The 113644-nt window shown below is 65.0% G+C and carries 107 protein-coding genes and 2 tRNA genes (1 of these 109 only partly in view); 67 read left to right on the top strand and 42 right to left on the bottom strand.

All coding sequences use genetic code 11. The features are described from left to right. The 3 genes from infB to M2339_RS09550 form a co-directional block, all read left to right on the top strand. On the top strand, window positions 1–132 hold the 3' end of the coding sequence (gene infB / locus M2339_RS09560; RefSeq protein WP_264586795.1) for a translation initiation factor IF-2. Its footprint begins 2448 nt before the window's first position; only the last 132 of its 2580 coding nucleotides appear in the window; its start codon lies off the left edge, out of view; its stop codon occupies window positions 130–132. A gap of 29 nt (window positions 133–161) precedes the next feature. Further along, window positions 162–551: a 30S ribosome-binding factor RbfA gene (rbfA, locus tag M2339_RS09555; protein ID WP_181558990.1), complete on the top strand. Its 390-nt coding sequence runs from the start codon at window positions 162–164 to the stop codon at window positions 549–551. Window positions 552–617: 66 nt separating this feature from the next. Then, window positions 618–1145 carry a DUF2239 family protein gene (locus M2339_RS09550; RefSeq protein WP_264586796.1) on the top strand — a complete coding sequence of 176 codons (528 nt, stop codon included), beginning with the start codon at window positions 618–620 and terminating at the stop codon, window positions 1143–1145. A gap of 45 nt (window positions 1146–1190) precedes the next feature. Here M2339_RS09550 and M2339_RS09545 read toward each other — a convergent pair whose 3' ends face one another. The 3 genes from M2339_RS09545 to M2339_RS09535 all read right to left on the bottom strand — a co-directional run bounded on the left by M2339_RS09545 (window position 1191) and on the right by M2339_RS09535 (window position 2115). Beyond that, complete coding sequence (locus tag M2339_RS09545; RefSeq protein ID WP_264586797.1) at window positions 1191–1400, bottom strand: hypothetical protein; 210 nt, start codon at window positions 1398–1400, stop codon at window positions 1191–1193. Window positions 1401–1467: 67 nt separating this feature from the next. Next, a complete protein-coding gene (locus tag M2339_RS09540; RefSeq protein ID WP_181558993.1) occupies window positions 1468–1803 on the bottom strand; it encodes a DUF6481 family protein in 336 nt (111 codons plus the stop codon). A 105-nt stretch (window positions 1804–1908) separates the two neighbouring features. Beyond that, window positions 1909–2115, bottom strand: coding sequence for a cold-shock protein (locus M2339_RS09535; RefSeq protein ID WP_181558994.1), 207 nt, complete (start codon window positions 2113–2115; stop codon window positions 1909–1911). A 250-nt stretch (window positions 2116–2365) separates the two neighbouring features. Between M2339_RS09535 and M2339_RS09530 the strand changes: the two genes are divergently transcribed. After that, the gene (locus M2339_RS09530; RefSeq protein ID WP_264588323.1) at window positions 2366–2959 is read left to right on the top strand and encodes a thymidine kinase; all 594 of its coding nucleotides are present in this window, start codon (window positions 2366–2368) and stop codon (window positions 2957–2959) included. A 114-nt stretch (window positions 2960–3073) separates the two neighbouring features. Then, on the top strand, window positions 3074–3436 hold the full coding sequence (locus M2339_RS09525) for a DUF6491 family protein (protein ID WP_181558995.1): 363 nt from the start codon (window positions 3074–3076) through the stop codon (window positions 3434–3436). Between the two features lie 80 nt (window positions 3437–3516). On the opposite strand, the gene M2339_RS09520 is transcribed toward M2339_RS09525, so the two are convergent. Beyond that, the gene (locus M2339_RS09520) at window positions 3517–4872 is read right to left on the bottom strand and encodes an aldehyde dehydrogenase family protein (RefSeq protein ID WP_264586798.1); all 1356 of its coding nucleotides are present in this window, start codon (window positions 4870–4872) and stop codon (window positions 3517–3519) included. A gap of 118 nt (window positions 4873–4990) precedes the next feature. Further along, complete coding sequence (locus M2339_RS09515) at window positions 4991–5845, bottom strand: hypothetical protein (RefSeq protein WP_264586799.1); 855 nt, start codon at window positions 5843–5845, stop codon at window positions 4991–4993. Window positions 5846–6056: 211 nt separating this feature from the next. Between M2339_RS09515 and truB the strand changes: the two genes are divergently transcribed. From truB to M2339_RS09495, 4 genes are all read left to right on the top strand, one after another. Next, window positions 6057–7055 (top strand): tRNA pseudouridine(55) synthase TruB, encoded by a 999-nt coding sequence (gene truB, locus M2339_RS09510; protein WP_264588324.1) that lies wholly within the window; start codon window positions 6057–6059, stop codon window positions 7053–7055. Window positions 7056–7073: 18 nt separating this feature from the next. Further along, window positions 7074–7343 carry a 30S ribosomal protein S15 gene (gene rpsO, locus M2339_RS09505; RefSeq protein ID WP_181558998.1) on the top strand — a complete coding sequence of 90 codons (270 nt, stop codon included), beginning with the start codon at window positions 7074–7076 and terminating at the stop codon, window positions 7341–7343. Between the two features lie 268 nt (window positions 7344–7611). Continuing rightward, window positions 7612–9942, top strand: coding sequence for a polyribonucleotide nucleotidyltransferase (gene pnp, locus M2339_RS09500; protein ID WP_181558999.1), 2331 nt, complete (start codon window positions 7612–7614; stop codon window positions 9940–9942). A 180-nt stretch (window positions 9943–10122) separates the two neighbouring features. After that, window positions 10123–10896, top strand: a complete 774-nt coding sequence (locus M2339_RS09495; protein ID WP_264586800.1) for an HpcH/HpaI aldolase family protein — start codon at window positions 10123–10125, stop codon at window positions 10894–10896. Between the two features lie 27 nt (window positions 10897–10923). Here M2339_RS09495 and M2339_RS09490 read toward each other — a convergent pair whose 3' ends face one another. After that, a complete protein-coding gene (locus M2339_RS09490) occupies window positions 10924–11097 on the bottom strand; it encodes a hypothetical protein (protein ID WP_264606309.1) in 174 nt (57 codons plus the stop codon). A 70-nt stretch (window positions 11098–11167) separates the two neighbouring features. Between M2339_RS09490 and M2339_RS09485 the strand changes: the two genes are divergently transcribed. The 8 genes from M2339_RS09485 to M2339_RS09450 all read left to right on the top strand — a co-directional run bounded on the left by M2339_RS09485 (window position 11168) and on the right by M2339_RS09450 (window position 23015). Next, window positions 11168–12064, top strand: a complete 897-nt coding sequence (locus M2339_RS09485; RefSeq protein WP_264606308.1) for an ABC transporter substrate-binding protein — start codon at window positions 11168–11170, stop codon at window positions 12062–12064. Beyond that, window positions 12061–14019, top strand: coding sequence for a nuclear transport factor 2 family protein (locus M2339_RS09480; protein WP_264586802.1), 1959 nt, complete (start codon window positions 12061–12063; stop codon window positions 14017–14019). Before M2339_RS09485 ends, M2339_RS09480 begins: the two co-directional genes overlap by 4 nt. Window positions 14020–14022: 3 nt before the next feature. Next, window positions 14023–14925 (top strand): hypothetical protein, encoded by a 903-nt coding sequence (locus M2339_RS09475; protein WP_264586803.1) that lies wholly within the window; start codon window positions 14023–14025, stop codon window positions 14923–14925. Window positions 14926–14947: 22 nt separating this feature from the next. Beyond that, on the top strand, window positions 14948–15802 hold the full coding sequence (locus M2339_RS09470) for an amidohydrolase family protein (protein WP_264586804.1): 855 nt from the start codon (window positions 14948–14950) through the stop codon (window positions 15800–15802). A gap of 9 nt (window positions 15803–15811) precedes the next feature. Then, entirely contained in the window at window positions 15812–16174 is a 363-nt protein-coding gene (locus M2339_RS09465) for a twin-arginine translocation signal domain-containing protein (RefSeq protein WP_264586805.1), read from the top strand. A gap of 135 nt (window positions 16175–16309) precedes the next feature. Beyond that, the gene (locus M2339_RS09460; RefSeq protein WP_264586806.1) at window positions 16310–18874 is read left to right on the top strand and encodes a TonB-dependent receptor; all 2565 of its coding nucleotides are present in this window, start codon (window positions 16310–16312) and stop codon (window positions 18872–18874) included. Window positions 18875–18934: 60 nt separating this feature from the next. Next, complete coding sequence (locus M2339_RS09455) at window positions 18935–19840, top strand: amidohydrolase family protein (RefSeq protein ID WP_181559006.1); 906 nt, start codon at window positions 18935–18937, stop codon at window positions 19838–19840. Between the two features lie 232 nt (window positions 19841–20072). Further along, entirely contained in the window at window positions 20073–23015 is a 2943-nt protein-coding gene (locus M2339_RS09450; protein ID WP_264586807.1) for a TonB-dependent receptor plug domain-containing protein, read from the top strand. Window positions 23016–23156: 141 nt separating this feature from the next. Here M2339_RS09450 and M2339_RS09445 read toward each other — a convergent pair whose 3' ends face one another. From M2339_RS09445 to M2339_RS09415, 7 genes are all read right to left on the bottom strand, one after another. Then, window positions 23157–24092 (bottom strand): 3-keto-5-aminohexanoate cleavage protein, encoded by a 936-nt coding sequence (locus tag M2339_RS09445; RefSeq protein WP_264586808.1) that lies wholly within the window; start codon window positions 24090–24092, stop codon window positions 23157–23159. A gap of 8 nt (window positions 24093–24100) precedes the next feature. Next, the gene (locus M2339_RS09440; protein WP_264586809.1) at window positions 24101–25558 is read right to left on the bottom strand and encodes an NAD-dependent succinate-semialdehyde dehydrogenase; all 1458 of its coding nucleotides are present in this window, start codon (window positions 25556–25558) and stop codon (window positions 24101–24103) included. Window positions 25559–25566: 8 nt separating this feature from the next. Continuing rightward, a complete protein-coding gene (locus M2339_RS09435) occupies window positions 25567–26034 on the bottom strand; it encodes a nuclear transport factor 2 family protein (RefSeq protein WP_264574709.1) in 468 nt (155 codons plus the stop codon). Between the two features lie 119 nt (window positions 26035–26153). After that, window positions 26154–27104, bottom strand: a complete 951-nt coding sequence (locus M2339_RS09430; protein WP_181559011.1) for a helix-turn-helix domain-containing protein — start codon at window positions 27102–27104, stop codon at window positions 26154–26156. A 99-nt stretch (window positions 27105–27203) separates the two neighbouring features. Continuing rightward, entirely contained in the window at window positions 27204–27941 is a 738-nt protein-coding gene (locus M2339_RS09425; RefSeq protein WP_264586810.1) for an SDR family NAD(P)-dependent oxidoreductase, read from the bottom strand. After that, entirely contained in the window at window positions 27938–29251 is a 1314-nt protein-coding gene (locus tag M2339_RS09420; RefSeq protein WP_264579434.1) for an MFS transporter, read from the bottom strand. The genes M2339_RS09425 and M2339_RS09420 overlap by 4 nt, the downstream gene beginning before the upstream one ends. A 12-nt stretch (window positions 29252–29263) precedes the next feature. Next, window positions 29264–30418, bottom strand: a complete 1155-nt coding sequence (locus M2339_RS09415; RefSeq protein ID WP_264586811.1) for an iron-containing alcohol dehydrogenase — start codon at window positions 30416–30418, stop codon at window positions 29264–29266. 366 nt (window positions 30419–30784) lie between these two features. Here M2339_RS09415 and M2339_RS09410 point away from each other — a divergent pair, with 366 nt between their 5' ends. From M2339_RS09410 to ligA, 6 genes are all read left to right on the top strand, one after another. Beyond that, complete coding sequence (locus M2339_RS09410; protein WP_264586812.1) at window positions 30785–31312, top strand: helix-turn-helix domain-containing protein; 528 nt, start codon at window positions 30785–30787, stop codon at window positions 31310–31312. Between the two features lie 273 nt (window positions 31313–31585). Then, on the top strand, window positions 31586–32005 hold the full coding sequence (locus tag M2339_RS09405; RefSeq protein ID WP_264603876.1) for a hypothetical protein: 420 nt from the start codon (window positions 31586–31588) through the stop codon (window positions 32003–32005). 335 nt (window positions 32006–32340) lie between these two features. Beyond that, a complete protein-coding gene (locus M2339_RS09400) occupies window positions 32341–32640 on the top strand; it encodes a hypothetical protein (protein WP_181561347.1) in 300 nt (99 codons plus the stop codon). Between the two features lie 342 nt (window positions 32641–32982). Then, window positions 32983–33768, top strand: coding sequence for an outer membrane protein assembly factor BamD (locus M2339_RS09395; protein WP_181559017.1), 786 nt, complete (start codon window positions 32983–32985; stop codon window positions 33766–33768). Between the two features lie 72 nt (window positions 33769–33840). Next, complete coding sequence (gene recN, locus M2339_RS09390; RefSeq protein ID WP_264569742.1) at window positions 33841–35505, top strand: DNA repair protein RecN; 1665 nt, start codon at window positions 33841–33843, stop codon at window positions 35503–35505. A 61-nt stretch (window positions 35506–35566) separates the two neighbouring features. Beyond that, window positions 35567–37768 (top strand): NAD-dependent DNA ligase LigA, encoded by a 2202-nt coding sequence (ligA, locus tag M2339_RS09385; RefSeq protein ID WP_264586813.1) that lies wholly within the window; start codon window positions 35567–35569, stop codon window positions 37766–37768. Window positions 37769–37780: 12 nt separating this feature from the next. Here the strand turns inward: ligA and M2339_RS09380 are convergent, their stop codons facing one another. From M2339_RS09380 to M2339_RS09370, 3 genes are all read right to left on the bottom strand, one after another. Further along, window positions 37781–38644: a dienelactone hydrolase family protein gene (locus tag M2339_RS09380; protein ID WP_264579426.1), complete on the bottom strand. Its 864-nt coding sequence runs from the start codon at window positions 38642–38644 to the stop codon at window positions 37781–37783. A 74-nt stretch (window positions 38645–38718) separates the two neighbouring features. Further along, a complete protein-coding gene (locus M2339_RS09375) occupies window positions 38719–39732 on the bottom strand; it encodes a 50S ribosomal protein L11 methyltransferase (RefSeq protein ID WP_264586814.1) in 1014 nt (337 codons plus the stop codon). 73 nt (window positions 39733–39805) lie between these two features. Then, window positions 39806–41164 carry a methyl-accepting chemotaxis protein gene (locus M2339_RS09370; RefSeq protein WP_264574720.1) on the bottom strand — a complete coding sequence of 453 codons (1359 nt, stop codon included), beginning with the start codon at window positions 41162–41164 and terminating at the stop codon, window positions 39806–39808. Between the two features lie 240 nt (window positions 41165–41404). Here M2339_RS09370 and sdhC point away from each other — a divergent pair, with 240 nt between their 5' ends. The 3 genes from sdhC to sdhA are packed head-to-tail and all read left to right on the top strand — an operon-like array spanning window position 41405 to window position 44045. Then, entirely contained in the window at window positions 41405–41839 is a 435-nt protein-coding gene (gene sdhC / locus M2339_RS09365; RefSeq protein WP_264569748.1) for a succinate dehydrogenase, cytochrome b556 subunit, read from the top strand. Then, entirely contained in the window at window positions 41839–42228 is a 390-nt protein-coding gene (gene sdhD, locus M2339_RS09360; RefSeq protein ID WP_181559024.1) for a succinate dehydrogenase, hydrophobic membrane anchor protein, read from the top strand. Before sdhC ends, sdhD begins: the two co-directional genes overlap by 1 nt. A gap of 2 nt (window positions 42229–42230) precedes the next feature. Beyond that, complete coding sequence (sdhA, locus tag M2339_RS09355) at window positions 42231–44045, top strand: succinate dehydrogenase flavoprotein subunit (protein WP_264569749.1); 1815 nt, start codon at window positions 42231–42233, stop codon at window positions 44043–44045. Window positions 44046–44208: 163 nt separating this feature from the next. On the opposite strand, the gene M2339_RS09350 is transcribed toward sdhA, so the two are convergent. Then, entirely contained in the window at window positions 44209–44370 is a 162-nt protein-coding gene (locus M2339_RS09350; protein WP_181561349.1) for a YdcH family protein, read from the bottom strand. Window positions 44371–44649: 279 nt separating this feature from the next. Between M2339_RS09350 and M2339_RS09345 the strand changes: the two genes are divergently transcribed. From M2339_RS09345 to M2339_RS09330, 4 genes are all read left to right on the top strand, one after another. Continuing rightward, window positions 44650–44850, top strand: coding sequence for a YdcH family protein (locus tag M2339_RS09345; protein ID WP_181559026.1), 201 nt, complete (start codon window positions 44650–44652; stop codon window positions 44848–44850). A 96-nt stretch (window positions 44851–44946) separates the two neighbouring features. Continuing rightward, the gene (locus tag M2339_RS09340) at window positions 44947–45423 is read left to right on the top strand and encodes a DUF1465 family protein (protein WP_264569750.1); all 477 of its coding nucleotides are present in this window, start codon (window positions 44947–44949) and stop codon (window positions 45421–45423) included. Window positions 45424–45561: 138 nt separating this feature from the next. Then, window positions 45562–47634 carry an autotransporter assembly complex protein TamA gene (locus tag M2339_RS09335; RefSeq protein WP_264586815.1) on the top strand — a complete coding sequence of 691 codons (2073 nt, stop codon included), beginning with the start codon at window positions 45562–45564 and terminating at the stop codon, window positions 47632–47634. Then, a complete protein-coding gene (locus M2339_RS09330) occupies window positions 47634–51833 on the top strand; it encodes a translocation/assembly module TamB domain-containing protein (RefSeq protein WP_264586816.1) in 4200 nt (1399 codons plus the stop codon). The genes M2339_RS09335 and M2339_RS09330 overlap by 1 nt, the downstream gene beginning before the upstream one ends. Here the strand turns inward: M2339_RS09330 and M2339_RS09325 are convergent. The 4 genes from M2339_RS09325 to map form a co-directional block, all read right to left on the bottom strand. After that, on the bottom strand, window positions 51827–53200 hold the full coding sequence (locus M2339_RS09325; RefSeq protein WP_264586817.1) for an MATE family efflux transporter: 1374 nt from the start codon (window positions 53198–53200) through the stop codon (window positions 51827–51829). The genes M2339_RS09330 and M2339_RS09325 overlap by 7 nt on opposite strands. A 177-nt stretch (window positions 53201–53377) precedes the next feature. Beyond that, entirely contained in the window at window positions 53378–54790 is a 1413-nt protein-coding gene (glnA, locus tag M2339_RS09320) for a type I glutamate--ammonia ligase (protein WP_181559031.1), read from the bottom strand. 62 nt (window positions 54791–54852) lie between these two features. Continuing rightward, complete coding sequence (locus M2339_RS09315; RefSeq protein ID WP_181559032.1) at window positions 54853–55191, bottom strand: P-II family nitrogen regulator; 339 nt, start codon at window positions 55189–55191, stop codon at window positions 54853–54855. Window positions 55192–55450: 259 nt separating this feature from the next. Then, window positions 55451–56275, bottom strand: a complete 825-nt coding sequence (map, locus tag M2339_RS09310; protein WP_181559033.1) for a type I methionyl aminopeptidase — start codon at window positions 56273–56275, stop codon at window positions 55451–55453. A gap of 63 nt (window positions 56276–56338) precedes the next feature. Here map and M2339_RS09305 point away from each other — a divergent pair, with 63 nt between their 5' ends. Together M2339_RS09305 and M2339_RS09300 are read left to right on the top strand one after the other, a co-directional pair. Then, on the top strand, window positions 56339–56851 hold the full coding sequence (locus M2339_RS09305; protein ID WP_181559034.1) for a GFA family protein: 513 nt from the start codon (window positions 56339–56341) through the stop codon (window positions 56849–56851). A 65-nt stretch (window positions 56852–56916) separates the two neighbouring features. Further along, window positions 56917–57672, top strand: a complete 756-nt coding sequence (locus M2339_RS09300; protein ID WP_181559035.1) for a competence/damage-inducible protein A — start codon at window positions 56917–56919, stop codon at window positions 57670–57672. Window positions 57673–57717: 45 nt separating this feature from the next. Here the strand turns inward: M2339_RS09300 and M2339_RS09295 are convergent, their stop codons facing one another. Together M2339_RS09295 and M2339_RS09290 are read right to left on the bottom strand one after the other, a co-directional pair. Further along, entirely contained in the window at window positions 57718–58536 is an 819-nt protein-coding gene (locus M2339_RS09295; protein ID WP_181559036.1) for a hypothetical protein, read from the bottom strand. Between the two features lie 180 nt (window positions 58537–58716). Then, a tRNA-Gly gene (locus tag M2339_RS09290) sits at window positions 58717–58790 on the bottom strand. 349 nt (window positions 58791–59139) lie between these two features. On the opposite strand from M2339_RS09290, the gene M2339_RS09285 reads away from it, so the two are divergent. Together M2339_RS09285 and M2339_RS09280 are read left to right on the top strand one after the other, a co-directional pair. Beyond that, a complete protein-coding gene (locus tag M2339_RS09285) occupies window positions 59140–59775 on the top strand; it encodes a cytochrome c oxidase assembly protein (protein WP_264606481.1) in 636 nt (211 codons plus the stop codon). Further along, window positions 59760–60269, top strand: a complete 510-nt coding sequence (locus tag M2339_RS09280) for a CopD family protein (RefSeq protein WP_264592280.1) — start codon at window positions 59760–59762, stop codon at window positions 60267–60269. The genes M2339_RS09285 and M2339_RS09280 overlap by 16 nt, the downstream gene beginning before the upstream one ends. Here the strand turns inward: M2339_RS09280 and M2339_RS09275 are convergent. Next, on the bottom strand, window positions 60239–60751 hold the full coding sequence (locus M2339_RS09275) for a DUF2231 domain-containing protein (protein WP_220128507.1): 513 nt from the start codon (window positions 60749–60751) through the stop codon (window positions 60239–60241). The two genes, M2339_RS09280 and M2339_RS09275, sit on opposite strands and share 31 nt — an antisense overlap. A 36-nt stretch (window positions 60752–60787) precedes the next feature. On the opposite strand from M2339_RS09275, the gene coxB reads away from it, so the two are divergent. From coxB to M2339_RS09230, 9 genes are all read left to right on the top strand, one after another. Then, the gene (coxB, locus tag M2339_RS09270) at window positions 60788–61444 is read left to right on the top strand and encodes a cytochrome c oxidase subunit II (RefSeq protein ID WP_264586819.1); all 657 of its coding nucleotides are present in this window, start codon (window positions 60788–60790) and stop codon (window positions 61442–61444) included. Beyond that, complete coding sequence (gene ctaD / locus M2339_RS09265; RefSeq protein ID WP_264586820.1) at window positions 61441–63894, top strand: cytochrome c oxidase subunit I; 2454 nt, start codon at window positions 61441–61443, stop codon at window positions 63892–63894. The genes coxB and ctaD overlap by 4 nt, the downstream gene beginning before the upstream one ends. Continuing rightward, window positions 63891–64208, top strand: coding sequence for a hypothetical protein (locus tag M2339_RS09260; protein WP_264586821.1), 318 nt, complete (start codon window positions 63891–63893; stop codon window positions 64206–64208). The genes ctaD and M2339_RS09260 overlap by 4 nt, the downstream gene beginning before the upstream one ends. Window positions 64209–64431: 223 nt before the next feature. After that, window positions 64432–65469 carry a hypothetical protein gene (locus M2339_RS09255; RefSeq protein ID WP_264586822.1) on the top strand — a complete coding sequence of 346 codons (1038 nt, stop codon included), beginning with the start codon at window positions 64432–64434 and terminating at the stop codon, window positions 65467–65469. Then, entirely contained in the window at window positions 65466–67268 is a 1803-nt protein-coding gene (locus M2339_RS09250; protein ID WP_264586823.1) for an SMP-30/gluconolactonase/LRE family protein, read from the top strand. Before M2339_RS09255 ends, M2339_RS09250 begins: the two co-directional genes overlap by 4 nt. Continuing rightward, window positions 67265–67972: a nuclear transport factor 2 family protein gene (locus M2339_RS09245; RefSeq protein WP_264586824.1), complete on the top strand. Its 708-nt coding sequence runs from the start codon at window positions 67265–67267 to the stop codon at window positions 67970–67972. Before M2339_RS09250 ends, M2339_RS09245 begins: the two co-directional genes overlap by 4 nt. Beyond that, window positions 67969–68766, top strand: coding sequence for a nuclear transport factor 2 family protein (locus M2339_RS09240; RefSeq protein WP_264584587.1), 798 nt, complete (start codon window positions 67969–67971; stop codon window positions 68764–68766). The genes M2339_RS09245 and M2339_RS09240 overlap by 4 nt, the downstream gene beginning before the upstream one ends. After that, a complete protein-coding gene (locus M2339_RS09235) occupies window positions 68763–69569 on the top strand; it encodes a nuclear transport factor 2 family protein (RefSeq protein WP_264586825.1) in 807 nt (268 codons plus the stop codon). The genes M2339_RS09240 and M2339_RS09235 overlap by 4 nt, the downstream gene beginning before the upstream one ends. An 8-nt stretch (window positions 69570–69577) precedes the next feature. Further along, on the top strand, window positions 69578–71713 hold the full coding sequence (locus M2339_RS09230) for a PQQ-dependent dehydrogenase, methanol/ethanol family (RefSeq protein ID WP_264606307.1): 2136 nt from the start codon (window positions 69578–69580) through the stop codon (window positions 71711–71713). Window positions 71714–71796: 83 nt separating this feature from the next. Here M2339_RS09230 and M2339_RS09225 read toward each other — a convergent pair whose 3' ends face one another. From M2339_RS09225 to M2339_RS09215, 3 genes are all read right to left on the bottom strand, one after another. Next, on the bottom strand, window positions 71797–72174 hold the full coding sequence (locus M2339_RS09225) for a hypothetical protein (protein WP_264586827.1): 378 nt from the start codon (window positions 72172–72174) through the stop codon (window positions 71797–71799). A 66-nt stretch (window positions 72175–72240) separates the two neighbouring features. Next, window positions 72241–74343: a PQQ-dependent dehydrogenase, methanol/ethanol family gene (locus M2339_RS09220; protein ID WP_264586828.1), complete on the bottom strand. Its 2103-nt coding sequence runs from the start codon at window positions 74341–74343 to the stop codon at window positions 72241–72243. Between the two features lie 162 nt (window positions 74344–74505). Beyond that, on the bottom strand, window positions 74506–75546 hold the full coding sequence (locus M2339_RS09215; protein WP_264586829.1) for a GGDEF domain-containing protein: 1041 nt from the start codon (window positions 75544–75546) through the stop codon (window positions 74506–74508). Between the two features lie 21 nt (window positions 75547–75567). On the opposite strand from M2339_RS09215, the gene M2339_RS09210 reads away from it, so the two are divergent. Beyond that, a complete protein-coding gene (locus M2339_RS09210; RefSeq protein ID WP_264606306.1) occupies window positions 75568–75735 on the top strand; it encodes a hypothetical protein in 168 nt (55 codons plus the stop codon). A 91-nt stretch (window positions 75736–75826) separates the two neighbouring features. On the opposite strand, the gene M2339_RS09205 is transcribed toward M2339_RS09210, so the two are convergent. The 3 genes from M2339_RS09205 to hslV all read right to left on the bottom strand — a co-directional run bounded on the left by M2339_RS09205 (window position 75827) and on the right by hslV (window position 78585). Further along, window positions 75827–76603, bottom strand: coding sequence for an enoyl-CoA hydratase-related protein (locus M2339_RS09205; protein ID WP_264574746.1), 777 nt, complete (start codon window positions 76601–76603; stop codon window positions 75827–75829). A gap of 28 nt (window positions 76604–76631) precedes the next feature. After that, entirely contained in the window at window positions 76632–77933 is a 1302-nt protein-coding gene (gene hslU, locus M2339_RS09200; protein ID WP_264586830.1) for an ATP-dependent protease ATPase subunit HslU, read from the bottom strand. Between the two features lie 109 nt (window positions 77934–78042). After that, entirely contained in the window at window positions 78043–78585 is a 543-nt protein-coding gene (gene hslV, locus M2339_RS09195; protein ID WP_264572210.1) for an ATP-dependent protease subunit HslV, read from the bottom strand. Between the two features lie 162 nt (window positions 78586–78747). Here hslV and M2339_RS09190 point away from each other — a divergent pair, with 162 nt between their 5' ends. Together M2339_RS09190 and M2339_RS09185 are read left to right on the top strand one after the other, a co-directional pair. Continuing rightward, window positions 78748–79287 carry a TIGR00645 family protein gene (locus M2339_RS09190; RefSeq protein ID WP_264586831.1) on the top strand — a complete coding sequence of 180 codons (540 nt, stop codon included), beginning with the start codon at window positions 78748–78750 and terminating at the stop codon, window positions 79285–79287. Between the two features lie 114 nt (window positions 79288–79401). After that, window positions 79402–79476, top strand: a tRNA-Val gene (locus M2339_RS09185). 290 nt (window positions 79477–79766) lie between these two features. Here M2339_RS09185 and M2339_RS09180 read toward each other — a convergent pair. Beyond that, window positions 79767–81080, bottom strand: coding sequence for a glycosyltransferase (locus M2339_RS09180; protein ID WP_264586832.1), 1314 nt, complete (start codon window positions 81078–81080; stop codon window positions 79767–79769). 210 nt (window positions 81081–81290) lie between these two features. Beyond that, window positions 81291–81764 carry a copper chaperone PCu(A)C gene (locus tag M2339_RS09175; protein WP_264586833.1) on the bottom strand — a complete coding sequence of 158 codons (474 nt, stop codon included), beginning with the start codon at window positions 81762–81764 and terminating at the stop codon, window positions 81291–81293. A gap of 282 nt (window positions 81765–82046) precedes the next feature. On the opposite strand from M2339_RS09175, the gene dnaK reads away from it, so the two are divergent. Together dnaK and dnaJ are read left to right on the top strand one after the other, a co-directional pair. Continuing rightward, a complete protein-coding gene (gene dnaK / locus M2339_RS09170; protein ID WP_181559100.1) occupies window positions 82047–83954 on the top strand; it encodes a molecular chaperone DnaK in 1908 nt (635 codons plus the stop codon). Between the two features lie 71 nt (window positions 83955–84025). Further along, window positions 84026–85153, top strand: a complete 1128-nt coding sequence (gene dnaJ / locus M2339_RS09165; protein WP_264586834.1) for a molecular chaperone DnaJ — start codon at window positions 84026–84028, stop codon at window positions 85151–85153. Window positions 85154–85409: 256 nt separating this feature from the next. Here the strand turns inward: dnaJ and M2339_RS09160 are convergent, their stop codons facing one another. Further along, window positions 85410–86135: an SDR family NAD(P)-dependent oxidoreductase gene (locus M2339_RS09160; RefSeq protein ID WP_264586835.1), complete on the bottom strand. Its 726-nt coding sequence runs from the start codon at window positions 86133–86135 to the stop codon at window positions 85410–85412. Window positions 86136–86152: 17 nt separating this feature from the next. Next, the gene (purF, locus tag M2339_RS09155; RefSeq protein WP_181559103.1) at window positions 86153–87616 is read right to left on the bottom strand and encodes an amidophosphoribosyltransferase; all 1464 of its coding nucleotides are present in this window, start codon (window positions 87614–87616) and stop codon (window positions 86153–86155) included. A gap of 235 nt (window positions 87617–87851) precedes the next feature. On the opposite strand from purF, the gene M2339_RS09150 reads away from it, so the two are divergent. The 10 genes from M2339_RS09150 (at window position 87852) to M2339_RS09105 (ending at window position 98649) form a co-directional block, all read left to right on the top strand. Further along, a complete protein-coding gene (locus M2339_RS09150; protein ID WP_264586836.1) occupies window positions 87852–90275 on the top strand; it encodes a membrane-bound PQQ-dependent dehydrogenase, glucose/quinate/shikimate family in 2424 nt (807 codons plus the stop codon). A gap of 169 nt (window positions 90276–90444) precedes the next feature. Beyond that, window positions 90445–91560: a rod shape-determining protein RodA gene (rodA, locus tag M2339_RS09145; protein ID WP_264574755.1), complete on the top strand. Its 1116-nt coding sequence runs from the start codon at window positions 90445–90447 to the stop codon at window positions 91558–91560. Window positions 91561–91642: 82 nt separating this feature from the next. Continuing rightward, entirely contained in the window at window positions 91643–92374 is a 732-nt protein-coding gene (ccmC, locus tag M2339_RS09140; protein ID WP_264574756.1) for a heme ABC transporter permease CcmC, read from the top strand. A gap of 11 nt (window positions 92375–92385) precedes the next feature. Continuing rightward, complete coding sequence (ccmD, locus tag M2339_RS09135) at window positions 92386–92517, top strand: heme exporter protein CcmD (RefSeq protein ID WP_181559106.1); 132 nt, start codon at window positions 92386–92388, stop codon at window positions 92515–92517. A 1-nt stretch (window position 92518) separates the two neighbouring features. Continuing rightward, window positions 92519–92998, top strand: a complete 480-nt coding sequence (gene ccmE / locus M2339_RS09130) for a cytochrome c maturation protein CcmE (protein ID WP_181559107.1) — start codon at window positions 92519–92521, stop codon at window positions 92996–92998. Beyond that, window positions 92995–94950, top strand: a complete 1956-nt coding sequence (locus M2339_RS09125; RefSeq protein ID WP_264586837.1) for a heme lyase CcmF/NrfE family subunit — start codon at window positions 92995–92997, stop codon at window positions 94948–94950. Before ccmE ends, M2339_RS09125 begins: the two co-directional genes overlap by 4 nt. Then, window positions 94947–95489, top strand: coding sequence for a DsbE family thiol:disulfide interchange protein (locus M2339_RS09120; RefSeq protein ID WP_264576216.1), 543 nt, complete (start codon window positions 94947–94949; stop codon window positions 95487–95489). Before M2339_RS09125 ends, M2339_RS09120 begins: the two co-directional genes overlap by 4 nt. Further along, window positions 95486–95908 carry a cytochrome c-type biogenesis protein CcmH gene (locus tag M2339_RS09115; protein ID WP_264576215.1) on the top strand — a complete coding sequence of 141 codons (423 nt, stop codon included), beginning with the start codon at window positions 95486–95488 and terminating at the stop codon, window positions 95906–95908. The genes M2339_RS09120 and M2339_RS09115 overlap by 4 nt, the downstream gene beginning before the upstream one ends. Then, window positions 95905–96609 (top strand): tetratricopeptide repeat protein, encoded by a 705-nt coding sequence (locus M2339_RS09110; protein WP_264586838.1) that lies wholly within the window; start codon window positions 95905–95907, stop codon window positions 96607–96609. Before M2339_RS09115 ends, M2339_RS09110 begins: the two co-directional genes overlap by 4 nt. 102 nt (window positions 96610–96711) lie before the next feature. Then, the gene (locus tag M2339_RS09105; RefSeq protein ID WP_264586839.1) at window positions 96712–98649 is read left to right on the top strand and encodes a potassium transporter Kup; all 1938 of its coding nucleotides are present in this window, start codon (window positions 96712–96714) and stop codon (window positions 98647–98649) included. Between the two features lie 228 nt (window positions 98650–98877). Here the strand turns inward: M2339_RS09105 and M2339_RS09100 are convergent, their stop codons facing one another. Both M2339_RS09100 and M2339_RS09095 read right to left on the bottom strand, forming a co-directional pair. Beyond that, window positions 98878–99486: an NTP transferase domain-containing protein gene (locus tag M2339_RS09100; RefSeq protein ID WP_264586840.1), complete on the bottom strand. Its 609-nt coding sequence runs from the start codon at window positions 99484–99486 to the stop codon at window positions 98878–98880. Next, on the bottom strand, window positions 99486–100403 hold the full coding sequence (locus M2339_RS09095; RefSeq protein ID WP_264586841.1) for an XdhC family protein: 918 nt from the start codon (window positions 100401–100403) through the stop codon (window positions 99486–99488). Before M2339_RS09095 ends, M2339_RS09100 begins: the two co-directional genes overlap by 1 nt. Window positions 100404–100548: 145 nt before the next feature. Here M2339_RS09095 and M2339_RS09090 point away from each other — a divergent pair, with 145 nt between their 5' ends. The 3 genes from M2339_RS09090 to M2339_RS09080 all read left to right on the top strand — a co-directional run bounded on the left by M2339_RS09090 (window position 100549) and on the right by M2339_RS09080 (window position 103742). After that, window positions 100549–101022 carry a (2Fe-2S)-binding protein gene (locus M2339_RS09090; RefSeq protein WP_264586842.1) on the top strand — a complete coding sequence of 158 codons (474 nt, stop codon included), beginning with the start codon at window positions 100549–100551 and terminating at the stop codon, window positions 101020–101022. Beyond that, on the top strand, window positions 101019–103268 hold the full coding sequence (locus M2339_RS09085; protein WP_264586843.1) for a xanthine dehydrogenase family protein molybdopterin-binding subunit: 2250 nt from the start codon (window positions 101019–101021) through the stop codon (window positions 103266–103268). The genes M2339_RS09090 and M2339_RS09085 overlap by 4 nt, the downstream gene beginning before the upstream one ends. Window positions 103269–103460: 192 nt before the next feature. Further along, window positions 103461–103742 carry a DUF427 domain-containing protein gene (locus tag M2339_RS09080; protein ID WP_264586844.1) on the top strand — a complete coding sequence of 94 codons (282 nt, stop codon included), beginning with the start codon at window positions 103461–103463 and terminating at the stop codon, window positions 103740–103742. A 533-nt stretch (window positions 103743–104275) separates the two neighbouring features. On the opposite strand, the gene arsC is transcribed toward M2339_RS09080, so the two are convergent. The 5 genes from arsC to aroQ form a co-directional block, all read right to left on the bottom strand. Beyond that, window positions 104276–104614: an arsenate reductase (glutaredoxin) gene (gene arsC, locus M2339_RS09075; RefSeq protein WP_264586845.1), complete on the bottom strand. Its 339-nt coding sequence runs from the start codon at window positions 104612–104614 to the stop codon at window positions 104276–104278. 28 nt (window positions 104615–104642) lie between these two features. Further along, complete coding sequence (locus M2339_RS09070; RefSeq protein ID WP_264586846.1) at window positions 104643–105173, bottom strand: GNAT family N-acetyltransferase; 531 nt, start codon at window positions 105171–105173, stop codon at window positions 104643–104645. Next, window positions 105170–106522 (bottom strand): acetyl-CoA carboxylase biotin carboxylase subunit, encoded by a 1353-nt coding sequence (gene accC, locus M2339_RS09065; protein ID WP_181559119.1) that lies wholly within the window; start codon window positions 106520–106522, stop codon window positions 105170–105172. Before accC ends, M2339_RS09070 begins: the two co-directional genes overlap by 4 nt. 13 nt (window positions 106523–106535) lie before the next feature. After that, window positions 106536–107024 carry an acetyl-CoA carboxylase biotin carboxyl carrier protein gene (accB, locus tag M2339_RS09060; RefSeq protein ID WP_264574769.1) on the bottom strand — a complete coding sequence of 163 codons (489 nt, stop codon included), beginning with the start codon at window positions 107022–107024 and terminating at the stop codon, window positions 106536–106538. Between the two features lie 98 nt (window positions 107025–107122). Further along, window positions 107123–107566 (bottom strand): type II 3-dehydroquinate dehydratase, encoded by a 444-nt coding sequence (aroQ, locus tag M2339_RS09055; RefSeq protein ID WP_264569796.1) that lies wholly within the window; start codon window positions 107564–107566, stop codon window positions 107123–107125. 91 nt (window positions 107567–107657) lie between these two features. Here aroQ and thiS point away from each other — a divergent pair, with 91 nt between their 5' ends. The 5 genes from thiS to leuC all read left to right on the top strand — a co-directional run bounded on the left by thiS (window position 107658) and on the right by leuC (window position 112220). Beyond that, window positions 107658–108662 carry a sulfur carrier protein ThiS gene (thiS, locus tag M2339_RS09050; RefSeq protein ID WP_181559122.1) on the top strand — a complete coding sequence of 335 codons (1005 nt, stop codon included), beginning with the start codon at window positions 107658–107660 and terminating at the stop codon, window positions 108660–108662. Between the two features lie 117 nt (window positions 108663–108779). After that, window positions 108780–108962 carry a CsbD family protein gene (locus tag M2339_RS09045; RefSeq protein WP_264586847.1) on the top strand — a complete coding sequence of 61 codons (183 nt, stop codon included), beginning with the start codon at window positions 108780–108782 and terminating at the stop codon, window positions 108960–108962. A gap of 206 nt (window positions 108963–109168) precedes the next feature. Next, complete coding sequence (locus M2339_RS09040) at window positions 109169–109876, top strand: CoA transferase subunit A (RefSeq protein ID WP_264569800.1); 708 nt, start codon at window positions 109169–109171, stop codon at window positions 109874–109876. After that, window positions 109876–110511, top strand: a complete 636-nt coding sequence (locus M2339_RS09035; RefSeq protein ID WP_264576204.1) for a CoA transferase subunit B — start codon at window positions 109876–109878, stop codon at window positions 110509–110511. The genes M2339_RS09040 and M2339_RS09035 overlap by 1 nt, the downstream gene beginning before the upstream one ends. 266 nt (window positions 110512–110777) lie before the next feature. After that, window positions 110778–112220 carry a 3-isopropylmalate dehydratase large subunit gene (gene leuC, locus M2339_RS09030; protein WP_264586848.1) on the top strand — a complete coding sequence of 481 codons (1443 nt, stop codon included), beginning with the start codon at window positions 110778–110780 and terminating at the stop codon, window positions 112218–112220. A 172-nt stretch (window positions 112221–112392) separates the two neighbouring features. Here the strand turns inward: leuC and M2339_RS09025 are convergent, their stop codons facing one another. Next, entirely contained in the window at window positions 112393–112890 is a 498-nt protein-coding gene (locus M2339_RS09025) for a GNAT family N-acetyltransferase (protein WP_264586849.1), read from the bottom strand. A gap of 117 nt (window positions 112891–113007) precedes the next feature. On the opposite strand from M2339_RS09025, the gene leuD reads away from it, so the two are divergent. Beyond that, window positions 113008–113601 carry a 3-isopropylmalate dehydratase small subunit gene (gene leuD / locus M2339_RS09020; RefSeq protein ID WP_264579379.1) on the top strand — a complete coding sequence of 198 codons (594 nt, stop codon included), beginning with the start codon at window positions 113008–113010 and terminating at the stop codon, window positions 113599–113601. Window positions 113602–113644 lie beyond the last annotated feature (43 nt).

The following is a 113644-nucleotide window of genomic DNA, read 5'->3' as shown; positions in this document are numbered from 1 at the left end:
CGCTTCAAGGACGACGTGTCCGAAGTGCGGGCCGGCATGGAGTGCGGTGCGGTGCTCGAGAACACCAACGACATCAAGGTCGGCGATACGCTCGAGCTCTTCGAAGTCGAGGAACGCGCACGGACGCTCTGACGTCCGGCGCGCCGCGAAGGAGGTAAGTCATGAGCGGTTCGGGGGAACCTTCCGTCCGGTTGCTGCGGGTGGGGGAGCAGGTGCGCCATGTGCTGGCAGACGTGCTCCAGCGCGGCGACGTGCATGACGATGTGCTCGCCAGTCACGTCGTGACGGTGACGGAAGTGCGCATGTCGCCCGATCTGCGCCATGCGACGGTGTTCGTGAAGCCGTTGCTGGGGCGGGATGAAGAGGTGGTGCTCAAGGCGCTGCGCACCAACACCGCCTATCTGCAGCGCGAAGTCGCCAAGCGCGTGAAGATGAAGTTCGCCGCCAAGCTTAAATTCCTCAGCGATGAGAGCTTCGAGGAAGGCAGCCACATCGACGCGATCCTCCGCTCCCCCAAGGTGGCGCAGGATTTGGACGAGGATGAAGAATAATATCCGGGTTTAATTGACTCGATTAATATCCGGGTATAAAGGCAGCTCCGAACAGGAGTACAGCCGATGAAAACCTATACCGCCTTTGCCGGCGATCTCTGGATCGCGAGCGGCCCCCGCGATCATATCGCTGAGACGATCCGAACGCTGGCACCGATGCCGCGCGCCTCTGATCTATTGATCTTCGACGATGAAACCGGGGTTCAAGTGGATGTCGACATCAGCGACACAGCGCTCGCTGCTGCCCCTGACGCCACAGAGGCGCGGGGGCGCGGTCGGCCCAAGCTCGGCGTGACCGCGCGCGAAGTGACGCTGCTGCCGCGCCATTGGGATTGGCTGGCCCTGCAGCGCACAGGCGCATCGGCGGTGCTACGGCGGCTGGTCGATCAGGCGATGAAAGCGCAGCCCCCGGCCGAAGCAGGGCGGGATGCGGCCTATCGCTTCCTGTCGGCCATCGCCGGCGACAAGCCGGGCTTCGAGGAGGCCATTCGCGCGCTCTACGCTGACGATCAACCGCGTTTCACGGCACTCGCGGCCGATTGGCCGGTGGGCATCCGGGATCACGCGATAGGGCTTGCCTGGCCGGGCCGATGATCGGGGGTTGCAGTCTGCCCTAGAGGGGCGGACTGCTGCACGCCGTCATTTGGTGGCGTATTGCCCCGGCTCGGCCTTGAACGTGTCACGCGCGAAGGCGCGGGCCTGGGTAGCCGTGCGGAAGATCTCGTCCTGCAAGCTGGAGGTGACGAGCGGGTAGCCCTGCGAGTTGTAGCGCGTCTCGCGCACCGTTAGGCGGAAATTGCCGCCATCGTCCTTGGTGATGAGGAAGGGTTTGATCGTCTCGCGGCTCATTATCGGCTCCCGGCGGAAAGGGGGGTGAGTGAAGTCTGCGCGGAGCGGAACCGCGCAGGCCCACATCTTATCGGTTCTTGCGCGCGAGGTAGCGCGCGTCGCGGGCGGCCTTGCGTTCGGCTTCGGTAAGTTCGGGCTTTTTCTTTGCCTCTTTGGCTGCCTTTGCAGCGGCGGCTTCCTCAGCCTTGGCCTGCTTGGCGGCCTTGCGCTCTTGCGCGGCCAGCCGGGCCAGGCGATGCTTTTCCTGCTGGGCAGCTTCCTGTGCCTGTGCGGCGGCGGCGCGGGCAGCAGCGACTTCCGGATCGACCGGCGCGCGCGTGCGCAATTTTGCCATCACTTCGTTGCGGGCATCGGCTGCGGCAGCAATGCGTGATTGAAAGTCCGGCTCTTTGTATTTTTTCATGCGTAGAATTCAGCTCCGTTTCGCCACTTCGGGCGAGGAGGCCGGGCGACGATGCCGCCCGGCCCTGTATCTTCAAACTGCCCGGTCGTCGGGCAGCCCTTTTCTTCAGACAGCCTGAAGGTTCACGGCCGAAGCCTTGCCGCGCTTGTCATTTTCCAGTTCGTAGGAAATGCGCTGATCCTTCTGCAGGGTGTGCATGCCGGCGCGCTCGACAGCCGAGATGTGCACGAAGGCGTCATTGCCGCCGTCTTCCGGCGCGATGAAACCATAGCCCTTGTCGGCATTGAAAAACTTGACTGTTCCGATGGTCATATTGGGTATCCTTGTTCCCAAATGGTAATCGGGCACGCGCGATGCATTCGCGCGTCCCGGCTTCGTGAGGCTAGATGGGGACAAAGGGGGACGCTGAAGCGGTCCGATATCCGTCAAAGGCGACGTTAAGCCCGTATGGTGTAGCACGATGGCGTTGGAATAGAAAGCGAAAGGGCCGGTCATGGCCGGGCGGGGCCTGCGCGGGGTCTCCCCGCTTGTCGAAAAGGCGCCGCGCAGGCAAAGCTGCGGCATGGCCAAGCTCTATTTCTACTACGCCTCGATGAATGCGGGGAAGTCCACCAATCTGCTGCAGGCGGACTTCAATTATCGCGAGCGGGGCATGGCGACGATGCTGTGGACGGCGCAGGGGACAGCGCGGGAGGGTGATAATGAAACAGTGGACAGCATCGGCAGCCGGATTGGGCTGCGCGCTGCCGCCCACAGCTTCGATGCCATGACCGATCTGCACGGGCGCATTCAGGCGGCGCATCTTGAAGGGCCGATTGCCTGCGTGCTGGTCGATGAGGCGCAGTTCCTCTCGCCGGAGCAGGTCTGGCAGCTCGCCCGCGTGGCCGACGAGCTCGGTATTCCCGTCCTGTGCTACGGGCTACGGACCGATTTTCAGGGCAAGCTTTTCCCGGGCTCGGCGGTGCTGCTCGGCATTGCCGATACGCTGGTCGAGCTCAAGGCGGTCTGCCACTGCGGGCGCAAGGCGACGATGAACCTGCGGGTGGACGAGCGCGGCGAGGCGGTGCGGGAAGGCGCGCAGACGGAGATCGGCGGCAATGATCGTTATGTCGCGCTGTGCCGGCGGCATTTCAGCGATGCGATGCGGCGATACTAGAGTTGCGATGAAGCGATATCACGCAGCGCCGAACGGTTCATCGCCGCTTCACGCGCGTCATGCTATCGTAACGCCATGATCCGGACTCACATCATTATCGGAAGGATGCACGCCATGACCCATTTTAGAAAAGCGATGCTGGCAAGCGCGCTGCTGCTGGCTGGTGCGCCCGTCATTGCCCAGCCGGCCGCGCAGGGCGGCGCCGGCAAGGAAGCGTCGATCCCCTTTGTCGACCAGCGCGGCATTCGCGATTGGCAGGCGGTCAGTGACGATCAGATTTATGTGCAGGCCAGTGGCGGGCAATGGTATTTGGCAACACTGATGACCGGCGCACCGGACCTGCCCTTTGCCCAATCCATCGGCTTCGAGACCAAGGGCCTCGATCGGCTCGACCGGTTCGGCGCGATTGTCGTGGCCGGCACGCGCTACCCGCTCAAATCGCTTGTCGAGAGCGGGCCGCCCCCGAAGAAGAAGTAAGCCCGCTCGCCCGTGGCGGGCGGGATGCGGGAGCGGAGAGGGGCTGCCCCTCCGCTCCGCACAAATGTTCAGCCCGCGTTTCAGGCGGCCGTCTGGTGGATATACACCGCGCGCTCGTGGCTGAAGGCCTTGAAGCCGAAATAGCCATGATAGCTGCCCATGCCGCTGCCATTGACTCCGCCGAAGGGCAGGCGGTTCTCCAGATAATGCGAGAAGACCCCGTTCACGGTCACGCCGCCTGACGAGGTGCGATTGAGGATCTTCTGCACATTGGCTTCGTCATTGCTGTAGACATACAGCGCGAGCGGCTTGTCACGCTCCTCGATGTAGCTGATCGCCTGATCGAGATTGTCGTACGTCATGACGGGCAGGATGGGCGCGAAAATCTCTTCCTGCAGGATTTTCATCTGCGGATTGACGTCGGTCAGCATAGTCGGGTGGATGGTGCGGTCTTCCGCCTCCAGCACGCCGCCCGCGGCAACGGTGGCGCCCTGCGCCACGGCATCGTCGAACAGGCCTTTCACGCGATTGAAGTTGGCCTGATTGACGACCTGGGCGATGCCTTCCTTCTTGATCTGGCCGTTCTCATAGAGATTCTTCTCGACGTTCGCCTTGAAGCCCTCGACCAGCTTTGCCTTCTGGTCTTCCTTCACGAACACATAGTCCGGGCAGATGCAGGCCTGGCCGCCATTGAACTGCTTGGCGCCGGCGAGATCGGCCGCGATCTTCTCGACGTCCGCACCCTCATCGATGATGACCGGCGACTTGCCGCCGAGCTCCAGCGTGACGCTGGCGAGATGCTTGGCGGCGGCGGTCATCACGATCTTGCCGACCCGCGTGCTGCCGGTGAAGAAGATGTGATTGAACGGCAGGTCGAGCAGCGCGGTGGCGACGCTGACATCGCCCTCGAACACGACAACCTCATTCTCCTCGAAGACCGACTTCACGATCTTGGCGGCAACCTTCTCGGTGGCGGGGCAGAGATCAGTGAGCTTGAGGATGCAGCAATTGCCGGCCGCGACGGCAGCGGCAAGCGGGCCGAAGACGAGACCGAGCGGGAAGTTCCAGGGGCCGAGGATCAGGCAGACGCCGCGCGCTTCATAGATGATCTGGGCGCGGTCGGTCTCCACCTTGGAAGGTGTGACTTCGGTCGGCTTCATCCAGTCATCGAGATTGTCGAGAATGAGCTGGATGTTGCCGAGGATGTTCAGCACTTCCGTCACGCGGATTTCCGGCTCGGGCTTGCGGGTATCTTCCAGCACCGCCGCGACGATCTCGTCCGCGTGGGACGCGACCGCGTCCTTAAGCTTGGTCAGCTTCAGGCGACGCTCGGCAGCGGTGGTGGCTTTGACATTCCACTGGTTCGCCTTTTGCAGGGCAAAAACGCGGGCAATGTCATCGGAGATCTGGGAAGCAGTCTGCTGGGTGCCGGTCATGGATCACTCGCCTATATTGGATTGTGGAAGGAATGGCGCCTTGTAGAGGCTTCACGCGCTGCAAGACAAGGCGCTGGTGGCGTCCGCAAGATTTTTTGACAGAGTCATTTCCGGTCGATCACGGCCTGCCCGCAGCACCGGTAGGACGCTGCTCGTATGAGATTCGGATGCGCACCCATTGGCCGACCAGTACCTTGCCACCGACACGGGGCGGGCGCACGCGGAACTGCCATGCGGCGGCCAGAATCGCGCGGTTGATGTCCGATCCGTTGGGATATTCTGCCACCGGCACGCAATCGGCCACCCGATAATCGGCAACCGTGCGGCAGGCAATCATGCCCCAGCCCTGGCTGCGCGCTGTGGAGAGATAGCCGCGCAATTCCTCGGGATAGGGCTCGCGATACCAGCTTGCCGCGTAGAGCGGTTCGCCATTGGGGCCAGTGCCGTCGACCAGCGGTGTATCGGCTGGTTGTCCGGTGTTCGGCGGACCCATGGGCGCTGCCGGGCGGGCGGGGGCCGGCGGGGCGGGGGCGGCCGGGCGGATCGCGCGAAGATCGACAGCCGCCATCTGGTCCGGCTTCATCTCGATGAAGGCGGGCTTGCGCGGCGCCGGCGGTGTGACGATCGGCTTTGGCTCGGGCTGCTTGGGCGGCTGCGGTGGGTCGGGGACCGGCTCGGGTTGTTGTTCTGGTTCGGGCTTGGCCTCCTCGGGAACCGGCTCGGGTTCAGCCTGCTCCGGCTCGGTCTGTTCAGGTTCGGGTGCCGGGTCGGGCGGAATCGCGACGTCGAATGTCAGGACATTTTTGTCGGGCGCTTCGCGGGCTTCGAAAGGGGAGGGAGCAAAGGCGATGAGCGCCAGCACGATCAGTCCCTCGACCGCCAATGCGAGGAGAAACGCCGTCGCGCGCTCGCCAAACCGGCTCCGGGCCCGGCCGGTCAAACGCTGGAAGCCGGAGCGGATGCTGTAAATCAACGGACCTCAACTGCATTGGCACCGGACTGGGCGTGGCGGGCGGGGCGCAATCCACCCTTGCGCCTATAAGCATGCCTATGGCTACAATATGAACAGATCAAGGCACGCGCGGCGGCCCTTGCGGCCAGCGGGGCCTGACAGGCGCTATATGCCTCGCTATGGGCAGCCGATGACTGCTTCCGACACCATGCCTGAGACCGGGCCCGCGCCGCTGCATGGCTGGCTGATCCTCGACAAGCCGCTGGGCCTTGGCTCCACCCAGGCGGTGAGCGCCGTCAAGCGCGCGCTGCGCGAGGCCGGCTTGCCCAAGGCGAAGGTCGGCCATGGCGGTACGCTCGATCCGCTGGCGACAGGCGTGCTGCCGGTGGCGGTGGGGGAGGCGACCAAGCTGGCCGGGCGGATGCTGGACAGCGACAAGGTCTACGATTTCACGATTTGCTTCGGCGCGCAGACCGACACGCTCGATCTGGAGGGCGCGGTAATCGCGACGTCCGATGTGCGGCCGACCTTGACGCAGGTAGAGGGGGTGCTGGCGCAATTCACCGGCCCGATCGAACAGGCCCCGCCCGTCTACAGCGCAATCAAGGTGGACGGCCAGCGCGCTTATAACCGGGCGCGGGCGGGCGAAGAGGTGGAGATGAAACTGCGGGCGGTGACGGTGCATGGTCTCTCGGTCAACGCCGCCCCATCCGTTCGTGTCGAGCGAAGTCGAGACACCGCGGAGCTGGGCGAAGGCATCTCGACTTCGCTCGATGCGAACGGGACGGGGGGAGGCCTCAAGGATGAGCAGGCCGCCCGCGAAACCCTTGCGTCCATCACCCTCACTGCCCATGTTTCGAAAGGCACCTATATCCGCAGCCTCGCGCGGGACATCGCGCTGGCGCTCGGTACGGTCGGGCATGTGACGATGCTGCGCCGGGTAAAGGCCGGTCCGTTCACCTTGGATCGGGCTATTTCACTGGACATTCTGAGCGATGCTGGTAAAGGGCGCGCCATTGCGCAGCATATGCTGCCATTGACGGCAGGGCTGGACGACATCCCGGCTCTCCCCGTCACCTCGCAGCAGGCGATGGCCTTGAGACAAGGCCGGACACTGCCCGGGGACCCTCGCAAGCAAGGGCTCATGCTGGCAGCCGAGGGCGATACGCCTGTGGCGCTGGTGGAGGCTTTGGGCCCGGAAATCCGGGTCGTGCGGGGCTTCAATCTCTGATTTTGGAAAGGAATGACGATGTCGATTACGGCTGAACGCAAGGCGGAACTGATCAAGGACAATGCCCAGCAAGAGGGCGATACCGGTTCGCCGGAAGTGCAGGTTGCGATCCTCACGGAGCGCATTTCCAACCTCACCGAGCACTTCAAGGGCCACCACAAGGATAATCACAGCCGCCGCGGCCTGCTGATGATGGTCAACAAGCGTCGTTCGCTGCTCGACTATCTCAAGAAGAAGGATGCGGGGCGCTATACCGCTCTCATCGCGAAGCTCGGCCTTCGCAAGTGACCCAATCGTTCGGCCCGCTTCGGCGGGCCGTTTACGTATTGCGTCACCCCCGCGCATGCGGGGATCCAGCACGAGACAGGCGCGGGAGCGCCGTCCAAGGCTGGGATGACAGAACTGGACTCCCGCTTTGCCGGGAGTGACGAGGAGGGGATGGCACTTCGGCCAACCTCTTTGTGGGACGCAAGACTAGTCCCGAACCGCCGCGGGCCGGCTTAGCCCGCACTGCAGCCCCGCCGCGCAATAGGGCCGGTGGGTGGAAGGAAAACCAATGTTTGATGTAAAGACAGTAGAAATCGAGCTGGGCGGAAAGACCCTCAAGCTCGAAACGGGCCGTATTGCCCGTCAGGCCGATGGCGCGGTGCTCGCGACCTATGGCGAAACGGTTGTGCTGTGCGCTGTCACGGCCGCCAAGTCGGTGAAGGAAGGGCAGGACTTCTTCCCGCTCACCGTTCACTATCAGGAGAAATTCTCGGCTGCCGGGCGTATTCCGGGCGGCTTCTTCAAGCGCGAGCGTGGCGCGACGGAAAAGGAGACGCTCGTCTCCCGTCTGATCGACCGTCCCGTGCGTCCGCTGTTCCCGGAAGGGTTCTACAACGAGATCAACGTGATCGCGCAGGTTCTCTCCTTCGATGGCGAGACCGAGCCCGATATTGTGGCGATGATCGCGGCTTCCGCTGCGCTCACCATTTCCGGCGTGCCGTTCATGGGCCCGATCGGCGCAGCGCGCGTCGGCTACAAGGATGGCGAGTATCAGCTCAACCCGAGCCTCGATGAGGTGAAGACCGGCGAGCTGGATCTCGTCGTCGCCGCGACCGACACGGCCGTGATGATGGTGGAATCGGAAGCCAAGGAGCTCTCCGAAGACGTCATGCTCGGCGCCGTCATGTTCGCGCATGATGCTTCGCGCAAGGTCGTCGATGCGATCATCCAGCTGGCCGAGAAGGCCGCCAAGTCGCCGTGGGAGATCGACCTCTCCGACAATACGGCGGACATGAAGGCCAAGCTCAAGAAGCTGATCGGCAAGGACATTGCCGCCGCCTACAAGCTGACCGACAAGTCGGCGCGCTCGGGTGCCTTGAACGAAGCCCGCGCCAAGGCGAAGGAAGCGTTCGCGGCTGAGGGCGCGCAGACCCAGATGGTCGCCAACAAGCTCATGAAGAAGCTGGAAGCGGAAATCGTGCGCGGCGCCATCCTCAAGGACGGCCAGCGCATCGACGGTCGCACGACCACGCAGATCCGCCCGATCGAGGCGATGGTGGGCTTCCTACCCCGCACGCATGGCTCGGCGCTGTTCACGCGCGGCGAGACGCAGGCCATCTGCACGACCACGCTCGGCACCAAGGATTCCGAGCAGATGATCGACGGTCTGACCGGTCTCTCCTACGAGAACTTCATGCTGCACTATAACTTCCCGCCCTATTCGGTCGGTGAAGTGGGCCGCTTCGGCGCGCCAGGTCGTCGTGAAGTCGGCCATGGCAAGCTCGCCTGGCGCGCGCTGCACCCGGTGCTGCCGAGCAAGGACGAGTTCCCCTACACGATCCGCGTGCTCTCCGACATTACGGAGTCCAACGGTTCCTCCTCGATGGCCACCGTCTGCGGCGGTTCGCTCTCGATGATGGACGCCGGCGTGCCCCTGAAGCGTCCGGTTTCCGGCATCGCCATGGGCCTGATCCTGGAAGGCAAGGACTTTGCGGTCCTCAGCGACATTCTGGGTGACGAAGATCACCTCGGCGACATGGACTTCAAGGTCGCCGGTACCTCCGAAGGCATCACCACGATGCAGATGGACATCAAGGTCGCCGGCATCACGCAGGAGATCTTCGAGGTCGCGCTGCGTCAGGCCAAGGACGGTCGCGCCCACATTCTGGGCGAGATGAGCAAGGCGCTGGGCGAAGTCCGCACCGAACTCTCCGCTCATGCCCCGCGCATCGAGACGCTGCAGATCGACAAGAGCAAGATCCGTGAAGTCATCGGCACCGGCGGCAAGGTCATTCGCGAGATCGTCGCGGAGACCGGCGCCAAGGTCGACATCGACGATGAGGGTCTGATCAAGATCAGCTCGTCCGACGTGAACCAGATCGAGGCGGCCAAGGCCTGGATCCTCGGCATCGTCGAGGAAGCGGAAGTCGGCAAGGTCTATAACGGCAAGGTCGTCAATCTGGTCGACTTCGGCGCGTTCGTGAACTTCATGGGCGGCAAGGACGGCCTCGTCCACGTCTCGGAAATTCGCAACGAGCGGGTCGAGAAGGTGGCGGACGTCCTCAAGGAAGGCCAGGAAGTCAAGGTCAAGGTCCTCGAGATCGATCCGCGTGGCAAGGTGCGCCTCTCCATGCGCGTCGTCGATCAGGAAACCGGCGAGGAGCTGGAGGACACCCGTCCTGCCCGCGAACCGCGCGGTGACCGTGGCGACCGGGGTGATCGCGGCGACCGTGGTCCGCGTCGTGACGGCGGCGGCCGTGGCGACCGTGGTCCCCGCCGGGATCGCGGTGGTGACCGTGGCGGCGAGCGTGGTGAACGCGGCCCCCGCCGCGAGCGCAGCGATGATGACGGCCCGGCGCCCGAGTTCGCCCCTGCCTTCCTGAAGCGCGACGACGACTGATCGCCTTCAAAGCGAGATTGAGAGAAGCCCCGCAGCGATGCGGGGCTTTTTTCATGCCCACGGTCCGAGCGGGCGTTGCAGCTCTGCAAAGACTCCGAGCCGTTCGAGACAAGCGGGCGCCGTCGGCCTGCGCACAGTGGCTTTTTGCGCACCGGTGCAGCGGATCGAACAGGGCGGTTAGTGGACAATTTCGTAGACTATGCGCTGCAGCGGGCCGCGCAGGGGCGGGGCCTGCTGGGGACTTGGGTCAAGCTGCCGTCGCTGGAGACGCTGGAGCTGATCGGCCATGCCGGCTTCGATGTCGTAGTGATCGACATGGAGCACGCCCCGCACACTCTCGAGCGTGCCTACACGCTGATCGCAGCTGCGCAGACGATGGGCATGGCGGCGCTGGTTCGGCTGCCCGATCATAGCGGATCGCCGATCCAGCCCCTGCTGGACGCTGGCGCGGACGGCCTGCTGGTGCCGCGCATCACCGACCCTGAAGATGCCCGCGAGGTGTGCCGCAAAATGGTGTTCAGTCCGGCTGGGGAGCGCGGGCTCGGCCTTACTTCGCGCGCCGGTCGCTGGGGCCTGGCGCCGATCCCGGACTATGTCGCGCGGGGCGACGGGCAATGCCTGCGCATGATCCAGCTTGAGGACTGGGCCAGTCTGGAGCGGACCGCGGAATTTGCGGCGGTCGAGCATGTGGGCGGCATTTTCATCGGCCATGGCGACCTGTTTCTCTCCAGCGGCAAATCGGCCGCGCATCCCGATGTTGAGGCGCTCACCGCCGCTATGCTCGCCGCGACCAAGCAGGCGGGCCTGCTGTCTGGCGTGGCCGTCGGCACCGCGCAGGAAGCCGCGCCCTATCTGGCAATGGGCTTCTCACTGGTGATGGTGAGCAATGATGCGATGATGTTCGCGCACGCTGCGGCGCAGACGGTGCAGGCGGTGCGGGAAGGGCTGGATTGAGGGCAGCGTGGCGCAGCCCGGCCTGCGCTATTTGTCCTCGACGGAAGCCAGTTTTTCCTCGCGCGGCATCAACGCGCATTTGAATTGCGGCCCGCCAGCGTGGGCGCCTAGCGTGAATGAATAGGGCCGGGCCAACAGGTTGCGGTGTTGAGGAGGGATGACGGTGCGCACAATCAGGAACACTCTTGCAATGGCGGCCATGCTCGCGGCTGGCGCGCTCCTTCCCGCGAGTGCCACAGCCAGGGATGAGGGGAAGCCGGGCCCCATTGCCGTGTACGGCAATATCCAGACCTTCGAGATCGCGCCCGTGCTCCTGGCGGCCAAGACTTTCTATCCCGATGCTGCCACGGTGAAGATGGGCGGCATTCCCAATCTGGTTGGAGAGCCGATCATTGCCGGCTTCGGCGAGGAAGGCGTGGCGGATGTCGCAACGCATGCCGAAACGCAGGCGCTGCGCTACTCGGTCAAGCATCCCAATCTGCGCATCATCCTGCAGGTGACCGAGGGGCAGTATCGCATTGTTGCGCGGAAATCGGCGGGGATCGCGACCGTGGCCGATCTCAAGGGCAAGCGCGTCGCGTCGATCCCGCAGACGTCCTCGGGCTATTTCTTTCACAAGATGCTGGCCCAGGCTGGCCTGTCCTATGACGATATCGAGGTCGTCCGTACGCCCGGCCCGCTCAGCGAGATGACCAAGGCGCTCGCCGAACGGCGCGTCGATGCCGTGATCATCTGGGAGCCGGAGAGCGAGAACAGCGCGCGCGCCTTGGGTAACGACCTGATCGAGTTCAGCGGCGATGGCGTTTATGCCGAGCAGTTCAACCTCAACAGCACAGCTGAAAATCTCGCCGATCCGGTCAAGCGCAAGAAGATCGTCCGCTTCGTCCGTGCCGTGATCGATGCGGCGGCGGCGCTCCGCAAGGACCCTGCAGCGGCGCAGGCCCTCGTGGTGGAGCGGGGCGGCCATTCGGTGGAGGAAGTGCAGACGGCCTGGAAGCATCACGCCTTCAACGCTGATTATCCTGCCGACCTGCTCGATATCATGACTGAGGAAGAACAGTGGCTGGCAGAGCGTGACAAGCGGCCGGCACGGTCGCGCGCGCAGCTTGCGACGCTGATCGACCGCAGCGTCTACGAAGAGGCGCTGGCGCTGGAGCCGACGACGTGAGCGAGCCGGGGCGCATGATCCTCTCGCGACGCGCGATCCTGCTCGGGAGTGCGGCCACGGTGCTGGCGGGCTGCGCAACGTCACGGATGGCGTCAGCGGGGGCGGGCAGTGGCGCTGCGGACCTGACTGCGCGCCTCGCGGATGTCCGCGCGATCCGCGAGATCAAACGCCTCCAGCATGTCTGGGCGCATTATGCGCAAGCCGGCCAGTGGGCCGACATGGCGCGCCTGTTCGCCGCTGACGGCCTGTGGACCGACGGCGCGCAATCCGTGACGGGCCGCACACCCATCGAGGCGCATCTGCGCAGCACGATGGGCGGCGACAGTCGTGGACTGCCGGCAGGGCATCTCAATCTGCGCCTGTTCCTCAGCCCGGTGATTACCCTCGCGCCCGATGGCCAGTCCGCGCGCGGACGCTGGCATGAGGTGGCGATGACGGGCGTGAACGGCCAGTCGGCTGGCTGGGCCGGCGGCATTCACGTGATCGATTATGTCCGGGTCTCCGGCGACGCTGGCGGCATGGGTGGCTGGGCGATTGCGCGGATGCACTATCACCCGCAATTCGCCGGCCCATATGACAAGGGCTGGACGCATGTCGCGCCCAGCGTGCCGATGGTGCCGTTCCACTATACGCCGGATCAGGCTGGTAATCCTTGGGGCGCCAAGCGTCCCGCGCCGAGCCCGCGGCCGACCGGCGAGATTGCCGCGCAGGCCGATCTGCTGGTCTCCCAAGGGCTGGTGCAGAATCTCCAGGCTGCGTTCGGCTTCTACCTCGACCGCAAGATGGACGACGATATCGTTGATCTGTTCACCGAGGACGCGTTTGTCGACATTGCCGGCACCGGGCAGTTTGTGGGCCATGCCGGCGTCCGCCGTGCGCTCGCGCTGTTCGGCGAGGCCGGTCTGAAGACCGGCGAATTGAACGACCGTCCCCAGCTCATGCCGGTCGTGACGATGGATGCGGGCGGACGTAGCGCCACGGTGCGCAATATCGAGATCGGGATGACCGGTCAGCATGGCGGTGAGACCTACTGGTCTGCGACGATCCAGGATTTCACCTGCGCGCGCGGTAACGATGGCCGCTGGCGCATCGCCGCGCTGCGCCGCGTGCCGGTGATGCGCGCCGCTTATGCGCAAGGCTGGCAGACGCCGCTGGCGGCCGGTTTGCCCGGCGTGGCTGCGGCGCGACCGGACAGGCCCTCGCAACTGGCGGACGCTTCCTATCCCGGTCATCAGCCTGCACCCGTGCACTTTGCCGATGTGCTCGCGCCCGCGCCGTCCTTTGCCGGCACGGGAGACGCGGCGACGCTGCTCGCTCGTGCTGCGGCCTTCGATGGCGCGGAAAACATCGCCGATGCCTATGGCTATTATATCGATGAGTTCCGCTGGGACGACACGGCCGATCTCTTCGCCACCGATGGGTGGAAAGAGCTGTCCTATATCGGCACCTATGTCGGGCGGGAGCGTGTGCGGGGGTCGCTGTTCGGGCGCTATGGCAATGCCGGGCGCTCGGCGGCGTTCATGGCCATCCACCAGAAGACGCAGCCCTATGTGACCGTTTCGGAAGACGGGATGCGCGCCAATATCCGCCTGCGCTTGTTCCAGTTCAACAGCGCCGCCAAGGGGCAGGGGTCGTGGATTTCGGGCATCTACGAGAATCAGGCGGTGCTCGAAAACGGCGTCTGGCGCATTCACGGCATGGATCTCGATTATGTCTGGCTCGCCGATTACGCCGGCGGTTGGGCCGCGATCGTGCCGGGCGCCAGCGAGCGCTATCGCCCCAAGCCCGAGGATGTTGCCAAGAACCCGCCGGATGGCCCGCTGCGCGGCGTCACCTTCGCGCCTTATCCCGCCATCGCCCCGATGGGCTTCCATTTCGCCAATCCGGTGAGCGGCCGCGCTCCCGAGACCTTCCTGCACTGGTCGGACGGCCGCCGCGCCGCCGCCACGGAGTAATTCATGTACGAATCCGACGATCCCCGTTCCCGCCTCTCGACTGCCGCAGCCGGGGGAGCCGCGCCGGCCAGCGCCTTCGGGGCCTCCACTTACGCCCGCTTCTATGAAGAAGCCCCACAGGAGACGGCGCCCGGCCTCAAGACCTGGCTCACGCGTGGGCGGAATTTCGTCGTCGCTTACTCGCAGGCGGAAGAAGGTGCGGTGTTCGAGCGAGCCGGCCAGATCGACGAATATGTCCTGCTGCTGCCGGATGCCCAGAGCGCGCTGACCATCGAGATCGACGGCGTGGCGCACGAGATTGCCGGCAACAGCATCAACTTCGTGCCGCCGGGCGATAGCCGCATCACGGTCCGCTCGGCTGGCCAGATCGTCCGGCTGTTTTCGCTGGAGGCGCAAGATCTGCTTGCGCGGGTCGTCAATCCGCAGGCCTATGCCGGGCCGCATCCGCAGATTCCGCCGTTCCAGCCGTGGCCAGATCCGGTCGATGGGTTCAAGCTGCGCAGCTACAGCCTGGACGTGCCCGACGAGCCGGGGCGCTTCGGCAAGATCTGGCGATGCACCACCTTCATGGTCAACGTCTTCCCGCCGCAGGGGCCGCGCGATGTGACCAAGCTCTCGCCGCATCATCACGATGATTTCGAGCAGTGCTCCCTGGCGCTGGAGGGCGACTATATGCACCATCTGCGCTGGCCATGGACGGCCAACCAGCATGACTGGCGCGACGACGAGCATGAGCGTTGCGGCGCGCCGTCGGTGTGCGTCATTCCGCCCCGTGTCATCCACACCTCCGCGCCGTCCGCGCCCGGTCGTAACGTGCTGGTCGATATCTTCTCGCCCCCGCGTGCCGATTTCTCGGACATGCCCGGCTGGGTGCTGAACGCGGATGAGTATCCGCGCGCGCAATGATGCAGTCGAGGAGGGGGACGAGATGACATCCTTGACCGATGACGCGGTGCGCAATCCTATCATCGATTGCCATGCCCACATCTTTTCGGCGGACATGCCTGTCACCAGCGGCGCGTGGATCACGCCGGACTATGCCTTCACTGCCGACGATTTGCTGGCGCGGATGGATGCGCATGGCATCCACTTCGCCGTCATTTCGGCGCTGAGTATTTCGGGCAGCTACAATGATTATCTGATCTCCGAACTGCGCCGCCACAAGCGGCTGCGCGGCACCGCCATCGTCCCGCCCGGCACGGATTTCTACGTGCTGGAGCGGATGCGCGACGATGGCATCATCGGCATCCGGTTGCAGCTCGCCCGCGCCGAATATCACGCCGATTATCGCAGCGACGAATATCGGCTGCTGTTCCGCCGCGCCCGCGATCTTGGCTGGCATGTCCATGTCGCCATCGAGGGACAGAACCTGCCGCCGGTGCTCGACGCGCTGGTGGAGAGCGGCGTCGATATCGTGATCGACCATTTCGGCCATCCCGATCCGGAGGCGCCGCTCGAATGCGCGGGCTTCCGCGCGATGCTCGATGCGGTCGACAAGGGACATACCTGGGTCAAGCTCTCGGGCGGCTTCCGCCTGCCGGGGCCGGAAGCGTGGCGGGACGACCCCGATGGCGATCTCGAAAGCCTCGCCCAGCATGTCGCGGAACATCTGGTGTCGCGCGTCGGCACCGATCGCCTGCTGTGGGGCAGTGACGCGCCATTCGTCGGCTACGAACGCCGCATCGGCTACGAGCAGGTGCTGGCCAGCTACCGCCGCTGGGTGCCCGATCCCGCTCAGCGCGCCCAGATTTGCCGGACTGCACTCAAGCTCTATTTTTCCTGATTGGAGACCATGATGCCCAACACCCAGCTTTCCCGTCGCGGTTTCATCGGTGCGAGCGGCGGCGCCATCGTCGGCGCGGCCATGGTGCCCGCCGCCCTTCAGGCCGCCGAAGTGCCAGTGCTCCATGCCGATGGCATCCATGATGATACCGATGCGCTGGAGGCGCTGTTCGCCGGTCGGCAGGTGCGGGTCGTGCAGAAGGACGTCGTGGCGCGCTACGAAAACGGCACGGTCCGGCTGATCAATGGCCGTTACCTCATGAGCCGCCCGGTGCGCGCGCATGGCGATGCCGCGGTCTATACCGGTCACTGCACCTTCCGCATCGGCGAGGGGCCGGCGCTGCCTTATCCGGAACTGCAGCAGTTCGCGTGATGAACGCGGGTTCGTAAACGGCATATGCCGGGCAAGGCGTCGTTCAGTGCCGCATCCGGCAAGATTGGATGATGGAGCCCCTCTAGTGCTCCCCCCGAGGCCAGACATGGCTGCACCAATTCGGGAGGGGATGAGATGAAGAGGACTTTCGGCAAGCTTTCAGCGTCCGCGCTGGCGCTGTGTATAGCGCAGACCGGCCATGCGCAGGTCTCTGAGGCGGACGGCGCTTCCGAGCGTGGAACCGGGATCGCGGACATCGTCGTCACGGCGACCCGTCGCGCGACCAACCTGCAGGATACGCCGATTGCGATCTCGGCGCTGCCGGCAGACGCGCTGATGGAGCAGGGGCTGACCAACGTCGCCGAAATGTCGCGGGTCGTTCCCAACGTCTCCTTCGAGAAGTCGCAGGCGGCATTCGGCCCCGGCATGAGCGCCTTCATCCGTGGCATCGGCTCGAGCGAGACCAATCTGTCGGGCGAGGCGGGCGTCGCCTTCTACATCGACGATGTCTATTATCCGCTGGTCTTCGGCTCCATGTTCGATCTGCTTGATCTGGAGCGGGTCGAGGTGCTGCGGGGCCCGCAAGGCACGCTGTTCGGCCGCAACTCGCTGGCCGGCGCCGTCAACCTCACTACCCGCCGCCCGGTGCTGGGCGAAGCTTCGGGCTATGGCGAGTTCACAGTCGGCAGCTATGACCGCCGCGAGATGCGCGTCGGTATCAATCTGCCGCTCGGATCGACCATGTCGCTCTCTGTCTCCGGTCTGGTCAAGAAGATGACTGGCTACCAGCGGCAGCTCGATTTCCGCTGCGAAATGATCCGCCGGGGCACGCCTCAGCTGGCCGGTCTGTTCCCGACTGCGGATGCCGGCCTGCTCAACAATTCCGACATCAATCCGCCTAAGGATTGCACCATCGGCCATCTGGGTGGTGAGGATGTGCAGGCCATCCGTGGCCAGATCTACTGGGAGCCCACGCCGCGCCTCAAGATCACCGCCGCGCTGGATTATCTCCAGGACAATTCGGAGGCGGCCATGGATAGCGTCGTCGCCATCAATCCGGCCGTCGCAGCCGGCCGCTCCGCGGTCTCGACGCTGTTCAACCGCTGGACGGCACCGGGCGGCCCGACCTTTGCTTATGATAGCCGTTTCATCACCGGCGACCCTTACACAACCTTCGCGACCTTTGCCGATCCAATCGCGGCTGGCACGGCCATTCCCGGCAACACATTCTACAATGGCTCGCCCTTCCGCGGCGGTATCACGCACCCCAGCAACGTTCCGCAGAAGAACTGGGGCGGCAATGCGCGGATCGAGTATGAGATCAGCGACAATATCGATGTTGTCGGCATCGTCGGCTATCGCCGCTACGATGGCGTCTTCGGGTTCGATGTCGATGGTTCGCCCGTCGCCATGGAAAACAATCGCAATGATGTGTTCCAGGATGACTGGACCGGCGAAATCCGCCTGATCGGCAAGACGGGCTGGGCCGATTGGGTCGTCGGCGCCTTCTATTACTGGGCGGATGGCGAGCAGCGCTTCTCCGGCACGTCGCCGTTCAACAATACGCAGCGTTATCTGTGGAGCCGTTACACGCCGGAGAGCAAGGCGGTCTTCGCCAACGCCACGCTGCGGCCCTTCGGCGATCGCTTTGGCCTGACGCTCGGTGGGCGTTTCTCCAAGGACAAGAAGGGTGTCGACTATCGCAGCGTGCTGGATGGCACGACGGCCGCCTCGACGCAGTTCACCATTTCACCGGCCGGCCAGACCGTCTTCAACTTCGACATCAAGGATGAGCGATTCGACTGGAAGGTCGGCGCGGATTACAAGCTGAGCGAGCGCACGATGATCTACGCGTCCGTGGCCACTGGCGCGCGGCTGCCGGGCTTCAATGCCCGTCCACTGCAGCCGAGCCAGGTCGCGCAATATCCGGGTGACGAGACACAGTCGTACGAGCTGGGCGTGAAGACCGATCTGTTCGACCGGATGCTGCGGATCAACGCTGCGGCCTTCTACACGGATTATAAGACCCGTCCGACGGGTGTCTCCGGTCAGGAGTATCAGCTGGGTGCGAACGGGCAGCCAGCGCCGGGCGGTTTCCTTGAAATCCCCAACCCGGTGAACCCTGCCTTCACGACCTGCCGTCCGCTGACGTCGGCTGAAATCGCCGCCAACACGCCCGGTTTCGCCTGCATCGGCCGCACCTTCTACCAGAACACGCCGGGCAAGGTGAAAGGCTTCGAGCTGGAGCTGGATTTCCGTCCGGTCGAGGGCTTGGCGGTCGGCGGCTCAATCGGCTACCACAAATTCTCGTCGGCCGATCTTGATGCCCGCCCGGCCGGCCAGAACCGGCGCCCGGTGGCGATCCCGGAGCTGAAGGCCAATGCCGGTATTCAATATGAGGTCGATGCACCTGCGCTGCAGGGAACGATCACACCGCGTGTCGACTGGTTCTACACCGGCAGCCAAGTCTACAGCCCGGACCGCGTAGAGTATAATCAGGACGGCTATTCGCTGGTCAACGCTCGCCTGACCTACGCGAACAAGGAGTATGATTTCTCCATCGCAGCGGGCGTCACCAACGTCTTCAAGCAGTTCTACTGGCGCAACTACTTCATCTACCAGGCCATCGGCTATCCACAGATCAACGGCCAGCCGGGCGCCCCGCGTGAGTGGTATCTCACCCTGAACAAGCGGTTCTGACCGGAAGGCGGGCTCTGGCCCGCCACCGACCATCAAGCATAGGCGAGAGGAACAAGGTATATGCAGATCATCGACGGTCAGATCCACGAACCCCATATCGGCGGCGGTATGCGCGCCGCCAAGCCCGAAGGCGAGACGATCACGCCGCAGCTTGAAGAGTTCATCAACGTCGAGCTGGCGCGCGAGGCGATCGATTGCGTCGGCGTCGACAAGGCGATTATCTATGCGGGCCGGGCCTTTAATGAAGCCGCGGTGCGCTACTATCCGGACCGGTTCGGAGCGGTCGAAGTGTTCGACCATGCGGCGCCGGACCTGGAGCAGCAGATGGCAGCTTTCAAGAAGAAGCCGGGGATGCTCGCCACGCGCGTGCTGTTCACCAATTACGGGCAGGTCTGGCGCAAGCCGGGCGCGCAGATCGCGGTCAGTCCGCTGGTCAAGCAGGGCGCGTTCGACCGCTATTTCGCTTATGGCGCCAAGTATAAGATCCCGATGTTCGTCGGTGCCCATGAGTTCGGTCACGAGGCCGCGATCTATGCCGAGCGTCACCCGGACATGACGATCATCATCGATCACTACGGGGTCACCCAGTCGATGATCGCGCCGCCCAAGGACCGCTGGGCGAACCTGCCCAAGCTGCTCGACATGGCGCGCTATCCCAATGTCTATGTGAAGCTGTGCGGGATGCCGATCATCTCCAAGGAGGCATATCCCTATCACGACATCTGGCCATACATTCACAAGATCCTGCACGCCTTCGGCCCGGAACGGTGCCTGTGGGCGAGCGACATGACCCGGCAGCGCTGGGGCACGGAAACGCCGCCGGGTCCCAATGGCTTCCCGCTCCGCAAGGACTGGAAGCCCTATGCGGACGCGCTCTACAGCCTGCTCCACACCAATGAGATTTCGCAGAGTGACAAGGAGTGGATTTTGGGCGGCACGATCAAGCGTGCGCTCAACTGGGCGTAAGAGCACCGCAGCACACCGATGACATCGGAGCCGGACGATACCGTCGTCCGGCTCTGTTTGTGCCGAATTCGGCATAAGCTGGATCACTTGGAGATAAGAAGCGGCCCGTTGCGCAATGCGATGGTCCGCATGAGATCGCGCCCGGCAAAGGTCGTGCGCGCAAAATATACATAAGGGGGAGGCCGTACGAATGACTTTGAAAGTGAAAGGACGCGGGGGCGCGTCGCATTTGATGTGGGCGGCACTGCCGGCGGCGGCGTTGCTGTCGATGCCGGCTCAGGCGCAGGATGGCAGCGGCGCGGAAAGCGCGAGCGAGCCCTCGATCGTCGTCACGGGCACGCGCATCCGGAACAATGCCTTTAATGAGCCGACGCCCGCCACGGTGTTCGGCATCGAGCAGACTGAGAAGCTGGGCATCGTGAATGCCGGCGATATCGTCGAGCTGATCCCGCAGAACACGGCCTTCCAGTCGGACGCGACGGCTGGCATCACCGCGGGCGCGAATGTCGGCGCTTCCTATGCGAACCTGCGCGGGCTCAACCCGGATTCCGGCACGCGCACGCTCACGCTGGTCAATTCCCGCCGCTTCGTGCCGACATCGGATGGCGGTGCGGTTGATCTCAACCTCATTCCCACCGCGATGATCAAGCGCGTGGAGACGGTGACGGGCGGCGCATCGGCGGCTTATGGGTCGGATGCGATTGCCGGTGTCGTCAACCTGATCCTCGATACCGAGCTAGAGGGGCTACGCGGGCAGGTGGATTATGGCCAGACCTTCCGGGGGGATGGCAAGGGGCATCATGGCTCGCTCGTCTATGGCACGCGTGTCGGCAGCCGCGGCCATATCGTCATCGGCGGCGAGTATGAGAAGAAGGACGGCATCGGCGATTGCTCGCTCTCACGCGACTGGTGTGCGGAAAGCTACGACGTCTTCGTGAATGCTAATAATGTGCTGGCCAACGGCTCGCTCTCGGGCTTCGATCGTCCCGGCACGCCGGGCTATGGTCTGCCCAACTTCATCATCGGCCCCAATTCCAAGCAGGCGTTTAACGATGCGCGCGGCGTGGTTCGCAACCGTGCGCCCGCGGCGCCGGCGGCGCGCAACATCCGCTTCAATGACGACGGCACCGGCATCGTACAGTTCGATCCCGGTACGTACGTGCAGTCATCGCAGACCGGTCCGCGCCAGGGCGGTGACGGCGAATCGACCTATGCAGATTCCGACATCCAGACGCCGGTCGAGCGATTCGTCGGCTACCTCTCCGGCAAATACGACCTGTCGGACACGGTCGAGGCCTATACCGAAGTCACCTACGCGCATCGCTCCGCCTCCAACAGCGGCGTGACAGCCGGCCCACGCTCGACCTATTTCGTGCAGCCGGACAATGCCTTCCTGCCAGCTTCGCTCAAGACGCTGCTAGCGGGCACCCAGTTCAGCCTCGGCAAGGATGTTGATGCGCAGATCCCGGCGCTCAACTCGGTCACCGCAGATGTCTGGCGCGCGGTGTTGGGCGTCACCGGCGAGATCGGTGGCGATTGGAACTGGGACGTCTATTATCAATATGGCCGCAACAAGCGGCATCAGTCGGCCCGCTATTCGCGCGTGAACACCGAGTTCCAATACGGGCTGGACGCCGTGGTCAATCCGGCGACCAACCAGATCGTCTGCCGGGAACTGCTCAAGGCCAATCCCAATCCGCGCGCGCAGGGCTGCGTACCGATGAACCTGTTTGGTCTCGATAATCTCAGCCAGGCGGCCATCGACTATGCCTATCGCCCGGTCATCGAGGATTTTCTCTATACCCAGCATGTCGCAGCAGCGACGATAAGCGGCGCATTGTTCGACGGCTTCGGGGCCGGGCCGATCGGCGCGGCGACCGGCGTGGAGTATCGCAAGGAAAAGGGCGATGTCACCCACGGCGATATCCCGAACTACACCGATTACGCCTTCACCTTCGGCCTGGATTATGGCGGTTCGATCGAGGTGCTCGAAACCTTCGGCGAAGTGAGCGTGCCGCTGCTGGCGAACCGGCCTTTCTTCGAGACGCTGGAGCTGAACGGCGCGGTGCGCTGGACGCGTAACAAGGCATCGGACGCGTTCACCAGCGAGGAAAAGACGACCGAGGCGGTGAGCTACAAGCTGAGCGGCATCTGGGAAATCGGCGGTGGCGTCCGTCTGCGCGGCTCACGTTCGCGGGATATCCGCGCTGCCGGCTTCCGCGAGCTTTTCCAGCGCCAGGTGGCGACCGAGGAAGGCTCCTCGCAGGGCATCGTCGACAATCCGAACATCGCGGGCGTGGGCAATGACGATCCGACCCCGATCCTGAATGGCGGCAGTTTTGCGTTGACGCCGGAAAAGGCGGATACGACGACGGCGGGCATCGTGTTCCGGCCCGGTTTCATTCCGGGCCTGCGCATGTCGGTCGACTGGTATCAGATCGCGATCGAGGATGCTGTCAGCCGGCTCGGCGGCCAGCAGATCGTCGATTTCTGCGATCAGTTCGACATCTTCTGTGACCGCATCACCTTCGTCTCGCCGACCAACATCTCGTACATCGATGCCCGCCAGGTGAACCTCGGCAGCATGACCGTGCGCGGCCTCGATTTCGAGTTCGACTATACGCTGCGCCTGTCCGACCTTTCGGCCGATTGGGGCGGGGCGCTCAACCTGCGCGTGCTGGCCAACCACCAATATGACTTCAAGGTGCAGGCCGATCCGACGACGCCGGTGATCGATTATGCCGGGCAGACCGGGCCGGTGAGCAGCGGCGGCAACTTCAACCCCGCGCCCTCGTGGATCGTCAATGCGTTCCTGAGCTATGATAGCGGGCCGTTCAACGCCACGGTGAGCATGCGCCGGATCAGCTCAGGCATCTACAATGTCGAGCGGGTGGGGCCGGAAGATGAAGGCTACGACCCGACGCTGCGCAACAGCATCAACACCAACCGCGTGAAGGGAGCGAGCTATTTCGGCCTCGCCATGTCCTATGCGATCCCGGTCGGAAATGGTGGGAACAGCATCGAGGTCTTCGGCGCGATCGACAATATCTTCGACAAGAAGCCGCCGATTGCGCCGGGTGGTGGTGGCCTGGGTGGCTCCAACTATCCGACCAACCCGGTCTATTTCGACACGTTCGGGGCGCGTTTCCGGACCGGCGTGCGGGTCAAATTCTGATCTGACGCCAGCGCTGCAGATGCGAGCCGGGCTTCCGAAAGGAGGCCCGGCTTTCCTTTGTCGAAATGCCCGCCCGGCCATTCCGGCCGGGCGGGCATTTCGACAAAGCGATGGACGTTGAAGGGAGGCCGAAGCCTCGGCTCAGAAGCCGACGGCGCCGCCGCCCTTGAGGCCCAGCAGCGCACGGGCTTCGGCAGGCGTTGCAATCTCGCGGCCCAGGGCTTCGATCACGAGGCGGATGCGCTCCACCTGCTGCGCGTTGGAGGTGGCGAGCTCGCCCTTGCCGATAAACAGGCTGTCTTCCAGCCCGACGCGGACATTGCCGCCGAGCAGCGCGCTCTGGGTGCAGAAGCCGAGTTGATGGCGGCCCGCCGCGAAGGCCGAGAACACATAATCCTCGCCGAACAGACTATCGGCCATGGTCACCATATGGGCGAGATTGCGCGGGTCCGCGCCTATGCCGCCCAGGATGCCGAACACGCCCTGGACGAGGAAGGGCGGGTCTATGAGGCCGCGGTCGGCAAAATGAGCGAGCGTGTAGAGATGGCCGATGTCATAGCATTCGAACTCGAAGCGCGTGCCGAATTCCCGGCCGACTTCCAGCATGATGCGCTCAATATAGGCATTGTCATTGTACATGATCCGCCCGCGCGCGCCTTCGACATAGGGCTGTTCCCAATCATGCTGCCAATGGGTGACCCGCTTGGCCGCGCCGGAAAAGTCGAAGATCAGCGGCCCCATGTTGAGCGAGCACAGCTCGGGCCGGGCCTGCTTGGCGCCTTCCAGCCGGTCATCAAGCGACATGGTGGCGCTGCCGCCAGTGGAGATGTTGACCACCGCGTCCGTCGCCTGCCGGATGCGCGGCAGAAAGGCCATGAAATCGGCCGCGCGGGGGCTGGGGCTGCCGTCTGCCGGGTTACGCGCGTGCAGGTGCAGGATCGCCGCGCCTGCCTGCGCTGCGCCAATGGCGGCCTCCGCAATCTCGTCCGCGCTCACCGGCAGATGCGGCGACATGGAGGGCGTGTGGATGGAGCCGGTCGGCGCGCATGTGATGATGACCTTGGCGTGTTTGCGCATAAGCGGGTCTAAAGTCCTGCGTGACAGAGATATTTGAGGTTTTGATATTCGGCGAGGCCGTGGTGCGAGCCTTCACGCCCGAGACCCGACTGCTTGACGCCGCCAAAGGGCGCATAAGGCGTCGAGATGAGGCCGGTGTTGATGCCGACGATGCCGCTCTCCAGATCCCGCCCTACGCGGGCAATCGTCGCCGGATCGCTTGAGCAGAGATAGGCAGCGAGGCCAAAGGGCGTGTCGTTCGCCAGCCGCACGCCGTCCTCCACGCTGGCAAAGCCGATGACGCCGGCCAGCGGTCCAAAGGTCTCCTCCCGAGTCAGCAGCGCATCCGAGGCAACGTCGCCAATCAGCGTCGGCACCGCGATGCGCCCGCCCGGTGACGCGCCACCGGCGATGAGGCGCCCGCCATGGCGCAGCGCATCCTCGCGATGCTCGTCGATCTTGGCAATGGCGCAATCGTCGATCATCGGGCCGACATCGATGCCGTCCTCGAAGCCGTCGCCAGCCTTCATCGCGGCGACCTTGCTGCCGAAGGCGTCGAGGAAGCGGTCGCGGATGCCATTCTGCACATAGATGCGGTTCGCCGCGACGCAGCTCTGGCCGCCATTGCGGAACTTGGCGACCATCGCCGTTTCGACGGCGGTGTCGAGGTCGGCATCATCGAAGATGAGCAGCGGCGCATTGCCGCCCAGTTCGAGGCCGAGCCGCTTGATCGTCGGCGCGCAGGCTTCCGCCAGCATTGCGCCCACCGGGGTCGAGCCGGTGAAGGAGAGTTTGCGGACGATCGGCGAACCGGTCATCACTGGGCCGATGGTCTTGGAATTGCCGGTGACCACGCTGAACACGCCCGCCGGCACACCCGCTTCTTCACCCAGCTTGGCGAAGGCCAAAGCGGTGAGCGGCGTCAGCTCGGCCGGCTTGGCGACCATGGTGCAGCCGGCGGCCAGCGCCGGGCCGACCTTGCGCGTGAGCATGGCGAGCGGGAAGTTCCATGGCGTGATCGCCACGCACACGCCGATCGGCTCGCGCTCGACCATCAGGCGGCGGCCGGTCACCGGGGCGGGGATGATCTCGCCCACCGAGCGGGCCGCCTCATCGGCGTAGAATTCGAGGAAGCCGGCGCCATAGTCGACCTCGGCGCGCGATTCCTTGAGCGCCTTGCCGTTCTCCAACGTGATGAGCCGGGCGAAGTCCTCCTTGTGCTGGATGACCAGCTCATACCAGCGCCGGAGGATCGCGCCGCGCTCCTTGGCGGGCCATCGTGCCCATTGCGGAAAGGCGCGGTTCGCGGCGTCGATGGCCTCAGACACTTGCGCTTCGCTGACGCGCGGCACCTGTCCCACGGTCTCGAGCGTATAGGGATCGTCGACAGCGATGGGGTCGCCACTGCCATCCACCCATTTGCCGGCCACATAGGCCTTGGAAAGCAGAAGATCCTTCTCGTCGAGTTCACCGCGCTGTCTGCTCATGGGCCTGCTCACTTTGCTTCTTGATCGTCCAGGTTCGGATTGGTGATCGGAGTATCACTCTCGAACAAATGCTCGAACCGGCGATAGGTGCACAGCCAGCGCCCGCCGGCGCCGCGAACATAGCGGTCGGTCGCCAGCGAGATCGTCACCGGCGGATGGGTGGGGAGGGGACGCACGCCATCGGCGGCATAGAGGAACAGGTAATTGGTCGCTTCCGCGCTGTCCGGCCCAGTGAACCACGCCCGGAAGTTGGTGAAAGCATGGACCGCGAGCCGCTCGCCGCGCTCGGCGCGCCAGTCGTAGAATTGCTGGATTTTCGCGCGGCCGTTATAGGAGGCGAACTGGCCGTGGAAGACGGCATCCTCGGTATAATAATCCGAGGCCTTGCGCCCCTTGTTGGTATCGATCTCGTGCCAATATTCGGTCAGCTGCAGCGACAATATCTGGTTCAGATCAAGCACTTCCCTGGCAACCATTGCGTCTTCCGTCCTCCATGTCTCGCCTGTCGGCGTGGAGACCGGGCTGACATAGAGGTTGCGCCGCCGCTTGCCCGGGCGGGCAGGATGACTTGCTCAGGAAGGCGCCGGTCGGCTCGTCAGTTCGAGCCGGCGCGCCGGTAATCGCGCGGCGCCATGCCGAAATGCTCGTGGAAGGTGCGGGTGAAATGCGCCGCGCTGTTGAAGCCCCAAGCGAAGGCGATCTCGGTCAGCGTATGGCCGGCCCAGGCCGGATTGCGCAGCTGCTTGCCGCACTCCTCCAGCCGCCGCCGCACGATGTAGCTCGACGCCTTCTCCCCGCGCGAGGCGAAGAGCGTGCGCAGGTAGCGCGGCGAGATGCGCAGCCCTTCGGCGACGCGCGCGGGCGTCAGTTCCGGGTCGCGCAGATTGTCCTCGATGTAGCGAATGACTTCGCTCTGTCGGCCGAGCATCACCGCCGAGCCTTCCGGCTGCTCGTCAAAGCCCATCGCATAGGCCGTGGAGAGCATTTCCAGCACGTGGCGAGCAAAGCGGCCATCATGATCGGAATGGAAGCCGCTCTGCACCTGCGTGTTCAGATTTTCGAGCATGGCGGACATGACCGCGGTCAGCCCCACCTCATGATCGAGCTTGAGGCCGCAGAAGCGCTCAGGCGTGGGCAGGTGCTTTTTGATCAGCCCCGCGTCCACGCGCAGCATGATAATCATCGAATTGTCGCCGAGCGTGAAGCTATGCGGTGCCGCGCTGTCGCACAGCACGAAATCACCCTGATCGAGCTGGGCCTGATGCCCGCAATGGTCGAGCACGCTGTTGCCGCGCGCCTGCATGAGGAAAGAATAGAGACGCGGCGCGCCGGGGCGGATGTGGTTGCGCGTCCGCTCGATATGGCTGCGGTTGGCCGCGATGCTGGCGAGTTGGATCGGCCCGAAATGGCTGAGGCTGAGGCGCGCGGCAAACTCGTGCCGATCCGCGGGCGTGAAGTTTACGCGATTGAGCTGCTGCGAATAGAGCTTTGTCCATGCCGCCGCGCGCGTCGATATGGGGAAGGCTTCAGTGCTGTAGGATTCCATGCTTATCCTCTCCGCGTGCCCTCTGTCCTTCTATCGAGGCGTCCCGGCCGCTTTCCTTCAGGGTCAACCATTTCAAGGCGCTTTGCAAGTTTCCCATCGTCACACGCCGCCGGAAACGGCGAGGTTCGCGCCATTCACAAAAGAGGCGTCGGGCGAGAGCAGGTAACGGACCGCCTGCGCGATCTCCTCCGCCTGTGCTGCGCGCTGCATCGGCACGCGCGCGGCGCCGGCGGCCAGCCGCTCGGCGCTCAGCATGTCCGTGGCGACCGGGCCGGGGGAGACGCAGTTGACGCGAATCCCATCGCCGCCGACTTCCCGCGCCAGTCCGGTCATCAGGCTATCGAGGCCGCCTTTGGATGCGGCATACCAGACATATTCCCCGGCCGAGCCATAAGCGGTCGCCCGCGACGAAATGAAGACGATGCCGCCGCCCGCGCCGCCGCGCGAGAGGGCCATGCGCCGCACGGCTTCACGCGCGGCCAACATCGCGCCGGTGAGATTGACCGCCGTTACGCGCTCGAGGGTTTCCGCCGAGACCTCCGCCAGGGGAGAGGCCTGGCCGGTGATCCCGGCGGAATAGACGAGCGCGCCGATCGGCCCCAGCGCCTGCGCTTCGTCGAACAGGGCAATCAGATCGGCCTCCCGCGCGCTGTCCGCCTGCACCGCGTGGGCCTGACCGCCGGCACTGGCGACGCTCGCTGCGACGGCCTGCGCCGCCGCTGCGTCACGCGCATAGCTGAACACGACATGGTAGCCGGACGCCGCGAGCAGCTGGACGATGGCGGCGCCGATGCCGCGGCTGCCGCCGATGACGATCGCGATGGGCTGCTGGCTCATGGAGCGGTTGCCTTTGCCTCAATGGGTTGGGGGGCTTCGTCCCGACCGAAGTCATCCAGTGACTGCAACGCGCGGCCGGCGGTCTCGGGCAGCATCAGCGTTGCGATGAGGGCGCACAGGATGCCCCCCATGCCGACGATGGCCATCGCCGCGCCCAGCGGGATGATGGCGGCCACCAAGGGTACGGTCATGATGAACAGAGCGCTCGCTGCCCGGCCGAAATTATAGGCAAAGGCCTGCCCGGTGCCGCGCAGCTCGGTCGGGAACAATTCGGTGAAATAGGGGCCGAAGCTTGCATATATGCCGAACTGGAAGAAGCCGTAGACGATGCCGAACGGCACGAGGAACCAGACATTCCCGCCCCATGGCCCAAACAGATAGATGGCGGCGGAGATCACGAAGCCGAGGCCGAACAGCCGGAAGGCATTGCGGCGCCCGACAAAATCGCTGATCGCGGCGTTGAACAGAAAGCCGAAGAAGCCGCCGACGCTGTTGAACATCACACACAGCCCGGCCATCGCGATACCGATGCCGCGCTCATTAGCGAGGAACACCGTCAGATAGCTGCTCACGGCATAGCCTGCGCCCTGCGCGCCGACGGCCAGCAGCGACGCCAGAACGGTGATGCGGACGACCTTGGGCCGGAAGATGCTGGTGAGGCTGGTGCGCTGCCCGGTTTCGTGCGCGCGTTTCTGGGCCTGTTTGAACAGGTCGGAATCGTCGGACCCGCGCCGGATGAAGAAGATGAGCGCGGCGGGAATGATGCCGACGAAGAAGGCGAGGCGCCAGCCGATCTCGGGATCGAAGGCGGAGGCGAAAGGTCCGGCGATCAAGGCTGCGAGACCGGAGCCGACTGCCGCGCCGCTGTGCAGTGTGCCCAGCGCCTTGCCGCGATGCTTGGGCGAGACGATTTCGCCGAGCAGCACCGCGCCCACCGCCCATTCCGCGCCGAAGCCGATGCCCTGCAACACGCGCAGCACGAGCAGTTGCTCGAAATTCTGCGCAAAGCCGGAGGCGAAGGAGAAGAAGGAGAACCACAGGATAGTGAGCTGCAGGATGCGGGCGCGGCCATAGCGGTCGCACAACCAGCCGCCGATCCAGCCGCCGATCGCCGCCGCGAAATAATTGGCGCTGGCGATGGTCCCGGCCTCGGTCAGCGAGATGCCGAGGCCGACGATGAGCAGCGGGATGAGATACTGATAGACCAGCCCATCCGCGCTATCCATCGCCCAGCCGGCGCTGCACGTCCAGAACACGCGGCGGGTTTTGCGGTCCGCGCCGCGATACCAGGAGAAGAGGTCGGCTTTCATGGGGTGTCGGTCCTATAGCGCAGCTTCGTAGATGGCGCGCGCATCGGATTCGGTGACCTCGCGCGGATTTCTGATGAGCAGCCGTTGCACGGTCATGGCGGCGGCGGCCATCTTGGGCACCGCGTTGGCGCCGATGCCGAAGGCGGACAAGTGCCGCTCGATGCCGATGGCAGCGGAAAGGCGCTCGATCTGCGCGATGCCGGCCAGCGCATCCGCCTCGTCATCGCCGGTCCGCGCCACGCCTAGGGCGGCAGCGACCTCAGCATAGCGAGCGGGGGCGGCGGGCAGGGTGAAGCGCAGTACATGCGGCAGCAGCAGCGAGTTGGCGACGCCGTGGGGAATGTGGAATTCGCCGCCGAGCGGATAGGCCAAAGCGTGGACCGCCGCGGTGTTGACCGGGCCGAGGCACATGCCGCCAAGATGCGCCGCGCGAAGCATGGCATCGCGCGCCTCCAGGTCTGTGCCGTCCGTGCAGGCGCGTTCGAGATGGCCGGCGATCAGGCGGATGCCTTCGAGCGCCCAGGCATCGACGACGGGATGGGCAAAGCGGTTGGCATAGGCCTCGATGCAATGCGTCAGCGCATCCAGCCCGGTCGCGGCGGTGACGGCGCGGGGCATTGAGACGGTGAGTTCAGCATCCAGATAAGCGAAATCCGGCACGAGATGATCGCTGACCACGCCCTTCTTCAGTTCCGCCGCCACGTCTTCCAGAATGGCGATGGGAGTGACTTCGCTGCCTGTGCCGGCGGTGGTCGGGATGCAGGCGAGCGGAATGGCGCGGCCTTGGAGGAGGCCTGTGCCGATGACGTCATCGATGCCCTGCGCGCCATCCATCAGCGCGGCGACCAGCTTGGCGACATCCATCGCACTGCCGCCGCCCAGTCCGATGATGAAGCCGGCTTGGCTCTCGCGCGCCGTCGCCATGGCGGCCTCAAAATCGGCGAAGGTCGGCTCACCGGCAATGGCGTCGAAAATCGTGGCGGCGCAGCCGGCTTTGGCCAGTTCGGAGGCGAGTGCTTCGCTGAGCGCACGCAGGGGGCTGCCGGAGACGATCAGCGCGCTTTCGGCGCCGGACGCGACGACATCGGCGGCACAGGCCGGCAGAAGACCGGCACCGATGCGCACCGTGCGGACATTGCGCAGGCCCAAAAGCTGTTCAGATTGCAAGGCTCACCTCTCCATCCCATCCCGTCTCTCTCTCGGTAGCGCGCGGCGTGCTGTCTTGATCTAGGCGGCAATATGCTTTGCCGCGCTCGTATCGGCACTTGGTGGCGGAGCCAAAGGGCGAAAGGGGCAAGCCGGCTGAGTTAACGAGCGCATGCGGCGACAGAGCTAACCTCGTCGCGCCTTTTCGACTCCGAAATGGAGGCAATTGATGGAATGCCGGGGGCGGACTGGGTTAGCGTCTCCCGCTCGATCGACAGGAAGGAACCCATGCCACGCTCCGGCACCTTGCAGGGCATAAGACCGGTGCCGCACCGCGCTATCGCAGGCCGCCCAATGACGTGTCCGCGTTGACCGTGGAGGGGCGGTGTGACGGAGCCAGATCGATCCGGCCAGGTGCGCCGTCATCGTGCGGCCCGGCTGATTCAGGAAGCTGCAGATCGCATCGAGGCCGCGCGCCATCTGCTTGAGATGGAGCAGGAGGTTGCGGAAGGGGCCGGTGCGAGCCCCTTTGCCGACGGTGCGTTGCCGGTTGGGCTGCTTAGTCACGCGAACGAGCCGATTGCAGTTGCCCATCTGAATGCGGCCCTGGCACTGCGGGGCCATATCTGTGCGCGCCTGCTCCTGCGCCTGATTGCCGAGCCTGACCGGCTGATCCCGCTCGATGAACTTGCGTTGCTCCTGGACCGCGGCGCGATGTCGCGTGCGGCGATCAAGGTTCACATCTCCACGCTGCGGGCTGCGCTCAGCGAAAAAGGCCTCGCCGGATCGGCGATCGAGACAGGCCGCCGCAGCTATGCCTTTCGCGCGGCAATGCTGCCGGCGCTGTCCAACATCCTCGAAGCGTGCCGTTTTGGTGCTGATTCCGGCAGGAACGAATCAAAACGGGACAGATGAGGTGGGCCCCCATCGCATCGCTCCATCGACCCGTCCTTTAGCGGTTGACTTCCCGTGATCACGGCGCACAAAGTGAAGCTCGCATAACATAATGTTGCCTTAGAAAGCCAAAAAGGCTTCTAAAATTGCAGGGTCGCACCAGATGACAATCGACTTCAAGACATGACGGACCGCCGCTGACTGCCACGCGTTCGAGAATGATGTTGAGGCAGGGATAGGCGAGGAGACACGGGTTCAGTGTGAACCCCGCGAATATCCCAGGGACGGATCGTGATGTTCGATACAGCCAATAAGCCGCGCCCACCGGGCGTGGACGACGATGCGCGCGCTTGTCTGCCGGATGACCCGGTGATCGAGCGGGCGCGGCGTTTGCAGGCCCTTATGGGCCAGCGCAGTGCCCTCTTTCCAGAGCCGGTGATGGCCGATGACGCCATGGCGGCCATGCTGACGCTGTTCCTTGCCCAGAGCGAGGGGCGGACGGTCTCCCGAGCATCGTTGAACGGCGCGCAGGATCTGCGCAGCGATCCGCAAGACGAGGTGGTTGCAGCGCTAATCAAGGCAGGTCTGGTCCGCGCCGGGTCGGCGGGAGCGGGCGGGCCTGCTGTCGGCGAAGGCGATGCGATCACCCTGACCCCGATGGGATCGGCGCGAATGCGCAATTATCTCGGCGACCATCGCGGTATTGGACAATGAGTGGTCAACCCGACCACCTCACGGGTCTTATTCCCGCCGCTCGGCCCGGTCTTCCCGGTCAGTGAGCGCGGCTGGTGACGATAGGCTCCTCCTGTCTGGTGGTTACGGGACATGCGCCGGCAGAGACGGTGGTCTATCCGCCGCCTCTTCTCACAGCGGCGGCGCATCTTTCGCGCGCGGGGTGTTTCCCGCGCGGCGAGGGTAGTCCGATGCCGAATCGAAAGTTTTTTGACGTGCCCAATATCGTGCAACGCGACGCCGCAGCCCGGTCGGACGCGCCGGCTGATCCTCGCTCCGCGGAAGCTTCGAGCGTTCTGCGGGCCAAGGCCGGCCGCATGCACATGCTCGGCCGTCTGCGCAGCAAGCATTTCTACACGCCCGTCATGGCCGATCGCGCCATGGACGTGATGCTCTCTCTTTTCGTCGGTGAACTGCAGTCCAGTCCGGTGAGCGACACGGCCCTGGCCGTGGGCAACATGCTCAGCCCGGCTGAGGCCGCTGCAGTGATCGATAAACTGGTCCAAGCGGGGCTGGCCGTCGTTGCGGGTGAAGAACCCGAGCGGCGGACGGTCGGGCTAACGCCCCTCGGGTCCGCGAGGATGCGGAGTTATGTCAGCGACCACCCGGACGTCTGACAGCTTCGCAGGTCGACGACCGGCCTGAACCGTGTGCCGCCATCCCCCACGCTGGCGTGCGCATTCCCCGGTTCGGGTCGGGCGTCGACCGTTTTCTGCTCCGCAAGGTGCAGGCCGCGTCGCCGCTTCCCACCTCCCACACAGAGAGCGGCGGCGCGGTTTGCGGGCAGTGCGCTCGCATGGGAAAAGAGGGGCAGGCGCCCATTCAGCCGCTCTCGTTCAGCGCCGGTTCAACGGGCCGGTCCTTGTTTCGCGCGCCATGCATCATCTGTCTTCTGCCCGTGGCGCAAAGCGCTCATCATTCGCTTGGCGCGGTCCGGTTGCTCGGTTAAGAGGCTGCGCATGACCGTTACACCGCTGCGTCGTGGCCGGCTGATTGCCGCCAGCCTGATCTCACTCGCCTTGCTGGCCGGCTGCGCGCGCAGTTCGAACCGCGTTGATACGCGCTATGTCGCGCGCGACGTCAGCACGCTGTATCTGGCGGGCCAGCAGCGGCTCGACAATGGTCGCTTTGCCGAGGCTGCCGTGCTGTTCGATGAGGTTGAGCGCCAGCATCCTTATTCGCCTTGGGCCCGCCGCGCGCAGCTGATGAGCTCGTTCAGCTATTATGCCGCGCGCAATTATCGCCAGTCGATCCAGTCGGCCCAGCGCTTCCTTTCGATCCATCCGGGCAACCGCGACGCGGCCTATGCCTATTATCTGATCGCCTTATGCTATTATGAGCAGATTAGCGATGTGACGCGCGACCAGAAGCTGACGCTTCAGGCCCGCGATGCGCTGAACGAGCTGGTCCGCCGCTACCCCGATTCGCGCTACGCGTCGGACGCCCGGCTCAAGCTCGATCTGGTGAACGACCATCTCGCCGGCAAGGAAATGGAAGTCGGCCGCTTCTACCAGCGCCGCCGCGAGTGGATCGCCGCCGCGATGCGCTTCCGGCAGGTCGTCGACAATTACCAGCAAACCAGCCACACGGCAGAGGCGCTGCACCGTCTGGTCGAGAGCTATCTGGCGCTCGGCATGCCGGAAGAAGCCAAGCGGGCCGCTGCCGTGCTGCAGACCAACTATCCCGATTCGGACTGGTATCAGCGCTCCTACCGCCTGATGACGCAGCACGCTCCGAGCGCCTGATCTCTTTCCGGCGCGTTGCGCTGGCGAAGGCGGGTGACAGCATGAGGGCAATGGATTAGCTCTGCACCGCATATGCTGACCGGCCTCTCGATCCGTAACATCGTGCTCATCGAGGCGCTCGATCTCGTGTTCGAGCGGGGGCTGACTGTGCTCACCGGCGAAACCGGCGCAGGCAAGTCCATCCTGCTGGATGCGCTGGGCTTGGCGCTGGGGATGCGGGCCGATAGCGGCCTCGTACGCGCCGGTGCCGATCAGGCCAGCGTGACCGCGACATTCGATCCGCCGGCGCCCGGTTCGGCCCTGGCCATCCTGCTGGCCGAAAGCGACGTCGCGCAGGAGCCGGGCGAGCCGTTGCTGATCCGCCGCACGCTCAAGGCCGATGGCGGGAGCCGCGCCTTCATCAACGATCAGCCTTGCTCGGCGGCGCTGCTGCGCGATGTCGGCGGCTATCTTGTCGAGATTCACGGCCAGCATGACGAGCGCGGCCTCATCAACCCGCGCGGGCATATGGACCTGCTCGATGCCTTCGGCGGACTGGATGCCGCGGCGGTGCGCACGGCGCACGGCGTCTGGCAGGCTGCGCAGGCGCGGCTCACCGAGGCCCGCGAGACGCTAGAGAGCGCTGCCCGTGAACGCGATTATCTCGCCCATGCTGTGGCGGAGCTGACGGCCTTCGCGCCCGAACCGGGCGAAGAGGAGACGCTCGCCACCGAACGCGCCGACATGCAGAAGGGCGCGCGCCTCACCGAGGACATGGCCGCGCTCGACGATTTGCTCGGCGGATCGGACGGCGCCCTGGCCAAGCTGCGGCAGGCAGCGCGGCGGCTGGACCGGATCGGCGAGGAGCATGAGTTGCTGGCGCAGGCGCTGGCGGCCTTTGATCGCGCCGTGATCGAGGCCAGTGAAGCCGAGGAGCATCTCGCGCGGGCCGGCGAGGCGCTGTCCGTCGATCCCGCACGGCTGGACGCGATTGAGACCCGCCTGTTCGATCTGCGGGCCTTGGCGCGCAAGCATCAGGTCGCGGCCGACGATCTGGCCGATCTTGCGGCGCGGATGACCGATCAGCTCGCGCGGATCGATGCGGGCGAGGCGGGGCTGGCCGATCTTGAACGGGATGTCGCGGCCGCGCGGCAGGCATATGAAGCCGCGGCGCAGGCGCTCAGTGACGGCCGCCGGGAGGCCGCCGCCCGGCTGGACGCGGCGGTGGCCGGCGAACTGGCCCCGCTCAAGCTGGATGCCGCGCGCTTCCGCACCGATGTCGAGCCGCTGCCGGAAGGGCAGTGGCGCGCGTCCGGCAAGGATCGGGTCGAGTTCATGATTTCCACCAACCCCGGCGCGCCCTTCGCGCCGCTGACCAAGATCGCCTCGGGCGGCGAATTGTCGCGCTTCATCCTGTCCCTCAAGGTCGCGCTCGCCGCACAGGGCAGCGCGGGCACGATGATCTTCGACGAGATCGACCGGGGCGTCGGCGGGGCCGTGGCCGGCGCGATTGGTGAGCGGCTGGCACGGCTCTCCGGCGGCGGGCAGGTGATCGTCGTCACTCACTCCCCGCAGGTGGCCGCACGCGGCGCAGCGCATCTGCTCATCGCCAAATCCTCGCAGGGCACCATCACGCGCACCGGCGTCCATCCGCTCGACGATGCCGAACGCCGCGAGGAAATCGCCCGCATGCTCTCCGGCGCCGAGATCACCAACGAAGCCCGCGCGCAGGCCGAGCGGCTGCTGGAGGGGGTGTGAGGATGGGGACGTCCAACACCACCCCCGGCCCCTCCTCTGAAGAGGAGGGGAGGAAAAGCGCATGACCGACCCCCACACACTCACCGAAGCTGAGGCCGCGAACCGCCTCATGCGGCTCGCGAAGGAGATCGCGAAGCACAACGCGCTCTATCACGCGAACGATGCCCCCGAGATCAGCGATGCCGCCTTCGATGCGCTGGTGCGCGAAAATAATGCGCTGGAGGCTGCCTTCCCGCATTTGGTCCGGGCGGACAGCCCCAATCGGCAGGTGGGCGCTTCGGTGGCGACGTCTGCGCTCGCCAAGGTGCGCCACGAGAAGCGCATGATGAGCCTCGACAACGCCTTTGCGGACGAGGATGTGGCGGAATTCGTTGCGCGCGTGCGGCGGTATCTGGCGCTCGGTGAGGACGAGCCGGTCTTGATGACGGCGGAGGACAAGATCGACGGCCTGTCGCTCTCCATCCGCTATGAGGACCGCAAGCTCGTCCGTGCGGCGACGCGCGGCGATGGCGAGGTGGGGGAGGACGTGACGCCGAATGTTGCGCACATCGCCGATATTCCCCAGACGCTGCCCGCCGAGGCACCGGCCATCCTGGAGGTGCGCGGCGAGGTCTATATGGAAAAGTCCGCCTTCACCGCGCTCAATGCGCGGCTGATGGACGAGGCGCGCGCGACGGCCGAGGCGCGCGGTGAGGCATTCGACCCCGAGGGCGTGCGCCAATTTGCCAATCCGCGCAATGCCGCTGCCGGATCGCTGCGCCAGAAGGATGCCAGCGTCACCGCCAGCCGCCCGCTGCGGTTTCTCGCGCATGGCTGGGGCGTGGTCAGCGAGGACGGCCTGCCGGCGGATACGCAATATGGCGTGATGAAGGCGCTGGAAGGTTGGGGCATTCCGGTGTCGCGGCATCTGGTGCTGTGCGATGGCAGCGCAGCGATGCTGGCGCATTATCGCGCCATCCAGCAGCAGCGCGCGGACCTGAATTACGATATTGACGGCGTGGTCTACAAGGTGGACCGGCTGGACTGGCAGGCGCGGCTCGGCTTCGTTGCCAAGGCGCCGCGCTGGGCGATTGCGCATAAATTCCCCGCCGAACAGGCCGAGACGACGCTGGAAGCCATCGACATTCAGGTCGGCCGCACCGGTAAGCTGACGCCGGTGGGGCGGCTCAAGCCGGTGACGGTCGGCGGGGTGGTGGTCCAGAACGTCACGTTGCACAATCGCGCCGAGATCGCGCGGCTGGGCGTGCGGCCCGGCGACCGGATTCTCGTCCAGCGCGCTGGCGATGTGATCCCGCAGGTCGTCGACAATCTGACCCGTGACGCGGAGCGGGCGCCGTACATCTTCCCCGATCATTGCCCGGAATGCGGCAGCGAGGCGGTGGCGGAGGAAGGCGAGGTCGATGTGCGCTGCACGGCGGGCCTCATCTGCCCGGCCCAGCGTATCGAGCGGCTCAACCATTTCGTCAGTCGCGGCGCGATGGATATCGATGGCTTGGGCGACAAGACCATTCGCGAGTTCTTCGCGCTCGGCTGGCTGGAGCATGGCCCGGCGGACATCTTCCGGCTCAGGCAGCATCGCGCCGATCTGCTGGGCCGCGAGGGCTGGAAGGAGAAGTCGGTCGACAATCTCCTCAAGGCCATCGAGGACCGGCGCGCGCCCGATGCCGCGCGGCTTCTGTTCGGCCTCGGCATTCGCCATGTCGGCGCGGTAACAGCGCGCGATCTGATGAAGGCATTCGCGACCTTGCCGGCACTGCAAGCGTGGTCGATGCTTGCCAATGCCGACCGGCTTCCGTTCGCATCGAGCGAAGTCGAGATGCTCATGCGCGAACGGGTCTCGACGTCGCTCGACCCGAACGCGGACGCTGTCCAACAGGCGAAGACTACGCTCACCGCGATCGAAGGCATCGGCGGTGCCGTGGTCGAGGCGCTGGGCGACTTCTTCCATGAGGAACATAATGTCGCGGCGTGGGACGACCTGCTCGCGCAGGTTTCGCCGCCTCCTTATGTGGTGGATGTGAAGGCCAGCGCCGTCTCGGGCAAGACCATCGTCTTCACCGGCAAGCTGGAGACGATGAGCCGCGATGAAGCCAAGGCGCAGGCCGAGGCGCTGGGCGCCCGATCGGCCGGATCGGTCAGCGCGTCGACCGATCTGGTGGTGGCCGGGCCGGGCGCCGGCTCCAAGCTCAAGAAAGCCGCCGACCTCGGGATCGAGGTGATCGACGAGGCGGCTTGGGCTGAGATCGTGCGGAGCGCCGGCTAGGGCGCCTCCGCGTCAGGCCAGCGCTGTGCGATACATCGCAAGCAACGCGGCCCAGGCCTTTTCCGCCGCGTCATGGTTATAGGCCTGGCTACCGGGCACGCACCAACCATGGTCGGCGGGATAGACCTCGACCGTCGCGGTCTTGCCCGCTGCATCGAATGCCTTGCGCAGGATCGTTTTGGATTCCGGCTCCTTGGCATCGTCATTCTGCGCCACCGCGACGAGATAGGCGGCATCGGTCTTGGGGATGAGCAGATGCGGACTGCTCGGCTGGTCGGTGGTCAGGCCTCCGCCATGGAAGCTGCCGACCGCGCCGATCCGTGCCGAAGCCACAGCGGCGGTGCGGAAGGAGAGCGGCCCGCCCATGCAATAGCCCTGCACGCCGGCCTTGCGGCCCTTGTCGACCTGCGGCTGCGCGTCGAGGAAGCCGAGATAGGTCGCCGCGTCATGATCGACCGCGGCATCGCTCATCGCGGCGCGATAGCCGAACAGGATCTTGCGCGACTCCGGGTTGCTGAAGTCGAATGTCCCGTCGATCACCGGCGCGACGGCATTGCGGTAGAAGGGGTTGGGGACGAGGACCACATAGCCCTCGGCCGCCAGGCGCCGGCCCATCTCGCGGAACACCGGGCGCAGGCCCATGATGTCCGGCCACATCAGCACGGCAGGCCAGGGCCCCGTGCCGGCGGGGTGGAAGAGGGCGGCATCGGCAGAACCGTCGGGCGTTTTGATGCTGACGTTGGTTTCCGTCACATTGGCGACGGCCTGCGCGGTCGCCGCACCGGCCAGGCCGACGGCGGCGCCAGTTGCCATGAACATGCGCCGGGTGACGCTCCAATCCTCGACCAGGCCCTGATGGATGTCATTGTCGCACATGCCGAATCTCTCCCTCGCAGCGTCAGGCGGGGATGGTCGGTCGGCGCGGGCGCCCTGTCAATGCGCAGCCGGTCTTACCAGCTGCCAAAGCCGGGCGCGGCGCCATGATCGCCCGTGCGCCAGCGCGTCGTGCGGCGCCAGCCGAAGCGATGGCGCTTGCGCAGCACCAGCGTGGGCCAGTCGCCATGGTCGAACCGCCAGATCAGCACCATGCCCTGCGCGCGATAGGCGGCCTGCACGCGGCCGGCCTGACTATCCAGCAGGCCCGCCAGCATCAGCGTGCCGCCCTCGGCGACCTGTGCGGAGAGGCTTGGCGCCAACTCGATCAACGGCCCGGCAAGAATATTGGCGATGAGCAGATCATAAGGGGCAAGGCCTTGAATGAGCGGATGCTCGACTCCCGGCGCCGCGACCAGCCGCAACGCCCCCGCGCCGGCCCCGAGCGGAACGCCGTTCAGATCGGCATTTTCGGCCGAAACGTCCACCGCGACAGGGTCGATGTCCGAGGCGAGCACATGCGCGTGCGGCCACAAGCGGTTGGCAGCGAATGCAAGCAGGCCGGTGCCGGTGCCGATGTCCGCAATATTGCCATAGCGCATGCCCCGCGCCTTGAGGTCGGCCAGCGCCAGCAGGCAGCCGCGTGTCGTCTCATGCTGGCCGGTGCCGAAGGCGCGGCTGGCGGGGATGAGAAAATCGATGCGGTCGGCGCGCGGCCTGTCCGCACTGTCATGGCGGACATGGAACGGCCCGGCCGTCATCGGTTCCAGGCCGGCCTGGCTCTGCGTCACCCAGTCGGTGTCCGGCAATTGCGCGAGCGTGTAGGGGGTGGCGCCGCCGTCGGGCATCAGCGCCGCGATGGCATCGATGGTCGCGCGCGTCGGCTTGGTTTCGAAGATGATGTCAAGCTGCCAGGCATCGGGCTGGCTTTCGTCCGGCTCGCTCGCCAGAATCGCGGGCGGCGAGGGCCAGTCGATGAACAGCGGCTCGGCCTCAAGCTCGAACCGCTCGGCGACGGCGCGCGTGCAGGAAAAGGTCATCTGCCAGGGCATCGCGGGCGCGACGCTGGCGGTGGAGGAACGCTGTGTCATGCCCTCTCTCTAGCCGATTTGGACGGCAAGGGGAGAGAGAATGGACCGTGTCGCCCCCCGCGGAGCGGATTTGTCAGACGGCGCGTCGGATTGGCGGATAAGCCGGCTGCGGCTCTGCCTGGGCGTCGGTCGCCGGTGCCATGGAGACCACGAAATTGGCCGAGCGCGTGCGCAGGGCGCCGAGCAGGTTGCGGACTTCGGTGAAGCCGCTTTCCAGCTCGTCGATCTCCGAGGCGACGATCTCCGTATCCTGCCGGATCGCCGAGATGTTCGATGACATGGAGTCGGCGGCAAGCGCCGTCTCGTCCACGGCAGCGGTAATCATCGTCACAGTCTGCGATTGCGCGTCCATCGCGGTGCGGATGCGCATGCCCATGGTCTGGACGTTGAGCACGGTTTCGCGGATGCGCTCGTTGGTCTCGACCGTGTGCCGCGTGGCGTTCTGGATGGCGGCGATCTTCTGCGCGATGTCGTCGGTGGCGTGGGCGGTCTGGCTCGCCAGCGACTTCACTTCCTGCGCGACGACGGCAAAGCCGCGTCCCGCATCGCCAGCGCGCGCAGCCTCGATGGTCGCGTTGAGGGCGAGGAGATTGGTCTGCCCGGCAATATCACGGATCAGGCCAAGGATCGATTCGATGGACTGGGCGTGATCGCTCAGCGCCGTCGAGACGTTCACGGCCTCGCCGGCCTGCTCGGAGGCCAGGGCGGCGACTTCCGCCGCCTGGTCAACTTCGGTGCGGGCTTCCTCGATGGCGCGGATCAGGCCGGAGCTGGTGTGCGCGGCCTCGCGCATGGCGATGGCCGATTGTTCGGCAGCGGCGGCGACTTCGGAAGCCTTATCGAGCATCCCGCGCGTGGCGTTCGAAGATTCGCGGGCCTGTTCGCGCAGACGCTCGCCCAGTTGCGCGGCCAGATCGATCTGCGTGTTCAGCAGTTCGGAGAATTTGTCGCGCTGGCGCTGGCGCTCGATCCGGTCCTGCTCGCGGATCGTGTCGGCATAAAAAGCGCAGCACACCTCTGCCTGAACTAGCGAGATGAACCGCATGGCGGCCAGCAGTTCCGAGCGCTCGTCGCGATCGGCCACGAGCTCCGTCAGGATATCACGGACCTTGTCGACCACGCGGTTGATGATGACGATCTGGGTACGGATGGAGACATCGCGCGCCAGCATCTTCATGACGCCGGTGCGCGCCATCTCCGTCCATTCTTCCCCGGCGAAATCGCTGAGCAATGTTCGATGGAAGGTTCTTGCGCCCTGCCGCGTGGCTTCCAGCTCCGCCGGGCCGACCGCCGCAAGGTCGATGCAGGGGAGGTACACCGCCATGGCAGTGTCGCCCAGTTCGTCGATGCGGTCTCCGAGATAAGCCAGGATTTGACGCGCCCGCCCCGGCAATGTCGCTTGGGGGTCGAACTCCTGCAGCCGTTCAGCCATTGAAATCGTGTCGCTTTTTCCTGCGATCATGGCCTCGGTGCCCCTTTTGTCCTGCCATTTGCCGGGTCGTATGGGGTGGCGTGATATCGGCCTTTCGTTAATCGAGGGCTAACATCCTCTGTTTTCCATGTTCACCGGAACCTCAGTCTGCACATTGGTGACATGGCGCCAGCGAGCGTTTGCAGTGCAGCAGCTTTGCGCTAAAGGGGCGCATTCTTTCACGAACAGGACTGCTCGATCATGGCGCAATCCGGGCGAAGGCCGCTTTCCCCGCACCTCACCATCTGGAAGTGGGGCCCGCATATGCTTCTTTCCATCCTCCACCGCGTGACGGGGGATGGCATGGCGATTCTGGGCGGCCTCGGCCTGACCTGGTGGCTGTATGCAGCGGCGAGCGGACCGGCGGCCTATGCGAACTTCCAATATTATGTCTGGCAAGCTGATGCGGGCGATCTGGCTGGCCTGATCGCCAATGTGATCGCGCGCATCGTGCTGATCGGCCTGACCTGGGCCTTCTTCCAGCACATGCTCTCGGGCCTGCGCCATCTGGTGATGGACATGGGCGCGGGCTTTGAGCTGACGGCGAACAAGCGGTGGTCGAAGGTCATTCTCGCCGCCTCGGCGCTGGCGACTGTAGCCTTCTGGGCGTGGATCTTCGTGGGGAGGGCATTCTGATGGGCAGCGGAACCAGACTGGGCCGCGTGCGCGGCCTCGGCTCGGCACGGAGCGGCACGCATCATTGGATCGCCCAGCGCTTCACGGCAATCGGCAATCTGCTGCTGGTCAGCTGGCTGCTGGCCAGCCTCGCGCTGCTTCCGGCGCATGATCATGCGGCCATCACCGGCTGGCTGACCCAGCCCATCGTCGCGGTGCCGATGATGCTGATGATTGTCAGCGTTTTCTATCACATCCGCCTCGGTCTTCAGGTGCTCATCGAGGATTATGTGCATGATGAGGGGTTGAAGTTCGCCACGCTCATCCTGCTGCACTTCTTCGTCATCGGCTGCGCCGCGGTCAGCCTGTTCTCTGTCGCGAAAATCGCCTTGGCCGGAGGGGCGCTCTAATCATGACGCAAGCCTATAAGATCATCGATCACACCTATGACGCCGTCGTCGTCGGCGCCGGCGGCTCGGGCCTGCGCGCCACCATGGGCATTGCCGAAAGCGGCCTCAAGACCGCCTGCATCACCAAGGTGTTCCCGACCCGCAGCCACACCGTCGCGGCCCAGGGCGGCATCGCGGCGAGCCTCGGCAATATGGGGCCGGATCACTGGACCTGGCACATGTACGATACGGTCAAGGGCTCGGACTGGCTCGGCGACCAGGACGCGATCGAATATATGGTGCGTGAGGCGCCGGCGGCGGTGTACGAGCTGGAACATGCCGGCGTGCCGTTCAGCCGCACGCAGGAAGGCAAGATCTACCAGCGCCCGTTCGGGGGCATGATGCAGAATATGGGCGAAGGCCCGCCGGCCCAGCGCACCTGCGCGGCGGCGGATCGTACCGGCCATGCCATGCTGCACGCGCTCTACCAGCAGAGCCTGAAGTATGACGCGGACTTCTTCATCGAATATTTCGCGCTCGACCTGATCATGGAAGACACGCCGGACGGCCCCGTCTGCCGTGGCGTCATCGCACTCTGCATGGACGATGGCACGATCCATCGCTTCCGCGCCCATTGCGTCGTGCTCGCCACCGGCGGCTACGGCCGGGCCTATTTCTCGGCCACCAGCGCCCATACCTGCACGGGTGATGGCGGCGCCATGGTGCTGCGCGCCGGCCTGCCGCTGCAGGATCTGGAATTCGTCCAGTTCCACCCGACCGGTATTTACGGCGCGGGCGTGCTCATCACCGAGGGCGCGCGCGGCGAAGGCGGCTATCTCACCAACTCGGAAGGCGAGCGCTTCATGGAGCGCTATGCCCCCTCCGCCAAGGATCTCGCTTCGCGCGACGTCGTGTCACGGTCCATGGCGATGGAAATCCGTGAGGGACGCGGCGTCGGTGCCAACAAGGATCACATCCACCTGCACCTCGATCATATCGATCCCAAGGTGCTGGCCGAGCGACTGCCGGGCATTACCGAGAGCGGCAAGATCTTCGCGGGCGTGGACCTGACTCGTCAGCCGCTGCCGGTGGTGCCGACCGTCCATTATAATATGGGCGGCATCCCGACCAATTATCATGGCGAGGTCGTCACCCGGAAGGGCGACAATCCCGATCATGTCGTGCCGGGCCTGTTCGCGGTCGGCGAGGCTGCCTGCGTCTCGGTGCACGGCGCCAATCGCCTGGGCTCAAACAGCCTGATCGATCTCGTGGTGTTCGGCCGCGCGACCGGCAAGCGCATCGCCGAGATCGTGAAGCCTGATACGCCGCACAAGCCGCTGCCCAAGAGCGGCGACGAGCTGGCGCTGGGTCGCCTCGATCATTTCCGCAATGCCAAGGGCGGCACGCCCACGGCACAGATCCGCCTCGACATGCAGCGCACGATGCAGGCCCACGCCGCCGTGTTCCGCACCGAAGAGCTGATGGCGGAAGGTGTCGAAAAGCTCGGCAAGATCTACGAGGGCATGACCGACATCGCGGTCTCCGACCGGTCGCTCATCTGGAACAGCGATCTCGTTGAGACGCTGGAGCTGGACAACCTTATCTCGCAGGCCAGCGTCACCATCCACGGCGCGATTGCCCGCAAGGAAAGTCGCGGTGCCCATGCGCGTGAGGATTATGCCGATCGTGACGATGCCAACTGGATGAAGCACACCCTCGGCTGGTTCGAGGGCTGGGGTGGCAAGGGCGGCAGCGTGAAGCTCGATAGCCGTCCGGTGCATGACTACACGCTGACCGACGACATCGACTATATCGCGCCGAAGAAGCGCGTTTACTGATCGGGTCCATCGCCATGGGGCGCCAACAGAGCGTCCCACGCGATGTGGCTCCGGCAGGCGTTTTCAGCTTGGTCGTCGGGGGATCGTCAGTCGTCTGACGATAGCCGGGCTGGCCAGAGCAGGGGCGGCCAGCGCCCCTACCTGGCTGTCATAGCCCTGGCGCTCAGGTCGCTGCGGAAGCGAGTGCCTGTTTGATGCGCAACTTCTCTTTCTTGAGGGTAGCGAGCCGGTAACTGTCCGGCGCAGGACGGGTAATCTCGTCCTTGATCCGGGCCTCCAGCCCGGCATGCTTGGCGTGCAGTGCGGAAACGTGGCTTGTGTCCATCATGTCCTCCTTGGCCATTGCTTCAATGGAGGTTCAGTAGATCACCAATCGCGCCCGCTGTCTCTGGCAATTGCGCGAAGCTGCGATAAATGGAGACCCGTCATGCGGTGTCACGTTCTTTCGTTAAACATTCTTTCTGTGAGCAGACAGAAGCTTGCGGGCACGCGAAAGAAAAGTCGCTAACCACCTTCTTTTGTTGCGCAGTTGCGCAGTTGCGCATTGCCGCGCCAAGGGTGCCCTGCCATGTAGGCGTGCCGTTCAGAACTTGGGGGCGAATCGGTGTTATCGATCGAGGAAATCGAGCAGCGGCTGGAAGCCTTGCGTGTCGAGCATCGCGATCTCGACTGCGCGATTGCGGCTTTGGGTCAGCTTTCCTTGCCCGACCAACTCCAGCTTGCCCGCCTCAAGAAGCGCAAGCTGCGCCTCCGCGACGAGATCACCATGCTGGAAAACAGCCTGATTCCCGACATTATCGCCTGACCGCCCACGGGTATAAGCGGCCGCCGGATCCGCCCAGATGGTATATTGAAGGTTAATCGACCTGACGTTCCGCCCGGCTTGTGGCAGCACAGGCTCATGAACGACTCGATGCCCCCGCACGTGCTTGACCGTCAGCTTGTCGACGCCCTGTATGTCGATGCCATGGTGCTGGCTGATGAGGCGCGCTCCTATTTCGATGATCGCGCCGAGGAGCATCGTCAGTCGCTGGGCCGCATCGGCTGGGTCGATTTCTCCTGCGAATCGATCAAGGTGACGACGCGGTTGATGCACGTGATCGCGTGGCTGCTCACGCAGCGCGCGATCTTCAATGGCGAGATGCGCGAATCCGTGCGGGAGGAGGAGCGCTATCGGCTTGGCCCAGCCGCCCTCACGCCGCTCGATGTCTCGTGCCAGTTCAACGAAGAGATGCGCGCGCTCATCGCCAGCTCCGAGGAGCTCTATGCGCGGGTGGCGCGCCTCGAGCGCCAGTTCCTGGCCCGCAGGTCCCGCTTGTCGGCGATGCCGATCAATCCGGCGCATGTTCTGCTGACGCGGCTTGAACGGGCCTTCTGAGCCGTCCGGCCGGACAGCCCGCCGCAAAACGGTGCGTCACGCGCGAATGCTGCTTGCAGTCCTGCGACAAGCTCATAGACAGGCCTGATGCTGCGGCGATCGCGTTTGGGCAGGTGTTCCCGTGCAGGTGGGACTTTCATGGCGATCCTGCTGGCGGCGCAGGGCGCGCCGACGTGCGACCGCGCGCTGGCGCAAACGTCGCCCGGTCAAGCCACCCCAGCGCCCGACGCCGCGCAGGACGCGCTCGATCTCGATGACATGCCCGACATCGGCCTCGACTGGCCGGACCTCGATCAGCCGGGGGAACCTCTGGCAGTGGAGGACAGTGACGCCAGAGGAGAGGCCGAGCCGGCGCTGGCAGGCGGGCAGGGGGCAGCAACGCCTGCCACGCAAGCTCCCGCCGGCGCTGAGCCGGACCCCCTAGGCGGCACGGCGGGCGAAGCGGCAGCGCTCGCTGCGCTCGATCCAACCCAGCCGCTGCGTTACCAGCTCAATCTTGAGGGGCTGGACGATGCCGCCGATCCCATGTTCTACAGCCGGTTCGATGCGCTGTCGGCGCTGCGGGCGGGGGAAGGCGACCGTGCGAGCATCGCGCAGATCCGGCGCCGGGCGCAGACCGACGAAGAACTGCTCGAAGATCTGCTGCGCACGCGGGGCTATTATGAGGGCCGGAGCCGCGCGCGCTTTGGCGTTAGCGGAGCAAGCGACCCCTATGTCCGCGTCGCGCTGCGCGCCGTCCCCGGCCAGCGCTTCGCCCTGAGCGCGGTGGAGGTGTTCGGGCTGGACGGGACGATGGCGGACGGCAAGCCGTTGCGCTCGCTTTTCCCCGTGAAGGTGGGAGACCCGGCCGACACCGATACCATATTGGCCGCGACGAGCGCTTTGCGCGTCAGCCTCGAGGAGGGCGGCTATCCATTTGCGCAGGTGCGCGAGCCGGTGCTCACTGTCGACCACCAGCAGCGTCAGGCCCTGCTCAGCCTCAACGCCGATACCGGCGACTTCCTTCGCTTCGGCTCAATCCGTGTGAATGAGGGCGCGCCGTTCGATGCGCGGCACGTGGCCGTCATCAGCCGCTTCTCGCCCGGCGACCCGTTCAAGCAAAGCGAGCTGACCGATCTCAACCGGGCCATCGTCGCGACCGGGCTGGTCTCCCAGCTCACCATCACGCCCGAAGCGCGGCCTGACCGCGAGGCGGTGGACATCGTCGTGAACATGACCCGCGCGCCGCCACGGACGATCGCGGGGGAAATCGGTTATGGCACCGGCGAAGGCGCGCGCGTGGAAGTGCGCTGGCAGCACCGCAATCTGGTGCCGCCGGAAGGGGCGGTGACGCTGCGCGGCGTGATCGGTACCCAGGAACAGAGCGCGTCCGCGATCTTCCGGCGCAACAATCTGTGGCAGCGCGATCAGGCTCTCAATGGCGAGCTCAGCATCGCCAATGTCGATCAGCCGGCTTATGACGCGCTGACCGCAGGCATCGCCGCGAGTCTGGAAAAGCACACCAACCTGATTTTCCAGAAGGAATGGACCTGGTCCGCTGGCCTTGAGCTGCGTGTCAGCGACGAGCGGCGCTTGTATGAGGGGTCGCCCGATCCGGTGCGGCGCCGCTATCTCATTCTCGCCCTGCCGACGAGCCTGACCCATGATGGCAGCGACGATCTGCTCGATCCGCGCAAGGGCTTCCGCCTCGGCGGGCGCCTGTCTCCCGAACTGTCCCTGCAGGATGGTGCCTTCGGCTACGTCCGCGCGCAGATCGATGGCAGCACCTATATTCCGGTCGGCGAGCGACTGACCATCGCCGGGCGCGCGCGTCTCGGCACCATCGTCGGCGCGTCGGCCGACCGCATTGCGCCGACGCGGCGCTTTTATGCCGGCGGCGGCGCCTCCGTGCGTGGCTATGCCTATCAGGCCATCGGCCCGCGCGACCTCAATAACGATCCGGTGGGCGGGCGCAGCCTTGGCGAAATCTCGCTGGAAGCGCGCTATCGCTTCGGCAGTCTCAACCAGTTCGGCATCGTGCCGTTCATCGATGCCGGGACGATCTCGCCCGATCCCCTGCCCACGATCCGCGAGATGCGTGTCGGCGCGGGCCTTGGCTTTCGCTATTACAGCAACTTCGGGCCGATCCGGATCGATGTCGGCACCCCGCTCAATCCGCAACCGGGAGACTCGCGCATCGGCGTCTATGTGTCGCTGGGGCAGGCCTTCTGATGGCCGCGCAAGACGAGCCCCTGCCGGAGGCTGCGTCGGAGCAGGCGCCGCCGCCGCCCCGCCGCAAGCGCTCGCTGCTGCGCTCGGGGTTCAGCCTCTCGGTCATCCTGCTCATCGTAGCGCTGGTGGTGGCGCTCTGGGGTGGGGTGCGCTGGCTGGATAGCGAGGGCGGCCATCGCTTCATCATCCGCAAGATCGCGCAGTGGGAGGCGACCTCCGGCCTGCGCATCACCGTGGGCGCCATTGAGGGGCGCGTCTTCAACGACATGGTGCTGCGCGATGTGCGCTTTTTCGATACGCAAGGGCAGTTCGCCAGGGTCGATCGCGCCGATGTGAGCTGGTATCCGCTCGGCTGGCTCTCCAACCGGCTCGATCTTGATCGGCTGCACATCCATTCGGCCGACCTTTCCCGCCGGCCCGCGCTCAAGCCCTCCACCTCGCCCAAGCAGCCGCTGCTGCCGGGGTTCGACATTCGGCTGGCGGACCTGCGGGTGGACAGGCTGGGCATCGGCCCGGCGGTGCTGGGTGAGGCGCACGTCGTCCGCGCAATCGGCAATGCCGATGTGCGCTCCGGTCGCGCGGTGATCGATCTTCTGGCGAGCGCGCCGCGCACGGGCGATGTGCTGCGTCTCGCGCTGGACAGCCGGCCCGATGATGGCCGGTTCGATCTCGATGCGATTGTCGTCGGGCCACAGGGCGGCTTGATCGCGGGCACCCTGGATGCGCAGCAACCGGTGTCGTTTCGCATCCATGGCGATGGCGATTGGCGCCGCTGGAAGGGCCGGCTTACGGCGTTGACCGCCAATCGCCTTACTGCGAACGTCGCACTGACCGCAGTGGAGGGCCGCTATCAGGCGAAGGGCCCGTTGGCCTTGCTCGGCCCGCTCGAACCGCTGACCGCGCTGGGCAGCCAGCAGGCGCAGATCGAGGCGGACGTGCGGTTCGACAACCGGCTGCTCTCGGGCACCGCCTCGCTGGCGATGCCAGCCGCCAAGCTGACGGCCAATGGCGGTGTGGATTTCGGCCGCAATCGTTTCGATGAGCTGCGCGTTTCGGCGGTGGTCGCGCGGCCCGGCCAGTTGGCGAAGGGCGTCGCCGGCCAGTCCGTCAATCTGCGCGCCCGGCTGTCCGGCGCATTCGATGCGATGGAGGTGGGGTATCTGCTGACCTCTGCCGAGCTGCGGCAGGGCGGGTTGGCGCTTCGCAACATCCGTCTGGAAGGCGAGGGCCGGCTGAACGGCCCGCGCGGACGCTTCCCCATCCGGCTGACGGCGCAGGCACTGACTGTCGGCCAGCGCGCTGTGGACGAGCGGCTGCGCAATCTCGTCGTTCAGAGCGTGCTGCTGAAGAATGGCGATGATCTGCGCATGGATCGCTCGGACGTGCGGGCGAGCGGTTTTCGCGGGCAGATCGAGGGGCAAGGCAATCTCGGCTCTGGGAGCTACCTCGCGAGTTTTCGCGGCGGTCTGAATGGACTGGAGATTGCCGGCCTGGGTCGGCTCGATCTCGATGCCGTGCTGCGGCTGGCCCGACCGCCGCAAGGGCAGAGCAGCTTTTCCGGCACTGCCCGCGCGACGATGCGGCGGCTCGACAATGGCTTCCTGCGTGGCCTTGGGGACGGGTTGCCGGTCATCACCAGCCAAGTCGGGCTGGCGTCGGGCGGCGGCATCGCGTTGCGCGATCTGCGGCTGGTGGCGCCCGCGCTCACCCTTTCCGGCCAAGGGCGGATCGACGGCGCTGGTCAACTCGATCTTCGCGGGCAGGGCGAGCATCGCGATTATGGTCCTCTGCAACTGGCGCTTGCCGGCAAGCCGGATCGCCCCCGGGTTGACATCACCCTTGCGCGCCCGCTGCCGGCAGTCGGCCTCGCCAATGTCCACGCGCTGCTGACCCCTGACGATCAGGGCTATGCCGTGACGGTCGAGGGCGGCTCGATGTTCGGCACCTTCGCCGCGACCGGCGCGATCCTGCTGCCGCGCGGTGGCGCCGCGACCATCTCGGTGGCGGATCTGGGGGTTAGCGGCGTCACGGTGCGGGGCGATCTCGTGCCCGTCGATGGCGGCTTGCAGGGCGCCCTGTCGCTCTCCGGTCCCGCCGAGGGCGCGGTGACGCTGGGCATGGTCGATGGCGTGCAGCGCATCGGCTTCGATGTCGACCTGAGCGGCGCCAATTTCACGGGATCGCCGGGGATCGTCATCAATCGTGGCTCGCTGGAGGGCGAAGCGCTGCTCCGTCCTGGCGCGGTGACGATCAACGCCAATGCGCAGGGTCGCGGCGTACGCGTCGGCGGCGTGCGGATCGGGCGGTTCGCCGGTGCGCTCAAGCTGGTCAATGGCGAGGGAACGGCCACCGTCTCCATGAATGCGCGGACGGGGCGCAGCTTCGATCTGCAGGCGCGCGCCGGCATCGCGCCGAACCGGATCAGCATCGATGTGGATGGCTCGCTGGATGAATCGGCGATCCGGCTCGACCGGACGGCAGTGCTCAGCCGGGAAGAGGATGGCTGGCGCTTGGCGCCGGCGACCGTGCGAATGCAACGCGGCGCCCTGCGCCTGTCCGGCTTTATCGGCGGGACGCGCACCGAGATGGACGCCAAAATGCAGGCCGTGCCGCTGCTGCTGCTCGATCTCGCCAATGACGATCTGGGATTGGGTGGCACCATGGACGGCACGGCGCATTATGTCGCGCCGGTCGACGGGCCGCCGACCGGCAAGCTCAATTTGCGCGTCAAGGGTCTCACCCGCTCCGGCCTGGCGCTCAGCTCAGCGCCCATCGATATGGGGCTTAATGCCGAGCTGGATACACGCCGGCTGGCAGCTCGTGCGGTGGTGGCGCGTGGCGGCAAGGTGGTCGGTCGCGCGCAGGCACTGGTGACGCCGCTTGGCAGCGGGTCGCTGAGTCAGCGTTTGTTCCGGTCGCCCTTGCAGGCCCAGTTCCGCTATGCCGGCGATGCCGACACGCTCTGGCGGCTCACCAATGTCGAGATCGTTTCGCTGGGTGGCGATCTTCGCCTGTCCGCCAGTGCCGGCGGCACCTTGTCCGATCCGCGCATTGAAGGGACGCTCTCCACGCGCAATGGCCGCATCACCAGCCCGGTGACCGGCATGGTGATCCGCGATGTGCAGGCAAGCGGCCGGTTCAACGGATCGCAACTGTCGATTCCGGATCTCCAAGGCCGGGCCGGCAGTGGCAAGGTCACCGGCACGGCCGTGTTCGATCTCTCCGCCGAGCGCGGCATCGGCATGGATATCGCGCTGCAGGCGGATCGCGCGGTGCTGATGGACCGCGACGATGTCGGCGCGACGGTAACTGGCCCCGTACGCATCGTCTCCTCCGGCAGCGGCGGCACGATTTCGGGCAATCTGGAGGCTGTCTCCAGCCGCTTCACGCTCGGGCGCGCCAGTTCATCGACGGAAATTCCGCGTCTGCGTCTGGTGGAGATCAACCGCTCGGGCGATCAGGTGGAGCGGGCGCGGGCGGATGCGCCCTGGCGGCTGGACATTACCGCCAAGGCGCCGCGCGGCCTCATCGTCGAAGGGCTAGGGATGCAGAGCGAATGGTCGGCCGATCTCAAGATCGGCGGGCTGGCGACCGCGCCCGCCTTCTCCGGCGTGGCGACGCTGACGCGCGGCACCTATGATTTCGCGGGGCGCCGGTTCGATCTGCAGGAGGGCCGCCTGACCTTCACCGGTAGCACCCCCGTCAATCCGCGCCTCGATATCCGCGCGGTGGCGGACGTGCAGGATTTGAGCGCAACGATCAACGTGACCGGCACGAGTATGCGGCCGATCATCGCGTTCTCCAGCATTCCGGCGATGGCGCAGGATGAATTGCTCTCCCGCCTGCTGTTCGGCACGTCCATCGCCAACCTCTCGGCGCCCGAGGCGCTGCAACTCGCGTCCGCGGTGGCGGCGTTCCAGGGCGGGGGTGGTGGCCTCGATCCGATCAACGCCGTCCGCCGCGCGACTGGCCTCTCGCGCCTGCGGGTGCTGGCCGCCGATACCACGACGGGACGGCAAACCTCGATCGCGGCCGGCAAGAATATCGGCGAGCATCTCTATGTCGAGCTGATTACAGACGGGCAGGGCTATAGCGCCACCAGCATCGAATATCAGATCACCCGCTGGCTGGCCTTGATCTCGACGGTCTCCACCATCGGCCGCCAGAGCGCCGCGGCGCGGATCTCAAAGGACTACTGAGCCGGGGTTGGCGCGGTCAGGCGCCGGCGCCAGCTGCCGTGGCGGAACCAGTAGAGGCAGAGCAGGGCCGCCGCGACATTGGCGATCGGGTAGCTCCACCACACGCCTGCGATGCCCCAGGGGGTGGCATAGGCGATCAGATAGGCTGCGGGCATCTGAAACCCCCATTGCATGATGATCGAGATGATCATGGAGTGGCTCGGGCTGCCGGCGCCCCGGAACGCGCCGAGCAAGGCCTGCGGCACAGTCAGTACGCCCAGAAAGGGGAAGTAGACATAGGCGAAGGTCGAGGCGAGGGCGATCACATCCGGTTCGCCCGGCGCCAGCGCGGCCATCATCGCTGGCACGAATGGCAAGTTCATGAGGCCGATGAGCGTCATGCCGCAAAAGCCGAGCCAGGCCGAGAGGCGCGCAGCCTGCTCCGCGCGCTCGGTGAGGCCGGCGCCGATATTCTGGCCGACCACGGCGGCGGTCGCGATGGAGAGGCCGAGCATCGGCGTGAACCAGAAGAATAGCGGCCGCGTCCCCACGCCATAAGCGGCGAGGCCGAGCGTGCCGAAGCTGGCGGCCAGGGCCATGAGCAGCACCGAGCTGAAGGTGCGGATCGCCTGCTCGATGGAGGCCGGCAGGCCGAGCCCCAGCGCCAGGCGGATATGCGACCAGTCCGGCCGAAAATGCCAGGCCCGCACATGCAGGACGGATCGCCCTGAGAGCATGTGATGGAGCAGCACCAGCAGCGCGCCGATCTGCACGATCACCGTCGCCAGCGCGGCCCCGGCAATACCCAGCGCAGGAAACGGCCCGATGCCGAAAATCAGCAGCGGATCGATCAGTGCATTGGCGATGACGCTGCCGATCTGCACGCGCATGGCAAAGCGCACCTCGCCGGCGGCCTGCAACATCGCCTGCATGGCCATGAAGCCGAACATCGGCACCATGCCGATGAAGCGGACGTGCAGATAATCGGTTGCCCGCGCATGGATCGCCGGTTCCACACCGATCAGGGTGAGCACGGCCGACGCCGAGAAGGCGCCCGCGAGCGTGAAGGCCAGCGCGACGATGCCGACCATCAGCAGGGTCTGCGCCGCGACATGATCGAGCGCTTCCATCCGCCGCGCGCCCATATTCTGCGCGATGAGCACCGCCCCGGCAGTCGACAGGCCGGAACCCAGGCCGATCAGCACGAAGAACAGCGGCCCGCTGGCGGTCACAGCGGCAATCGCGGCCTCGCCGAGCCGGCCAACCCAGAAGGCATTGACGATATCGAAGCTGGCCTGCGCGAGATTGGTGACGGTGATCGGCCAGGCCACCCGCAGCAGCACCGTGAGCAGCCGCCCTTCGGTCATCGAGACGCTTCTGCCGCTCATTGTCGCGCGATCCTCCCCCAGCTTCGCTCAGGGGGTAGAGAGCGGCCCTGCGGATGACAAGCGACGATGATTCGCGCGCCCTATGCGTGAAGTCGGCGTGGGTCATCGGCATTCACCCACAACAAAAGGCCCGGGATCTTTCGATCCCGGGCCTTCCGTTTCGCTTAATCCTGGGGATCAGGAGCTGTAGTACATGTCGAACTCGACCGGGCTGGGCGCCATTTCCCAGCGGTACACTTCCGGCCACTTCAGCTCGATATAGGCGTCGATCTGGTCCTTGGAGAACACGTCGCCCTTGAGCAGGAAGTCGTGGTCGGCTTCCAGGCTGTTCAGCGCTTCACGCAGCGAGGCGCAAACCGTCGGAACCTGGCTCAGCTCCTCGGGCGGCAGGTCGTAGAGGTTCTTGTCCATCGCCTCGCCGGGGTGGATCTTGTTCTCGATGCCGTCGAGGCCGGCCATCAGCAGCGCGGCGTAGCACAGATAGGGGTTGGCCATTGCATCGGGGAAGCGGAACTCGACGCGCTTCGCCTTGGCACCCGAACCGTAAGGAATACGGCAGGAAGCCGAGCGGTTGCGGGCCGAATAGGCCAGCAGCACGGGCGCCTCGAAACCGGGGACCAGACGCTTGTAGCTGTTGGTCGTCGGGTTGGTGAAGGCGTTGAGGGCCTTGGCGTGCTTGATGACGCCACCGATGAAGTACAGGCACATGTCGGACAGGCCCGCATAGCCGTTGCCGGCGAACAGCGGATTGCCCTTGTCCCAGATCGAGATGTGGGTGTGCATGCCGGAGCCGTTGTCCTGCGCGATCGGCTTGGGCATGAACGTGGCGCTCTTGCCATAGGCCTGGGCGACCATCATCACGACATACTTGTAGATCTGCATGCGGTCAGCGGTGGTGACGAGCGTGCCGAAGGTGAGGCCCAGCTCGTGCTGCGCAGCGGCCACCTCATGGTGGTGCTTGTCGCAGGGGAGGCCCATTTCGAGCATGGTCGTGACCATCTCGGCGCGGATGTCCGTGCAGGGATCGACCGGCGCGACGGGGAAGTAGCCGCCCTTAGCGCGCGGACGGTGGCCGAGGTTGCCGGCCTCATATTCGCGGCCGGTGTTGGTCGGCAGCTCGATGTCGTCGATCTTGTAGAAGGACTCGTTGTAGTCCGTGTTGAAGCGGACGTCGTCGAACATGAAGAACTCGGCTTCCGGGCCGACATACACAGTGTCGCCGAAACCGGCGGCCTTTACATAGGCCTCGGCGCGCACGGCGGTCGAGCGCGGATCGCGACCGTAGAGTTCGCCGCTCGAAGGCTCGACGATGTTGCAGAACAGGATCATCATCGGCGTCGCGCTGAACGGATCGACATAGACCGCGTCCAGATCGGGCTTCAGGATCATGTCGGACTCGTTGATCGCCTTCCAGCCCTCGATGGAGCTGCCGTCGAACATGAGGCCTTCCTCAAGCTCGTCCTCGCCCAGCACACCGGCGCACATGGTCAGGTGCTGCCACTTGCCCTTGGGATCGGTAAAGCGCAGATCGACCCATTCGATCTCCTTTTCCTCGATCATCTTGAGGATGTCTTTGGGCGTATTGGCCATGAGGATGTTACCTTCTCTTTGGTCTGAGTTGTTGCGGGTCTTCGGTCAGCGAACGGAAACGGTCAGATGGCAGCTTCGTCGAGCTCGCCGGTGCGGATGCGCACGGCCTTTTCGACGGGGATGACGAAGATCTTGCCGTCGCCGATGCGGCCCGTCTGTGCGGCGCTGGAGATGGCATCGACCACGCGATCGACGATCTCGTCCGCCACCACCACTTCGAGCTTCACCTTCGGCAGGAAGTCCACGACATATTCGGCGCCGCGATAAAGCTCGGTGTGACCCTTCTGTCGCCCGAAGCCCTTCGCCTCCGTGACGGTGATTCCGGATACGCCGACTTCGTGCAGCGCTTCCTTCACATCATCCAGCTTGAACGGCTTGATGATTGCTTCCACCTTCTTCATGTCAAACGCACCCCTTTGTTTCGCGGTTTGATTGCGGACCGCGACATGCTGCCCGGACGATTTCGACCCAGGCGACATGCGCGACCGCGCAGGAAATCGGACGCTACAGCGCCCGTTCGCGAATCACCAGCGAAGCATTGGACACTTTGCGGTGACTTGTCGATATTGCCCGGATTTCGGGCATTTTGGACAGCAGTTGCCCAAATAATAGGCACCGATCTGCGCCTGTCGAAACACGAGCTCCGGATAGCGGCCAGCGTCAATAAGGCGGGCGGTGCAAACCCTTGGGGCTGAGCGTGAAAATCTCGCAGCCATCCTCGGTAATGCCGATCGAATGCTCGAACTGCGCCGAGAGCGATCGGTCGCGCGTGACCGCCGTCCAGCCATCCTCGAGCATCTTCACGGTCGGCTTGCCGGCATTGATCATCGGCTCGATGGTGAAGATCATGCCCGGCCGCAATTCGGGGCCGGTGCCGGGCCGTCCGACATGGATCACCTCGGGCGCGTCATGGAACACCCGGCCGAGGCCGTGGCCGCAGAAATCCCGCACCACGCCATAGCGATGCCGCTCGGCATAGCTCTGGATCGCATGGCCGATGTCGCCGAGATGATTGCCCGGCTTGGCCTGCTCGATGCCCAGCATCAGGCAGTCATAGGTCACGTCGACCAGGCGCCGCGCCTTCACCGGTACATCGCCGACCAGGTACATGCGGCTGGTGTCGCCATGCCAGCCCTCGACCAGCGGGGTGACGTCGATGTTGACGATGTCGCCGTCCTTGAGCGGCTTGTCGCCCGGCATCCCGTGGCAGATCACATTGTTGAGGCTGATGCAGCAGCTATAGGCATAGCCGTGATAGCCCAGTGTCGCGGGGACGGCGCCGGCATCCAGCATCATCTGGCGGATGAAATCATCGATGTCGGAGGTCTTCGCGCCCGGCACGACCAGTGGTACGATCGCATCGAGAATCTCGGCGGCCAGCCGGCCCGCCTTGCGCATTCCGGCAAAGCCCTCCGGGCCATGCAGCTTGATGGCGGAGGTGCGGACGTTCTGGGTTTCGGCGGTCGGCGTGAGATAGGTCGTCATCCGCTCCATATAGGGGGAGGCGTGCGGAAAGGCGATAGGCTTGCCAGGGGAAGGGGGGACGCAATGCAGGACGCTGCCGAAATAGCCGGAGGGGACCTCAGCGGAGGCTGCGCGTGCGGCGCGGCGCGCTATCGCGTTTCGCGCGCGCCGATCTTCGTGAACAATTGCCACTGCCGGCGCTGCCAGGTGCAGACGGGGTCGACGTCGGTCGTCAACATGTTCTTGGAAGCGGAATGCGTGGACCTCTTGAGCGGAAGGCTCAGCGAGCATGTCGTAAAGGCAGGCAGTGGCGGCGACCACATCATCTGCCGTTGCACTGCATGCGGCACGGCGCTCTGGAGCTATTATCCCCGGCTGGGCAGGCTCGGCGCGGGGGTGCGGGTCGGCACGCTGGACGACCCTGCGCGGGTGAAGCTGGACGCAGTGATCTTCACCGCCAGCAAAATGCCATGGACGGCGCTGCCCGAGGATATCCCGTGCTTTGAGGCTACCTACAATCCGGCGGAACTCCTCCCGCCCGACCGTTTCTCGCGCCTTGAGGCGCTCATCGTCCAGCGCGCGGCTGGCGGCGGATGACAGCGCAGGGCAGAAATTTTCCGGTCTCGCTTGGCGCGATGCGGCGCCGGGTCTAAAGCCGGACCATGAGCGAACGCATCTGGACTGCCGCCCTTCTCGTGATCGGCGACGAGATTCTTTCTGGTCGCACGCAGGACCGCAATGTGGCGCAGATCGGCACCTGGCTGAACGTGCAGGGCATCCGCCTGCGGGAAGTGCGCGTGGTGGGCGATGATGCGGCGGCGATCGGCGAGGCAGTGAATATTCTGCGCGCCCGCAACGATTATCTCTTCACCACCGGCGGCATCGGCCCCACGCATGACGATATCACCGTCGATTCCATTGCGGCTGCCTTGGGCGTGCCCGTGGTCGTCCATCCCGAAGCGCGTGCAATTCTGGAAGCCTATTACGCCTCGCGCGGTGGCATCAACGAGGCGCGGCTGCGCATGGCGCGCGTGCCGGAGGGCGCCGCGCTGATCCCGAATCATTATTCCGGCGCCCCGGGTATCCAGGTCGGCAACATCTTCATCATGGCCGGTGTGCCGCACATCACAGCAGGCATGCTCGCGGAACTGACCGGCAAGCTGGAGGGCGGCGCGCCGCTGCTCTCGCGGACGATCGGCTGCAATGTCGCCGAAAGCGAAATTGCCGATCAGCTCGCCCAGATCGAGCGGCGGCACGAGGGGTGCCAGATCGGCAGCTATCCCTTCTTCCGCGAAGGCAAGGTCGGGGCCAATTTCGTAGTCCGCGCCACCGATCAGGCGCGGCTCGACGCCTGCGTGCACGATCTCAACGCGGCGCTGGTCGCGGCGGGTTTTCAGCCGGTCGACGGCGGTATCTGACACACAGAGGGCGGCCCGCGCCTGGCGGTGATGCGGGGGCGTGCTCTATCCCGCATATTCCGTCGCGCGAACGAACATCCGCACGAGACGCTGGCGAAGGGCCTGACGCTGGTCGAAATTGTCGATGGTAGCGGCGCGCGCGAGATCCCCGCAACGCCCCGAGAACTGCACTGCCCCGGTATCCTCGGCGCAGCGCGCGAGCCAGCCGGCCGATGTGGCAACGGCGCGGTCATGGATCGTCAGCGCGCGGGTGCAGAGTGCTGGCATGTCGTCGGTGCAGCCCATCGCGAAGGCCAGATAAGCGATATAGTCGGGCGCCCACAAATCGTCGGAGACGCCCATCGCATCAGCGTCGGGAATGTCGTCCGCAAGGATTTCGCAGCCATTTCCGTCGATGAACGGGCTGTCATTGTGTAGGAAGCAGGCGCGGGACAGGATGTTGAACGCCCTGTCCAACTGTGGTTGGCCGGCGAGGCCCCTGCGGTAGATGATCCCCAGATATTTGCAGGCATAGGGGCCGATCCCGATGTCGGATGAATCGCAGACGCGCGCCATTTTCTCCTTCGCGTCGCCATAGTCCCGCAGCGTGCTGTTCAGAAAATAGATCTTCCCGGCCTCATAGCAGCCGCCCACTTGAAAACCCGCGTCGCAGGATGCTTCATAGGCGGCGAGGGCGGCGCGTGCATCGCCCCGCCGTTCCGCCGCGACGCCAGCCTGCCAGCAACTGTCGACGTTCGAGTCTTTCACGCAGGCAGCGGAAGACGGCTCGCCCCCGGAGGAGGCCTGCGCCGGCTGGGCAGTCGCTGCGCTCGAGAGAAACATCGCGCCGATCATCATGACGAGGGCTGCCAGCGCTGATCGCATTCTTTGTCTCCCGAGCCGACGAATGGGCCGCATCAGTCAGGAAGCGGCCATCACGCGCTGAATCTGCCGACCTCCGCTGCGTGGATCAAGCGCAGTGGAGCGGCTACCCTCAAATGCACCGTGCGAGCGGGAAAATTCAACCGGTTCGGCGGCTTAATGCTGGTAGGAATTTCTGGAAATTGGAGCGGGTGAGGGGAATCGAACCCCCGTCGTCAGCTTGGGAAGCTGCTGCTCTACCATTGAGCTACACCCGCTAAGGTGCTGAGTAACAGAGGGAAATCCGGGATTTTAGGAAAGTTGTTCCGACTTTTTGCCGGTCGGAATCCCGACTCTGTTCTGAGGTTTCGCCTAAACTTCCGCTTCTTCGCCGTCAATGGGCTGGACGAAGCGTCGCGCCCGGGGGCGCAGCACACGTGTACGGGAACCCACATGGGCTGATGACGTTCAGATTCATGAAGCGAACGCTTTGTTCGGGCCACTAAGTGCTGCCATGCGAAATCTGGGGGAAGTAGGATCGTCACGAATATCCCTTATTGTGGCGCACCACCGGACCCGAGCCTGCTGCTCCTTAGCTGGAACTTCGATCCCTGGTTGTTGGCCGCCATGCTGGGCGGGACGATCCTGCTGCTCGCGACCGTCGGGCGACAGCAGCCCGGTCTCGTGGCCGCCGGTTGCGGCATCATGCTGGTCGCCTTCGTGTCGCCGCTCTGTGCGCTCGCAAGCGCATTGTTCTCCGCGAGAACCGTGCACCACATTCTGCTGGTCGTCTGCGCGGCGCCGGTCTTTGCGCTTCTTCTGCCGCGCGGGCGCTCCGGCAGCGCGGCGCTGCCCTTCGCTGTATCCACGGGCACGCTCTGGCTTTGGCACATCCCCGCTTTCTACACGGCAGCGCTCAATCATCATGCCCTGTACTGGCTGATGCAGATTTCCCTGCTCGGCACCGCCATCTGGTTCTGGCGCGCGATACTTTCGGCGCGTGCGGCATGGCCTGCCGCGATGGTCACGCTTGCCGCCGGGGTCGGGCAGATGGGCCTGCTGGGCGCCCTGATCACCTTCGCGCCCGGCGTGCTCTATCCCCATCATCGCATCGCGCCCCTGGCCTATGGGATCGATCCCTTGCACGATCAGCAGCTTGCCGGGTTGATCATGTGCGTGCCGGCGATGCTGCCTTATGCCGTGATCGCCGGATTGATCGCGCGGCGCGCCTGGAGCGATGGCTGGCGGTGGGCACCCGCGTGACAGCATGGATTCCGCTCATCAAGGGATTGCACATCGCCGCGATCCTGTTGTGGGCCGCCGGCCTGATCGCCTTGCCGCTGCTGTTGGCGCAGCATGAGCGCGGGCAGGGCCAGCAGGCTTATCAGCGCATCCGCCGGTTCTCCCATTATGGCTATACGCATTTGCTGACGCCGGCTGCGGTGGTCGCGGTTTCGGCCGGCACGGCGCTGCTGTTCCTGCGCGAAGTGTTCGTGCCGTGGATGTTCGCCAAGCTGCTGTTCGTTGGGCTGCTGGTCGGGCTGCACGCCTGGATTGGTAATCTGGTCGTGCGGATGGGCGAGCATGGCAATCAGCGCCAGCCCTCGCCGATCCTGCCGCTCGTGCTGCTCGCCCTCCTTCTGTGCGCGGCGATCTTTGCGATCGTACTAAGCAAGCCCTCCATCGACTTGACCATGCCGGACTGGCTGACGACGCCGCGCGGCCGTCAATTGCCGGTCGACGAGGTGCCGATTTGATAGTCAAACACCAGCTTGCCGCCATGCCACCCGGCAAAGGCCACGAAAATGGCCGACAGCACGGAGAGCAGCAGGCCATAAGGGAGCACGGCGGACTCATAACCGGACAGCCGATAGCCCCAATTGGCGCCGAGGACGGACAGCAGGGTGATCGCGACGATGAAGTGCGTCCAGCTTGCCGCACGAGCGCGAATACCCGGCACGCTAAGCAGCTCGACGGTTCCGGAAAGGCCGGCGAGCAGGCCCATCAGAAAGGCCATGCCGGTGCTCCACAGCGCCGCGCGCGCCCAGAAGCCGTCTCCGGTCCACCAATAGAAGAGATCGGCGCCCAGCGCGCAGGCCGCGAGGCCGATGGGGAACGAGACGAGCATGGCGTGAACGGGGTGGCCGGACACGGCGATTTTCGATTCCGCGTCATCGAACGAGGGGTTCGCGCTGATCGGGTCGGTCAACGCATCTTCGCGCTGTTCGGTGCTGGGCATGGCCGTCCTTTACGCTGTCTGCGCTCTCGGGTCATAATGCCCGGCGCGGCGTTTTTCTCCAGCGGCTGCGCCGGCCGCTACTCGACGCTTGAGCCCGCAGGGCCTGCAGCGGATGCCATCGCATCCTTGTGGTGGGTCATGCTGGCCGGGGCGGTGGCGATCCTTGTGCTGGTCTGCGCGCTGCTCGCGCTCGCCTTTCGACGCGGCTCACTGGAGCGCCCGACCTCGGCCAAGCGGTGGATCATCGGCGGCGGGCTCATCTTCCCGTCCGTCGTTCTCGTCGTGCTGCTGGCTTATGGTCTGGTCATTGGCGAGCGGCTGCTGCCGCGCAACGATGCGCAGACCCTGCGCATCGTTGCCGAAGCGAGCCGATGGCAATGGACCTTCACGCATCCCGGCCGCACCGGCGGTGTCGTCACGCAGGATGTGCTCAACATTCCCGCCGGCCGACCGGTTGATGTCGAACTGTGGACGCGTGACGTCATTCACGCTTTCTGGGTGCCGCGCCTTGCGGGCAAGATGGATGCCATTCCCGGCCACCGCAACGTCCTGCGCATCGAGGCCAACGTGCCGGGCGTTTATCACGGCCTGTGCGCCGAGTTTTGCGGCCCCGGGCACACGGGTCACGCCTTCCGCGTCGTCGCGCATGATGAGGCGGGCTGGGCGCGCTTTGTGGCGGGGGAGGGGCAGTGAAGGCGCTCCAGCTTCATCGTGCCCTTGAGCGCATCTGGGGAACGCCGCGCGGCTGGCGGGGCACCATCTCGACGGTCAATCACAGCGTGATCGGCGTGCGGTTGATGGTAACCGCCTTCATCTTCTTCCTGATCGGCGGTCTGCTGGCGATGCTGATCCGCGCCCAGCTGGCGACGCCGGGCAGCGCCTTTGTCGGGCCGGATATCTACAACCAGCTGTTCACGATGCATGGCAGCATCATGATGTTCCTGTTCGCGATCCCCATGTTCGAAGGGTTCGCGATGTACATGCTCCCCAAGATGCTGGGTGCGCGCGATCTCGCCTTCCCGCGCATCACGGCCTATGGCTGGTGGTGCTATCTGTTCGGCGGAACCATGCTGATCGTGGCGATGCTGCTGGGCATCGCGCCCGATGCGGGCTGGTTCATGTATACGCCGCTCTCGTCCAAACCCTATTCGCCGGGCATCAATTCCGACTTCTGGCTGCTCGGCATCACCTTTGTGGAGATTTCCGCGATGGTGACGGCGGTCGACATCGTCGTCTCGATCCTCAAACTGCGGGCGCCCGGCATGTCGCTGGATCGGATGCCGCTGTTCGCCTGGTACATGCTGGTGACGGCGCTGATGATGCTGATCGGCTTCCCGCCGCTCATCCTCGGCTCCATCCTGCTCGAACTGGAACGCGCGTTCGGCTGGCCGTTCTTCGACGCGGCGCGCGGCGGGGACTCCCTGCTGTGGCAGCACCTCTTCTGGTTGTTCGGACACCCCGAGGTCTACATCATCTTCCTGCCCGCAGCGGGCGCGATCTCGACGATCCTGCCGGTCATGGCGCGGACCCGCATCCTTGGATATGGCTGGATCGTCGCGGCAATCCTGGCGCTCGGCTTCCTGAGTTTCGGGCTGTGGGTCCACCACATGTTCACCGTCGGCATTCCCCATATGGCGCTGGCTTTCTTCTCCGCCGCCTCGACGCTGGTGGCGGTGCCGACCGGCGTACAGATCTTCGCTTGGCTGGGCACGCTATGGGCCGGCCGGCCGCAGATGAAGCTGCCGATGCTGTATCTGGTCGGCTTCTTTGTCACCTTCGTGATGGGCGGGTTGACCGGCGTGATGGTCGCCATGGTGCCGTTCAACTGGCAGGCGCATGACAGCGCCTTCGTCACCGCGCATCTCCATTATGTGCTGTTCGGCGGCTTCGTCTTCCCGATGCTGGCGGCGGCCTATTACTGGCTCGGGCATTTTACGGGGCGGCAGTATAGCTACACGCTCGGCAAGGCGGCCTTCTGGCTGATCTTCACCGGCTTTCACCTGACCTTTTTCCTGATGCATCTGGTCGGCCTGCTCGGCCAGCCCCGCCGCATCGACAGCTATCCCGAGGGGCTCGGCTGGACGGGCTACAATCTGCTCTCGTCGGTCGGCGGCTTTGTGATGGCGACCGGCGTGGCCCTGTTCGTCATCGATATCGCGCTGCAGATTTTCCACGCGCCGCGCACCCGCCGCAATCCGTGGAATGCGGGCACGCTGGAATGGGCGATGATGCTGCCGCCGCCATCCTACAACATCGCGAGCCTGCCCCATGTCGATGACCGCGAGCCGCTCGAAAAGGCGCCCGACCTTGCGCTTTCGCTGGCGCGCGGGGAGGGCTATCTCGCCGAGCCCCGCCATGGCTGGCGCGAGACGCTGGCCGTCGACACGGCAAGCGGGCGGGTGGAGCACATCGTCGTCCTGCCGGGCAACACGACGCTGCCTTTGTGGACGGCGATGGTTACCGGCAGCTTCTTCCTGCTGATGCTGTTCAAGCTCTACATCTTGACGCCGGTGCCGCTCATCCTGCTGGCGGCGCTTGGCTGGCGCTGGGCGTGGCTCCTTGGCGACAAGCAGGTTCGCGGCGCGCTGCCCATCGGACATGGGGTCGAGGCGCCGCCCCATGCCGAGATAGGCGGATCGCCCGGCTGGTGGGGCAGCGTGTTCCTGCTGTTCGCCAATGGCACCTTCTTCGGCGCGCTCCTGTTCGGCCATGCCTTTCTCTGGATCATCGCCCCGAACTGGCCCCCGCCGGCGCTCGTCCTGCCTTCCCTCCCGATTTTTCTGGCGGGGATCGTGGGGGCGGGGATGGCCACGCTGTTCGGCCGCCGCCTGCGCCATGTTGCCATTGCCGGGGGTGGACTGGCGACGCTGCTGGCTGCGTTGATCGTGACGGCCTGGCTGCTGGCCCCCGCGCCCACGCTGCATGCTTATGGGGCGGTGGTGGCCGTGCTGCTCGGCTATGCCATACTCCATGCGGCACTCGCTCTGCTGATCGGCCTGTTCGTCTGGCAACGGTGTCGGGCAGGATTTGTGGCCGCCACCCATGGTGCCGAGCCCAGGATCGCACGGCTCTGGGCGGATTATGCCATTGCCGTTTGCGCTATCACGCTCATGTGCACCCATCTTCCCGGACTGCTGGCATGACTGCGCTGTTCAGAGCGATGGCAGGGTTGATCGCCTGGGCGGCGGCATTTGCGCTGCTATATGCCGTGCAGGGCCTCGCCTGCGCCTGGGGCTGGGACGATGCACGCCTCGCCAGCGTGAGCGCCGCGCGGGTGGTGCTGGTCGTCATCTACCTGGTTTCGGTCGGCGCGGCGGCATGGCTATGCTGGGTCTTTCGGCCCCGCTCCGGTCGTATGGACCTGCTGGCCTGGCTGGCCTTTGCCAGCGCCGTCACCGGTCTGGTCAGCATCTTGTATACCGGCATTCCGGTCCTCACCGCGACCATCTGCACGTGAGGGCTCGCCCTGACGGGAGGAGGCCGCCGGACGCGCTCTCGACGCTGGCCCCTCAGAGCGACCTTGATCGAGCCGGACATTCGCCGGGCTGATCTGGAAATCCGCGGCTTTTCCGACCTTCAGCGCGTGACAAGCGCGCGAAACGCCTCCTATGGTGGCCCCGCTCCGTAACAAGCGATCAGTGCAGGCATCGCTGGGCGGAAGGCGACAGGAGGGGAAATTTGTGAGCAACAGGGTTCACCGCTGGCACACGCGGCTGATGGTCGCGGCAGGCGCCGCGCTTCTGGCAACGACGGCGACACCAGCCATGGCGCAGGCCTTTGGCGAGCGCAGCGCCGTCAATATTCCGACCTGCAATCGCGACTGCCTGATCGGCTATGCGCACGATTATATGGCGGCGCTGGCGAGGAAGGACCCCTCGTCCCTCAAGCTCGCGGCGGACGTGCAGTTTACCGAGAACAATGTCGTCATCCCGATCGGCAAGGGCCTGTGGCGCTCGATCAGCAAGGTCGCGCCGACGGGCCTCGAAGCCGCCGATCCGCTCACCGGGCAGGTCGCCTGGTTCGGCGTCGTGTGGGAGCATGGCGAGCCCGCATATTATGCGATGCGGATGCGCGTGCAGGACGACAAGATCGACCAGATCGAGACGGTCGTGCATCGCCGCACCGGCCTGCCGGCGCCCTTTGGCGATCCGGACAAGGTCGCGCATCACCCTGCCTTCAACGAGGTTTTGCCGCCCGATCAGCGCGTCTCACGGGCGCGGCTGATTGCGGTTGCGCAGAGCTATTTCAACACCGTCGAGCGAAATGACGGAACGGTGTTCGCGCCGTTCACGGACGATTGCGGGCGGCTGGAGAACGGCATCAGCACGACCGCGCCGGGCAAGGGCGTTTCCGCCGAGCCGGGCGCGAATGGCAATGCGGCCTCGCTGGCCTCGGGCTGCCTCGAACAGTTCAAGCTCGGCATCTACTACATCAACAAGCGCATCCGCGAGAGGCGCTTCCCTCTCGTCGACGAGGAGCGCGGCGTCGTCATTGCCTCCGGCTTCTTCGATCATGACAATGAGGTGGACCGCTACAAGCTGACCGACGGGCGCGAGATGAAGACCGCGCTCAAATGGCCGAACTCGATCACGCTCTTGGAAGCCTTCCGCGTGAGAGACGGCGCGATTCAGGAGATCGAGGCCGTGTTCACCTATGTGCCCTATTTCATGCACAATCCCTGGGCGACCGGCCGCGAGCATGGGGAGCAGGGCGAATGAGGCGCGCGTTTCTCACCGCAGCCGCGCTCTGCGCGCTCGTCACCGCGCCGGCCATGGCGCAGACCACGGCACAATCTTCTGCGCCTTGCGACTCCGCCTGCCTCAGCCAGCTCGCGGGCAGCTTTATGAGCGCGATAGCCAAGGCCGATCCGGTCGGCGTGGCATGGGCCGACCCGGTGCTCTACGCCGAGAACAGCGTGCCGGTGCGCATCGGCGAAAGCTCCTGGGTCACCATCAAGGCGGTCGATGATGCGCCGCTGGTGGTGACGGACAGCCAGACGGGCCGCGTGGTCTGGTTCGGTTCTGTCGAGGATCATGGCCAGCCCGGCTTTTACGCGATGGATATGGCGACGCGGGACGGCCGGATCGCCGCCGTGCAATCCTTCATTCGTCGCAAGCAGGGGCGCCAGCCCTTCGGTGATCCGGTTACCTACGCGCCGGCCAAGAGCCTGACGAGCAGCCTCAGCCCGAAGGCACGTTTGCCGCGCGCTCAAATGACGGCGCTGGTTGATGCTTATTTCTCCTCTGTCGCCGCGAATGGGGAAGGACCGGCGGTCAGCTTCGACAAGGGCTGCACGACCATCGAGAATGGCGTGCCGGTGACCGGGCTGCTGGCCGCCAAAAGTGCAAAGGGCGCCGGCTGTGCGGCGCCTTTGACGCGCGGCCTGTTCGGCGAGGTCGAGGCGCTGCGCCATGAGGTCGTGGCCGTCGACGAGGCACGCGGGCTGGTCGCCGCGATCGGCTATCGCGACCTCTCCGGGGCGCAGATGCAGTTCACCGGGCGGGACGGCCAGAGCTACCCGGCTGAGGCCCATTATGCGCGCACCGTCGGTTTTGTGAGCATCTTCAAGATCGCCAATGGCCGCATCGCGCGGATCGAGACGATCTCCAACGAAGTGCCCTATCTCATGCCCGCACCGTTCGCCAAGCCGCTGCCGAAGGACATCATCGTCGCGGACAAGGGCGTGTTCCCCGAGAATGCCGACGTCGATTCCAAGGGCAATTTCTACATCAGCAGCTTCAAGGGCAATATCTACCGCGCTGTACCGGGTAGCGCGCAGGCCATCGCCTGGATCCGCCCGGACGAGAAGAACAAGCTGGCGGCGGTGCTGGGCGTGCTCGTCGACGAGCGGACCAACACACTTTGGGCCTGCTCGGTGCCGATGGGGCAGGCAGGGGCGGTGTCCGCGCTCGTCGCCTTCGACCTCGCATCGGGCGATCTCAAGAAGCGCTACGAGATGCCTGCGCCGGCCAGTGCGTGTAATGACATCGCGCTCGCCAAGGATGGCACGGCTTATATCGCCGAGACCACCAATGGGCGCATCTTCACGCTTGCGCCGGGTGCAGAGGCGGTGTCGCTGCTGGTCGAGGATAAGGCCCTGCTCGGCGGTGTCGATGGCATCGCCTTCAGCGAGGATGGCACGCTCTACGTCAACAATGTCCGGCAGAACACGATGCTGCGGGTCAATCGGCGCGCGGATGGCAGCTTTGCCGGCCTGACGAAGCTCAATGTCTCGCAGCCGCTCAACGGGCCGGACGGCCTGCGGCCCATCGGGGGCAACCGCTTCCTGCAGGCCGAAGGGCCGGCAGGGCGGATCAGCCTGCTCACCATCGAAGGAGATGATGTGACCGTGAAACTGCTCAAGGACGGCATGGATGGCGTGCCCGGCGTCACCCACTTCGATGGCTTTGCCTATGCGGTGGAGAGCAAGGGCCGCTTCCTCTTCGATCCCGCCCTCAAGGGGCAGGACCCAGGCGCCTTCGCCTTGCGCGCCGTGCCGTTGGGAGAACTGCGATGAGACGTGCGGCATCGCTGGGACTAGGGCTGGCGCTGCTCATCGCGGCTGGGCCGATGCAGGCGCAAACCGCCGTAGACCGGGAGATCGACACGCTCACCACGCGCGTCGAGAAACTGGAGGGCGCCCGCGCGGTGATGAAGCTGCAGCGCGCCTTTGGCTATTATCTCGATCGGGGCCTGTGGCAGGACGCGGCCGACCTGTTCGCGGACAAGGGCAGCATCGAGATCGGCGCCGATGGCGTCTATATCGGCAAGGACCGCATCCGCGATTATCTGAAGGCCCTGCATGGCGGGCAGGATGGGCTGATCTATGGCCAGCTCAATGAGTGGGTGACGCTCCAGCCGGTCGTGGATGTCGCGCCCGATGGCCGCAGCGCCAAGGCACGGTGGCGGGACCTCGGAATGCTCGGCCAGCACAAGCAGCATTCCGAGTGGCGCGACGGCATTTACGAGAATGAGTATGTGAAGGAAGACGGCGTGTGGAAGATCGCGCGGTTGCACCTCTACATCAATTTCGTGGCGCCTTATGAAAAGGGCTGGGCACGGCTCAAGCCCGGCGAGGGGCTGACACGTAGCGCGGCCAGCAAGGCCATGCCGCCGGATCGCCCGTCGACGAGTACGCGGGCCTTCCCGGATCGCACGCTCCCGCCATTCCACGCGCCCAATCCCGTAACTGGCCAGCCCGTGTCGGAGACCATGCAATGAGCGCCCGCACCAGCATCATGGCCGCGCTGATTGCTGGCCTTGTCATCACGGCGCCTGCGCCCGCCGCGGCCCAGAGTGACGCGTCCCTGCGCGGCAAGGTCGCCGCCTATCAGAAGCGGGTGCAGGCGCTGGAGGACCAACTCGCTATCGAGAACCTCACAGCGACGTTCGGCTATTATTTCGACAAGGGCCTGTGGAACCAGGCGGCGGACCTGTTCACCGCGCGCGGGCAGTTCGAATATGGGCAGCGCGGGGTCTATATTGGCCCGGCGCGCATCCGGCAGGCGATGCTGCTCTTTGGGCCGCAAGGCCTGAGCGCAGGCAGCCTCAACAATCACATGATGCTACAGCCCATTGTTGTGGTGGCGCCGGATGGCCGCACGGCGACGGGGCGCTGGCAGGGCATGGTGATGCTCGCCCGGCCCGGCGAGAACGGCCGTTGGGGCGTTGGTATCTACGAGAATAAATATGTGAAGGAAGGCGGGGTGTGGAAGTTCGACACGCTGCACTTCTACGTCACCGCCATGACCGATTATGATCTGGGCTTTGCCAAATATGCGATCCAGATGGACGGGCCGAGCGCGTTGTTCCCGCCGGACAAACCGCCGACGGAGGTCTACCGCTCGTTCCCCAACGCCTATCTCCCAGCGTTCAGCTACGATCATCCGGTCACCGGCCAGTCGCTCAAGGCGCTGCCGATGGAGGGCGATGACATCGTTGGCCGCCCGGATCGCGGCATGGAGAGCGGCAAGCGCGAAGAGAGCAGCGCAGCAAAGGGAATGAGGCAGCCATGATGAACCGGACCCGCATCGTCGCGGCCCTGATCGCCGCATCCGCCCTGCTTCCTGTGGCGCAGGCCTCGGCGCAAACCGCCCCCAAGACGGCCGCAGAGCGCCTCGCCGCCCTGGATGAGCGCATCACCCGGCTGGAAGACCTCAACGCCATCGAGAAGCTGCAGCGCAGCTATGGCTATTTCGTCGACAAGAGCCAGTGGCATCCGCTGTCCGAGCTGTTCACAGAGGATGCCACGCTGGAGATTGGCGGCAAGGGCATCTTCCTCGGCAAGGCGCGGGTACTCGAATATATGCAGAAGGCCTTCGGGCCGGACGGCACCAAGAAGGGTGCGCTCGCCAACCACATGCAGTTCCAGCCGATCCCGGACATCTCCGCCGACGGCAAGACCGGCTGGGTGCGGGCGCGCGCCTTCGTGATGAGCAACGGCGGCTGGGGCCTGCCGCTCTACGAGAATGAGTATCGCAAGGAGAATGGCGTCTGGAAGATCAGCCGCCTGACCGGGCCCTTCACCATGTACACCAGCTGGGAAGGCTGGGGCAAATGGGCGATGAACAATACCTGGCCGGACAAGTTCGATCCGCCGCCAGATCTGCCGCCCTCGGTCGTCTACCTGACCTATCCTGCTTATTACATCGTGCCGTTCCATTATCCCAATCCGGTCTCCGGCAAGGTGTTCACACCGGATCGGGATGAAGTCGGCGCCTATCACCGCCCGCCGGGCACGAAGGCGCAGATGGATTCGCTCAAGGTCGGTCGCTGGGTCGATGGATCGCAGCCGATTGGCCAGCCGCCGAAGGACTGAACGTTATGATGGCGATGTGGAGACGGCCCGCCGGTGCGGTGGGCATAGCCCTGCTGGTTCTGGGCGCGCTGATGATCGCGTTCATGGCGCAGTTGCAGGCCAGCGGTCGGGCCGAGGTCGACAGCGCGCGGATGGCGGCGCAGGCGACCGACGGCACGGACTGGCTGCATGACGGGCGCACCTACAGCGCCCAGCGCTACAGCCCGCTCGACCAGATCAATGCGCAGAATGTAAGCCAGCTCGGCATCGCCTGGTATGACGATCTCGATACCTTCCGGGGTGTCGAGGCCACGCCACTTTATGCTGATGGCGTGCTTTACAACACGCTCCCGTGGAACATCACGATTGCCTATGATGCCCGCACCGGCAAGCGCCTGTGGACCTATGATCCGCAGGTGCAGCGCGAGTTCGGGCGCTATGCGTGCTGCGAGCCGGTGGCGCGGGGCCTGGCGCTGTGGAAGGGCAAGGTCATCATCGCGACGCTGGACGGGCGGGTGATCGCGCTAAATGCGGCGGACGGCAAGCCGGTCTGGTCGGTGCAGAGCACGCCGAAGGACATGCCCTATACCATCACCGGCGCGCCGCGCGTGTTCGACGGCAAGGTGGTGGTCGGCAATAGCGGCGGCGACATGGGCATTCGCGGCTTCGTTGCGGCTTACGATGCCGACACCGGCAAGGAAGCCTGGAAATTCTACCTGACCCCGGGCGATCCCGCCAAGGGGCCGGATGGCGCCGCGTCCGACAATGTCATGGAGATGATCCGCAAGACGTGGTCCGGCGAATATTGGAAGCTGGGCGGCGGGGCCAATGCGTGGGACAGCATCGGCTATGATCCGGCGCTCAAGCTCGTCTATATCGGCACGGGCAACGGGTCGCCGCTCTCCTGGCATTATCGCAGCAATGGCAAGGGCGATAATCTCTTCATCTGCTCCATCGTCGCGGTAAATGTCGAGACCGGCAAATATGCCTGGCACTACCAGATGGTGCCCGAGGAGGACTGGGACTACACCTGCACGCAATCCATCGTCACGGCGGACCTGAAGATCGGCGGGCGCGACCGCAAGGTGCTGATGCAGGCGCCCAAGAACGGCTATTTCTATGTGCTGGACCGCGCGACGGGCGAGTTTATCTCCGCCGGTCAGATTGCGCCGGCGAACTGGACGCTCGGCATCGACCCCAAGACCGGCCGCCCGAAGATGAACCCCGATGCGCATTATGGCCAGGATCCGTTTCTGGTGAAGCCGGGGCCGGGCGGCGCGCATAACTGGTTCCCCATGGCCTATAGCCCGCGCACAAGGCTGGCTTATTTCCCGCTCTACGAATCCGGCATGGTGCTGGCGCTCGATCCCGATTTCCAGCCCAAGCCGTTCCGCTCCAACGCGGGCTGGGGTGGATATACCGGCGAGGCGGCGAAGAAGCGTGGCGAGCTAATGAAAGAGGCTGTCGCCATGGACAAGGCCTATCTCCTGGCCTGGGATCCGGTGAAGCAGAAGGCTGCCTGGAAAATCCCGTTGCCGCGCCACGGCAATGGCGGCGTGATGGTTACGGGCAGCGACCTTGTTTTCGAGGGCACCACGCGTCAGACCTTCGCGGCCTTCGATGCCCGCAACGGCAAGCTGCTCTGGGAAATGCCGGTGCAGAGCGCACCGGTCGCCGGGCCGATCACCTACACGCTGGATGGCGTGCAATATGTCGCCGTCAACGCCGGCTGGGGCGGGGGCGCCGCCATGGTCGAGCGCGGGCAGGGCATCGAGATGCCACGTGCGCCGGCCCGACTAATCGTCTTCAAGCTGGGCGGCACGGCGCAATTGCCAGCCCTCCAGCCTGCCGCGAAAGCGCCGGAGCCGCCACCGCTCCGCGCCAGCGAGGCGCAGGTCGCACGCGGGGCGCAGCTCTTCGCCGAGACCTGTGCGGTGTGCCACGGCCAGCAGGCCATCGGCGGCGTCAAGGATCTGCGGATGATGACCCGCGAGACGCACGCCAAGTTCAACGACATCGTGCTCAAGGGCATTTATGCAGACAAGGGGATGGCGAGCTTTGCGGACCTCATCTCGGCCGAGGATGTCGAGGCGATCCATGGCTATCTGATCGCGCGGGCCAATGAGGATTGGGGCGGCGTGTCGGACGGGAAGGGGCCGCACTAAGCGCCCCGAACGCCCTCAGCCGTAAACAGCAACGCCGGGGTTTTGCCCCGGCGTTTGCGTTTGTGCCGCTGTCGGAGAAGAGCTCAGCTCTCCTCTTGGGCCCCATCATCCTGCGAGCCGATGATGGTCGCAGCCACCAATATCCCAGCGACAGTCAGCACCGGATTGCGGACCGCAAAGCGAAGGCCGTAGTTGATGAGGCGCGGCGTCACCGCTGCGACTACCATTTTGGCGAGCGTGCGGTTATCCTCATGCTTGATCGATTTGACGATCGGCTGCGCCAGGCGCACGCTGGTCTTGCCAAGGGCGCGGCCGGTCTCGACCGCCTTGTCGGCAATCACCTGCGTCGTGCTCTTCTCATGCTCCACCACCACGGGCAGCTGACGCGGGTTTACGGCCTTGGTCCTCGCACGGCGCGGGGTTGCCGATTTCGGCTTATCGGTTTTCGCTTGTCTCGTCATGATCTCGTCCCACGCCTGTTGTCTCTCATGGTCTAACGTCGGCGCGGGGTGCCCGTTCCCGTGCTCTTACCAGTCTTCCTGAGCACGGGTGATCAGATAGCCATGAATGTCTTCTGCCTGCGCCCTGGTCAGCACGCCGCTGAAATTGGGCATGCCCTTGTGGAGCAGGGTTCCGTTCAGCACAATGTCGAGAAAGCTGTCATGTGCATCCTTGCTCATCCGCCGCAGATCCTTGATGCCGCCGACGGCATTGTCGCCATGGCAGCGATTGCAGGTCTCACCATAGAGAGCCGCGCCACGCGCGGCGACCTCGGCAGGGATGCGCTGGCGGGGCAGATAGGCTGTCTCTTCCTGCGTCTTCATCGTCGGCAGCGTCACGCCCCTGGCATCCAGCTTGAACACCAGCAGCTTGGCGGTGGCGAAGCGGAAGGGGCCGTCCTTGGCGAGATTATAGACCGGAGAGCCGCCCCAGCCGACATTGAGCGCGATATATTGCTCGCCATCGATCATATAGGTCATCGCGCCCGCGACGCCGGCCTGATCGACGTTCATTTCCCATAACTTCCGGCCATTGTCCGCCCGGTAGATGGCGACGGTCTTGTTGATCGTCGGCTGCACGAGGATATTACCCGCCGTGGTCAGCACGCCGCCTGAGCCCGGATGCGGATAGGGCACGCGCCAGGCCTCGCTCTGCGTCGCCGGGTTCCAGGCGAGCAGATAGCCTTTCTCGCTCGCCATGACCTCGTTCATCAGCTGCTTGCGCAGCTCCGGCTGGTTGGCATGATCGAAACCGGTATTATTGCGCCCGCGCACATACTGATACGCACCGTCCGGCTGGTTGGCGTAGATCGACCCCTGCTCCTGCGCCGAGAGATAGACCAGCCCGGTCTTGGGGCTGTAGCTCATCGGGTGCCAGGTGTGCGCGGCCATCCAGCTCGGGCTCATGATGTGCGGCGTGGTCGTGTTATGCGCGGTGGGCAGCACCACCGGGCGCCCCGTCTTCATGTCGACATGGCTGGCCCATGTGTTGACCGAGACATAGCTCTTCGCCGAGATCAGCGCGCCGGTCGCGCGGTCCAGCACGTAGAAAAAGCCGTTCTTCGGCGCCTGCATGGCGACCTTGCGCAGCTTGCCGTCGATCTTGAGGTCGGCGAGCACGATGGGCTGGGTGCAGGTATAATCCCAGTCCTCCTCGGGTACCATTTGGTAGTGCCATTTATAGGCGCCCGTGGTCGCATCCACCGCCACCATGGAGCAGAGGAACAGATTGTCGCCCTTGCTGTCGCTGCGGTGATGCCAGCTTTGCGGGCTGCCATTGCCGGTGCCGATGTAGACGAGGTTCAGTTCGGGATCGTAGGCGAAGCTGTCCCACGCATTGCCGCCGCCGCCGGTCTCCCAGAATTTTCCGTGCCAGGTCGGCGCGGCGATCTTCATCGCGCTGTCGGAGGCTTCGCCGTCCGAGCCGTTGGCGGGGTTGCCGGGGACGATGTAGAATTTCCACAGCCGCTTGCCGGTCTCGGCATCATAGGCGACCACGAAGCCGCGCGAGCCATAGTCCGCGCCGCCATTGCCGATGATCACCTTGCCGTCATAGACGCGCGGCGCGCCGGTGATCGAATATTGCTCCTTGCGATCGAAGGTCTGCGCGGACCAGAGCTCGGCCCCGGTCTTGCGATCGATGGCGATCAGCCGCCCATCCAGCGCGCCGATGATGATCTCGTTGCCCCAGGCGGCAAGGCCGCGCGAGGAGGGGCCGCAGCAGGCGAGGCCGGCCCATTCCTTGCCGACCTTGGGGTCGTAAACCCACAATTTCTCGCCGGTCTTGGCATTATAGGCGGTGACGACGTTGAAGATATTTTCGTTGTAGAGGACGCCGTCGATCACCAGCGGCGTCGCCTGCACGCCGCGATAGGTATCGAGATCGTCGAACCAGGCGAGGCCGAGGCGATGGGCATTGCTGTCATTGATCTGGTCGAGCGGGCTGTAGCGCTGTTCGTCCCAGGTGCGGCTGTAGGATGCCCATTGGCCGGGCTGATCGTCGGCCTTCACCATCTGCGCGTGGCCGATGCCGGCTTCCGTCGCCACCGAAGTGGTGGATGTCGTCATCTGGCAAGCGCTGGCGCCCAGCAGCGCCGTTGCGGCCAGAATAGCAAGCCCGTGCGTCTTCATATCCTCTCCCGACGTTCGGCCGCCTGCGCGCGATGAGCAGGTGGGGCCGCGCCTTCAGGCTATGCCGCACAAGGCGCGTGAATCCAACGCCGCTGGCTTGACCCGCGCGTCACACTTGTTGACCCAAGTGGCTACCGGGCGGGGCGGAGGTGGACGTGCTGATCAGGCGACGCGGCGGGTGATCGTCTCGACGGCCTCATATTGGGAAATCTCGCCGCCCTGCTTGCTGGTGTAGAGCGCCTTGTCGGCAAGGGCGAGCAGGTCTTCGAGCGCTTCGTCCCGGCCGCGCGACACTACGAAGCCGTGGCCGGTCGAGATCCTGAGGGTTAGCGCGCCGATGCTGAACGGCTGGGTGATCGCCTCCCGGATGCGGGCGGCGAGCTGGGCGGCGTCGTCGGCGTTCACGATGTCATACTGGATGACCGCAAATTCGTCCCCGCCCAAGCGCGCGACGATGTCGCTGTCCCTTATCGTCCGCGCGATGCGCTTGCCGGCGGCGGCGAGCAGGGCATCGCCGACCGGGTGGCCATGGCGATCGTTGACGGGCTTGAAGTCGTTGAGGTCGAGATAATGGACCGCGATCAGCTTGTTCTCCGCCCCGGAGGCGACCACCTGCTCCCACCACTCGCGCAGCGCGATGCGGTTGGGGAGGGCGGTCAGCGCATCCTTGCGGGCGAGGTGCGAAAAGGCGATGCGCAGCGCAATGTCGTCCGCCGAGCGGTTCTGCTTGCCGCGCAGGCTCTGGATGCCGCTCAGCAGGATCGCCGCCATCACGGCGCCGCTGAGCTTATAGAGAAAGTCGGGTTGCAGCAGCATCGCGGCGATGACTGGCCCGAGCGCCAAGATCATGCTCGGCACGGCGATCCACATCCGCGATCCCATGCCGACAGCGACGCCGGCGCAATAGCTGAGCGAAAGGGCCGCAGCCACCATATGGGTGTCCGCGGAGGGGAGCTGGAGCAGGCGAAAGCCGAACAGGCCAAGCACAAGGGAAAAGCAGAGATAGGGAATCGCAAAGAGCCGCTCGAGATATCTCGCCTGTTCGATCGTCACCCCTTCGGCATGGATGACCGGTGCGATCAGATGCGCGGACACGAGGCGGGCAACGGACGCAACCGCGCCCAGGATCAGCAGGACGAGCAGGATGCTGTCCCCGGTGCGGTTCAGGATCACTAGCCCCGCAGACAGAAAGCTGATCGTCATGACCAGCGCCGGCGCGAAGGCATGAAAGAGGCCACGAATCAGGTCAATTTCAACCGCTTCGGGGTGATGACGCAGGGGGCTGCCTCGGCCTTTGATGTTACCCACCGTCACATCTCACATCTTATTTCGGTCAACCACGGAGGGCTCGTCTCATCAAGCCGCGCCGCTCGCCGTGAGCGCTTCATCTAGAGGGTGAAACGTCTCCAAATCTTTAAAGTTGTTATTATTTCCGGCGACCCGTTGTGCCGTGCCTCATCGGCACAGAGCACTGTAGCAGTGCTTAACGCCCGGTCCATTCCGGCCGGCGCTTTTCCACAAAGGCTGCCATGCCCTCCGCCTTGTCTTCGGTGGATGCGAGAAGCTGGAAGATGCGCCGCTCGCTGACCAGACCCTGGGTGAGTGTGGTTTCGAACGCGAGGTTGACCAGCTCCTTGTTGGCCATGACGGCCAACGGCGGCATGGCGGCGACCGCCTCGGCCGCCTTCAGCGCTTCGTCGAGCAGATCGTCGGCCGGCACGATGCGCGCGACGAGGCCAGCCCGCTCGGCTTCCTCTGCATCCATGCGGCGGCCGGTCAGACACAGGTCCATCGCCTTGGCCTTGCCGACCGCGCGGGTGAGCCGCTGCGATCCGCCCATGCCCGGCGCCACACCCAATGTGATTTCAGGCTGACCGAACTTGGCCGTGTCTGCCGCAATGATGAAGTCCGCCATCATCGCCAGTTCGCACCCGCCGCCGAGTGCAAAGCCGGCAACCGCCGCGATCCACGGCTTGCGCGTCGCGGCGATGCGGCTTGTCCACTGCGCGAACATCTCCGCGCGGTACATGTCGGCGCCGGTCTTATCGGCCATCTCCTTGATGTCCGCGCCGGCGGCGAAGGCTTTCTCGCTGCCGGTGAGGACGAGGCAGCGCTGCGCGTCGTCCGCATCGTAGCCCTCGAATACCGCGATCAGATCGGCCAGCACCTGGCTGTTGAGGGCGTTGAGCGCCTGGGGACGATTGAGCATGACCAGCGTGACGGCGCCGCGCTGCTCGACCAGCACTGTCTCATAGCTCATGCGCAATCGCTCCCTTAACGCCTCCGGTTCAGAGGATATATTTGCTCAGGTCCGTGTTCTTGGCGATACCCGAAAGCTGGCGCTCGACATAGCCGGCATCGATGGTGATTGTCTCGCCTGCGCGGGTGTCCGCCTCGAAGCTCACATCCTCCAGCAATTTCTCCATAACCGTCTGGAGCCGGCGCGCCCCGATATTCTCGACCTGCTCGTTCACGTCAGCGGCGATCTTCGCGATGGCGCGGATGCCGTCCGGCGCGAGCTGGATGGTGACGCCTTCGGTCGCCAGAAGCGCGGCATATTGCTCGGGCAGCGAGGCCTTGGTGTCGGAGAGGATCGCGACGAAATCCTCCTCGGTCAGGCCCTTCAATTCCACGCGGATCGGCAGGCGGCCCTGCAGTTCCGGCAGCAAGTCGCTCGGCTTGGCGACATGGAAGGCGCCCGAGGCGATGAACAGGATATGGTCGGTCTTGAGCGGGCCGTATTTTGTGGCGACCGTCGTGCCCTCGATCAGCGGCAGCAGATCGCGCTGGACGCCCTCGCGGCTCACCGATCCGCCGCGCACGTCGCTCACCGCGATTTTGTCGATCTCGTCGAGGAACACGATGCCGTTCTGCTCGGCCGAGGCAATGGCGACGCGGGCGACATCGTCCTGATCGAGCCGCTTGTCCTGCTCCTCCTCGACCAGCTTGTCCCATGCATCGGCCACGCGCATCTTGCGACGCTTCTTCTGCTGCTGGCCGAGCGCCTTGGACATCATGTCCGACAGGTTGATCATGCCGATATTGCCACCCATGCCAGGGATTTCCATCGGCGCGGCGGGCGCGTCGGTCACCTCGACCTCCACCTCGACATCGTTCATCTGGTCGCTCTCGATCCGCTGGCGGAAGGAGAGGCGGGTGGCCTCGCTGGCTTCCTTCCCGGTGAGCGCATCGAGCAGTCGGCCCATGGCCGCCTCGCTGGCCGCGCCGCGCACGGCCTCCCGCCGGCGCTCACGTTCGAGGCGTACGGCTTCCTCGACCAGATCGCGCACGATCTGCTCCACGTCGCGGCCGACATAGCCGACCTCGGTGAACTTGGTCGCTTCCACCTTGATGAACGGCGCATCGGCCAGCTTGGCCAGACGGCGGCTGATCTCGGTCTTCCCGCAGCCCGTGGGACCGATCATCAGGATGTTCTTGGGCGTCACCTCGTCGCGCAGCTCAACGGGCAGCTTCTGCCGCCGCCAGCGGTTGCGCAGGGCAACGGCGACGGCGCGCTTGGCCTCGGCCTGGCCGATGATGTGCGCATCCAGCGCGGTGACGATGGCTTTGGGGGTGAGATTGTCGTTCATAAGGGTGCTTTGAAATCCGTTCGTGTCGAGCGAAGTCGAGACACGTTGAGGCCGGTCTGTCCGTCTCTCGACTTCGCTCGAGACGAACGGGGTGAGGCGGGATGATGTGTCAGGTGGCGCTGTCCAGAGTCTCGATGGTCAGGCTGTCATTGGTGTAGACGCAGATTTCCGCCGCGATCTTCATGGCCTTGCGGGCGAGCGTCTCGGCGTCCTTCTCATAATCCTGCAGCGCCCGCGCGGCGGAGAGCGCGTAATTGCCGCCCGATCCGATCGCGGCGATGCCTTCCAGCGGCTCCAGCACATCGCCATTGCCGGTGAGGATCAGCGTCGTATCCTTGTCCGCCACGATCATCATGGCTTCCAGATTGCGCAGATATTTGTCCGTCCGCCAGTCCTTCGCCAGTTCCACGGCGGCGCGCATCAGCTGCCCGTTGTGGCGCTCCAGCTTGCTCTCCAGCCGCTCGAAGAGCGTGAAGGCATCGGCGGTGGCGCCGGCAAAGCCGCCAATCACGCTGCCATCATGCAGGCGGCGGACCTTGCGGGCATTGGGTTTCATGACCGTCTGCCCCATCGAGACCTGGCCATCGCCGATGACGACGACCTTTCCTGATGCGCGGACGGAGAGGATGGTGGTGCCGTGCCAGACCGGCATGGCGCTGTGCTGGGTGTCTGCCATGCGCCGCGATATGGGTGAGGGGAACCGGCCATGCAAGCGGCAGCCGGTCGGTCGGACGCGCGTGGCATGCGATGGCTGCGGCGGGGGCGCCAGAATCGGGGATGACAGGGCTCAAGCAGGCCATTATCTGGCGCCGCCATGACACCTGCCGATCCCAACGCTCCGCTTCGTCCGCTTCCGCTGCTGATCTTCGGGTCGCGCTGGCTGCAGCTCCCGCTGTATCTGGGCCTCATCGTCGCGCAGTGCGTTTATGTGTTCCTGTTCCTCAAGGAACTGATTCACTTGGTTATGCACGCCTATGAGTTCACCGAGCAGCAGATCATGCTGGTGGTACTCGGATTGATCGATGTGGTGATGATCTCGAACCTGCTGATCATGGTCATCGTCGGCGGATACGAGACTTTCGTGTCCCGCCTCGGCCTGCAGGGTCATCGCGATCAGCCCGAGTGGCTCAGCCATGTGAATGCCGGCGTGCTCAAGGTGAAGCTGGCGATGGCGATCATCGGCATTTCCTCGATTCACCTGCTGCGCACCTTCATCGAGGCGGGCGCCATGGGCACGCCCGCGGCCCGCGTGACGAGCGAGGGGGTGATGTGGCAGGCGATCATCCACGGCCTCTTCATCATATCCGCCATCGGCATCGCCTATGTCGACCGGATGACGCAGACCAAGCACTGAGCCGAAGCGCGGTATCGCGCTGGTGGTCCCGAGGAATCGCACAGAAGGCCGATACAGCGGCTTGACATGCCGCCCTTCAATCGCCAAAGCGCTCGCCTCCGCGATTGGATCGCCGGGCGCGTAGCTCAGTGGTAGAGCACACCCTTCACACGGGTGGGGTCGCAAGTTCAATCCTTGCCGCGCCCACCATTAAATGCCCTGATTTTAAGGGTTTTTAATGCACATTTCCGAGCGAATGAAAAACCGCTTTTCCGGGACAGACCGAAAACAAAGGTCTCTTCCGTGGGCTGATCGGTACAAATCCCGTACAGCATTTCACGCCGGTTTGCGGGCTCTAAGCCAAATATATGCGGCGCCGATCTTCGCGCCTACATCGACGACGATCAGAACCTTGCCCCTGGCCAAGGATAGCTTGGGAGTGATTTTCGATGGCACTTGTCACATGCTCGGGGGCAGGCCGTCGCCTCTATCCGGCCAGACTAAGCGCAGGGTTTGAAATCGCTCTCATGGCGCGCGCCCTCAAGGCCCGTCCCGCTGATGAGAGCTTCGACGCCCCGAGGTTCGGCTCGACAGTATAGCTTCATCAGCGATGCCCGATGAGCGAACACAGCTTCGTCGTTCATGTGCGCACCATCCTGAGCCGCCCGGCCGATCAACGCCGCAAGGGCAGGCCGATCACGCCCCAGCCGGACCAATTCATGCGCTAAAGCCTGAGGATCCATGGGGGTGAGGACGCCGCCACCGTGGCCGGAAATCAAATCCTGAGGATATGCTGACTCATAACCGACTATGGGTGTTCCAGACGCCAGCGCCTCGATCAGGTTTCGCGGAGATTCAGGTGTCAGGTGACAAAACGGCATCAGATGCGCCGCGCGCAACTTATCCAGCAACTCCGATCGATCGACAAGGAGGCCGGGGAATTCGATTTGTTCCTCAAGCCCTTGCGCCAGCACTTTTGCGCGCGCCTCCTCCCGTTGCGGGCCATCGCCAAACCACTGGGCACGAAACGCTACCCCCGCCTCTTTGACGAGACGGAGCGTTTCTATCCAGTCCATGACACCTTTATCGGGGTGAAACCGCCCAATGTAGATCAGACGCAGAGGGCCGTGCTCGACGTCGCGTATTTTGCGGATCAGGCTCTCGTCCGAGATTTTGTCGTGCGGCTTCAAATGGATGTCGTGCACAAGAAACGAATTGGCATTGAACCCACGATAAGTCTGGTAGCAATCATTGCCGTGGAACAGGCCAAGCGCTGCCGAACCAATCGCGCGACGCTCCAGACGTTGCGCAAGGCCCGCATTCATAAGCCTGACGAAGCGCCGGATGCCCGACGCTCTGAGGGCGTCGATGCGCATGACTTCCGACTCGACCCTGTCCGTCCACACCGCGACCTTCCGCCCCCGGCGGGCGGCCATCAGCGCCGCAACGGCGGCCCAGTCCCCCCATGCTCCGCCAAGGGCACAATGGAGGAACGCGTGGCTGTCGATCAGGCGTGACAATTTGGCACGCATCTCTGGATAGGCCTTGGCAAAGGAAAGGGGCGTCCACCCTGGCGGCATCAGCTCAACGGCAAGATTGGGTCCCAAGCCAAGCCCGGCGATCGAGACGCTATCCGCGGGAGGAGGAGCGTTCACGACCTTCACGCACAATGTCATCTGGCCGAAATGGCGAATCCACTGGTGCAGGCCATTCGCCGCCTGCTGCTCAATGAAGACATCGCCTTCGTACTGATGAACGAGAAGGGGCAGGATAAGGAGCAAGCCGCCCGACGGTTTGCTTGCCACGTCTTCCATCAACTGACCCCACCACATTTCTCCGCCCAGCCGCCTCATAAAGCGGGCGCGCGCGGCAGCAAGTCTCTAACTCGGCAAGTATTAAATCCGTTCTAATATCGGAGTCGTTTCGCTGTCAGACCGGGCCGCAGGTTCAGTCTTGTCTGCGCCACCATCCCAGGGCCGTCACGCCCATGTCCCCATCATATGCCTGGACAGGCCGAGCCCAGCTTAGTGGCCGCTATGGTCTTCCATGCCGGCCATCTCACCAGCCGCGCCCGGCTGTTGCACGATGGCGTCGGCGAGAATGCGCTGGCCGTTGGAGAAGATGAAGGTGAACGTCATCTTCTTGTCCGCAAGCGCCTGCGGGTTGATGGACCACAGCATGAGGTGCTTGCCGCCCGGCTCAAACTTCACTGTCGCACCGGCGGGCACGTCCACGGTCTTCACCGGCCGCATGGAGGCGATGCCGTCCTTGGTGCTGCTCTCGTGAATTTCCACACGCACGGCCTCGTCGGTCAGCACGTCGCGCAACACGACATCATCGGCGCCGCCGTGGATCGTGAAATAGGCCGCAGAGGGGGCATTGGGATTGGGGTTGAGGCGCAGAAAGCCGCCATCGACATCCAGCGGCGGCGGGTCGCTGCACGCACCGAGCGTCGCCAGCATCGCGGCTGCGACGAGGAGCGAGGAGGGCTTGTGCATGTGCGGTCTCCGGGAGGTTTGTTATCTCGCCGGGCTTTAGACCCGGTGATCTACGCCGCCAAGCAAAACAGGGCCGGCTTGCTCGGGCGAGCATCTCCTGACCTGTCCGGTCGGGCCTGCGATGCGCGCTTGGGTCAGCTAAATCATCTCGGGACTTGTTGCGCGAAAACACCCTCCTATATCGGCGCGGTCAACGGGGTGGTTTCGGCCTGAGTGCGGAGCCGCCCCGGCAGCGGCCCAATTCCGGGCGCTCAACTACACATGGGGTACAAGAGGGCAAATATGGCTAAGGTTATCGGTATTGATCTCGGCACCACGAACAGCTGCGTCGCCGTGATGGACGGCGGCAAGCCGAAAGTGATCGAGAATGCGGAAGGCGCGCGCACCACGCCCTCCATCGTGGCATTCGCCAAGGATGGCGAGCGGCTCATTGGCCAGCCGGCCAAGCGTCAGGCCGTGACCAATCCGGACAACACCGTGTATGCCGTCAAGCGCCTGATCGGTCGCCGGTTCGACGATCCGCTGACCAAGAAGGACATGGAGCTGGTCCCCTACAACATTGCCAAGGGTCCCAATGGCGACGCTTGGGTGAATGCTGGCGGGCAGGACTACAGCCCCTCGCAGATTTCCGCCTTCATCCTGCAGAAGATGAAGGAAACCGCCGAGAGCTATCTCGGTGAGACCGTGACGCAGGCCGTCATCACCGTGCCGGCCTACTTCAACGACGCGCAGCGCCAGGCGACCAAGGACGCCGGCCAGATTGCGGGCCTTGAAGTGCTGCGCATCATCAACGAGCCGACCGCGGCCGCGCTCGCCTACGGGCTTGAGAAGAGCGAAGGCAAGACCATCGCGGTCTATGACCTTGGCGGCGGTACCTTCGACATCTCGATCCTCGAGATCGGCGATGGCGTGTTCGAGGTGAAGTCGACCAACGGCGACACCTTCCTCGGCGGTGAGGATTTCGACTCCAAGATCGTCGAATATCTCGCTGATGGCTTCAAGAAGGACGAAGGCATCGACCTGCGCGGCGACAAGCTGGCGCTGCAGCGCCTGAAGGAAGCCGCCGAGAAGGCCAAGATCGAGCTTTCCAGCGCGCAGACGACGGAAGTGAACCTGCCGTTCATCACCGCCGATGCGACCGGTCCCAAGCATCTGGTCAAGACCATCACCCGTGCCGACCTTGAGCGGCTGGTCGAGGCGCTTATCAAGCGCACGCTCGAGCCCTGCAAGAAGGCGATCGCGGACGCAGGTGTCTCCTCCAGCGAGATCAGCGACGTCGTGCTCGTTGGCGGCATGACCCGCATGCCCCGCGTGCGCGAAGTGGTGAAGGAGTTCTTCGGCAAGGAGCCGCACACCGGCGTGAACCCGGACGAAGTGGTCGCCATGGGCGCCGCTATTCAGGCCGGCGTGCTGCAGGGTGACGTCAAGGACGTGCTGCTGCTCGACGTGACGCCGCTGTCGCTGGGCATCGAGACGCTGGGTGGCGTGTTTACCCGCATGATCGATCGCAACACCACGATCCCGGCTAAGAAGAGCCAGGTCTACTCGACGGCTGATGACAATCAGCAGGCAGTGACCATCCGCGTCTTCCAGGGCGAGCGTGAAATGGCGGCGGACAACAAGCTGCTCGGCCAGTTCGATCTGGTCGGCATTCCGCCGGCACCGCGTGGCGTGCCGCAGATCGAGGTCACGTTCGATATCGACGCGAACGGCATCGTGAATGTGTCCGCCAAGGACAAGGGCACCGGCAAGGAGCAGCAGATCAAGATCCAGGCTTCTGGTGGTCTGAGCGATTCCGACATCGACCAGATGGTCAAGGATGCCGAGCGCTTTGCCGAGGAAGACAAGAAGCGTCGCGAGGGCGCTGAGGCGAAGAATAACGCCGAGAGCCTGATCCACACCACGGAGCGCCAGCTCGCCGAGCACGGCGACAAGGTGGACGAGGCGCTCAAGGGCGAGATCGAGGCGGCTGTCACGGCGGCCAAGAGCGCGGTCGAGGGCGGCGATGTCGAGGCGATGAAGACCAAGACCCAGGAACTGGCTCAGGTCTCCATGAAACTCGGTCAGGCGATCTACGAGAAGGAGCAGGCTGCGGCCGCGTCTCCGGGCGCCGAAGGCACGGCCCAGAAGGCTGATGATGACGTCGTCGACGCCGAGTTCTCGGAAGTCGACGAAGACAACAAAGCCTGATTGAACGGAAATGACGCCCGGCCGGCCCGTGAACTGGCCGGCCGGGCGATTGCTTGGGACTGCTGCGGGGCATGAGTAGCAAAATCGATTATTACGAGCTGCTCGAAGTCGAGCGGACGGCGGATGGCGCGACGATCAAGTCGGCCTATCGCAAGCTGGCCATGCAGTGTCATCCGGATCGCAATCCGGGCTGCAAGGAGAGCGAAGCCAAGTTCAAGGCGATCAACGAAGCTTATGACTGCCTAAAGGACGAGCAGAAGCGAGCGGCTTATGATCGCTTCGGCCACGCCGCCTTCGAGCAGGGCGGTATGGGCGGCGGACGGGGCGGTCAGGCCGGTTTCTCCGATTTCTCCGATATTTTCGAGACGATCTTCGGCGATGGGTTTGGCGGCGGTGGCCGTCAACAGACGCGGCGCGGCGCGGACCTGCGCTACGACATGGAAATCTCGCTGGAAGATGCCTTCCATGGCCGCGACACGACCATCGAGATCGATGTCTCCACGCAATGCGACGCCTGCGACGGTAGCGGCGCTGAGCCTGGTACCAGCGTGGAAAGCTGCCCGACCTGCGGCGGCCACGGCAAGGTGCGGGCGCAGCAGGGCTTCTTCGTCATCGAGCGGACCTGCCCGAGCTGCCATGGCGCGGGCCAGCGGATCAAATCACCCTGTCGCGCCTGTCGTGGCGAGGGGCGCGTGGACAAGCGCCGTTCGCTGGACGTGAAGGTGCCGGCTGGCGTCGATGAAGGCACGCGCATTCGCCTCACCGGGCAAGGCGAGGCCGGGCCGCGTGGCGCGCCAGCGGGCGATCTCTACATCTTCCTGCATGTGAAGCGGCACCAGATTTTCGAGCGGGACGGCACCAACCTGTTCTGCCGCGTCCCGATCAGCTTCACGCTGGCGGCCTTGGGCGGCACCATCGAGGTGCCGGGCCTGGACGGCGAGGATCATGAAATCCGTATTCCCGCCGGCATTCAGTCCGGCAAGCAACTGCGCCAGCGCGGCGCCGGTATGCCGGTACTGAACGCACGCGGCCGGGGCGATCTGGTCATTCAGATCGAGGTGGAGACGCCCACCAAGCTCTCTGCCCGGCAGAAGGAACTGCTGGAAGAGTTTCGCGCCACCGAGACCGGTGAGGAATGTCCGCAGTCGAGCGGGTTTTTTAGCAAGATCAGGAATGTGTGGAGCGATTTGACGGAGTGATCGTACCGGGTGGTGGATTGTCGGAGCGCTTATCAAAGCGCTGGTCAATCCGCCGTCGTGGAGCTCTGCTGCCCTAGGCTCCTGCCTGCGCAGGAGCACAGCTTGGGCTCAACAGCTCACTTGCACGCCTGATCATACGGCCAAGGGTGATGCTCCACACAGCCTCGTGCTCCTGCGCAGGCAGGAGCCCAGGGCGCAAAAGCACTGCCCCAAATCGTTGATCGAGTAAGCCCGGCCCTAAACGCCGGCCCCTCTCTTACCGCGGCAGATCGACCCGCGTGCCATCCGCTGCATCGCTGACCACCAGATCGGCAATCGCGCGGCCGACCACGTCCGGCGTCTTGAGCGTTGCCGGGTCTTCGCCGGGATAGGCGCGGGCGCGCATGGTGGTGCGGGTGGGGCCGGGGTTGACGATGTGGGTGCGGACCTTGGAAATCTTGGTGACTTCCTGCCCATAGGCGCACACCAGCACGTCTTGCGCCGCCTTGGATGCGCCATAGGCGCCCCAATAAGCGCGGGGCGCCGTCGCGACGCCAGTGGAGAGGGCTACGACGCGTGCGTCGCTGCTCTTGCGCAGCATGGGATCGAAGGCCGCGATCAACGCCTGGGTCGAGGCGATGTTGAGCGTGAGCTGCCGGGCAAATTCCTTGGTGTCGATGGCCGTCACGGCGGCAAGCGTGCCCAGCGTGGCAGCATTGAGCACCAGCACGTCGAGCGCTTCCCAGCGCCCGCTGATCGCCGTGGCCAGGCGCCCGATGCTCTCCCCGTCGGTCAGGTCGAGCGGGGCGATGGTGGCGCTGCCGCCAGCGGCGTGGATTTGCTCTTCCACCGCTTCAAGATCCGGCACGGACCGCGCGACCAGAACCACATGCGCCCCATCGCGCGCGAGTTCGATCGCGGTGGCCGCGCCGATGCCTCGGCTGGCGCCGGTGACGAGGGCAAGGCGCCCGGCCAGGGGCCGGTTGTCGGTCGTGTCGGTCATGCTGTCTCCGCTCCGGCTCAGACCACGCGTTCGCGCAGCAGTTCGAGCTGGTTCACTTCGGCCTGATCGTCGAAGTCGGTGAGGGTGGTGGGATAATCGCCGGTGAAGCAGGCATCGCAATATTGCGGCAGCTCATCATTGCGGCGCGCCTCGCCGATCGCCCGGTAAAGGCCTTCGATCGACACGAAGGCGAGGCTGTCGGCATGAATGAACGAACACATCTGCGAGACGTCCATGCGGTGCGCGAGCAGCTTGGCGCGCTCGGGCGTATCGACGCCGTAGAAGCAGCTATGCCGGGTCGGCGGGCTGGCGATGCGCATATGCACATCCTTGGCGCCGGCCTCGCGCATCATCTGCACGATCTTGAGGCTGGTGGTGCCGCGCACGATCGAATCGTCGATCAGCACGATGCGCTTGCCGGCGATCAGTGCCCGATTGGCATTGTGCTTGAGCTTCACGCCCAGGTGGCGAACCTTGTCGCCCGGCTGGATGAAGGTGCGGCCGACATAATGCGAGCGGATGATGCCCAGCTCGAACGGAATGCCCGATTGCTGCGCATAGCCGATGGCGGCAGGCACGCCGCTATCCGGCACGGGAATCACGAGATCGGCATCGACCGGGCTCTCGATGGCCAGCTGCGCGCCAATGCCCTTGCGGACCGAATAGACGCTGCTGCCATCCACAATGGAATCCGGCCGCGAGAAATAGACATGCTCGAAGATGCAGGGGCGGGCCTGCGCCGTCTCGCCAAAGGGGCGGTGCGAGCGGATTTCGCCGCCCTGCGTCACGACGATCAATTCGCCGGGCTCGACCTGCCGGATATATTCCGCGCCGACCACATCGAACGCCACAGTCTCGGAGGCGAAGATGATCGCATCGCCCAGCCGGCCCATGACGAGCGGACGGATGCCGAGCGGATCGCGGCAGGCGATCAGGCCTTCGCGCGTCAGGCAGATGAGCGAATAGGCGCCCTCGACCTGCTTGAGCGCATCGATGAAGCGATCCAGCAGGGTCCGGTAACGCGATTTGGCGACGAGGTGGATGATCACCTCGGTATCGCTGGTCGACTGGAAGATCGCGCCATCGCGCACCAGCCGCTTGCGCAGGTTCATCGCGTTGGAGATGTTGCCATTGTGAGCGATGGCGAAGCCGCCCGAGGACAGCTCTGCATAAAGCGGCTGGACGTTGCGCAGCGCGGTCTCGCCGGTGGTCGAATAGCGCACATGGCCGCAGGCGACATGGCCGGCGAGCTGGCGGATCACATCGTCCTTGTCGAAGTTGCCCGCGACATGGCCCATGGCCCGGTGGGTGTGGAACTCCTCCCCATCCCAGCTGGTGATGCCGGCGGCTTCCTGCCCGCGATGCTGCAGGGCGTGAAGGCCCAGCGCCACCATGGCGGAGGCTGTGTCGGCGCCATATACGCCAAAAACGCCGCACTCTTCGCGCAGCTTGTCGTCATCAAATGGGTGCGTGGTCAGCATGGCTCTACTCATAGCCGACGGGGTGCGATTCCCGCCGCGTCGCGATCCTCGTTGCCGGCCATATAGGAGCGTCAAACTGCTTTGTCGCCCCATTGTCGCAAGAAAGGTGGTGAATGCCCCGGGTTGGGCACGGGCGGGGCCTCCATAAGCGCGTGAAGCTGCCAAAATCGGCGAAGGGCATAAAGTTCGGAACCATGCCACCCGGAGGCTGTTTCCCTTGCAAAAGGAGATCGCCATGCCGGTTGATTGGACGTCCCGCGCGCGTGCTCGCTCCCTCTTCGCAACCATCGTCGGCGCGATTATCGCGCTGGTCGGCCTTGTGCTGGCTATCGGCGGCGCATGGCTCGCGGTGCTGGGTGGCAGCCTCTATTACCTCATTGCCGGGGTGCTCCTCGGTCTGGCGGGCTTTCTCCTCATCCGACAGCGGGTGCTGGGCGTTTGGGTCTATCTCGCGGCTTATGGACTTTCGATCATCTGGGGGCTGGCGGAGGCCGGGCTCGATGGGTGGGCGCTGATTCCCTTCACCGTCGGCCCGACGGTGCTCCTGATCCTTGTGCTGCTGACCTTGCCGGTGCTCCAGCCCGAGCGCTGGCAATGGCGCTTGCCGATTATGGCGAGCGTGGCAGCCGTGCTTGTGCTGGCCGTGGGTGGCGTGGTGATCTCCCGCCTCAACCTTCCTGACGTCGGCACGATGCCGGCGCGGCTAGCCTCGACGGTGGCCGATCCCTCGCTATTGCGACCCGGGACGGACTGGCCGGCTTATGGCGGCAGTTACGCAGCGCAGCGTTATTCTTCGCTGGGCCAGATCACGCCGGCCAATGTCGGAAAATTGCAGCGCGCCTGGGTGTTCCACACCGGCGATCTGCCCGAGGATATGGCCGACAACAAATATGGCGCCGAAACGACGCCGCTGAAGGTCGGCAATACGCTCTATCTGTGCTCGGCCACTAATATTCTCCTCGCGCTTGATCCGGCGACCGGTCAGCAGCGCTGGCGCTACGATCCCAAGGTCGACCATGCGTGGATTCCCTATACAGCGGCGTGCCGGGGCGTCGCTTATTATGCCGTGCCGCAAGCCACGGAAGGGCAGGCCTGCGCGACGCGGATCATCGAGGGTACGCTGGACGGGCGCCTGATTGCCGTGGATGCGCAGACCGGCCGGCCCTGTTCCGACTTCGGCGAGAACGGCGCGGTCGATATCAAGCGCGGCATGGGCAAGGTGGTGCCGGGCATGGTCTCGATCACATCGCCGCCCACCATCGTGCAAGGCGTCATCGTGACCGGGCACCAAGTGCTGGATGGGCAAAAGCGCGATGCGCCGTCCGGCGTCATCCAGGGATATGATGCGGTCACGGGCGAGAAGCGCTGGGCGTGGGACATGCTCAACCCGGATTGGGCGGGCGATCCGCCGGCCGGGCAGGAATATGCGCGCGGCACACCCAATATGTGGACCATTGCCAGCGGCGATGAGTCGCTGGGCCTCGTGTATCTGCCGATGGGCAATTCCGCAGTGGATTACTGGAGCGGGAGCCGCAGCCCGCAGGAGGACGATTTTTCTTCCTCGCTGGTTGCGCTGGACGTAACGACCGGCAAGCCGCGCTGGCGGTTCCAGACCGTGCATCGGGACGTGTGGGACTATGATCTCGGCGCGCAGGCCACGCTGGTCGATTTCCCCAATGGCTCCGGCACGGTGCCGGCGCTGATCCTGCCGAGCAAGCAGGGCGAAATCTACGTGCTGGACCGTCGCACCGGCCAGCCGATCTTTCCGGTGCAGGAGCGGGCGGTGCCGCGCACCGGCGTGGAGCCGCAGCGGCGCAGCCCCACCCAGCCTTATTCCACCTACCACACGCTTGCCTTCCCGGACCTCCAGGAAAGCGACATGTGGGGCATGTCCCCCATCGACCAGATGGTCTGTCGCATCCAATATCGGCAGGCGGAATATCGCGGGCGATACACGCCTCCCACGGCGGACAAGCACTTCGTCGAATATCCGGGCTATAATGGCGGCACGGACTGGGGCGGGCTCGCCATCGATCCGGTGCGCGGCGTGATCCTCGCCAACTACAATAATATGCCCAACTATAATCGCCTGGTGCCGCGCGCCGAGGCGGACCGTCGGGGCTTCCCGGCGCCGCGTGGCGACGAGAAGGCGCGGGGCGGCAGCATGAGCGAGGGTGGCGGTCACGGCTCGCAAGACCCGCAGGCCGGCTCGCCTTATGCCATTTCGGTAAACGCAGGGTGGCGGCTTTCGCTGACTGGCCTGCTGTGCAAGCGCCCGCCTTATGGCGGTATCCGTGCGATCGACATGCGGACGGGCCAGACCATCTGGGATCGCCCCTTCGGCACCGCGCGGCGCAATGGCCCCTGGGGAATTCCGTCCATGCTTCCCATCAACATCGGCACGCCAAACAATGGCGGCGCGGTGGTCACGGCTGGCGGTGTCGCCTTCATCGCCGCAGCGACGGACAATCTGATCCGCGCCATCGACATCGAGACGGGCAAGACGCTCTGGCAGGATAGGCTGCCGGCGGGCGGTCAGGCGACGCCGAGCGTGTATGAGGTGAACGGCAAGCAGTATCTCGTCATCATGGCGGGCGGGCACCATTTCATGGAGACGCCGATTGGCGATGAAGTGATCGCCTACGCCCTGCCGGGATGAGAATGGGAGGAAACATGGCTTTGGCAGGTCGGGCGTGGCAAGCTCGCTCGATCCGCCGAGCGCTTGCCTGAGGCGAAGGGGTTAAGCGCGTGCTTTCACTGGAGGCGGAAAGGCATTAGGCGGGGAGGGCAACGTCGCCCTCCCAAACTCCGGTTCAAGATCCCGCCCCATGATGCTCGTGCATGTCCCGCCTGCGATCGCCAACCAGTCCTGGCGTGCCATCGGCATCGTGACGGCGCTGGCAGTGGTCGGCGCGCTCGCACTCTATTCCATGGCTGGTGGTTCGATGGTGCCGTGGGCCGGTGCGCATCTGCTGCGCTTTGCGCTGTTTCTGATCCTGGCACTGGTGATTTCCTACATCCCCTCCGAGCAGTTCAAGCCGCTGCTCTTCCCGGCCTATCTGGCGAGTCTCGCGCTGCTCATCATTGTGCTGATGATGGGCATCGTGGGGGGCGGGGCGCGGAGCTGGCTCAATCTCGGCTTCATGCAGTTGCAGCCCTCCGAGTTCGTGCGGCTGGCCGTGATCGGCATGGTCGCGCGATTCTACGAGATGTTGCCGCCCGCCGCGACGCGCTCCTTCACGGCGCTATGGCCACCGGTCGCGCTCACGGTGGTGCCCTTCGCGCTCATCCTGCTCCAGCCGGATCTCGGCACCGGCATGATGCTGGTGCTGTCTGTGGCGGTCGTGACCTTTCTCGCGGGATTGCCGCTGCGGCTCTATGCGGCGGCGGGCGCGGCCGCGATCGTGCTGATCCCGGTGATCTACAGCTTCCTGCTGCCGCACCAGCAGCGGCGCGTGACGATTTTCATGAACCCGGAGGCCGATCCGCTGGGCGCGGGCTATCACATCACCCAGTCGGTCATCGCCATTGGCTCGGGCGGCTTCTTCGGCAAGGGCTATCTGCAAGGCAGTCAGAGCCATCTCCATTATCTTCCTGAGTCGCATACCGATTTCATTTTTCCGGCCATAACCGAGGAGTGGGGGCTGCTCGGCGCGACGGTCATCATCGCCTTGTTCTGGCTGCTGCTGCGCTGGGGCATGAACGTCGCGCGGGATGCTGCCAGCCGTTTCGACCAGCTGCTGGCGGCGGGGCTGACCTGCAGCCTGTTCCTCTACATCTCCATCAACATGATGATGGTCGTCGGCTTTGCGCCGGTCGTCGGCCTGCCTTTGCCGCTCGTCTCCTATGGCGGCTCCGCGATGCTCTCGATCATGATCTCACTGGGGCTGTTGATGGGCATCGACCGCAAGACCCGCAAGCGCGCCAACCCCTATCTGCGCTGAGCGCGGCCGGGGTCACATTCGGCGTCACATTCTCTGGCCAAAGCCACTGGCGCGCCTGCCCCGCTGCCTCTAAAGGGGCGGGATGCACGTCCTTGCGAACCCGCGACGTTTTCTGGCGATTGCCGTGCCTGCGACGCCCTGGTGCTTCTGGGGCGGCATCCTCCTGATTCTCGCCGGGTGCTGGGCCGGGCTGTTCGTGGCGCCCGCGGATTATCTGCAGGGGCACAGCTTCCGCATCCTCTACATTCATGTGCCGGCGGCATGGCTGGGCATGGGCGGCTGGAGTGGCCTCACCATCGCGGCGATCATGCAGCTTGTCTGGCGTCACCCGCTGGCGAGCGTCGCGGGCCGGGCCATCGCGGTGCCCGGCGCGGTCTTCACCGCCCTGTGTCTCGCCACCGGATCGATCTGGGGCCGGCCCACCTGGGGGACATGGTGGGAGTGGGACGGGCGGCTGACCTCCATGCTGCTGCTGCTGTTCCTCTACATTGGCTATATTGCACTGGCGCGCGCCAGCGTGGAGCGGGGCGATGCCGGCGGCGTCAGCCGCGTGACGGCGATCTATGCGCTCATCGGCGCGCTCAATCTGCCGATCATCCATTATTCGGTCGTGTGGTGGAACAGTCTCCACCAGGCCAAGAGCATCAGCGTGGTCGGCATGAGCAGCAGCATTGCGCCATCCATGCTCTGGCCGCTTGGCTTGACGGTGCTCGGCTTTACCCTCTGGTTCACGGCGATCGTGCTGCTGCGAATGCGGGCGATGCTGGCGGAAAATCGGATCGAGGCGCGGTTGCGCCGGATGTCGCGGGGCTGAGGGCGCATATCATGAATCCCTGGCCTTTCGTGATTGCGGCTTATGGCCTCACCTTCGTTGCGACGGTTGCGACCAGCCTGTGGGCTTGGGCCCGCGCGCGGCAGGCGGAGCGCCGGGCGCGGGATTTGCTGGAGCGGGATTGAAATGGTTGCGGTGACGTCGAACAGAGCTGGCCCCAAGCGCAAGCATCAGCGCCTCATTCTCGTCGGGCTGGCGCTGGCGGCGATGATCGGCGGCGTGCTGCTGGCCATGTCCGCACTGCGCTCGCAGGCTGCCTATTTCTACACGCCCGCTGAAGCGCTGGCCGCGAAGGTCGAACCGGGTCGCGCGATTCGTCTGGGTGGCATGGTCGAAGCGGGCAGCATCAAGCGCCACGCCAACGGAACGACGGTGGATTTCCGCCTGACCGACGGCAAGGCGACCGTGCCGGCCTCCTTCACCGGCATCACGCCCGACCTCTTTGCCGAGAACAGCGGTGCGGTGGCGGAAGGTGCCTTTGGGGAAGACGGCGTGTTCCGCGCGACCAACATCCTCGCCAAGCATGACGAGCGCTACATGCCGCGCGAGATGGAGGGCATCAAATATGATCCGCAGACCCATCAGGTGGATGCAAGCGGCCAATGATCGCTGAAGCCGGCCTTGCCGCCCTGTGGCTCGCGGCCACGCTCGCCGGCCTGCAATTGCTGCTCGCCTGGTTGGCCGTCGCGCGCGGCAATGCCGATGCGGCCCGCTTCATCCGGCCCCTGGCGGTCGCGCAGGGCGTGCTGGCGGGTCTCGCTATGGCGCTGCTCATCGTCCTGTTCCTGATCTCCGACATGTCGGTCTATCTGGTCGCGGCGAACAGCCATTCGCTCAAGCCGTTCATCTACAAATTCGCCGGCGCCTGGGGCAATCACGAGGGCTCGATGCTGCTCTGGGTGGCGGTGATGAGCCTTGCCGGCGGCGCGGTGGCGCTGTTCGAGCGCAGTCTCGACCGCGCGACCCATTTCGCGACACTCGGCGCGCAGGCGGCGATCAGCCTTGGCTTTTACGCCTTCCTGCTGTTTGCTTCCAATCCCTTCCAGCGCCTCAATCCCCCGGCGGTCGAGGGGCAGGGGCTGAACCCGCTGCTGCAGGACCCCGGTCTCGCCTTCCATCCGCCGACGCTTTATTTTGGTTATGTCGGCCTGTCCGTAGCCTTCTCCTTCGCGGTGGGCGCGCTGCTCACCCGGCAGGTGGATGCCCGCTTTGCCCGGGCGATCCGGCCCTGGGTGCTGGGCGCCTGGGTGCTGCTGACCATCGGCATCGCGGCCGGCTCCTACTGGGCTTATTATGAGCTAGGCTGGGGCGGCTGGTGGTTCTGGGACCCGGTCGAGAATGCCTCGCTCATGCCCTGGCTGGCGGCGACGGCGCTGCTCCATAGCGCTTCGGTCCTGGCTGCCCGCGATGCGTTGCGGGCCTGGACGGTGATGCTGGCAGTGGTCGCTTTCGCCATGTCGATGATTGGCACCTTCCTCGTGCGCTCGGGCATCCTGACCAGCGTCCATGCGTTCGCAGTCGATCCCACGCGCGGCAGCTTCATCCTCATCCTGCTCGGCCTCTATATCGGCGGCGCGCTCGCGCTGTTCGCGATGCGGGTCCACACGGTGAACGAGGGCGCGCGGTTCGATCCGCTTAGCCGCGAGGCGCTGCTCGTCGTCAACAACCTGCTGCTGTGCGTGATTCTGGGGCTGGTGCTCATCGGCACGCTCTATCCGCTGCTGACCGAAATGCTGGGCCAGAGCGTCTCTGTGGGTCCGCCTTATTTCAACGCGGTGATCGGGCCGATCACGCTGGTGCTGATGACCGCGCTGGTCGTCGGGCCGCTGCTGCGCTGGCGGCGGGACGAGTCGGGCGCAGCACTGCGGCGTTCGGCTCCCGCTATCGGCGCTGCCTTGGTCACGCTGATCGCCGTGCTGCTGTTTGCGGACCGCCCGATCGGCTGGCTGCCGCTATTGGGCCTCGTTATGGCCGCCGCCGTTGCCGTGGCCAGCGTTGCGCCGCTCTGGAAGCGTAATCTGCGGCGTACGCCGATGTTCACTTATGGCATGGTGATCGCGCATCTGGGCTGCGCAGTCAGCCTGGCCGGCATGGCGAGCGAATCGGCCTTCTCATCCGAGCGGCTGGCGGCTGCAGCGCCGGGGGACTCTTTCGAGATCGCCGGCTACACCGTGACCATGGAAGGGGTGCGGCCCTATGCCGGGCCGAACTGGACCGCCATGGAAGCGCAGCTTGTCGTGCGACGTGGCGCCAAGGTGATCGGCACCGCGCGGCCTCAGGCCCGCTATTTCACCGATCCGCCGACGCCGACCAACGAGTCCATCCAGCTTACCCGCTGGAACGGCCAGCTCTATCTGGTGCTGGGCGAAGCGCTCGAAAATGGCCGCTGGCAGTTGCGCATCTGGTGGAAGCCGTTCGTCACGCTGATCTGGGGCGGCGCGGGACTGATCGCGCTGGGCGGCGCGCTGGCGCTGGTCGGCCGCGTCCGGCGCGAGCGCAAGCAGGCGCGGCTCGCGCGCGCATCTGGCGCGGAGCATCCGCAGGAGGCGCTGGCATGAAGTTCGGCAAGCGCTCGCTCATCCTGTGGATTCCGCTGATTGCCTATGTGATCTTCCTCGGCGTGGCCTCGCTGGGCCTCAATCGTGAGCAGCAGACGGTGGTGCAATCGCGGATGATCGGCAAGCCGGTCCCGCCGATGGACCTGCCGGCGGGCGCCTCCAGCCGCCCGACGCTCTCCACCAAGGCGATGGCGGACGGGCAGCCGCGCCTGCTCAACATCTTCGCGAGCTGGTGCGTGCCCTGCATCGCCGAGGCGCCGGTGCTGCTGCAACTTGCCCAACGGGGCGTGCCCATTGATGGCGTGGCCATCCGCGATGCCCGCGCCGATGTGGACGACTTCCTGACGCGTCACGGTAATCCTTATCAGCGCATCGGGCTGGATGAGCGCAGTGCCCTGCAGTTCTATATGGGCTCTTCCGGGGTGCCGGAGACGTTCGTGGTCGATGGCAAGGGCATCATCCGCTACCAGCATATCGGCGTGATCGGCCCGCAGGATGTGGACATGATCCTCGCCAAGCTGCGCGAGGCGCGGTCATGAGAGGCGCGCTGATCCTGCCGGCGTTGCTCGCCATCCTGCCGGCGCCTGTGTTCGCGCAGACCGCACTGCCGCCCGCACCCTATGCCAATCGCCAGCTCGACGATCCGGCGCTGGAGGCGAAGGCAACCGAGCTGATGCACACGATTCGCTGTCTGACCTGCCAGAGCCAGTCTATTGCGGACAGCGACGCGAGTATGGCGGCGGACCTGCGCTCGATCATTCGCGAGCGCATCGCGGCGGGCGAAGACCCTGAGGCCATTCGCGCCTGGCTCATCGAGCGCTATGGGGATTGGATCAGCTACAAGCCGACCGCGGACCCCATTCTCTGGCCGCTCTGGGCGGCACCGCTGATGCTGCTGGGCGCGGGCGGGGCGCTGGCATATGGGCGGATGCGCCGCCGCAAGGGAGCGAAGGCATGACCGGCCTGTTGATCGCAGCGGGCATCGCGCTCATGGTCGGCATCGGCATCATGCTGGGTGCGCGCCTGCCGCTCCGCCATGCCGCGCCGGTTGCCACTGCGCTGCTGCTCGGCCTCGCCGGCTATGCCTGGCAGGGCAGTCCGGGTCTGGCCGACAAGCCGGTCGCGGCGAACGACTCGCGCGTGAAGTTCGATGAGGCGTTGGCCAAGAAGCGCTCGGAAATCGGCGAGCGGCTGACTGGTGCGACGAAATGGCTTGTCGTGTCCGACGCGCTCGCCCGCAAGGGCAACACGGCCGGCGCCGCCAATGTGCTGCTCTCGGGCCTGAAAGAATATCCCGATGACGCGAACATCTGGGTGGGGCTGGGCAATGCGCTGGTCGCGCATGGCAATGGCACGCTGACCCCGGCGGCGGATTATGCCTTCGCGCAGGCCCTGCATTTCCAGCCGGACGGCGTTTCTCCCAATTATTTCTATGGGCTTGCCCTGGCGGAGTCGGGTCAGTTCGACCGCGCGCGCGATGTCTGGCTGAAGCTTGCAGCGCGCCTGCCGGAGGATTTCGAGCTGCGTGAGGAGCTGATCCGCAACGTGGCGTTGCTCAATGCGCTCATCGAGCGGCGCGATGCCATGGCGCAGGGTGGGCCATCTCAGGGCGATGCCCCGCAGGCTGGGGCGCCCCAAAGCGGAAATGCCGGCCCCTGATGGTGCGTTGCGTGCCTCTCGACGAAGTGCTAGGGCGCCGCCCGTTCAGGGCAGGGCCTGGGCAAGGGAAGCGCGATTGATGATTGCGAGTCAGGCGGGCAAGTGAGCCCTACCGATCAGCCACGAGACTTTGCGGCGGGGAATCCTGCGGCCGCTGGTCATGGGCACGGCCCGGACAGCCTGCGCAAGATGGCGCTGGCGGCGATGGGTATTGTCTTCGGCGACATCGGCACCAGCCCGATCTACGCCTTCCGCGAGACGTTCGCGGGGCACCACCCGCTCGCGCCCGATGCGCTGCACATCTACGGCGTGCTCAGCCTGATCTTCTGGTCGATGATGATCGTCGTGACGATCAAATATGTCTCGATCATCATGCGGGCCGACAACAAGGGGCAGGGCGGCAGTCTGGCGCTGCTCGCGCTGGTGAACCGCCGCAGCGGCCGCAAGCGCTGGACCGGGCCGATCGTGATCCTCGGCGTCTTCGCGACCGCACTCTTCTACGGCGATTCGATGATCACCCCGGCCATGTCCGTGCTGTCGGCATCCGAAGGTCTCATCACCGTCAACGCGCATTTCGCGCCACTGGTTTTGCCGATCTCCGTGGCGATCCTTATCGGCCTGTTCGCTATCCAGTCGCGCGGAACGGCGCGGGTCGGCCAGCTTTTCGGGCCGATCATGCTGGTCTATTTCGCGACGCTGGCGGGCCTTGGCATCATGCATATCGCCACCGATCCCGCGATCCTGCTGGCGCTCAATCCCTGGTATGCCTTCCAGTTCTTCCTGACCGACAAGTTGCTGGCCTTCCTCGCGCTCGGCTCCGTCGTGCTCGCCGTCACCGGCGCGGAAGCGCTTTATGCGGATATGGGGCATTTCGGCCGCAATCCGATCCGGGTCTCCTGGCTGTTCTTCGTGTTGCCCGGCCTCATGCTCAATTATCTGGGGCAGGGGGCGTTCATCCTCTCTCTGCCGGCGGATCAGGTGGATCACGCGATCCGCAATCCTTTCTTCCTGCTCGCGCCGGAAGCCTTCCGCCTGCCGCTCGTCATCCTCGCCATCGTTGCGACGATCATTGCCAGCCAGGCCGTGATCACCGGCGCCTTTTCGCTCACCCAACAGGCGATCCAGCTCGGCTTCATTCCGCGCCTCAAGATCAAGCACACCAGCGCCAGCGCGCAGGGGCAGATCTACATCCCGGTCATCAACTGGGGTCTGATGGTGATGGTGATCCTGCTGGTGCTCTCGTTCCGCTCATCCAGCAATCTCGCCGCGGCCTATGGTATCGCGGTGACGGGCGCGATGTTCATCGACACCTGCCTGCTCGCGGTGCTGCTGCTCTCGCTGTGGAAGTGGAACCGCCTGCTGGCCTATGGCGCGCTGGCGATCTTCTTCATCGTGGACATCGCCTATTTCGGCGCCAATCTGACCAAAGTGCCGGATGGCGGCTGGTTCCCGCTGCTGGTCGGCCTGGTGATCTTCACCATGCTCACCACCTGGGCCAAGGGCCGTGGGCTGATGGTCGATCGGCTGAGCGAAGCGGCCATGCCGATCCCGGTCTTCGTCGCCTCGGCCGCCAACAGCGCCGTGCGGGTGCAGGGCACGGCCGTGTTCATGACCTCCACCTCGGATGGCGTGCCGCATGCGCTGCTGCATAATCTCAAGCACAACAAGGTGCTGCACGAGCGGGTGGTGCTGCTGACGGTCAAGGTGCTCGATGTGCCGACGGTCGATGCCTCCTATCGCTATCAGGTCGAGGATCTCGGGCGTGGCTTCTATCGCGTGCTGATCCATTACGGCTTCATGGAAGAGGCCGACGTGCCCGCTGCACTGGCGATGGTGGAAGGCTGCGGCCAGCCTTTCCGCATGATCGAGACGAGCTTCTTCCTCACGCGCCAGACCCTGCTGCCGGCCGCCCGACCCGGCATGCCGATCTGGCGCGAAAAGCTCTTCGCTTGGATGCTGCGCAACGCGGAAAGCCCGATGGAGTTCTTCCGCCTGCCGACCAACCGCGTGATCGAGCTCGGTAGCCAGCTGGAGATTTAAGGGGGGGCATCGAGAGGGCATCGCTCCGCAACTCGAGATTTCTCTCGTGCTCGTGCGAAGGCAGGAGCTCAGGGCGGTAAAGCGCTTCAATCAATCAGCCGACTTGAACCCGATACGCTCGGCATGTGCGCGAACTTTCTCTATACGTCGCCGTGGTTCTCAAACGCCCTGGGCTCCTGCCTTCGCAGGAGCACGGGAAGGGTGATGCTGCCGGGATTGAGAGTGCGCTCAGTCCGGAGCTTTGCTCTCCGTGTTCGTAACCATGGCCCGCGCCCACGCGAGGTCTTCCGGCGTATCGACATCCAGCAGCAGCCGTGCGTCGGCGTTCACCAGCGCAGACCCTGTGGCGAGCCCCTGCGCACCCCGATCTCCTTCAAGCGCTTGGAGATCAGCGAAAGCCCGCGCCGGAAACAGCGCGGGCGGTTGAGCAACGCCTTCGGGCGAACAAGAGAAGACAGCGGACGCTCCATCCGTCGCAAACTGCCCAAGCACCGCATCCAGATGCTCGGCCGTGACAAACGGCATATCCGCGAGCAGCACCATCAACGCCGAGGCTCCGGCTTCCTGCGCCGCCGCCGCCGCCAGACCCAAAGAGTGCGCCATCCCCACTTCTGGCCGAGAATTGACGACCAGCCGATATTTCGGTGCATGGCTTCCCCAGTCCACGCCCGCCGGCGCCACCAGCAGATGATGGGTCGCCTCTACCGTCAGCCCGGTCTCAGCCGCCCAGCCGATCAATGCGCGTCCGCCGAGGTCCGCCACCAGCTTGTCCGCCGTGCCGAAGCGGATCGAGCGCCCCGCCGCCAGCAGCGCCACGGCGAGGCCGGGCAGCGCCATCAGCGGGCCCCGCGAAAGGCCGCGACCATGCCGGCGGCGATGGAGAGGGCAATCTCCTGCGGACCAAGGCCGCCGATCGGCAGGCCGGCCGGCCCGTCCACCCGGCGCAGCTCGTCCGCGCTTACCCCCGCCGCCGCGAGCCGCTCCAGCCGCCGCGCATGATTGGCACGCGATCCGAGCGCGCCGATATAGCCGGTCGACTGCGCCAGCGCGGCGATCAGGGCCGGGTCATCGATCTTGATGTCGTGGCTGAGCGTGACCACCGCGCAGGCGGCATTCGGCGCGAAGCTGGCGACGGCATCGTCCGGCCAGGCGTCGCTCAGCGTCACGCCGGGGAAGCGCTCGGCGCTCAGGAAGCGTTCGCGTGGGTCGTTGACCGTCACCGCCATACCGAGCGTCTGCGCGATGGCTGAGAGCGCCTGGCCGATCTGCACCGCGCCGACGATCAGCAGCTTTCGCGCCGGCTCGTAGAGATTGACGAACTGCCCCGCCTGCGTCCCTAGCCGCGCCTTGCCGGTCGTAAGGTCGGTGGAGATGGCGACCGCCTTGCCCGCCGCGCGGCCCTGCGCCACCGTCTCGAACAAGGCCGGCGCAAAGCCCGCCTCGCTCACCGGCTGCACGAGCACGCCGATCTGCCCGCCGCAGGGCAGGCCCGGCTCCCACACGCTGGGGTCGGTGCTGCCGAAATAGCGCAGGCCGGTCTCCCCCTTCGTGATCGCCCGCTCGGCCATGGCGAACACGTCATATTCCACACAGCCGCCCGAGATCGATCCGGCAAAGCGTCCATCCGCCGCGATGAGCATATGCCCGCCGCGCGGCCTTGGCGCGGAACCGGAGGCTTCCACGACGGTGGCGAGCGCCATGGGCTGGCCGGCCCAGTCGCGCGCGGCGGTGATGATGGCATCGATATCGTTCAAGCGCTGGTCCTGTGTCGGGGTGGGTGCCGGGGTGCCGCTGCCATCTCTCGCCTGCCTCATTATTGCAAGCCTACGGACATTGACAATGGGGCGAGAGGAGCGGCAATGTCGCCGCTTATCGAGACATTGCGGAGGGAGAAGCGGCATGGCCACCGAACTGATGGTCAACGGGCAAAAAAGGCAGGTCGAAACCGACCCCAAGAAGCCGCTGCTCTGGGTGCTTCGTGAAGATCTGGACATGGTCGGCACCAAGTTCGGCTGCGGCATGGCGCTGTGCGGCGCCTGCACGGTGATGATCGACGGCCAGGCCGTGCGCTCCTGCACCACGCCGGTCGGCACGGCGGCGGGCAAGCAGATCACCACCATCGAGCATGTCGCGACGACGCCGGTCGGCAAGGCCGTGAGTGAGGCCTGGACCCAGCTCGATGTGCCACAGTGCGGCTATTGCCAGGCCGGGCAGATCGTCTCCGCAACGGCTTTGCTCGCCAAGACGCCCAAGCCCACCGATCAGCAGATCGATGCGGCGATGAGCGGCAATATCTGCCGTTGCGCGACCTATTTGCGCATCCGCAAGGCCATCAAACAGGCGGCTGGCCTCGAAGAGGGAGCCGCCGCATGAACGCGCCCCTCAACATGAACCGCCGCGGGCTGCTCAAGGCGACGCTGGTCGGCGGCGCGGTGCTGGCCTTCGATGCGCGCTTCGCCTTCGCGCAGGCGCCGGGCGAGAAGGCGGTCATCATCAACGCCTACATCCGCGTACTGCCGGACAACCGCTTCGTGATCGGCTCCAAGAACCCGGAGATCGGCCAGGGCGTCAAGACGATGCTGCCGATGCTCATCGCCGAGGAACTGGATGTCGACTGGACGCAGGTCACCGCCGAGACGACCATTGCCGACGAGAAGACCTACGGGATGCAGGTCGCTGGCGGCAGCTTCACCACGCCGATGAACTACCTGCCCATGCGCCAGATCGGCGCGGCGGCGCGGCAGATGTTCATCAAGGCAGCGGCGGCGCGCTGGGGCGTGCCGGAAGACACGCTCACCACCGGCGGCGGCCGCGTCTCGCAGACGTCCGGTTCGCCGACGGCCAAGCACAGCGTGACCTATGCCGAGCTGGCGGCGGAAGCCGCGAAGATCGCCGCGCCGGACCTCAAGACCGTGCCGCTTAAAGACCCGGCGAGCTTCAAGATCATCGGCAAGTCCAAGATCGGCGTCGATACGCCGGCCATCGTGGCGGGCAAGCCTTTGTTCGGCATCGATGTGAAGAAGCCCGGCCTGCTCCACGCCGCGATAGAGGCATGCCCGGCTTATGGCGGCACGCTCACCAGCTTCGATGAGGCGGCGGTGAAGGCGCTTCCCGGCATCATCGCCGTGGTGCCGCTCAACAGCGGCTACAATCCCAAGGGACCGCACGATGCGGTGGCTATCGTGGCGGAAAGCTGGTGGGTCGCCAATCAGGCGCGCTCGGCCCTGAAGCCGGTGTGGAATATGGAGGCGCAGAAGCGCTTCTCCAGCGCGGCTTTCAAGGCTTCGGCCGAGGCCAAGATGGCGGCTGCGCCGGAAGGCTCGATCCACAAGGCCGGCGATGCCGCCAAGGCCATGGCCAGCGCGGCAAAGACCGTCACCGCGCGCTATGAATATCCCTACATCGCCCACGCAACGCTTGAGCCGCAGAACTGCACCGCGCTGTTCAAGGACGGCAAGATCGAGTTCTGGGCGCCGACTCAGCTCCCGGCGGACGGGCGCAAGGTGGTGTCCGAGGCGCTCGGCATCGCGCCGGAGGCGATCACCATCCACATGACGCGCATCGGTGGCGGCTTCGGCCGGCGGCTGATGAACGATTACATGGCGCAGGTCGCGCAGATCGCCAAGGCGCTGCCAGGTCGGCCGATCAAGATGATCTGGACCCGCACCGACGATCTGCGCCACGATTTCTTCCGGCCCGGCGGCTGGCATGATTTCAAGGCCGGCATCGATGGCTCGGGCAAGCTCGTGGCCTTTACCGACCATTTCATCACTTATGGCAAGGATGGCAAGCCGGACACCGGCGCCGCCATGACTGCGACGGAATTTCCGGCGCCCCTGCTGGCGGATGTCGATCTCTCGGTCTCCTATGTCGAGAGCAACGTGCCGACGGGCTATCTGCGCGCGCCGAGCTCCAATGCACTGGCCTTTGCGTTCCAGAGCTTCCTCGATGAGGTGGCACTGGCCGGCGGTCTCGACCTGCCCGAGCTGATGCGTCGCACGCTGGGCGAGGCGCGGCTGATGAAGCATGGCAACCGCCCCGGCATGGATGGCAGCGTACCCGAGTTCAACACGGGCCGTGCCCGCGCGGTAATCGACAAGGTCTGCCAGATGGCGGGCTGGAAGGGCCGCACCGGCGGGGATGCCGGCGCCAATGTTGGGGACGGCGTGCGCAAGGGCCGGGGCTTTGGCTTCTATTACAGCCATCGCGGCTATTTCGCCGAAGTGGTGGATGTGACCGTCGCCAAGACCGGGAAGGTCAGCGTCGATAAGGTCTGGGTTGCGGGCGATGTCGGCCGGCAGATCATCAACCCCATCAACGCGCTGCATCAGGCGCAGGGCGCGGTGATCGACGGGCTGGGCCAGGCGCTGTCCGGCCAGAAGATCGAGATCAAGGATGGCGCGGCCAACCGCACCAACTTCCACGATTACCCGCTGCCCCGCATCGTCGATGCACCGGCGGACGTGGTGGTCGAATGGGTGATCTCGGACAATGATACGACCGGCCTCGGTGAACCGGCCCTGCCGCCGGTGATCCCGGCGATCATCAATGCCATTTTCGCCGCCACCGGCAAGCGCATCCGCTCGCTTCCCGTGGTGCCGGCGGACCTGGCGGTCTGAGGGGAGGGCGGGGGAGGATGTTTCTTCCCCCACCGTCACCCCGGACTTGATCCGGGGTCCAGCTTTCTCGTGACCGGCTGGTCAGAGCAAGGGCGCATAAACCAGCGGGACCCCGGATCAAGTCCGGGGTGACGTGCGTTGGGAGGACGGGGCGGGTCTCTTATCACCCGCCGGACCTTAAGGAGACACCGCATGGTCGAAGCCCGCTGGAACGGCGCCGTCATTGCCCGCAGCGAGGAGACGGTCGTCGTGGAAGGCAATCACTATTTCCCGGCCGATGCCGTCGATCCCGCCATCCTCCGCCCGAGTGACACGACGACGGTCTGCTCGTGGAAAGGCACGGCACATTATCATAGTCTGCATGTCGATGGCGCCGACAATCCGGATGCCGCCTGGTATTATCCCGATCCCAAACCCGAGGCGGAAGCGATCCGCGACCGTATCGCCTTCTGGAAAGGCGTCGAGGTCGGCTGACCGTCGGCACCGTTACTTGCACCACGCTCGGATCCGGAAGCAGACCGCTGCCAGAACTACCAAGTGTCAGACACAGTCAGGCAACGGTTAAGAGCATCAATCTGTGCTTGAGTGAGCGGCCGCAGGGCTCTGACCGAAACTCGAGCAGAGCCGCTCTGCCGGCGCCAAGTTAAGATTTGTCCTTCGGCGGTTCGATAATGAAAGGCCTCGCCTACAGTCCCACCGGCGCGCGTCGAGAATGGCTCATATACGGATAGCGGACCTAAAAATTTTGTTGCTGTGGCGCCATGCATACAGGCTTCAAACTGCAAGCGAGCCACTTCCGTCGAGATTTCCAGAACTCTAGGCGGCGGGCCAATCGTCCACTCGAAAATAGCGGTTTTGAAAGCAAACACCAAGCCGCCCAAGACGAGCGCAAGCCCCACTGTAAATGTGCATCCGAGTTGCGAACTCGGCTGTTCCGCAAAGCTCACGGGTGTCGTGAACTGAGGAAGGCCGAGCTGTCAGCACTGAGCAACAACCACCTAATCCCTCTACAAAATCTCCCGCACCGTCTCCGGCGGACGGCCCAGCCGCACGCCTTTTTCGGTCGCCACCAGCGGGCGTTCGATCAGGATGGGGTCGGCAGCCATGGCGTCGAGGATGGCGGCGTCGTCCGCGTCCTTGAGGGCCTTGGCGCCGTCCTCGGCCTTGCGCAGGCCCTCGCGCGGGGTGAGGTCCGCGCGCTGATAGAGGGCGGCGAGCGTGTCGCGGCTCGGCGGGGCCTTGAGATATTCGACGATCTCCACCTCGACGCCCGGCGTTTCCTGCAGGATCGCCAGTGCCTCGCGGGATTTCGAGCAGCGGGGGTTGTGGTAGATGGTCGCCTTCATCGCCTGATCCTTTTCGTTTGCCCGTCCGTCAGGCCGTCTGGTCGTCGCAGGGCAAGGCCCGCTGCATGTAGATGGTGTCCAGCCAGCGGCCGAATTTATAGCCGACCTTCTCCATGCGTCCTGCGTGGCGAAAGCCCTGGCCGGCATGGAGCGCGACCGAGGCGTCCTCGCCGCCGGCGATCACGCCGAGCATCTGGGTGAAGCCTGCCGCGCCGGCTGCGGGGATCAGCGCCGCCAGCAGCGCTTTGCCGATGCCCTGGCCGGTCTTCGCGGGATGGAGATAGACGCTGTCCTCGCAGGCATGAGCGTAGGCGGGGCGGTCGCGGAATTGCGCGGCATAGGCATAGCCGATCACCGCGCCGTTCTCATCTTCCGCAACGAGGAAGGGCCAGCCCCGCTCAGCGAGATGCGCGATCTTCTCGCGCCATTGCTCGGCCGTGGGCGCCTGCGTATCGAAGGTCGCTGTGCCATGCTGCACATGATGGGCGTAGATCGCCGTGACGGCCTCCGCATCCGCCGGGGCGACCGGACGGATGCGCAGTGGCGGTTGTCCGCTCAATCGACCTTCTGCCGCTCCAGCCATTCTTCCAGCCACTTGATGCTGTAATCGCCATTCTGCACGTCCGGGTCGGCAATGAGCTTCTGGTGCAGGGGGATGGTCGTCTTCATGCCCTCGATGACATATTCCTCAAGCGCGCGCTTGAGGCGCATCAGGCAGCCCTCGCGGGTGCGGCCATAGACGATCAGCTTGCCGATCATGCTATCGTAATAAGGCGGCACGCTATAGCCCTGATAGAGCGCGCTTTCGACGCGCACATGCATGCCGCCGGGGACGTGGAGCATCTGCACCTTGCCGGGGGAGGGCATGAACGTCACCGGGTCTTCCGCATTGATGCGGCACTCGATGGCGTGGCCGTGGAACTCCAGCTCGTCCTGCGTCACCGAGAGCGGCTTGCCCTCGGCAATGCGGATCTGCTCGCGCACCAGATCGAAGCCGGTGATCATCTCCGTCACCGGATGTTCGACCTGAATGCGGGTGTTCATCTCGATGAAGTAGAATTCGCCATTCTCGTACAGGAATTCGATGGTCCCCGCGCCGCGATAGCCCATGTCGGCCATCGCCTTGGCCACGAGCGTGCCCATGCGATTGCGCTCGGCCGATGAAATGACCGGGGAGGGCGCTTCTTCCAGCACCTTCTGGTGGCGCCGCTGCAGCGAGCAGTCGCGCTCGCCCAGATGGATGGCATTGCCCTTGCCGTCGCCGAAAATCTGGAACTCGATATGGCGCGGATTGCCGAGATATTTTTCCATGTAGACGGTGTCGTCGCCGAACGCCGCCTTGGCCTCGCTCTTGGCCTGGGACATCAGGCTCTCGAACTCGTCTTCGGTGGGGACAACCTTCATGCCGCGCCCGCCGCCGCCGGAGGCCGCTTTCACGAGCACCGGATAGCCGATCTCTCTCGCGCGCTGCTTGGCGTCTGCAATGTCCTCGATCGCGCCGTCGGTGCCCGGCACAAGCGGCAGGCCGAGCGCGCCGGCGGTGCGCTTGGCTTCCACCTTGTCGCCCATCACGCGGATATGCTCGGGCTTGGGGCCGACGAAGATGATGTCATGCGCTTCCACGATTTCCGCGAAACGCTCATTTTCGGACAGGAAGCCATAGCCCGGATGGATCGCATCCGCGCCCGAGATTTCGGCGGCGGAAATGATCGCGGGAATGTTGAGATAACTGTCTTTCGCAGCGGGGGGGCCGATGCAGATGGCTTCGTCGGCCAAGCGCACATGCATGGCGTCCGCGTCCGCGGTCGAATGCACGGCCACCGTCTTGATGCCCATCTCATGGCAGGCTCGGTGGATGCGCAGGGCGATCTCGCCGCGATTGGCGATCAGCAGCTTCTCGATGCTCATGGCTGGCGTGTCCTCACGCGACCACGATCAGCGGCTGGTCATATTCGACCGGCTGGCCGTTTTCGACCAGCACAGCCTGGACCGTGCCGGCAGAGGGCGCAGTGATCGGGTTCATGACCTTCATGGCCTCGACGATCAGCAGGGTCTGGCCCGCCTTCACCGCGTCACCGACCTTGACGAAGGCGGGGGCGTCCGGCTCAGGCGTCAGGTAGCAGGTGCCGACCATCGGCGATTTGATCGTGCCGGCGGCGGGACCGGCCGCGGGGGCCGGTGCAGCGCTTTCCACGGGCGCAGCAGCAGCCACCGGGGCTGCCGGTGCGGGCGCAGCGGCCATCGGCGCATAGGTCGCGCTCTGGGCGGCGGGGGTGCGGGCGACGCGGATCTTGCGGTCGCCGTCTTCCACCTCGATCTCGGTGAGGTTCGTCGCGTCCAGCATTTTCGCCAGTTCGCGCACCAGCTTAACGTCCACCTGCATCGAGCCTTCGTTGGTCTTGTCGGCCATTGGTCTTCCCTTTGAGAAAGCTTTATTCTGTTCTGGAGTGGGGCTGGGGCCTATTGCCCTTCGCCCGATAAGGCAACCGTTTGCACGCCCTGTCTGGTTCAATCCATCTCAAGCGCCGCTTCCAGCGCCAGCATATAGGAGAGCGCGCCGAAGCCCGCGATCGATCCGCGCGCGGCCATGCCGACATAGCTATGATGGCGGAAGCTCTCCCGCGCGGCGGGGTTGGAGAGGTGAACCTCGATCACCGGCACGGTGATGGATTTGATCGCATCGTGCAGCGCCACGGAAGTGTGCGTGAGGCCGCCCGCGTTCAGGATGACGGCCATCGCTGCTTCCGCATTGGCCTGATGTAGCCAATCGATCAGATGGCCCTCATGATTGGACTGGCGGAAATCCAGCTCCACGCTGGCGCGCCGGGCCTCGTCTTCCATGCGGTCGGCAATGTCGTCGAGCGTATCATAGCCATATATCTCCGGCTCACGCGTGCCGAGCAGGTTGAGATTGGGGCCATTGAGGACATAGATTTTTCGCGCGGCAGTCATGGGGCCATCCGGTCCTTGTTGGTTGCGAGCCTTGGGCTCCACCCTATATGGCGTGGCGAACGGCTCTCAAAGCGAAAGGTGAACACACGGCATGAGCGCGGACGGAACGATCGGCATCCGGGTCAATGGCGAGCATCGCCGCGTGCGCGCCGGGCACAGCATAGCGCATCTGGCCAATGAGCTTGGGCTGGCGCCCGAGAAGGTGGCGGTCGAGCGTAATCTGGAGGTCGTGCCGCGTGCGAAGCTGGCCGATGTGATCGTCGAGGATGGCGATGAGCTGGAGATCGTGCACTTCGTCGGCGGCGGCGATGGATCGCCGGTACTGGCCGATGATAGCTGGAGCGTGGCCGGGCGCACCTTCCGCTCGCGGCTGATCGTCGGGACTGGCAAATATCGCGATTTCGCCGAGAACGCCGCTGCCGTCGAGGCATCGGGCGCGGAGATCGTCACCGTGGCGGTGCGGCGGGTGAATGTGTCCGACCCCAAGGCACCGATGTTGACCGACTTCATCGACCCCAAGAAGATCACCTATCTGCCGAACACCGCTGGCTGCTTTACCGCTGAAGACGCGATCCGCACGCTGCGACTGGCGCGCGAGGCGGGCGGCTGGGATCTGGTGAAGCTGGAAGTGCTGGGCGAAGCCCGCACGCTTTACCCGAACATGGTCGAGACCATCCGTGCGACGGAAATCCTCGCCAAGGAGGGCTTCAAGCCGATGGTCTACTGCACCGACGACCCAATCGCCGCGCAGCAGCTGGAGAGTGCGGGCGCGGTGGCGATCATGCCGCTCGGCGCGCCCATCGGCTCGGGCCTGGGCCTCCAGAACCGGGTGACCATCCGTCTGATCGTCGAAGGCACCAAGCTCCCGGTGCTGGTCGATGCCGGCGTCGGCACGGCCTCCGATGCAGCGGTGGCGATGGAACTGGGCTGCACCGGCGTACTGATGAACACCGCCATTGCAGAAGCCAAGAACCCGGTGCTGATGGCCGCTGCCATGAAAGCGTCGGTCGAAGCTGGACGCATGGCCTATCTCGCCGGGCGCATGGGGCGACGCATGTATGCCGACCCCTCAAGTCCGCTCGCTGGCTTGATCTGAGCCAGGCGCGGCCAACCGCTGGTCGTATTTGTCGGAACCAGCCGCCTCCCAACTCGTTTGATTTTCAGACGGTCGGATCGTCCGGCCGTAGCAGAATTCAGCGATTGGAGACCTATCATGGGTGAATTGATCGACAAGGCCAAGGGTGCCGTCAACGAAGCAGTCGGCAAGGCCAAGCAGGAGATCGGCAAGCAGCGCAACGATCCCGATCAGCAGGCGGAAGGTCTCGGCCAAGAGCTCAAGGGCAAGGGCCAAGGCCTCAAGGGCGCCGTGAAGGGAGCCCTCGGCGACCGGGTCTGACCCCAAGCCGTAACGCTCAAGCGTTTGATGAAAGGTCGTACTCGCAGAAGCGAGTGCGGCCTTCATTGTTTATGTCCGAGCAGGCAGCGATCACCCGGTATGGTTCGGTTTCCCTACCGCTTCATGCAATCCGGGCATTTGACCGTCCGGTCCCGCGCTCTTATGGGCGGATCAGCTTTCGCTCCATCCGTGCCAAGGAGACACGCGTGAAGAAACTCTATCCCGATGCTGCAGCCGCTCTCGATGGCCTGCTCCACGACGGAATGCTCATTTGCGCCGGCGGGTTCGGCCTGTGCGGTATTCCCGAGCGCCTGATCGACGCGATCCGCGATTCTGGCGTGAAGGATCTCACCTTCGCCTCCAACAACGCCGGCATCGACGGCGAAGGGCTGGGCAAGCTGCTGCGCACCCGCCAGGTGAAGAAGATGATTTCGTCCTATGTGGGCGAGAACAAGGAGTTCGAGCGGCAGTATCTGGCAGGCGAGTTGGAGGTGGAGTTTTGTCCGCAGGGCACGCTGGCCGAGCGCTGCCGGGCCGGCGGTGCGGGCATTCCGGGCTTCTACACCAAGACCGGTGTGGGCACGCAGGTTGCCGAGGGCAAGGAAACCAAGATTTTCGACGGGCAGGAATATGTGCTCGAGCGCGGCATCTATGCCGATCTGTGCATCATCAAGGGCTGGAAGGCCGATGAAGCGGGCAACCTGATTTTCCGCAAGACCGCGCGCAATTTCAACCAGCCGATGGCCACCGCCGGCAAGATCTGCGTCGCGGAAGTCGAGGAAGTGGTGCCCGTCGGCAGCCTCGATCCGGACAGCATCCATCTGCCCGGCATCTATGTGAAGCGCATGATCGTCGGTGCGCCCTATGACAAGAAGATCGAATTCCGCACTGTCCGCGAAAGGGAGGCCGCATAATGGGCTGGTCACGCGATGAAATGGCCGCGCGCGCCGCGAAGGAGCTTCAGGACGGCTTCTATGTGAATCTCGGCATCGGCATCCCGACCTTGGTCGCCAATCACATCCCGCCGGGCGTGGAAGTCACGCTGCAGAGCGAGAACGGCATGCTCGGCATCGGCCCGTTCCCTTATGATGACGAGGTCGATCCCGATCTCATCAATGCCGGCAAGCAGACGATCAGCGAACTGCCGAGCAGCGTCTATTTCTCCAGCGCCGACAGCTTCGCGATGATCCGCGGCGGCCACATCGATCTCACCGTGCTGGGTGCGATGGAAGTCTCCGAGAAAGGCGACATCGCCAACTGGATGATCCCCGGCAAGATGATCAAGGGCATGGGCGGCGCGATGGACCTCGTCGCCGGCGTCAAGAAGATCATCGTGGTGATGGAGCACACCGCCAAGGACGGCAGCCCCAAGTTCATCCCGGAATGCACCCTGCCGCTCACCGGCCGGGATGTGGTGGATATGATCGTCACCGATCTGTGCGTCTTCCAGCGCGTTTCGCACGATCAGCCCTTCCGCCTCGTGGAGCTGGCGCCGGGTGTTACCGCCGAGGAAGTCGCGGCCAAGACGACGGCGCATTACGTCTCGTAAGGCGTCGGGTTAACGCGCGGTAGTTACCTCTTCTCTTCGGAGGAGGGGCAGTTCCGGAGCGCTTCGCTGCCCCACCAATACTCCGTCATCCCGGACTTGATCCGGGATGACGCTTCTTATTCAGCGATCGCGCGCTAAGGCAGCGGGACCCTGATCAAGGCCGGGGCGACCAGGGGAAGAGCGCCGCGCGCGCCATTGAAACGGACTTCGACCGCCCGATATAGGGGCTTCCCCCCCGACCGCGACAGATGTAGGGCAGCCCCATTATGACCCAGGCCCGCACCCTTTATGAGAAGATCTGGGACGCGCACGTCGTCGAGAAGCGCGACGATGGCACGTGCCTTGTCTATATCGACCGCCACCTCGTCCATGAAGTGACCAGCCCGCAAGCGTTCGAGGGCCTTCGTCTGGCTGGCCGCAAAGTGCGCCGTCCCGATCTCACGCTGGCCGTGCCGGATCATAACGTGCCGACCACGGCGCGGGTGGATGCGCAGGGCAACCGCATCCCCATCGTCAACAAGGAGAGCGCGCAGCAGCTCGCCGCGCTGGAGCGCAATGCGCCCGAGTTCGGCATCCGCTATTTCGGCGCGACGGACATCAATCAGGGCATCGTCCATGTCGTCGGCCCCGAGCAGGGCTTCACGCTGCCCGGCATGACCCTGGTCTGCGGGGATAGCCACACGGCCGCGCACGGCGCGCTGGGCGCGCTGGCGTTCGGCATCGGCACCAGCGAGGTCGAGCATGTGCTCGCCACGCAGACGTTGCTGCTCAAGCCGAGCAAGACGCTCGCCATCGAGGTCGAGGGCGAGCTGGGCTATGGCGTCACCGCCAAGGACGTGATCCTCGCCGTCATCGGCCGCATCGGCACCGCCGGCGGCACCGGCCATGTCATGGAATTCCGCGGCTCGACTTTCCGCGCCATGAGCATCGAGAGCCGGCTGACCGTCGCCAATATGGCGATCGAGGGTGGCGCGCGCTCGGGACTCTTTGCGCCGGACGAGAAGACGTTCGACTATATCAAGGGCCGCCCGATGGCGCCGCAGGGTGCCGATTGGGAGCGCGCGGTCGCCTATTGGCGCACGCTGGTGACCGACGAAGGCGCCGTGTTCGACAAGCATGTGCGGCTGGAGGCGAGCGAGATCGCGCCGACCGTCACCTGGGGCACCAGTCCCGAGGACGTAGTGCCGATCACCGGCGTCGTGCCCGATCCGGAGAGCTTTGAGGACCCCTCTAAGCGGGAAGCTGCGGCCAAGTCGCTCGCCTATATGGGCCTCACCGCCGGCCAGCGCATGGAAGACGTGCCGGTCGAGCATATCTTCATCGGCAGCTGCACCAACAGCCGCATCGAGGATCTGCGCGCGGCCGCGTCGGTGCTCAAGGGCCGCAAGGTTGCCGACGGCATCAAGCAGGCGCTGATCGTGCCCGGCTCCGGGCTGGTCAAGCATCAGGCCGAGGCCGAGGGGCTGGATCGCATCTTCATTGAGGCCGGGTTCGAATGGCGCGAGCCGGGCTGCTCCATGTGCCTGGGCATGAATCCGGATCGTGTGCCCAGTGGTGAGCGTTGTGCCTCCACCAGCAATCGCAACTTCATGGGCCGGCAGGGGCCGGGTGCGCGCACCCATCTCGTCTCGCCGGTGATGGCCGCCGCCGCCGCGATCAGGGGTCGACTTGCGGACGTTCGCGAACTAATGGTGCCCGAGCAAGCGTAAGGGGACGCAATGAAAGTCATTTTCTGGATTTTGGTCGCCGGTGCTCTCGGCAGCGCCGCCATGGCCATGGGCCTCGGCCAGTCCGCCGCTGTGCCCGCAAAGGCGGAAAAGCCAGCCGCACGCTGAATGCGCGTGTGACCTTAGACGGGCGCGGACTTCTCAATCTGCGCTGTCAGGCCATCGAAACACGCAGCTTCATGCGGCGACAAGTCTCGTCATAACCGGCCGGATCGGGCGCTTCGACCACCTCGAAGCCTTGCGCGGCCCAATAGCTGTCTGCGCCGTTGACGGCCGTCAGCCAGATTTCATCAACACCCTCGCGACGCGCCTGCGCAACGACTAGCGCCAGCGCAGAGCGCCCGGCGCCACTGCCGCGCGCGTCGGGCAGCAGGGCAAGATCGTGCAGATAATAGCTGCTAGGGTTCTCGGGAATGGCCCCCAGCGGCGCGTTGAAGGCGGGCACGCTGTCCGCTTCCCAAGGGTGGGCGATAAGATAGCCGAGCACGCGCCCGGCGTCCTCGAAGACGAAACAGCCGGCCGGATGCAGGCTGAGGCGCTCGGCGTAGATCGCTTCATCCTCTGTATAGCGGCCATGGACCGCATCGGAGATCGCCTTGACTGCCGCCATGTCACGGGCGCGCATCGGGCGCCATGTGCCGCTTGTTGCCATTGCCTCACCTCCTCCGCACATCGCTGTCGGCCGCCTGCATATCGGGTCGGCATCTTGACGCAAGCGCGCACATCCGCCACTTGACCGGTCAAACAGCCCGTCATCAGCAGGACCAGCATGGAACCCGTCACCACCGTTGAAGGTCGCGCCTATCCCTTCGGCCTGAAGAATGTCGATACCGACATCATCATTCCGGCCGAATGGCTCAAGACCATCAGCCGCACGGGCCTCGGCAAAGGCGCGTTCGAGGCGCTGCGCAAGGAGCCCGGCAATGTGTTCGACGACCCGCGCTATGCCGGCGCGCCGATCATCGTGGCGGGCGACAATTTCGGCTGTGGGTCGAGCCGCGAACATGCCGCCTGGGCGCTGATCGACATGGGCGTGCGGGCCGTCATCGCGCCCAGCTTCTCTGATATTTTCTCGGGCAACGCCTTCAAGAACGGCATCCTGACCGTCGTGTTGCCGCAGGAAGCGGTCGACCGGCTGCTGGAGGTCGCCAAGACCGATCCGATCAGCATCGACCTTGAGAACCAGTCGGTGACGACGCCGTTTCAGGACCGCTTCACTTTCGAGATCGACCCGTTCCGCAAAAGCTGCCTGCTGGGCGGGCTCGACGAGATCGGCCTGACGATGGCGCAGGGCGATACCATCGGGGCGTTCGAGGCGCGCGATGCGCAGACGCGGCCCTGGCTGGTGCCGGCGGCCGCTTGAATTCGACGCGGCGGGGTGTCCCGCGCGTTGCCAAGGGAGCGCC

The sequence above is a fragment of the Sphingobium sp. B2D3C genome (assembly GCF_025961835.1).
Lineage (GTDB): Bacteria > Pseudomonadota > Alphaproteobacteria > Sphingomonadales > Sphingomonadaceae > Sphingobium.
This window is presented reverse-complemented; position numbering and strand designations above follow the sequence as displayed.

What these genes read in the sequence shown, in the direction of transcription:
- rbfA (WP_181558990.1), top strand. Translation starts at nt 162, where the DNA reads ATGAGCGGTTCGGGGGAACCTTCCGTCCGGTTGCTGCGGGTGGGGGAG.
- M2339_RS09550 (WP_264586796.1), top strand. Translation starts at nt 618, where the DNA reads ATGAAAACCTATACCGCCTTTGCCGGCGATCTCTGGATCGCGAGCGGC.
- M2339_RS09545 (WP_264586797.1), bottom strand. Translation starts at nt 1,400, where the DNA reads ATGAGCCGCGAGACGATCAAACCCTTCCTCATCACCAAGGACGATGGC.
- M2339_RS09540 (WP_181558993.1), bottom strand. Translation starts at nt 1,803, where the DNA reads ATGAAAAAATACAAAGAGCCGGACTTTCAATCACGCATTGCTGCCGCA.
- M2339_RS09535 (WP_181558994.1), bottom strand. Translation starts at nt 2,115, where the DNA reads ATGACCATCGGAACAGTCAAGTTTTTCAATGCCGACAAGGGCTATGGT.
- M2339_RS09530 (WP_264588323.1), top strand. Translation starts at nt 2,366, where the DNA reads ATGGCCAAGCTCTATTTCTACTACGCCTCGATGAATGCGGGGAAGTCC.
- M2339_RS09525 (WP_181558995.1), top strand. Translation starts at nt 3,074, where the DNA reads ATGACCCATTTTAGAAAAGCGATGCTGGCAAGCGCGCTGCTGCTGGCT.
- M2339_RS09520 (WP_264586798.1), bottom strand. Translation starts at nt 4,872, where the DNA reads ATGACCGGCACCCAGCAGACTGCTTCCCAGATCTCCGATGACATTGCC.
- rpsO (WP_181558998.1), top strand. Translation starts at nt 7,074, where the DNA reads ATGTCGATTACGGCTGAACGCAAGGCGGAACTGATCAAGGACAATGCC.
- pnp (WP_181558999.1), top strand. Translation starts at nt 7,612, where the DNA reads ATGTTTGATGTAAAGACAGTAGAAATCGAGCTGGGCGGAAAGACCCTC.
- M2339_RS09490 (WP_264606309.1), bottom strand. Translation starts at nt 11,097, where the DNA reads ATGGCCGCCATTGCAAGAGTGTTCCTGATTGTGCGCACCGTCATCCCT.
- M2339_RS09475 (WP_264586803.1), top strand. Translation starts at nt 14,023, where the DNA reads ATGTACGAATCCGACGATCCCCGTTCCCGCCTCTCGACTGCCGCAGCC.
- M2339_RS09470 (WP_264586804.1), top strand. Translation starts at nt 14,948, where the DNA reads ATGACATCCTTGACCGATGACGCGGTGCGCAATCCTATCATCGATTGC.
- M2339_RS09465 (WP_264586805.1), top strand. Translation starts at nt 15,812, where the DNA reads ATGATGCCCAACACCCAGCTTTCCCGTCGCGGTTTCATCGGTGCGAGC.
- M2339_RS09460 (WP_264586806.1), top strand. Translation starts at nt 16,310, where the DNA reads ATGAAGAGGACTTTCGGCAAGCTTTCAGCGTCCGCGCTGGCGCTGTGT.
- M2339_RS09455 (WP_181559006.1), top strand. Translation starts at nt 18,935, where the DNA reads ATGCAGATCATCGACGGTCAGATCCACGAACCCCATATCGGCGGCGGT.
- M2339_RS09450 (WP_264586807.1), top strand. Translation starts at nt 20,073, where the DNA reads ATGTGGGCGGCACTGCCGGCGGCGGCGTTGCTGTCGATGCCGGCTCAG.
- M2339_RS09445 (WP_264586808.1), bottom strand. Translation starts at nt 24,092, where the DNA reads ATGCGCAAACACGCCAAGGTCATCATCACATGCGCGCCGACCGGCTCC.
- M2339_RS09440 (WP_264586809.1), bottom strand. Translation starts at nt 25,558, where the DNA reads ATGAGCAGACAGCGCGGTGAACTCGACGAGAAGGATCTTCTGCTTTCC.
- M2339_RS09435 (WP_264574709.1), bottom strand. Translation starts at nt 26,034, where the DNA reads ATGGTTGCCAGGGAAGTGCTTGATCTGAACCAGATATTGTCGCTGCAG.
- M2339_RS09430 (WP_181559011.1), bottom strand. Translation starts at nt 27,104, where the DNA reads ATGGAATCCTACAGCACTGAAGCCTTCCCCATATCGACGCGCGCGGCG.
- M2339_RS09425 (WP_264586810.1), bottom strand. Translation starts at nt 27,941, where the DNA reads ATGAGCCAGCAGCCCATCGCGATCGTCATCGGCGGCAGCCGCGGCATC.
- M2339_RS09420 (WP_264579434.1), bottom strand. Translation starts at nt 29,251, where the DNA reads ATGAAAGCCGACCTCTTCTCCTGGTATCGCGGCGCGGACCGCAAAACC.
- M2339_RS09405 (WP_264603876.1), top strand. Translation starts at nt 31,586, where the DNA reads ATGTTCGATACAGCCAATAAGCCGCGCCCACCGGGCGTGGACGACGAT.
- M2339_RS09400 (WP_181561347.1), top strand. Translation starts at nt 32,341, where the DNA reads ATGCACATGCTCGGCCGTCTGCGCAGCAAGCATTTCTACACGCCCGTC.
- M2339_RS09395 (WP_181559017.1), top strand. Translation starts at nt 32,983, where the DNA reads ATGACCGTTACACCGCTGCGTCGTGGCCGGCTGATTGCCGCCAGCCTG.
- recN (WP_264569742.1), top strand. Translation starts at nt 33,841, where the DNA reads ATGCTGACCGGCCTCTCGATCCGTAACATCGTGCTCATCGAGGCGCTC.
- ligA (WP_264586813.1), top strand. Translation starts at nt 35,567, where the DNA reads ATGACCGACCCCCACACACTCACCGAAGCTGAGGCCGCGAACCGCCTC.
- M2339_RS09380 (WP_264579426.1), bottom strand. Translation starts at nt 38,644, where the DNA reads ATGTGCGACAATGACATCCATCAGGGCCTGGTCGAGGATTGGAGCGTC.
- M2339_RS09375 (WP_264586814.1), bottom strand. Translation starts at nt 39,732, where the DNA reads ATGACACAGCGTTCCTCCACCGCCAGCGTCGCGCCCGCGATGCCCTGG.
- M2339_RS09370 (WP_264574720.1), bottom strand. Translation starts at nt 41,164, where the DNA reads ATGGCTGAACGGCTGCAGGAGTTCGACCCCCAAGCGACATTGCCGGGG.
- sdhC (WP_264569748.1), top strand. Translation starts at nt 41,405, where the DNA reads ATGGCGCAATCCGGGCGAAGGCCGCTTTCCCCGCACCTCACCATCTGG.
- sdhD (WP_181559024.1), top strand. Translation starts at nt 41,839, where the DNA reads ATGGGCAGCGGAACCAGACTGGGCCGCGTGCGCGGCCTCGGCTCGGCA.
- sdhA (WP_264569749.1), top strand. Translation starts at nt 42,231, where the DNA reads ATGACGCAAGCCTATAAGATCATCGATCACACCTATGACGCCGTCGTC.
- M2339_RS09350 (WP_181561349.1), bottom strand. Translation starts at nt 44,370, where the DNA reads ATGGACACAAGCCACGTTTCCGCACTGCACGCCAAGCATGCCGGGCTG.
- M2339_RS09340 (WP_264569750.1), top strand. Translation starts at nt 44,947, where the DNA reads ATGAACGACTCGATGCCCCCGCACGTGCTTGACCGTCAGCTTGTCGAC.
- M2339_RS09335 (WP_264586815.1), top strand. Translation starts at nt 45,562, where the DNA reads ATGGCGATCCTGCTGGCGGCGCAGGGCGCGCCGACGTGCGACCGCGCG.
- M2339_RS09330 (WP_264586816.1), top strand. Translation starts at nt 47,634, where the DNA reads ATGGCCGCGCAAGACGAGCCCCTGCCGGAGGCTGCGTCGGAGCAGGCG.
- M2339_RS09325 (WP_264586817.1), bottom strand. Translation starts at nt 53,200, where the DNA reads ATGAGCGGCAGAAGCGTCTCGATGACCGAAGGGCGGCTGCTCACGGTG.
- glnA (WP_181559031.1), bottom strand. Translation starts at nt 54,790, where the DNA reads ATGGCCAATACGCCCAAAGACATCCTCAAGATGATCGAGGAAAAGGAG.
- M2339_RS09315 (WP_181559032.1), bottom strand. Translation starts at nt 55,191, where the DNA reads ATGAAGAAGGTGGAAGCAATCATCAAGCCGTTCAAGCTGGATGATGTG.
- map (WP_181559033.1), bottom strand. Translation starts at nt 56,275, where the DNA reads ATGACGACCTATCTCACGCCGACCGCCGAAACCCAGAACGTCCGCACC.
- M2339_RS09305 (WP_181559034.1), top strand. Translation starts at nt 56,339, where the DNA reads ATGCAGGACGCTGCCGAAATAGCCGGAGGGGACCTCAGCGGAGGCTGC.
- M2339_RS09300 (WP_181559035.1), top strand. Translation starts at nt 56,917, where the DNA reads ATGAGCGAACGCATCTGGACTGCCGCCCTTCTCGTGATCGGCGACGAG.
- M2339_RS09295 (WP_181559036.1), bottom strand. Translation starts at nt 58,536, where the DNA reads ATGCGATCAGCGCTGGCAGCCCTCGTCATGATGATCGGCGCGATGTTT.
- M2339_RS09285 (WP_264606481.1), top strand. Translation starts at nt 59,140, where the DNA reads ATGCTGGGCGGGACGATCCTGCTGCTCGCGACCGTCGGGCGACAGCAG.
- M2339_RS09275 (WP_220128507.1), bottom strand. Translation starts at nt 60,751, where the DNA reads ATGCCCAGCACCGAACAGCGCGAAGATGCGTTGACCGACCCGATCAGC.
- coxB (WP_264586819.1), top strand. Translation starts at nt 60,788, where the DNA reads ATGCCCGGCGCGGCGTTTTTCTCCAGCGGCTGCGCCGGCCGCTACTCG.
- M2339_RS09260 (WP_264586821.1), top strand. Translation starts at nt 63,891, where the DNA reads ATGACTGCGCTGTTCAGAGCGATGGCAGGGTTGATCGCCTGGGCGGCG.
- M2339_RS09250 (WP_264586823.1), top strand. Translation starts at nt 65,466, where the DNA reads ATGAGGCGCGCGTTTCTCACCGCAGCCGCGCTCTGCGCGCTCGTCACC.
- M2339_RS09245 (WP_264586824.1), top strand. Translation starts at nt 67,265, where the DNA reads ATGAGACGTGCGGCATCGCTGGGACTAGGGCTGGCGCTGCTCATCGCG.
- M2339_RS09240 (WP_264584587.1), top strand. Translation starts at nt 67,969, where the DNA reads ATGAGCGCCCGCACCAGCATCATGGCCGCGCTGATTGCTGGCCTTGTC.
- M2339_RS09235 (WP_264586825.1), top strand. Translation starts at nt 68,763, where the DNA reads ATGATGAACCGGACCCGCATCGTCGCGGCCCTGATCGCCGCATCCGCC.
- M2339_RS09230 (WP_264606307.1), top strand. Translation starts at nt 69,578, where the DNA reads ATGGCGATGTGGAGACGGCCCGCCGGTGCGGTGGGCATAGCCCTGCTG.
- M2339_RS09225 (WP_264586827.1), bottom strand. Translation starts at nt 72,174, where the DNA reads ATGACGAGACAAGCGAAAACCGATAAGCCGAAATCGGCAACCCCGCGC.
- M2339_RS09220 (WP_264586828.1), bottom strand. Translation starts at nt 74,343, where the DNA reads ATGAAGACGCACGGGCTTGCTATTCTGGCCGCAACGGCGCTGCTGGGC.
- M2339_RS09215 (WP_264586829.1), bottom strand. Translation starts at nt 75,546, where the DNA reads ATGACGATCAGCTTTCTGTCTGCGGGGCTAGTGATCCTGAACCGCACC.
- M2339_RS09210 (WP_264606306.1), top strand. Translation starts at nt 75,568, where the DNA reads ATGAAAGAGGCCACGAATCAGGTCAATTTCAACCGCTTCGGGGTGATG.
- M2339_RS09205 (WP_264574746.1), bottom strand. Translation starts at nt 76,603, where the DNA reads ATGAGCTATGAGACAGTGCTGGTCGAGCAGCGCGGCGCCGTCACGCTG.
- hslU (WP_264586830.1), bottom strand. Translation starts at nt 77,933, where the DNA reads ATGAACGACAATCTCACCCCCAAAGCCATCGTCACCGCGCTGGATGCG.
- hslV (WP_264572210.1), bottom strand. Translation starts at nt 78,585, where the DNA reads ATGCCGGTCTGGCACGGCACCACCATCCTCTCCGTCCGCGCATCAGGA.
- M2339_RS09190 (WP_264586831.1), top strand. Translation starts at nt 78,748, where the DNA reads ATGACACCTGCCGATCCCAACGCTCCGCTTCGTCCGCTTCCGCTGCTG.
- M2339_RS09180 (WP_264586832.1), bottom strand. Translation starts at nt 81,080, where the DNA reads ATGGAAGACGTGGCAAGCAAACCGTCGGGCGGCTTGCTCCTTATCCTG.
- M2339_RS09175 (WP_264586833.1), bottom strand. Translation starts at nt 81,764, where the DNA reads ATGCACAAGCCCTCCTCGCTCCTCGTCGCAGCCGCGATGCTGGCGACG.
- dnaK (WP_181559100.1), top strand. Translation starts at nt 82,047, where the DNA reads ATGGCTAAGGTTATCGGTATTGATCTCGGCACCACGAACAGCTGCGTC.
- dnaJ (WP_264586834.1), top strand. Translation starts at nt 84,026, where the DNA reads ATGAGTAGCAAAATCGATTATTACGAGCTGCTCGAAGTCGAGCGGACG.
- M2339_RS09160 (WP_264586835.1), bottom strand. Translation starts at nt 86,135, where the DNA reads ATGACCGACACGACCGACAACCGGCCCCTGGCCGGGCGCCTTGCCCTC.
- purF (WP_181559103.1), bottom strand. Translation starts at nt 87,616, where the DNA reads ATGCTGACCACGCACCCATTTGATGACGACAAGCTGCGCGAAGAGTGC.
- M2339_RS09150 (WP_264586836.1), top strand. Translation starts at nt 87,852, where the DNA reads ATGCCGGTTGATTGGACGTCCCGCGCGCGTGCTCGCTCCCTCTTCGCA.
- rodA (WP_264574755.1), top strand. Translation starts at nt 90,445, where the DNA reads ATGATGCTCGTGCATGTCCCGCCTGCGATCGCCAACCAGTCCTGGCGT.
- ccmC (WP_264574756.1), top strand. Translation starts at nt 91,643, where the DNA reads ATGCACGTCCTTGCGAACCCGCGACGTTTTCTGGCGATTGCCGTGCCT.
- ccmD (WP_181559106.1), top strand. Translation starts at nt 92,386, where the DNA reads ATGAATCCCTGGCCTTTCGTGATTGCGGCTTATGGCCTCACCTTCGTT.
- ccmE (WP_181559107.1), top strand. Translation starts at nt 92,519, where the DNA reads ATGGTTGCGGTGACGTCGAACAGAGCTGGCCCCAAGCGCAAGCATCAG.
- M2339_RS09125 (WP_264586837.1), top strand. Translation starts at nt 92,995, where the DNA reads ATGATCGCTGAAGCCGGCCTTGCCGCCCTGTGGCTCGCGGCCACGCTC.
- M2339_RS09120 (WP_264576216.1), top strand. Translation starts at nt 94,947, where the DNA reads ATGAAGTTCGGCAAGCGCTCGCTCATCCTGTGGATTCCGCTGATTGCC.
- M2339_RS09115 (WP_264576215.1), top strand. Translation starts at nt 95,486, where the DNA reads ATGAGAGGCGCGCTGATCCTGCCGGCGTTGCTCGCCATCCTGCCGGCG.
- M2339_RS09110 (WP_264586838.1), top strand. Translation starts at nt 95,905, where the DNA reads ATGACCGGCCTGTTGATCGCAGCGGGCATCGCGCTCATGGTCGGCATC.
- M2339_RS09100 (WP_264586840.1), bottom strand. Translation starts at nt 99,486, where the DNA reads ATGGCGCTGCCCGGCCTCGCCGTGGCGCTGCTGGCGGCGGGGCGCTCG.
- M2339_RS09090 (WP_264586842.1), top strand. Translation starts at nt 100,549, where the DNA reads ATGGCCACCGAACTGATGGTCAACGGGCAAAAAAGGCAGGTCGAAACC.
- M2339_RS09085 (WP_264586843.1), top strand. Translation starts at nt 101,019, where the DNA reads ATGAACGCGCCCCTCAACATGAACCGCCGCGGGCTGCTCAAGGCGACG.
- M2339_RS09080 (WP_264586844.1), top strand. Translation starts at nt 103,461, where the DNA reads ATGGTCGAAGCCCGCTGGAACGGCGCCGTCATTGCCCGCAGCGAGGAG.
- arsC (WP_264586845.1), bottom strand. Translation starts at nt 104,614, where the DNA reads ATGAAGGCGACCATCTACCACAACCCCCGCTGCTCGAAATCCCGCGAG.
- accC (WP_181559119.1), bottom strand. Translation starts at nt 106,522, where the DNA reads ATGAGCATCGAGAAGCTGCTGATCGCCAATCGCGGCGAGATCGCCCTG.
- accB (WP_264574769.1), bottom strand. Translation starts at nt 107,024, where the DNA reads ATGGCCGACAAGACCAACGAAGGCTCGATGCAGGTGGACGTTAAGCTG.
- aroQ (WP_264569796.1), bottom strand. Translation starts at nt 107,566, where the DNA reads ATGACTGCCGCGCGAAAAATCTATGTCCTCAATGGCCCCAATCTCAAC.
- thiS (WP_181559122.1), top strand. Translation starts at nt 107,658, where the DNA reads ATGAGCGCGGACGGAACGATCGGCATCCGGGTCAATGGCGAGCATCGC.
- M2339_RS09045 (WP_264586847.1), top strand. Translation starts at nt 108,780, where the DNA reads ATGGGTGAATTGATCGACAAGGCCAAGGGTGCCGTCAACGAAGCAGTC.
- M2339_RS09035 (WP_264576204.1), top strand. Translation starts at nt 109,876, where the DNA reads ATGGGCTGGTCACGCGATGAAATGGCCGCGCGCGCCGCGAAGGAGCTT.
- leuC (WP_264586848.1), top strand. Translation starts at nt 110,778, where the DNA reads ATGACCCAGGCCCGCACCCTTTATGAGAAGATCTGGGACGCGCACGTC.
- M2339_RS09025 (WP_264586849.1), bottom strand. Translation starts at nt 112,890, where the DNA reads ATGGCAACAAGCGGCACATGGCGCCCGATGCGCGCCCGTGACATGGCG.
- leuD (WP_264579379.1), top strand. Translation starts at nt 113,008, where the DNA reads ATGGAACCCGTCACCACCGTTGAAGGTCGCGCCTATCCCTTCGGCCTG.